The organism is Streptomyces sp. NPDC020983 (assembly GCF_044333485.1).
Lineage (GTDB): Bacteria > Actinomycetota > Actinomycetes > Streptomycetales > Streptomycetaceae > Actinacidiphila.
The window spans coordinates 162,544-277,886 of record NZ_JBIRRA010000011.1 but is presented as its reverse complement, the minus strand read 5'-3'; the positions used below and the strand labels follow the sequence as shown (position 1 = coordinate 277,886).

Here is a 115,343-nt window from a genome sequence, read left to right as displayed (position 1 = left end):
GTCGATCCGGAAGCCGCCCGGCTCATCCTGCCCAGCAACGGGCGGCGGATCGTGCGCGCGCTGGAGGTGGTCGAGATCACCGGCCGCCCGTTCACCGCGAGCCTTCCCGGCACCGAGTCGCAGGAGCCGGTCTACGACACCGTGCAGATCGGCGTGGACGTTCCCCGTGCCGTGCTCGACGAGCGCATCGTGCGGCGGGTGGACCGCATGTGGGAGGAGGGTTTGGTGGCCGAGGTCCGCAGGCTGGAGGCCGCCGGGCTGCGGGAGGGCCGCACGGCTTCCCGCGCGCTCGGCTACCAGCAGGTGCTGGCCGCCTTCGCGGGGGAGTGCACCGAGGACGAGGCGCGCGCCGGGACCGCACGGGCCACGAAACGTTTCGCCCGGCGGCAGGACTCGTGGTTCCGCAGGGACCGCCGCGTGCACTGGCTCACGGCTCAGGGCGGGGAACTGGCGGAGCGGGCACTGACGTTGCTCGAAGAAGCGGTCACAGCCTGATCACGTGATGGCATCGGGACGCTCCGGCGTCCGGGAGGAGCCCTCCGGGCGTGCCATCATCAAGCATCCAGCTACGGTGTCGGAGACTCGGGAGGGCGCGTGGCGATGGCACTCGGCCCACGCGAAACCCCCCAGGGGCGCGACTCGACGGCGGATTCCGGCACGTCACATGCGTCGCAGGGCGCCGACGGCGTCCCGTCCGACGCGGCCGAGCGGACGGAACGGCTCGACGAGCCTGTGCCGCTGGACCTGCTGGGCGACTCCATGGAACTCCTCGACCCGATGGCGATGCAGGATCCCGACCTGCCGCTCGACGGCGGCCAGTCCTTCCTCGCACTGCGTCCGCAGCGGAGGCTGCGGATCTGGCAGCTCGCCCCGATCGTCGGTCTCGCCGTCGCCGGTTCGCTGATGTTCGCCTTCCCCCTCGCCTTCGAGTCCGGCGACGCCGGTCCCGTCGTCGCCATGCTGGGCCTGCTGCTGTGCGGCTGCTCCGCAGGCTGGGGCCTGACGGCGGCCCGCCGGGTCGGCTACACCTGGCCGGGACTGCCCGCCCGCGGCTCGGGCGCCCGGGTGGACTGGCGCTACGTCGCCGGTTACGCCGCCCTGATCGCCCTGCTGGCCGTGCTGGCGGTCTGGCGAGTGGCCCGGCTGCGCTGACCGCCCGCGGGAGCCCTTTCGGAAGCGGGCCGCGTACGATCGACATGTGACAGACGCACGCCACGGCACCGCCCCCCTGACCTTCCTCAAGGGCCACGGGACCGAGAACGACTTCGTGATCGTCCCCGACCCGGACGGTCTGCTCGACCTGTCCGCCGCCCAGGTGGCGCGGCTGTGCGACCGGCGCGCCGGGATCGGCGGCGACGGCCTGCTCCGGGTGGTGCGTTCGGCCGCCCATCCCGAGGCCGCGGCTCTCGCCGACCGCGCCGAGTGGTTCATGGACTACCGCAACAGCGACGGCAGCGTCGCGGAGATGTGCGGCAACGGGGTGCGGGTCTTCGCCCGCTACCTCCAGTGCGCGGGCCTCGCGGAGCCCGGTGACCTGACCCTCGCGACCCGCGCGGGACTGCGCCAGGTCCACATCGCCAAGAACGGCGACGACGGCACCCCCGGCGGGATCACCGTGGACATGGGCCGCGCCGCCTTCCCCGGCGGAGACGTCACGGTCAGGGTGGACAGCCACGAGTGGCGGGCACTCAACGTCAGCATGGGCAACCCGCACGTGGTCGTCTTCGTGGCCGACCTCGACGACGCGGGCGGCCTCCACCAGGCCCCTGCCGTGGCGCCCGCAGAGGCCTACCCGGCCGGCACCAACGTCGAGTTCGTCGTCGACCGTGGTCCCCGCCACGTCGCGATGCGCGTCCACGAGCGCGGGTCGGGCGAGACCCGTTCCTGCGGCACGGGCGCCTGCGCCGTCATGGTCGCCGCCGCCCGCCGCGACGGCCTCGACCCCGCGGAGACCGGACACCCGGTCACCTACACCGTCGACGTCCCCGGCGGGCGGCTGGTGATCACCGAGAACACCGACGGGCGGATCGAGATGACCGGTCCCGCGGTCGTCGTCGCCGAGGGCGTCATCGACCCCGGCCTCGTGGCAGTGGCCCCGCCGGCCTGACCGCGCCGGTCCGTGCCCGCTTGCATCCGCGGGCACATTCCACCGGGAATCCCCGTACACCATCCCTCGAACGGGTGACGGGGATCACTCTCGGCGAGAGCGTGGCAGCCGCACGTGGTGGGCTCGGTAGCATCAATCACCGGCGCGGCCCCGCGGGTCGTGCGAGGCTCCCGCAGCCGGTCCATGCTGCCGGAGGTGTCGATGAGCGCAGACAACGCGGTGGATGCCGGGCAGGCCGCCGAGATCCCGCGACGCGGCCTGCGGCGGATCGACCTGCGCAGGCTCGGGCGGGCCGCGCTGCTCGGTCCGGGTACCCGGGACCGGCTGCCCGGTGCCATCGAGCACCTCATCAAGGTGCACCGCGCCAGGCACCCGCACGCCGGCGCCGAGGCGATCGAGACGCTGCGCCGCGCCTACCTGCTCGCCGAGTCCTCCCACCGCGGGCAGATGCGCAAGAGCGGCGAGCCGTACATCACCCACCCGCTCGCGGTCACGCTCATCCTGGCCGAACTGGGCGCGGAGACCACCACGCTGACGGCGTCCCTGCTGCACGACACGGTCGAGGACACCGAGGTGACGCTGGATCAGGTGCGCGCGGAGTTCGGTGCCGAGGTCACGCACCTCGTCGACGGCGTCACCAAGCTGGAGAAGGTCGACCACGGTGCCGCCGCGGAGCCCGAGACCTTCCGCAAGATGCTCGTCGCCACCGGCAGCGACGTGCGCGTGATGGCGATCAAGCTCGCCGACCGGCTGCACAACGTCCGCACCCTCGGGGTGATGCGCCCCGACAAGCAGGCCAGGATCGCCCGCGTCACCAGGGACGTCCTGATCCCGCTCGCCGAGCGCCTGGGCGTCCAGGCGCTCAAGACGGAGCTGGAGGACCGGGTCTTCGCCATCCTCCATCCCGCCGAATACGCCCGCACCCGCGCGATGATGGCCGCCAACGCGGAGCGGCCCGACGTGCTGGCCGTGATCGCCGAGGACCTGCGCAAGGTGCTGAGCGACGCGGGTATCGCGGCGGAGGTGGCCATCAGGCCGCGGCACGCCGTCTCGGTTCACCGCCTCCTGCTGAAACGCGGCGGGGCGGAACTGGAGAGCGGTGACTTCGGGCGGCTGCTGGTGCTGGTCGGGGAGCACGCCGACTGTTACGCGGTGCTCGGTGAACTGCACACCTGCTTCACCCCGGTCGTCGCCGAGTTCAAGGACTTCATCGCCGCCCCCAAGTTCAACCTGTACCAGTCCCTGCACACCGCTGTCGCCGACGCCCAGGGGCGGATCGCCGAGGTCCTCGTCCGCACCCGTCAGATGCACCGCGTCGCGGAGGCGGGGGTGATCGCGCTCGGTGACCCGCGTGGTGCCGCGGAGCGGCTGCGCGGCTCCGGCGGCACGGACGCCGCCGCGGGCGCCGCGGCGGCGCGACCCGGGGGAATGCCGGCGTCCGCCGCCGAGGCGTGGGGGAAGGTGGACCCGTCGCGACCGGGATGGCTCGCCCGGCTGCTGGAATGGCAGCGCGACGCGCCCGACCCGGACATCTTCTGGACGGCGCTGCGCGACGATCTGGCCCAGGACCGGGAGATCACCGTCTTCACCGCGGACGGCGGCGACGCCTCCGGCACGGTCCGGCTGCCCGCCGGCGCCAGCTGCGTCGACGCGGCCTACGCCGTGCACGGGGAGGACGGGCACCGATGTATCGGTGTGCGGGTCAACGGCCGGCTGGCGCCGCTGGGCACCCGGCTGCAGGACGGTGACAGCCTGCAACTGCTGCTGGACGACGCCGCCACGTCGCGCCCCGGTGCCGACTGGCTCGACCACGCGGCCACGCCGGCGGCCCGTATCGCGATCACGCGCTGGCTCGCCCTGCATCCGGCCCCCGCCGACGACGAGCAGCCCGCGGCGCTCCCCGCGCTGCGCCCGGCCAGGGAGGTGTCGGGCCCCCGGCCCGAGCTGCCGGTCGCGGTGGCCGACCTGCCCGGCGCCACGGTCCGCCTCGCCCGCTGCTGCACGCCCGTCCCGCCCGACGCGGTGACGGGCTTCGTCGTCCGCGGCGGCACCGTGACCGTGCACCGCGCCGAATGCCCCACCACCGCGCGGATGGCCGCGGCCGGCCGCAGGCCCGTACCGGTCGGGTGGCGCGACGGCACCCCGGCCGGCGGCTACCGGGCCACCGTGCTGGCGGAGGCCCTGAGCCGGCCCCGGCTGCTGGCGGACCTCACCGAGGCGATCGCCACGGAGGGCGTGGGCATCGTTTCCGCCGCGGTGGAACCTCCGCAGGAGCTCAGGGTGCGGCACACCTACACGGTGGAACTGCCCGACCCCCGGGCCCTGACCGGACTCATGCGCGCCATGCGGGCCGTGCCGGGCGTCTACGACGTCTACCGGGCCCGCCCCGCCGTCACCGCCAGACGCGGCTGACCGGGTCCGCTGCCTCCCGCCGGCCGCATCGGCGTACTCCCGCGCCTGCGCCCCGTCGCTCACCGCGTCCGCCCCCTCACCCGGAGAGGCCGCCGGTCACCGGTGGCCCGCCGTCGATCACTCCGAGTGAATGCCCGGTCGTGCCCGCACCCCAACCCTCGGCCCGTGTCACTCGTGCGAGTGGTCGTCCGGTGGGGCGCCCAGGGGAAACCCGCGTGACCGCGGCGGCCGGGCGTGCGACCATCGTAATGACGGCACGTACGCGTGCCCGACCCGCAACCGCGCTACCAAAGGATCAGATGACCTCCTCTTTTTCTTCCTCCACGCACGATCGCCAGCGACTCGCCGAGAGCCTTCGGGCCGACGCCCTGATGGAGGAGGACGTCGCCTGGAGCGCGCGGATCGACGGAGACCGGGACGGCGATCAGTTCGACCGTGACGAGCGCGCCTCGCTGCGCCGCGTCGCGGGACTCTCCACGGAACTGGAGGACGTCACCGAGGTCGAGTACCGGCAGCTCCGCCTGGAGCGCGTGGTGCTCGTCGGGGTGTGGACCTCCGGAACGGTGGACGACGCCGAGAACTCCCTCGCGGAGCTCGCCGCGCTCGCCGAGACCGCGGGTGCCCTCGTCCTGGACGGTGTCGTCCAGCGTCGTGACAAGCCGGACCCGGCCACGTACATCGGCTCGGGCAAGGCCCACGAGCTGCGCGACATCGTGCTCGAAACCGGTGCGGACACCGTCGTGTGCGACGGTGAGCTGAGCCCCGGCCAGCTCATCCACCTCGAAGACGTGGTCAAGGTCAAGGTCGTCGACCGGACGGCGCTGATCCTGGACATCTTCGCCCAGCACGCCAAGTCCCGTGAGGGCAAGGCGCAGGTCTCGCTCGCGCAGATGCAGTACATGCTGCCGAGGCTGCGCGGCTGGGGCCAGTCGCTGTCGCGGCAGATGGGTGGTGGCGGTTCCGGCTCGTCCGGCGGCGGCATGGCCACCCGCGGTCCCGGTGAGACCAAGATCGAGACCGACCGGCGGCGCATCCGCGAGAAGATGGCCAAGATGCGCCGGGAGATCGCGGAGATGAAGACCAGCCGCGACCTCAAGCGCCAGGAACGGCGGCGTCACAAGGTGCCGTCGGTGGCGATCGCCGGCTACACCAACGCCGGCAAGTCGTCGCTGCTCAACCGGCTCACAGGTGCGGGCGTCCTGGTGGAGAACGCGCTGTTCGCCACTCTCGACCCGACCGTACGCCGTGCGGAGACGCCCGGCGGGCGGCTCTACACCCTCGCCGACACCGTCGGCTTCGTCCGTCACCTGCCGCACCACCTGGTGGAGGCGTTCCGCTCCACGATGGAGGAGGTCGCTGACGCCGACCTGATCCTGCACGTGGTCGACGGCTCGCACCCCGCCCCCGAGGAGCAGCTGGCGGCGGTACGCGAGGTGTTCCGCGACGTGGGCGCGCTCGACGTGCCGGAGATCGTCGTGGTCAACAAGGCCGACGCCGCCGACCCGATGGTGCTCCAGCGCCTGATGCGCAACGAGAAGCACGCCATCGCCGTCTCGGCCCGCACGGGCCGCGGCATCGACGAGCTGCTGCAGGTGATCGACGACGAACTGCCGCGCCCGGACGTCGAGGTGGAGGCCCTGGTGCCCTACACCCACGGCGGCCTGGTCTCCCGGGTGCACGCAGCCGGCGAGGTGCTCGCCGAGGAGCACACCGGCGACGGCACGCTGCTCAAGGCACGGGTGCACGAGGAACTCGCCGCCGAGCTGGCCCCGTTCGCCCTCGCCGTCCAGCACTGACGCGCAGGCCGTCCGCCGTTCGGCGCGGCGCCTGCGTGCGGGGCAACGGTAAGGGGCGCGTCACCACGGTGGCGCGCCCCTTACCCGTTCACCGGCTCAGCTGAATTTGGCGACCACCGAGTCGTAGACCTTCTTGGCGTCCGCCCCCAGCCGCGGCCCCGCCAGCCAGGTCGCCGAGACCGGGCCGATCGAGGTGTTGCTGACCAGCACCGTCGTCCCGTCCGGCTTGGTGGCGAACCAGCCGCCGCCCGACGAACCGGCCGTCATGGTGCAGCCGATGCGGTATTCGGTGGGCTGTGCGGAGTCCAGCGACAGCCGTCCCGGCTCGTCCGCGCAGTTGTACATCCGCTGGCCGTCGTACGGCGGGGCCGCGGGGTACCCCCACGCGTCGAGCGTGCCGACCCGGGCCGTCGCCGGGGCGTCGAACCACACGGGCACGGCCGAGCCGACCGTCTCCTCGAGGGACTTGCCGCCCTTCTCCGGAGCCACGTGCAGCACCGCGAAGTCGTACGGCGACCCGCTGCCGCCCTCCTCGGCCCCGGTGTCGATCCACTGCTGCGAAGTGGCCGCCCCGTCGGCCCAGAACACCCCGTACGGCGCGAGCACGTCCCGCTCGGCGCCCTTCAGGGCCGCCGCGCTCTTCCCCTGGTCGTTGTAGGCGGGCACGAAGGCGATGTTGCGGTACCAGCCGCCTTCCGCTCCCGCGTGCACGCAGTGGCCCGCCGTCCACACCAGGTTGGACTTGCCCGGGTGAGCCGGATCCTGGATCACCGTCGCCGAGCACACCATCGAACCCTTGGGGCTGTCGAAGAACAGCTTCCCGACGTCCGGCGCACTCCGGTGGTAGGGCGTGGCCACGGACTTGGCGACCACCGGCGCGGGCGTCGGGTCGGTCTGCCCCTGGTCGGCGGGGACGTCGACCGGGACGGTCTTGTCACCGGGGTCGGCGCCTTTCATCCGGTCGTCGTTCCACAGTCCGTCGATCACCGGGTTGACGAAGTCCGCCGCCTTGCGCAGCCATTGGGACCTGTCCCAGTTCTTCCACGCACCGCGCCTGTACGCCTCCTCCCACTTCTTGAGGTCCGAGACGCCGGTGGGAAGGGCGGTCGGGAGGGAAAGGTCGAATTTCTGCTTGGCCGTCACCGTCCGGGTGGGTGTGGGCTTGCCGTCGCCCCCGTCGTCCGACGAATCGCATGCGGCCGCCGTGGCGACGAGCACCACGGCGGCGGCGACTGCCAGGAACGGCCGGCCTATCGATGACATGAACGTGAGCCCCCTGCGGAGTCGGCGTGCCGAAGGATCGTCGCACGTCCGGCACGGGTGGCGCCTCGGGCACGCCACCGGTGTGAGGGACGGTCACCCGGCGCCGGACGGTTCCCCGCCGGAAAGATCTGGACGCGGGCCGTGATCGGTCCGTCACCGCGTCGTTAGTACGGAAGGGGGACGACCGAACAGCAGGCGACACTCGGAGGAGACAGCGCGTGGCGGCCATTTCCAGCGTGCCGGATCAGCTCACGGCGCCGGCCGACGACCTCACGGCCGCCGAGGGGATCCTGCGCAGACAGGCGCAACGCGAGTCCGCGGCCCGTACGTACGCGCGCGCCCTGCCCGTCGTACCGGTCCGCGCCCGCGGCATGACGGTCGAGGGCGCGGACGGCCGGCGCTATCTGGACTGCCTGTCGGGGGCGGGCACGCTCGCGCTCGGCCACAACCATCCCGTGGTGCTCGAAGCGATCAGGAGCGTCCTCGACTCCGGCGCCCCCCTGCACGTCCTCGACCTCGCGACCCCCGTGAAGGACGACTTCACCACGGCGCTGTTCGAGACCCTGCCGGCGGAGCTCGCCGAGCACGGGCGCATCCAGTTCTGCGGCCCGGCCGGCACGGACGCGGTCGAGGCGGCGATCAAGCTGGCCCGGTTCACCACCGGACGCGACGGCCTGCTGGCCTTCTCCGGCGCTTACCACGGCATGACGTCGGCGGCCCTCGCCGCGACGGGCGACACCGCGGTACGGGCGGTGGTTCGCGGGCCGGACACGCAGGTGACCCGGCTGCCCTACCCGTACGACTACCGCTGCCCGTTCGGCGTCGGCGGCGACCGCGGCGCTCAGCTCGCCGCGCGCTGGACGGCACATCTGCTGGACGACCCCAAGGGCGGCGTCCAGCAGCCCGCCGCGATGCTGCTGGAAGCGGTGCAGGGGGAGGGCGGTGTCGTCCCCGCCCCCGATGGCTGGCTGCGGCGGATGCGCCAGATCACCGCCGAGCGGGGGATCCCGCTGATCGTGGACGAGGTGCAGACCGGAGTCGGCCGGACGGGCACCTTCTGGGCCGTGGAGCGCAGCGGCATCGTGCCGGACGTGATGGTGCTGTCCAAGGCCATCGGCGGCAGCCTGCCGCTCGCCGTCATCGTCTACCGCGAGGAGATGGACGGCTGGCTGCCCGGTGCCCACGCCGGGACCTTCCGAGGCAACCAGCTGGCCATGGCAGCGGGCACCGCGACACTGCGCTTCGTCCGGCGGAACGCCCTGCACGCGCGCGCCGAGTCCCTCGGCTCGCGGATGCTCGGCTCGCTGCGCGCCCTGGCGGCGCACCACCCGTGCATCGGGGACGTACGCGGCCGGGGGCTGATGATCGGCGTGGAGATCGTCGACACCACCGCGGAGCCCGACGACCACGGCGCCCTGCCCGCCGCACCGCACCTGGCGACCGCCGTCCAGCGGGAGGCGCTGCGGCGCGGCCTGATCGTCGAACTGGGCGGCAGGCACGGCAGCGTCATCCGGCTGCTGCCCCCGCTGACCATCACGGACGAGCAGGCAGAAGCCGTACTCGACCGCCTCTCAGGCGCCGTCGAAGCCGCCCGCGCGGCCGCACCGGGCGCCGCCGCATGACGCAGGCCCCCCGTACCCACCGCAGACCCGCGGCCGTCACCAGTGGAGCCCCCGTATGACAGCCCCCGTAGAATCCGGCAACGCCCCGGTCGCCGAACCGGCCACCGTGCCGTTCCCGCGCCCGCCGCTGCCCGACGCCGCGCGCCCAGGGGGGGCGGGCTCCGATCCGCTGCACCACCCCGACGCCTACGCCGTCGCCGACACCGCGGGCACGGACAACCTGCTGCGGTGCTGGGTACGCGAGCGGGCGCTGTCCGCCCCCGCGGGCGTCGAGCTGCGCGTCCCGCTCCCGGCCAGCGGGGCCGAAGCCCGCGCGGTGGTCCGCTACTGGTCGCCGACCGGGCACCACCGCTTCGGTCCCGTCCGGCTGACCGCAGACGGTCCCGCGCTGAGCGCCGTCGGTCTGGCGGCGCTGCTCGCCCGCGAGGGCGGCGCCGTGCCCGCGGAGGCCGCGGACCTGGTGGCACGGGTGGCGGACTCGGTCCGCCGTACCGCCGTCTTCGTCGCCGAACGGCGCGGAGCCGGCCGCGCTCCGGCGGCCGACGAGCCGGAGCTTCCCTTCCTGGACTCCGAACAGGCCCTGGTCTTCGGGCACTCCATGCACCCGGCGCCGAAGAGCCGTGAAGGACTCGGCGACGCGGAATGCGCCGCCTACTCCCCGGAGACCCGCGGTTCCTTCCGGCTGCACTGGCTCGCCGTCGACGCCTCCGTACTCGCCACCGACTCCGCCTGGACCGAGGGCGGGCGGCCCATCGGGGCGGTCGACCTGATCGCTTCCCTCGCCGGAGCGCAGCCGCCCTGCCCGGGCGCCGCCGCGCTGCTGCCGCTGCACCCGTGGCAGGCCCGCGACATCCGTCACCGGCCGGGTGTGCAGGCGCTCCTCGACGCGGGGCTGCTGCGCGACCTGGGCCCCCACGGCGAGCCGTGGCACCCCACCTCCTCGGTCCGCACCGTCTACCGCGCCGACGCACCCGCGATGCTCAAGCTCTCGCTCGGCGTGCGGATCACCAACTCGCGGCGGGAGAACCTGCGCAAGGAACTCCTCCGGGGCACCGAGGTGCACCGACTGCTGCGCAGCGGACTCGCCGCCCGGTGGCATGCCGCCCACCCCGGGTTCGACATCGTGCGCGACCCCGCGTGGCTCGCCGTCGACACGCCGGACGGCGTACCCGTGCCGGGACTCGACGTCGTCCTGCGGCACAACCCCTTCGGCCCCGGTGACCGGGCCCACTGCCTCGCGGGACTGACCTCACTGCGTCCCTGGCCCGCGGACGGCTCGGCCTTCGCGCTGCGGTCCCGGCTGGCCCGCACCATCGACCGCCTCGCCGCGCGCACCGGGCGGCCGGGAACGGCGGTCGCCACCGAGTGGTTCCTGCGCTATCTCGACACGGTGGTCCGCCCGCTGCTGTGGCTGGACGGGGAGGCCGGCATCGCCCTGGAGGCCCACCAGCAGAACACGCTGGTGCTGCTGGACTCCGACGGCTGGCCGTGTGGGGGGCGCTACCGCGACAACCAGGGCTACTACTTCCGGCTGTCGCACCGGGCGGAACTGGAGAAGCAGCTGCCCGGCATCGGAACCGAGAGCGACACCTTCGTCGCCGACGCGGTCGCCGACGAGCGCCTCGCCTACTACGTCGGCATCAACAACGTCTTCGGTCTGGTCGGCGCCCTCGGGGCGCAGCGGCTGGCCGACGAGCGGGTGCTCCTCGCCGCCTTCCGCCGGTTCCTCGGTGCGGTCGCCGCAGAGGGTGGCGGCGCCGGCCTGAGCGGCTTTCACGAGCGGCTGCTGAGCAGCCGGGAACTGCGCTGCAAGGCCAATCTGCTGACGCGGCTGCACGGCATGGACGAGCTCGTCGGGCCGGTCGACACGCAGTCGGTGTACGTCACCGTGCCCAACCCGCTGACCGCCTGAGCGGGCACCCCGGCCTGCCGAGGAGAGGAGGAACCACCGTGCCACCAGCGGACAGCGACACCGAGGACACCCTCGACCTGAGACTGCCGCCGGACTTCCTCGCCCTCTTCGGTACGCCCGCAGGGCCCTGCCCGGGGGCATCCGTGGACGCCGCGGCCCCGCCCCGGCCTGCCCACGGCCCGGCCCTCGTCGGCCGCATCGCTGACTGGGCCGCAGCCGGCACCACTGCGGGGACCTTCCGCCTCGTGCCCGTGCACGCCGACCGTGACCTGGCTCTCGTCAGCGGCTGGATGAACGATCCGGCGGTCGCGGCGTTCTGGGAGCTGGCGGGGGATCCCTCGCTGACCCGGCGCCACATCGCCGCGCAGACGTCCGGCGACGGGCGCAGCGTGCCGTGCCTGGGGCTGCTCGACGGCCGGGCGATGAGCTACTGGGAGGTCTACCGCGCCGATCTGGACCCGCTGGCACGGCACTACCCGGCGCGGCCCCAGGACACCGGCATCCACCTCCTCATCGGCGGCGGGGCCGACCGCGGCCGCGGGCTGGGGGGCATCCTGATCCGGGCCGTCGCCGATCTGATCCTCCAGCACCGGCCGGGCTGCACCCGAGTCGTCGCCGAGCCCGACATCCGCAACACCGCGTCCGTCGCCGCCTTCCTCGGCGCGGGCTTCCGGCTGTCGTCGGAGGTGTCCCTGCCGGGCAAAAGGGCTGCCCTCATGGTCCGCGACCGTGCGCTGCGGCGCGTGCTCTGACCATCCGCCCCGCCCCCCTTCCCGTTTCGTCCCGCTTCGTCTTGTCCCGTCGGCAACCCCGGCCCCGCAGGAGACCACCGTGATCACCACCTCCCCACCCTCCGACGCCGCCGCCTGGCAGCGAGCGGCCCGGCGGCTGCTGGCGAAGATGCTCGCCGAATTCGCCTACGAGGAGGTGATCGCCCCCGAGCCCGACCCCGGCGCCGGACCCGCCGCCTACCGGCTGCCGCTCAGCGACACGCTGACCTACCGCTTCCACGCCCGCCGGGGCGCGTACGGCAGCTGGCAGGTGGATCCGGGAAGCATCGGCCCCAGCGGTGACCCGCTGCACTTCCTCAGCCACGCCCACGAGAGCGTGCTCGGGCTCAGCGGGGACACCACCGGCCACCTGATGCGCGAGATCCTCACGACACTGCGTGCCGATCTGCGACTCGACGCCGAGGCGCTCTCCGCGGCCGAGCTGGCCGACCTCGACTACGCCGAGCTGGAGGGGCACCAGACCGGGCACCCCTGGCTGGTCGCCAACAAGGGACGTATCGGATTCTCGGACGCGGACGCCGCGCGCTGGGCGCCCGAGAGCCGCAGACAGCACCGGCTGCCGTGGATCGCCGTCCACCACAGCCTCGCCCGGTACCGCGGTGTCGACACCCTGGCCACCCCCGATCTCCTCTACGCGGACGAACTGCCGCCGGCCACCCTCGACGCCTTCCACCACGCCATCGCCGACCGCAACCGCAACCCCGCCGACCACCTCCTGCTGCCCGTGCACCCCTGGCAGTGGGAGAACGTCGTCCTGCCGCTCTTCGCGCCCGCGATCGCCGACGGATCCATCATGCACCTGGGCACCGACAACGATCTCCGGCTGCCCCAGCAGTCCATCCGGACGTTCCTCAACGCCAGCCACCCGCAACGCCGCACCGTCAAGCTGCCGCTGTCGGTGCTGAACACCCTGGTGTGGCGCGGGCTCCCGACCGAGCGGACGCTCGCCGCACCGGCCGTCACGGCCTGGGTGGACGGGCTGCGAGCGGGCGATTCGTTTCTGCGGGACGAGACGCGGGTCATCCTGCTCGGTGAGGTCGCCTCGGTGTCCGTGGCGCACCCGCAGTTCGACCGGCTGCCCACGGTGCCGTACCAGTACCGCGAGCTGCTGGGGTGCATCTGGCGCGAGCCGCTGGCCGGGTATCTGGAGGCCGGTGAACGCGCCCGCACGCTGGCCGCGCTGCTGCACACCGACCCGGACGGGCGCTCCTTCACCGCGGAACTGGTCGAGCGCTCCGGGCTGCCGCCGGCCGTCTGGCTGCGGCACCTCTTCGGCGCCCTCCTGCCGCCGCTGCTGCACTTCCTCTACCGCTACGGCACGGTCTTCTCGCCGCACGGGGAGAACACCATCGTGGTCTTCGACGAGAGTGACGTCCCGGTGCGGCTCGCGGTCAAGGACTTCGTGGACGACGTCAACATCAGCGCCGAGCCCCTCCCTGAGCACGCCGCCATGCCCGGTGAGGTCAGGTCGGTGCTGCTGACGGAGAAGCCCGCCTTCCTGACCCAGTTCATCCACTCCGGGCTCTTCGTGGGCGTACTGCGCTACCTGGCGCCGCTGTGCGAGGAGCAGCTCGGGGTGCCCGAGGCGGCGTTCTGGCAGCTGGTCCGCGACGAGATCGTCCGCCACCACGAGCGCTTCCCCGAACTCAAGGAGCGCTTCGCCACCTTCGACCTGCTCACGCCGCGTATCGACCGGCTGTGCCTCAACCGCAACCGGCTGCACCTCGACGGATACCGCGACCGCGCCCAGCGCCCGCACGCCGCCGTCCACGGTACGGTGCCCAATCCGCTGCACACGCTCTGACGACCGGCGGCGGCAGCGTACCCGTGGAAGATACGATCGCCGCAGGGTCGTACCGCGGAGGGATGAGGGGCGGATGCGCGAGGAAACGGGCGTCGGATCCTGCCCCGAATGCGGCACACCCGGCTCCTTCGCCGGGCAACTGGTGTGCCAGGGCTGCTTCGTCCCCTTCGCGCTGATGGCGTCCGTGCACGCCGCGGCCACCCCGTCCGTCTCCCCGACCGCCGTCACGGAGCGGCTGCCGCGCCCGGCGCGCGGTCCCGCCGAGCCCCGGGACAAGGTTCCGGGGCTCGGCGCCGCCGAGGTGGACGTGGAGGACACCGAGCACACCCGGGTCATCAGCGTCGTCCCCGGCGCCCCGCCACGGCCGGCCGGCACCCGCCGCGACGTCACGCTGAAGGTCATGCGCCTGCATTTCCCCGACGGGGAGATCGTCGAGGTCGCGGCCGGTTACTCGATACGGCTGGGCCGCGACCCGCAGCTGTGCCCGGCTGTCACCTTCCTCGCCCGGCGCGACAACCTGTCGCGGATCCACGCCAGGGTCGGCGTCCAGACGGACGGCTCGGCCTGGATCACCGACGAGGACTCCACCAACGGCACCTTCGTCCGCGGCTACCGCCTCACGCCCAATGAGCCCGCGCCGCTCCGGCCCGGCGACACCTTCCGGCTCGCCGCGGACGTGCACGTCAACGTGCTGCCCTGACGGACGCGTACGCGGCGGTGCAGCGGGCCAGCGGATGGTCCGCGCCCAGGGCCGCGGCGGCGGCCTCGGCCAGCTCCTCGAACTGCCGGCGCGCCGACAGCACCCCGTTCAGGCCCTCCACGGCGCGGGCCCTGCCGAAGAGCGCGGCAAAGGACGCCGGCTCGTTGTCCGCGCCCTGGCGCACGATGAGCTGGCGCGCCTGCCAGTACCGGTCGTCGGCCTCGTGGAAGCGCCCGGCGGACAGCAGTGCCTCGCCCTCCTCGATCAGCGTCCAGACCAGGTGGCGGGCCCCGCGGTCGAGGGCGGTCGGCGTCCGCCGCAGCGCTGCGGGCCGCATCATGGCCCGCAGCCGCTCGGCGACCTCCGCGGCGCCCGACGGCCGGTCGGCGGGCTTCTTGGCAAGCAACTGGTGCACCAGTCGAGCGAGCTCCGGCGGGACCTCGGGACGCCGGTTCACGAGGGGCTCGGGTTCCTCGTGCACGTGGAGATATGCATAGCCGATGTAATTGCCCGCCACAAAGGGCGGGCCCTCGGCGAGCATGGCGTAGAGCACGCAGCCGAGCGAATACAGGTCCGAGCGCGCGGTGACCTCCCCGCCCTGCGCCTGCTCGGGGGCGAAATACGGCGGCGATCCCAGCAGCGCCTGCGGCTCGGTGTACCGCGTGGCGTTCGAGTCCTGATGGGTGACCAGACCGAAGTCGCAGATTTTGACGACCCCGTCCGGCAGAAGCATCAGGTTCTCGGGCTTGATGTCGCGGTGCACGAGACCGCGTTCGTGCGCATGGTGGAGGCCCGCGCAGATCTGCGCGCCGTAGGCGATGACATCCGGAACGGGCAGCCCCCCGCGGTCCAGCAGCACCCGCCGGAAATCCGTGCCGGGAAGCAACTCCATGACCAGGAACGGGCGCCCCTGGTGCTCACCGGCATCGTGGATCGTCGCCACGTTGGGATGGCTCAGCGCGGCAGCCGCAACGGCCTCACGGCGGAACCGCCCCTGCCGTTCGCTGCGCTCGACCTCAGCCCACTCGGCACGCAGCATGAGCACCTTCACCGCGACACGGCGCCCCAGGCTGCGGTCGACGGCCGCGAAGACCTGCCCGAACCCGCCGCCGCCCAGCAACTCCTCCAGCCGGTAGCGACCGTTGAGGACCGTGCCGACAGCCACCTCGTCCGTCACGCGCACCCCGTTCCGTCGATCTCGTGCAACGACAGGCGCATCATGGTGGGTTCCGCGAGCGCGCCGCCGCCCTGCGGTCCGACCGTACCGCCCGTCGGGTCCTCCTCGAAGACGAACTGGCGCCCGCTCGGCAGCAGCTCCAGCCGCTCGTGCAGCACCACCGACTCGCCACGGCGCAAGGTGCGGACGACCCCGTGCGGGAGCGGCTCCACCGTGTCCCCGCCGGGCATCCTGTGCCGCACCCGTGTGCCGTTGGCGCTGCGCTCGTCCAGCACGCTCAGCGACCGCCCGTCGTACGTGAGCACGACGTGGCTGCGGCTGACCGAGTCGACCGCGGTGTCGTCGATCCACGCACCCAGTGCCACGCCTCCGCGGCCCGGCGCCCGTCCCACCGCCACCGGTTCGCCCTCGGTCACCATGAAGCGGCCCCGCACCGTCCCGTCCATCACGATCTTGACCTGGGCGCGCGGGCGGCGCGGACCGGCGTCGGCGAGTGCCACGCCGTGGGTCGGGCACAGCACCCGGTCCTTCCGGCGCCGTGGCAGCGCCGTGCCCGGCGGGCCGGCGGAGCCGAACAGCGGGCAGTCCGGCTCCGGACACCGCCACTCGCGGCCGAGCACCGCGCGGTACGCGGACGAGTGCTCCCAGCGGCGGACCACCCCGGCCTGGAGCAGCAGCCCTTCCTCCTCCTTGCGCGAGACCTGCCACTCCTCGGGCACCGGCATGATCCGCGGGCGCACCCCGATCCTCCCGTCGGGGAGGAGCACAGGGCGCAGGAAGCGGTCCCGGTCGCCCGGTATCCAGGGATGGGCCCGGTGGAAGTCGAGGAAGTTGTCGGCGCTCACCACACGCAGACCGAGGGCGTCGGCCAGTTCGAGGATGCGGTCGTCCGCGCGGGGCAGCACCTCCAGCCGTCCGTCCCTGTACCAGCGGTCGAGGTCCTGGCGCTCGACCGGAGTGAGGCGGCCGTCGGTGAGCAGCGACCGGTCGGTGATGGCATAGACCTGGACGGCCGGGTCACGGGCGAAATCGGCGAGGGCGTCGAGGAGTCCCGCGAGCCTGCCCAGGTCGGCGGCGCGTTCCCCGCCGAGGGCGGGTTCGCGCACGACGTTGGCGACGTCGATCACGTACTCCGCGGCCGAGGTGTCCAGAGTCAGGCGACGCTCGAACGGCATGTGACCAGAAATTAGCACCGCGGGACGGGACCGGTCCGGCGGACGACGCGGTGAGCGGTCGCGGACGGTGTTGTCGGTGGCTGCCCTTAGGCTTGCCCTCCTATGACTGACACGCCACCACCCGCGCTCACCGACCTGCTGCACGCCGCCGTCACCGCCGTCGGCGGTGTGGAGCGGGACGGCCAGGTCACCATGGCCGAGGCCGTCGCCGCCGCTGTGGACGACAAGTCGCATCTGCTCGTCCAGGCGGGCACGGGCACGGGCAAGTCCCTCGGGTATCTGGTGCCCGCTCTCGCCCACGGTGAACGGGTGGTGGTGGCCACGGCCACCCTCGCGCTCCAGCGCCAGCTCGTCGAGCGCGATCTGCCCCGTACGGTCGCCGCCCTGAAGCCGCTGCTGCGCCGCGAGCCGCAGTTCGCGATGCTCAAGGGCCGGTCGAACTACCTGTGCCTGCACCGCCTGCACGAAGGCGTGCCGCAGGACGACGAAGAGGGCCTCTTCGACCCCTTCGAGGCCGCGGCGCCCACGAGCAAGCTCGGCCAGGACCTGCTGCGCATGCGCGACTGGGCCGACGAGACGGAGACCGGCGACCGCGACGGGCTGACGCCCGGCGTCTCGGACCGGGCGTGGGGCCAGGTGTCGGTCAGCTCGCGTGAATGCCTCGGCGCCACCAGGTGCGCGTACGGCGCCGAGTGCTTCGCCGAGGCCGCCCGCGAGCGTGCCAAGCTGGCGGACGTCGTGGTCACCAACCACGCGCTGCTGGCCATCGACGCCATCGAGGGCACGCCGGTGCTACCCGGCCACGAGGTGCTGATCATCGACGAGGCGCACGAACTGGTCTCCCGCGTCACCGGAGTCGCCACCGGCGAGCTCACCCCCGGCAGCGTGAACCGGGCGGTGAAGCGGGCCGCCCGGCTGGTCAACGAGAAGGCGGCGGACGCGCTGATGAGCGCGTCCGAAGGCTTCGAGCGGATCATGGAACTGGCGCTGCCGGGCCGCCTGGAGCCCATCCCGGAGGATCTCCTCTACGTCCTCGCCGCGCTGCGCGACGCCTGCCGCCAGGTGATCACCTCGCTGGGCGACACGCGGGACAAATCCGTCCAGGACGAGGACGCGGTGCGCAAGCAGGCCCTGGCCGCCGTCGAGAACGTGCACGACGTGAGCGAGAGGCTTGTCTCCGCCTCGGAGTACGACGTCGTCTGGTGCGACCGGCACGACCGCTACGGTGCCTCGCTGCGCGTGGCTCCGCTCAGCGTGTCCGGTCTGCTGCGCGAGAAGCTGTTCACGGAACGCTCGGTCGTCCTGACCTCGGCCACCCTCAAGCTCGGTGGCGACTTCAACGGTGTCGCGGCATCCCTGGGACTGGCCGCGGAAGGCACGGCGGGGGAGGAGCAGGCGCCCTGGAAGGGCATCGACGTCGGTTCGCCCTTCGACTACCGCAAACAGGGCATCCTCTACGTGGCCAGGCATCTGTCGCCTCCGGGCCGCGACGCCGGCCGGGCGGACATGCTCGACGAGCTGGCCGAGCTGATCGAGGCCGCCGGCGGCCGCACGCTCGGGCTTTTCTCCTCCATGCGCGGGGCCCAGGCGGCCGCGGAGGCGATGCGGGAGCGGTTGAAGAATCCCGTGCTGCTTCAGGGGGAGGAGACGCTGGGCGAGCTGATCAGGGCCTTCGCCGAGGACGCGGAGACATGCCTGTTCGGCACCCTGTCGCTGTGGCAGGGCGTGGACGTGCCGGGGAGCAACTGCCAGCTGGTGGTCATGGACCGGATCCCGTTCCCGCGCCCCGACGACCCCTTGATGAGCGCCCGGCAGAAGTCGGTGGAGGAGCACGGCGGCAACGGCTTCATGGCGGTCGCCGCCACGCACGCGGCGCTGCTCATGGCGCAGGGGGCCGGGCGGTTGATCAGGGCCTCGGGCGACCGCGGTGTCGTCGCCGTACTGGACCCGAGGCTCGCCAACGCCCGGTACGGGGGCTTCCTGAGGGCGTCCATGCCGGACCTCTGGTACACGACGGACCGTAACCAGGTACGACGTTCTCTGGCCGCCATCGACGCGGCGGCCAAGGCTTGAGCGCCAGATGCGGCGGGGCACGGCTCCGGCCCCGGAACCGTCGAACGGTTTCCGGGGCACACGGAGGACTCGTTGCCGTCAGACGCGGCGCAGCACCGCCACGACCTTGCCCAGGATGGTGGCCTCGTCACCGGGAATGGGCTGGTAGGCGGCGTTATGCGGCAGTAGCCAGACGTGCCCGTTGTCCCGCTTGAAGCGCTTGACGGTGGCTTCGCCGTCGAGCATGGCCGCGACGATGTCGCCGTTCTCGGCGACGGGCTGGCGGCGGACGGTGACCCAGTCGCCGTCACAGATCGCGGCCTCGATCATGGAATCGCCGACCACCTTGAGCACGAACAGTTCGCCGTCACCGACGAGCTGGCGGGGCAGCGGGAAGACGTCCTCCACCGACTCCTCGGCGAGGATCGGACCACCTGCGGCGATCCGGCCGACGAGCGGGACGTAGGACGCCGACGGTTTGCCCGAGGTGTCGGTGGGCTGCGGGTGCCCGGCCTCGGAGGCACGCACCTCGTAGGCCCTGGGCCGGTGCGGGTCCCGGCGCAGGAAGCCCTTCCGCTCGAGTGCCATCAGCTGATGTGCGACCGAGGAAGTGCTGGACAGGCCCACGGCCTGGCCGATTTCCCGCATGGACGGCGGGTATCCGCGGCGCTGGACCGAATCCCTGATGACGTCGATGACCCTGCGCTGGCGTTCGGTGAGACCGGAGCTGTCGGCGCGAATACCCGGGGGCCGTCCGGGGAGGGAGCGCGCGGGCTTCGGGCTGTTCTCTTCGTTCATCACGTCCAACGGGCCGATTCGATCCGGGGAGCGGTCATGGGCAGTCAATGTCGCTGTGGCGCTCTCTGCGGTGGTGGTCACGGCGGCCCCTTTCGAGATGTTCTCCCACCGCATGAAGTGCGGGAGGCCCGCTTCCCAGCCGCGGGCAGTTAGTACAACGGTAGTGGGTTTCGAAAGGTTGCGCCAAACACACGTTCGAGTGAATTTGCATAAATCCGCTGACGTGATCAAGGTACCGGGTGTATTGATCGAAGGGAAGTTCGATTCCCCGAGATGCGGGAGACGCTCACCGCCGTGCGGCGTTGTCCGCCGGTAATCGCTCCGGGTCCGGCCGGGTGTGCCGTGACGCACGGAGGACGCCCGATTCCAGTGTGTCACTGCCTCCGTGGTGCCGCCCCGGCGTGCGGCCGGGGGCGTCCCCCGTCGTGGGGGCGGCGACACGCGCCGGAAGCAGGGGCGGGTGCGCCGCATCAACATCTAGTGGTTGGATAGGCTTCCAGCACCACCGGTTGTGGTCCGGTCGGAGGCCCCGCGGGGCCAACGCCCGGGGGATCACCTATGCTTGGGGCTGCTTCGCGGGGTCGTTCGACGCCGCGGGAGCCTTGTCGTCGTGCGCGCTCGTCATGGAGCGAGGGAGGGATCAGGAACGATGCACTGCCCCTTCTGCCGGCACTCCGACAGCCGTGTCGTCGACAGTCGCACCACGGACGACGGCGCCTCGATCCGCCGGCGCCGCCAGTGCCCGGACTGCGGCCGCCGCTTCACCACGGTGGAGACGGCGTCACTGATGGTGATCAAGCGCAGCGGCGTCACCGAGCCCTTCAGCCGCAGCAAGGTCATCGCCGGCGTGCGCAAGGCCTGCCAGGGCCGCCCCGTCACCGAGGACGCGCTCGCCCAGCTCGGGCAGCGCGTCGAGGAGGCGGTCAGGGCCACGGGCAGCGCCGAGCTGTCGACCCACGACGTGGGCCTGGCCATACTCGGCCCGCTCCAGGACCTCGACCTCGTCGCTTACCTGCGGTTCGCCTCGGTGTACCGCGCATTCGACTCGCTCGAGGACTTCGAGAGGGCCATCACGGAGCTGCGCGAGCAGCTGCCACCCACCACTCCTGGCGGACTCGACGAGGACCTCGGTGTCCCCGCGCCCGCATCCGCCGCCGACTGAGCGGCGCGCAGGACACAGACGTATCTGCCGGAGCGCCACGCGCCGAGGCCATGGACATCACCGTGCCGCGGGAAGATCGGGGCACATCAGGGCGTTTTCGCCCGTATAGGGAGGCGGAATGACAGAGACGACGAGCGGCCCGGCACGGGGTTCCCGCACCAAGGGGTCCAAAGCAGGCAAGGGGCTGCGCATGGAGCGCATCCACACCACTCCCGGCGTGCACCCGTACGACGAGGTGGCGTGGGAGCACCGTGACGTCGTCATGACCAACTGGCGCGACGGTTCGATCAACTTCGAGCAGCGTGGTGTCGAGTTCCCCGGCTTCTGGTCGGTGAACGCGGTCAACATCGTCACCAGCAAGTACTTCCGCGGCGCCGTGGGCAGTCCACAGCGCGAGAAGAGCCTGCGGCAGCTGATCGACCGGGTCGTGCTCACCTACCGCAAGGCCGGTGAGCAGCACGGCTACTTCGCCTCCCCCGAGGACGCCGAGATCTTCGAGCACGAGCTGACGTACGCGCTCCTGCACCAGGTCTTCAGCTTCAACTCGCCGGTCTGGTTCAACGTGGGCACCGCCCAGCCCCAGCAGGTCTCGGCCTGCTTCATCCTGTCCGTCGACGACTCCATGGAGTCGATCCTCGACTGGTACAAGGAAGAGGGCATGATCTTCAAGGGCGGTTCCGGCGCAGGCCTGAACCTGTCCCGCATCCGCTCCTCCAAGGAACTGCTCTCGTCCGGCGGCAACGCCTCGGGCCCGGTCTCCTTCATGCGCGGCGCCGACGCGTCGGCCGGCACCATCAAGTCGGGCGGTGCCACCCGCCGCGCCGCCAAGATGGTCGTCCTCGACGTCGACCACCCGGACGTCGAGGCGTTCATCGAGACCAAGGTCAAGGAGGAGGAGAAGATCCGCGCGCTGCGCGACGCGGGCTTCGACATGGACCTGGGCGGCGACGACATCACGTCCGTCCAGTACCAGAACGCCAACAACTCGGTCCGGGTGAACGACGAGTTCATGAAGGCCTACGAGTCGGGTTCGGCTTTCGGCCTGCGCGCGCGGATGACCGGCGAGGTCATCGAGCAGGTGGACGCCCGCTCGCTCTTCCGCAAGCTCGCCGAGGCGGCCTGGGCGTGCGCCGACCCCGGCATCCAGTACGACGACACGATCAACCACTGGCACACGTCGCCGGAGACCGGGCGCATCACCGCCTCCAACCCGTGCAGCGAGTACATGCACCTGGACAACTCCAGCTGCAACCTGGCCTCACTGAACCTCCTCAAGTTCCTGCGCGACGACGGCAACGGCAACCAGTCCTTCGACGTCGAGCGGTTCGCGAAGGTCGTCGAACTCGTCATCACGGCGATGGACATCTCCATCTGCTTCGCCGACTTCCCGACCGAGAAGATCGGCGAGACCACCCGGGCCTTCCGCCAGCTGGGCATCGGCTACGCCAACCTCGGCGCCCTGCTCATGGCCACCGGCCACGCGTACGACTCCGACGGCGGCCGGGCGCTCGCCGGTGCCATCACCTCGCTGATGACCGGTACGTCCTACCGGCGGTCCGCCGAACTGGCAGCGGTCGTCGGCCCGTACGACGGCTACGCCCGCAACGCCGACGCCCACAAGCGCGTCATGAAGCAGCACGCGGACGCCAACGGCGCCGCGCGCCGGATGGACGACCTGGACACCCCGGTGTGGGCCGCGGCGACCGAGGCCTGGCAGGACGTGGTGCGCCTCGGCGAGAAGAACGGCTTCCGCAACGCCCAGGCGTCGGTGCTCGCTCCGACCGGCACCATCGGCCTGATGATGGACTGCGACACCACAGGTGTCGAACCGGACCTGGCCCTGGTGAAGTTCAAGAAGCTGGTCGGCGGCGGCTCGATGCAGATCGTGAACAACACCGTCCCGACCGCGCTGCGCAGGCTCGGCTACCAGCCCGAGCAGATCGAGGCGATCGTCGCCCACATCTCCGAGCACGGCAACGTGGTCGACGCCCCCGGGCTCAAGCAGGAGCACTACGAGGTCTTCGACTGCGCCATGGGCGAGCGGGCGATCTCGGCGATGGGCCACGTGCGCATGATGGCCGCGGCCCAGCCCTTCCTGTCCGGCGCGATCTCCAAGACGGTGAACCTGCCCGAGTCGGCCACCGTCGAGGAGGTCGAGGAGGTCTACTACGAGGGCTGGAAGCTCGGCCTGAAGGCGCTGGCGATCTACCGCGACAACTGCAAGGTCGGCCAGCCGCTGTCGGCGAAGAAGAAGGACGAGGCGAAGGCCGAGAAGCCCGCTTCGGCGCCCGCGGCGGCCGAGAAGGTCGTCGAGTACCGTCCGGTGCGCAAGCGGCTGCCCAAGGGCCGTCCGGGCATCACGACGTCCTTCACCGTGGGCGGCGCCGAGGGCTACATGACGGCGAACTCGTACCCCGACGACGGGCTGGGCGAGGTCTTCCTGAAGATGTCCAAGCAGGGCTCGACCCTCGCGGGCATGATGGACGCCTTCTCGATCGCCGTGTCCGTGGGCATGCAGTACGGCGTCCCGCTGGAGACGTACGTCTCGAAGTTCACCAACATGCGCTTCGAGCCGGCCGGACTCACGGACGACCCGGACGTGCGGATGGCGCAGTCGATCGTCGACTACATCTTCCGCCGCCTGGCGCTGGACTTCCTGCCCTTCGAGACCCGCTCCGCCCTGGGCATCCACTCCGCCTCCGAGCGGCAGCGCCATCTCGACACCGGCTCGTACGAGGCGGCCGAGGACGACGTCGACGTCGAGGGACTGGCACAGTCCGCGCCGCGGCAGGTCGAGCCCCGTGCGCCGCTGACGGTCGCCAAGCCCGCCGCGGCCGCGCCGGCGCCCAAGGAGGCGCACAACTCCACGGAGCTGCTGGAGATCCAGCTCGGCCTCAACGCCGACGCCCCGCTCTGCTTCTCCTGCGGCACGAAGATGCGCCGCGCGGGCAGCTGCTACCTGTGCGAGGGCTGCGGCTCGACGAGCGGCTGCAGCTGAGCCGGCGGATCGCACGATCGGCTGATCCTCCGGCCGGCCAGGGGTGTGACAGGGGTGGGTGTACGGCCCGGGCCGTACACCCACCCCTGCCGTGTCCGGACGGCTGCGGCGGAGAAGGACGAACGGCGGGCCGCGCGCCACTACGATGGCGCGGTGTTGGTGAAGTGGATACGCTGCGGCGTCCTGGACCGCGACGGTTTCGACCGGGGTCAGCGCGGGTGGACGGCGCTCAGGAACCGTCCGGGCTTCCACGGGCAGGGCGGCGGCTGGAGCCGTTCGCAGCCCGGTGTGGCCCATCTCTTCGCCTTCTGGGACGGGCAGCGGTCCTACGACGCCTTCATGGCCGGCCCGCACGAGGAGATGTCGGCGGGGCAGGCGGGTACGTACGAGATGCTCGCCGCGCGCACGTTCGACCACCGGTTGGACGTCAAGGTGGGTTTCCAGCCCCGCTTCGCGGACGCGGATCTGCTGCGGGTGGCGCTGTGCAAGGTGCGCCCGGACCGCGTCGGCCATTTCGTGCAGATGCAGGAGCGAGTCTGGAACCCGGCCATGGCCGGGTCGCCCGGGATGCTGCGCGGTGTTTTCGCCGAGGGGGCGGACGGTGACTTCCTGGTCCTCTCGGCCTGGGACTCCGCGACGGAGCACGGCAAATACCGCGAGGGCGCGGTCGCCCGGCTGTCGCAGCGGGCCGATCTGGACGCCGACGTGCTGTCCGTGGCGGGCGACATCGTGGACGTGGTGCCGGAGTGGACCGTGTGAGCCCTGTCGCGCCGTGCGGACGCACGGCTGCGCCACGGGCGGCCGTGCCGCGGCCCCGGCGGGCCGGGGGCCGGATCGCACCATAGGCTGATCGGTATGGGACGTCCTCGCCGTATCGTGCTCATCCGGCATGGTGAGTCCCAGGGCAACCACGACGACACCATCTACGAGCGGGTGCCGGACCACGCCCTGGAGCTGACCGAGAAGGGCCTGCGCCAGGCCGCCGAGGCCGGGGCGCGGCTGCGGGAGCTGTTCGGCGACGAGCGCGTCCAGGCGTTCGTGTCCCCCTACCGCCGCACATGGCACACCTACCGCGCCCTGGGGCTGGACCCGCGGCTCACCCAGGCCAGGGAGGAGCCCCGGCTCCGGGAGCAGGACTGGGGCAACTGGCAGGACATCGAGGACATCCACCGGCAGCGCAAGGCCCGCGACGCCTACGGGCACTTCTTCTACCGGTTCGCCATGGGGGAGAGCGGCGCGGACGTCTACGACCGGGTCGGGTCCTTCCTCGAGACGCTCTACCGCGCCTTCGACAAGGACGACTTCCCGCCCAACGTGCTGCTCGTCACCCACGGGCTGACCATGCGGCTCTTCTGCATGCGCTGGTTCCACTGGACCGTGCAGGACTTCGAGGCCCTGTCCAACCCGGACAACGCCGAGACGCGGATGCTGGTCCTCGGGTCGTCCGGCAGCTACAGCCTGGACCGGCCGTTCGAGCGCTGGTGCACCCCGGAACGGCCCGGAGGCGGCGAGATCTGAGCGGGGTGCCGGGCGCGGGGGCCCGCGGACCCGGCGAAATCCCTGAGGCGGGTGAGTTTCGGCACAAGGAGATTGACCCGGAACACGTGCGATGTCAGAGTTTCCGACGTCATGACGGCTCACACCCCCCCTTCCGCGCGGGCCGCCCGCGCGCTCGACAGCCTCCGCGGCCTGGCCGTGGGCGACGCCCTCGGCTCGCAGTTCTTCGTCCCGGCGCACTACACGGCCCTGCAGAACGGCGACCTGCCACCCGGTACGTGGAAGTGGACCGACGACACCGAGATGGCCTGCTCGGTCGTCGCCGTCCTCGTCGCCCACGGGCGGATCGACCAGGACGCCCTGGCGGCGTCCTTCGCCGAGCACCACGACTTCGACCGCGGCTACGGCCCCGCCGTGGGCCGCATGCTGCGGCAGATCCGCCAGGAGGGAGCCGACTGGCGCGAGCTGGCCGCGGCCCTCTTCAACGGCCAGGGATCGTGGGGAAACGGCGCCGCCATGCGGATCGCGCCGCTGGGCGCCTGGTACGCGGGCGACCCCGTCCAGGCCACCCACCAGGCCGAGATCTCGGCCTACACCACGCACCAGCACCGCGAGGCGGTGGCCGGCGCGATGGCCGTCGCCGCGGCCGCCGCCCTCGCCGCGGACCCCTCGGGCCCGCAGGACCCGGCGGACCTGCTGGGCGCGGTCGTCGACCTGGTCCCGCGCAGCGCCGTCCAGGCAGGCATCCGGCGAGCCGGTGACATGCTGGACTACGCGGACGTCGGCACCGTCGCGGCCGTGCTGGGCTGCGGACGGCGGACCAGCGCCCACGACACGGTGCCCTTCGCCCTGTGGGCCGCCGCCCGCCATCTCGGCGACTACCGGCAGGCGTTCTGGACCACCGCGAAGGCGGGTGGCGACATGGACACCACGTGCGCCATCGTCGGCGGCATCGTCGCCGCCCGCCCCGGCGGCGAACCCCCGGCCCTGTGGACGGAGCGGACCGAAGCACTGCCCGACTGGGCCACGGTGTCCTGAACGCCCCGTGGAGGCGCCGCGGGGACGACGAGTAGGCTGGTCCCCGCCATGGTCCAGCCACCTCCCACCCACAGCGTCGAACGCTCGATGCGCGCCACGCTCGGCGTGAGGACCGTCGCAGGCATCGACGAGGTGGGCCGCGGCGCCTGGGCGGGGCCGGTCACGGTGTGCGCGGCCGTCACCGGGCTGCGCCGCCCGCCCGAGGGCCTCACCGACTCCAAGCTCATCACGCCTCTCCGCCGTACCCGGCTCGCCGCCGTGCTCACCGGCTGGGTGACGTCCTACGCGCTCGGGCAGGCCTCCTCCGAGGAGATCGACGACCTGGGGATGACGGCCGCCCTTCGGCTGGCCGCGCTGCGCGCCCTCGAAGGACTCCCCGAGGCACCCGAGGCCGTCATCCTCGACGGCAAGCACAACTACCTCGGCAGCGGCGGCCCGTGGCGGGTGCGCACGGTGATCAAGGGCGACCAGTCGTGCGTCGCCGTCGCCGCCGCGTCCGTCATCGCCAAGGTGCACCGCGACCGGCAGATGGCCGAACTCGGCACGGCTTACGGGCCGTTCGCCTTCGCCGACAATGCCGGTTACCCGTCGCCCGTCCACCGCTCCGCGCTCGAGGAGTGGGGTCCGACGCCGCTGCACCGGCTGACGTGGTCCTACCTGGACGCCCTGCCGCGCTGGCAGCACCTGAAGAAGGTCCGCACCACGGAAGACGCAGGGGAACAACTCGGTTTCGATTTCTGATCCGGCACCCACCCCCCGCTGCGCATCCGGTGCGCATTTGATAGACATCAAGTCATGCCTCTCACCCCCGAGGAGCCTCAGATTCACGAGAGCGTCCCGGGTCCCCGCACTGCTCCGACCAGCGGCCGGAGTGCGTCGACCCCCCGTCCTGTCCCTCGCCCGCCCCGGCCTGCCGCGCCGCGGCCCGGGCCGCCGAGGGCGGTCGCCGCTGTCGGTTCCGCTTCCGGCGCCGCCGGCGGCGCCCAGCGCGGCCCTGTCGGCACCGCTGCCCCCGCCGCCGCGAACCAGACCGCTGCGGCCGCTGCCCCCGTCACCGCGTCCCTCCGGCTCGGCCCCGACGCCGGCGGGGCGCAGATCCAGCTCATCCCCGCGCCCGCGCAAGGAGCGCTCGACGCGGCGGAGGAGACCGTCGACCTGCTGCTCGACACCGGACGCGCGCCCGGCGAGATCCTGGTGCTCACCACCGGCGAGCAGCACCCGTGGGCGTCCCACGAGCTGAGCTTCGGCGAGGCCTCCTACTGGGCCCAGCACGACGCCGCCGACGACGTGTTCTACGCCGACATCTCCGCATCGCGCGCCGCCGGCCGGCCCGTCGTGGTGGTGGCGCTCAACGGCGGCAGCGACGAGACGCTGCCACAGGCCCTGGCCGGTGCGCTGTCCCGGGCCGGGGTGCTGCTGATCGTCTGCGGCGACCCGGAGCGCGTCAACAGCCTTCTGGGCACCGGCGCCTGAGCGCTCCAGCCGGCGGCCCGCCTGCCCTGGGGCTCAGCGCAACGACGCCCGGCGCAGGGGGGCCGCCACGGCGTTCGCCGGGTCGGCCCGGTGCGGATCCGGGTGGGCGTGCGACCAGGAGGCGTTGGGTGTGCGTCCTGCGCGGTTCTCCCCGATGACGTTCCAGCCGTCGCGGGTGAGCGTCACGTACGAGCCGCAGCGGAGCCCGTGGAGGGTGCAGGCGTCGCGCAGCCCCCACATCCAGGCGCCGTCCTCGGCGGTCCAGCCGGGAACGCCGTCCCGGCTGACCATCAGGACCGCCGTGCGCACCGGATTGCGCAGCCGCAGGTCGTGCGGGATGACCCGGCGGAGATGGGACAGCAGGGCGTTGCGGCGCTCCCAGCCGTCGACGACGCCGGTGCGGTAGCCGAAGGAGGCGCTGGCGCGGATCCGCCCGTCCGGGTCGTAGGCCGCGACGACGGCGGTGGGCTGGGCCGGCATGTGCCGCGCGTACAGGTCCTTGACGACCTCGCGGGGGCTGGCGAGCAGCGGCACGTCCATGTCGGCCCACTCGGTGGGCTCCAAGGTGCGGGTGACGAGAAAAGCGGCGGCGGAGGACGTCTCCGGAACGAACCCGATGGTCACGGTCCTCCCTTCGCGGATACACCCGTGGACCGGACGCGGGCGTGCGCCGGTCAGAGGGCTCGGGGAGCCGTTCGGGGATCCGTGTCCAATTCTTCCCCGCGTATTGCCCTGCGGCAACGGGCAATTGGCATCGCGGACCGGAATGAGCCCGTCCGTCTGATAGATCCCCGTGGCCTGTACAGGCGGTGCAGTCCGTCAGCCCTGGACCGCCAGGACCAGCGGAAACACCGCGGTCGCGCCGGCCCGCCGGAGGAGCCGGGCGGTGACGGCGAGTGTCCACCCGGTGTCCGCCATGTCGTCGACGAGCAGCACGGGGCCTGCCACCGCCTTCACGGCTTCAACCAGATCCGGTGGCAGGACGAACGCTGCGTGCAGTGCTCGTACGCGCTGGGCGCTGTTGCTGCGCGGCACGGAACCGGGGTCGGCGTCCGGGACGTACTCGACCCTGCCGAGCAGCGGCATCCGTCCGACCTCGGCGATAGCGGCGCCGAGCGAATCGACCATGGCACCGTGGCGACGCGAGGCGACCGTGACGACGCCGGCCGGGCGTGCGGGAGCCCCGGTTTCACCACTCGCCCATCCGCCGGGGCCGCGCGCCCAGTCCGACAGGACCTGCACCACCGCGTCCACCGCGTCGGCGGGGACGGGCCGGTCGGGGGCACCCTCCGTGAACAGCGGCCGCAGCCGGTTGCCCCAGCCGATGTCCGACAGCCTTCCCAGTGCACGGCCGTTCGCCGCCTGCTCGCCTGCCGGGATCCGGCCCTTGAAGGGGACGCCGACGGCTTCGAGGCCGGTGGGCCACATCTTGCGCGGCTCCAGCTCCGCTCCGGGGCGGCCGAGGGCCTGGCGCGCGAGAGCGAGGGACTGCTCGGAGACCGTGGTGGGGAAGCGCGCCCCCGAGCAGTTGTCGCAGCGTCCGCAGGGAGCTGCCTGGTCGTCGTCCAGCTGGCGGCGCAGGAACTCCATCCGGCACTGCGTCGTGCTCGCGTACTCGCGCATCGCCTGCTGCTCGGCGGCACGCTGGCGCGCGACCCAGGCGTACCGCTCGGTGTCGTACACCCAGGGCTCGCCCGTCGCCGTCCAGCCGCCCCGCACCCTGCGGACCGCGCCGTCCACGTCGAGCACCTTGAGCATGATCTCCAGCCGGGAGCGGCGCAGCTCCACCCGGCTCTCCAGAGCGGGCAGCGACAGCGGGCGGTCGGCGGCCCCGAGCTCCGCCAGCGTGCGGCGGACCTGTTCCTCGGGTGGGAAGGCCAGGGAGGCGAAGTAGCGCCAGATCGACTCGTCCTCGCGGCCGGGAAGGAGCAGCACCTCCGCGTGGTCCACGCCGCGGCCGGCTCGGCCCACCTGCTGGTAGTAGGCGATCGGTGAGGACGGCGAACCGACGTGCACCACGAAGCCGAGATCCGGCTTGTCGAATCCCATGCCGAGCGCTGACGTCGCCACCAGCGCCTTGACGCGGTTGGCGAGAAGATCCGCCTCTGCCGCCTGCCGCTCGGCGTTCTCGGTGCGGCCCGAGTACGAGGCGACGGCGAATCCGCGCTGCCGGAGGAAGGCGGTGATCTCCTCGGCCGCCGCCACGGTCAGCGTGTAGATGATTCCCGAGCCCGGGAGGGTGTTGAGGTGGTCGGCGAGCCAGGCCAGCCGGTGGGCGGCGTCCGGCAGCGCGAGCACGCCCAGCGACAGGCTCTCCCGCTCCAGCGGACCGCGCAGGACGAGGGTGCCCTCGTCGTCCTCCTGCGGTGTCGTGCCCGTGCCGAGCTGCTCGGCCACGTCGGCGGTGACCCGGGCGTTCGCCGTCGCCGTCGTCGCCAGGACGGGGACGCCGGGCTTGAGCTCGGCCAGCATGGTGCGCAGCCGCCGGTAGTCGGGGCGGAAGTCGTGGCCCCAGTCGGAGATGCAGTGGGCCTCGTCCACCACGAGAAGGCCCGTGGTCGCCGCGAGCCGGGGCAGCACCTGGTCCCGGAAGTCCGGGTTGTTCAGCCGCTCCGGGCTGACCAGCAGGACGTCCACCTCGCCGGCTGCCACCTCGGCCTCGATCCCGCTCCACTCCTCCACGTTGGACGAGTTGATGGTGCGGGCCGTGATCCCGGCACGGGCCGCGGCCTCCACCTGGTTGCGCATGAGCGCCAGCAGCGGGGAGACGATCACCGTGGGGCCCGCACCCCGCTCGCGCAGCAGCGCGGTGGCCACGAAGTAGACGGCCGACTTGCCCCAGCCCGTGCGCTGCACCACCAGCGTTCTGCGCGCGTGCGCGACGAGGGCCTCGACCGCGCGCCACTGGTCTTCGCGCAGCCGGGCGGCTCCCGGCTCGGCGCCGACGAGGCGGCTCAGGACGATGTCGGCGGCTGCGCGCAGCCCGCTGGTCGTTTCGGTCATGGCTCCATGCAACAGGACACCACCGACAGAGCGCCAACCCCGGCGTGCGGCCTGTGGACAACTTGGGCCGCGAGTTTTCCACAGCCGTTCGAGCGATCTGGTGCGCGATGCGTGCGGTGCGGCACTCTCGAACCATGACACAGAGCAACGAGATGTACCACGGAGAGTCATCGCCGGTCGAGGGTCTCAAGGTCGTCCTGAGCGGGCCCGGCGAGCTGGCCGACGCCCTCCCCTTCCTCATGGGGTACCACCCCACCGACTCCGTCGTCCTGCTGGCCCTGCACGGGGAGGAAGGACGCTTCGGCGGCCGGGTGAGGATCGCCCTGCCCCGCGCGCCGGAGGTCTTCAGGGAGTGGCCCGACGTCGCCAGGCACCTGGCCGGCTGCCTGGTGGACGGCAGTCTGCGGCGCGGCGGCCGGCCCGCCGCGATCGTCGCCTTCCTCTGCCAGGATCCGCGCGAGGGTGAGCACCCTCCGGAGGTGAAGGAGCGGCTGCGGCCGGTCGCCCAGCAGCTGCGCGTCGCCTGCGGAGCGCTGGACGTGCCGGTGGTCGAGGCGCTGTGCCTGTCCGGCGGCCGGTGGTGGTCCTACTGCCGGCCCGAGCAGGAGGGGGATCCGGCGGTTGCGGACGAGGGAGCGCCGCTCGCCCCGCCCGGCACGTCCGCCCTCGCCGCGGCGGCCGCCTACGCGGGCATCCCGATGCCGTCCTCGCTGCGGGACCTGGAGGCCCGGCTCCGGCCCGCCGGTAGCCGGGCGGCCGCCCACGAGGCCGCGCTCGACCTGGCCTGTGCCAGGCTCGTGCCGCGCATGCTCGACCGGGCCGCGGGCGCCTTGGTCACCGAGCGCACCGTCGAGCTGGCCAGGGCCGCTCTCGACGCCTTCGCGGCGGCGCCCCCGATCAGCGACGCCGCGCTGTCCGACCCGCGCGACGACGCTCTCCTCGCCGACGACGAAGCCGCGGAGATGATCCTCGGGCTGCAGGACCGGGAAGCGCGCGACCGCGTCGTGGAGTGGGCGGATCCGCAGCGGGCGGGCGCTGCCGTCCGGCTCTGGCGGGCGCTGGCCCGCCGCTGTCCGGGGCCGTACACGGAGCACGCCGCGGCACTGCTCGCCCTGACCGGGTGGGTCGCGTGGTGTTCCGGAGACGAGGCGGAGGCGCGGGTCGCGCTGCACACGGCGCTGGAGCTGGAGCCGCACTGCTCCTTCGCCCTTCTGCTCCAGCACGCCGTCAGCCAGGGGCTCGACCCGGAGGTGGTGCGCCGTGCACTGCGCGGCACCAGGCGCCGCAGGGTCGTGGAGGCGGCTACAGCTCGCCGCGGACCATCCGGAGCAGCCGGTCGAGGACCCGGCCGTCGCTCACCCGGAGACCGTCGTGCTCGTATTCGTCGGTGACCCAGGTGCGCAGGCCGCGGATCGACTGCGCGGTCGCCAGCGAGTCCGCGGTGTCGACGTACATGTCGTCGTGGTAGACGGCCGCGACGACCGGCACGTCGTTGTGCGCGAGCCGCGACGGATCGTAGAGGTCGGGCCACTGTCCGCGCTGCGCCAGCAGCTCCGCCGTCTCGCGCAGTGGTGCGAGCGCCGGGTCGGTCTCGAACATCCACGGGTGGATCGTCTCGCCGGTGAAGAGCACCGGCGCTCCGCTCTCCAACGAGGCGCCGGCGTCGAACTCCGGGAATTCGGGCCGGACACGCTCGGCCGCCCACCGGGTTCCGTCCTGGAGGACGGACCGCTGGCCGTAGCTCGGCTCGTGGAGCAGCGCGTAGAGAGGGGCCCCCGCGAAGGAGAGATGCCCCTGGACCTGCGAGAGGAAGGAGTCGGAGAGGACCGGGTCGGCCGGTCCGGTGACGAAGGCGTCCTCGACGAGGTAATGCAGGGTGTGGGACCCGCTTCCGTACCCGAGCATCAGGCCGAGGGCCTGGAAGGCGCGCGGGGTGAGCAGGCCGCCGTCCGGGAGCGGCACGGAGTGCTCGTGCAGATGGCGGACGATGTCCCGGACCCTGGCGACGTCCTCGGGATAGCGCGTGTAGTGGGCTGCGTTCTTGCGCCGGATGCGCGGGTAGGCCGCGCGGTAGACGTCCTCGGCCGTCGCCCGCAGACCGGGCAGGCCACCGGTGATCAGCACCTCGCGCAGCGCCTCGGGTGCGAAGGACAGATAGGTGACGGCGCAGAAGCCGCCGAAGCTCTGGCCGAGGACGGTCCACCGGCCGTCGTCGCCGAGCAGGTGGCGCCGCAGGATCTCGCAGTCCCTGACGATGGAGTCGGCCCGGAAATGGGTCAGGTACTCCGCCTGGGCGGCGGCATCGCCGCGCAGCGGAAGGGTCTGACGGTTCGCGGGCGTCGAGCGGCCGGTGCCGCGCTGGTCGAGCAGCAGCACCCGGTAGTCGTCGAGCGCCCGCGAGAGCCAGCCGTCCCGGCCCAGCGGCCGCGGGGCCCGGTTTCCCGGGCCGCCCTGCAGGAAGACCAGCCAGGGCAGCTGCCCCGGGTCCTTGCCCGCGGCCACCACTTCCCGGGCGAAGAGGTCGATCTGCTCCCCGCCCGGCGCAAGGTGGTCCAGCGGTACGGGGAGGACGTGGTCGGTGACGACGATGCCGGGCTGACGGTGGACGGGCATGCTGCCTCACTTCTGCGGTTCCCGCGCGCGCCGCATCTGCTGCGGCGCCTTTCGTCCAGGAACGGTAGACGGTCCGTGACCTGGCCGGGCGGAGCAGCGTTCACCAGGCGTGCAGCACTCACCGCAGCAGCTGAAGCAGCATTCGGGAGCGCGCCGGGCCCACGCCGTGCGGCGGAGCCCGGCGCGGGGCGGCGGGAAGCGGTGACGGCGCCGCCGCGTCCGGCGCCGGTGCGGGCGGGGCGGCGGACGGCGCCCGTCCACGACACGCTGGTCTGCGTGGCCGCCCCGGCGCTGGCCGTGTCGGACCGGGACGGCCAGTTGCGCGGTGACGGAGTCGCCGGCCTCTACCGCGACGGAAGGCGGCTTCTCGCCCGGTGCCTGCTGACGGTCGCGGGGGTGGAACCGGTTCCCGTTCAGGCGGTGACGCTCGGCGCCGACCGGGTCCGCTTCGTGGCGGTGGTGGGCGGCGCCGCAGGCAGCGGGCCCGATCCCACGATGACGGTCGAGCGGTTGCGGACGGCCGGGGGAGTCGAGCGGATCACGGTCACGAATGCCGGCTCCCTTCCGATACGGTTGCCGGTCGAGATCGCCCTCGGTACCGACCTCGCGCCGCTCGCCGCCGTGGCTGCGGGGCGGGGTGGGCGCGGAGTGTCCTGCACCGTCAGCGGTGCGGGGCTGCGCTGGACGGACGGCGAGCGCGTGGTGGTGGCGACCGCCCGGCCCGTCCCCGACGAGGTGTTCGCCGCGACGGGCGTGCTGGTGTGGCGGCTCGACCTGCCGGGCGGCGGAGCGCGCACGATCGAGCTGCGCACCGGGTCCGTTCGGCCCGCGGGGGCCACCGACCGGATGCCACCACTCGCACGACCGCCTGCGCTCTGGCCCGCCGTGGAGTTGGAGGCGGACGACACCGGGGCCGGGGCGCTGCTGCGCACATCGCTCGACGACGTGCAGAGCCTGCTGCTGCGTGACCGTGCGCACCCCGCGGATCTGTACCCCGCGGCCGGAGCACCCTGGCGGCTCGCCGGTGCGCCGCCCGACGCACTGTGGGCGGCGCGGATGCTGCTCCCGTTCGGCACCAGGCTCGCGGCGGGCACGCTGCGCACGATCGCGCGGGCCCAGGACCCGGGCAGCGGGGAGATCGCCGGGCCGCCGCGCGACACCGGGGCCCAGCTGCCGCCGCTGCCCTGCGCGGTGGAGGCGGTGCCGCTGTTCGTGACCGTTCTGGCCGAGGCCTGGCGGTGGGGACTCCCGGCCCGGGAGGTGGAGGAGTTGCTGCCCGCGGCCGAGCGCTGCCTTGCCTGGCTGGACCGGGCCATGGCGACGGCGGGGGCGGGCGGACTGGTCGCCGGTCCTGTGCGCGGCGGCCCGCTGCGGGCCGAGGTGCAGGCCTTTGCGCACCGGGCCGCGCTGCACGGCGCGGATCTGCTGGAGGCTTTCGGCAGACCGGGCGGGGAGAGCTGGCGGGAGCGGGCGGCGCAGCTGCGGGCGGAGTTCCGGCTGCGGTTCTGGACGGACGAGCCCGGAGGAGGCCGTCCCGTGGTGGCGCGCACGGCGGGGGGCGGCGTTCTGGACGTTCCGTCGTCGGTACTGGCCCACCTGCTGGACACCGGATTGGCCGCAGGAGGCTCCGTGGCCCCGGGGCTGCTGGACACGGGGCGGACGGCCCGGCTCGCGCGGCTGCTGACGGCGCCGGGACTGGACAGCGGCTGGGGGCTGCGCACCCTGCCGGCCGGGGCGCCGGGATACAACCCGTTCGGGCATCGCAGCGGCGCCGTCCGCGTGCACGAGACCGCGGTCGCCGTGGCCGGTCTGGCCGCCGCCGGACACGAGGACGCGGCGGTGGCCCTGCTCACCGGGCTCCTCGACGCGGCTGCGGCGTTCGGGGCGAGGCTGCCGGAGATGTACGCCGGGGAGCAGCGCGCGGCCGGACGTACACCGTGCCCGCATCCCATGGCGTGCCGTCCCGCGGCGCTCGCCGCGGCCGGGGCGGTGCACGTGCTGGCCGCGCTCGCAGGGGTGCGGCCCGACGTGCCGGGAGGCTCCGTCGCGCTGCGCCCGATGGCCCGGGCGCCGGTGGGGGCGGTCAGGGTGAGCGGGATGCGGGTCGCGGGCGCGCCGTTCGCGGTGCGGGTCGGCAGGACGGGGACGGCGATGGTCGAGGAGGCGCCCCCGGGTCTGCGGCTCGGCGCGTGACAGGGGCGGCGCGGCCCACGACGTGATCGTGGAAGGTGCCGATCCGGCTGATTATCGTCAGGCAGACGACTAAGATCACCACCATGTCGCCCTACGACCCGTCGGCCTTCCCGCCCTTCGCCGTGACCGTCGACCTGGTCGTGCTCACGGTCCGGCATCACGCCCTGTGCGCGCTGTCGGTGCGCCGTGGTGAGCCTCCCTACCAGGGGCGGTGGGCGCTGCCCGGCGGCTTCGTCCGGCAGGACGAGGACCTGACCCAGGCCGCGGCCCGGGAACTGGCCGAGGAGACGGGCCTGCGGGCGCAGAGCGGCGCCCATCTCGAACAGCTCGCCACCTACGGCGATCCGCAGCGCGACCCGCGGATGCGGGTGGTCAGCGTCGCCCATCTGGTGCTCGCACCGGATCTGCCCGCGCCGCGGGCGGGCGGCGACGCGCGCAGCGCCCGGTGGGCGCCGGTCGGCACGCTGCTGGGGGAGGACGGCCAAGAGCATGCCGCCGACACGCCGCCGCTGGCCTTCGATCACGCGCGGATCCTGGCCGACGGGGTGGAGCGGGCCAGGTCGAAGATCGAGTACTCGTCACTGGCCACGGCGTTCTGCCCTCCCGAGTTCACGGTCGGCGAGTTGCGCCGGGTGTACGAGGCGGTGTGGGGAGTGGCCCTCGACCCGCGCAACTTCCACCGCAAGGTCACGGGGACGGTGGGCTTCCTGGTGCCCACGGGCGGGACGACGACGCGGCAGGGCGGCCGTCCGGCGCAGCTGTTCCGGGCGGGCGGGGCCACCCTGCTGAACCCCCCGATGCTCCGACCCGAGGTGTGACTCCCCGGCGGACGTCATTCGGATTTCGGGCATTACGTACCAATCCTGGCGTTATGGTGCTGGGGTGATCCAGGCCATCGGACTGACCAGCATGCCCCGGCGCACCAGCCCGCCGACCGTCGCCGACCTCACCTTCGACATCCGGCCCGGCGAGGTCACCGGCCTGCTCGGACCCGCCGGATCGGGGAAGACCACCGCTCTGCGCCTGCTGCTCGGCCTGCAGCCCGGCAAGGGCGCCACACTCGTCGACGGCTGCCCGCTGCGTGACCTGGCACGCCCCGAGCGCGCCGTCGGCGCCGTCCTCGGAGACGTTCCCGGCCACCCCCGCCGCACCGCCCGCGGTCACCTGCGGATGCTGTGCGCCGCCCACGGACTTCCCCCGTCCCGGGCCGACGAGCTGCTGGAGGCCGTCGGCCTGGGCGCGGTGGCCGACCGGCGGCTCGGCACGTACGCGCTGAGCATGGACCGGCGTCTCGCCTTCGCCGTCGCGCTGCTGCCCGGCCCGCACACCCTCGTGGTCGACGACCCGGCGCGGGACCTGCCGCCGCGTGAGGCGGCCTGGGTGCACGCACTGGTGCGCCGCCACGCCGCAGCCGGCGGCGCGGTGCTGCTCACCGGCCGCGACCCCGGCGCGCTGGCCAGGACGGCGGATCGGATCGTCGTACTGGACGGCGGCCGCATCACCGCCGACGAGCCGGCGGACAGCTTCGCCGGCACCCGGCTGCGCGCCCATGTCGCGGTGCGCTCGCCCTACGCCCAGCGGCTCGCCGGACTGCTGGCCGAGGACGGCGCCGAGGTGGTCGCCGAAGGCGGCAGCCGTATCGCCGTCTACGGGGCCACGTCCGCCGACGTCGGCGAGACCGCCCACCGGCACGGCATCCTGCTGCACCAGCTCGCCGACCGCCCCGGTGGAACCGTGGCCGAGCCCCAGGAGGCGCGCCCGGACCGGGGCCGCGGGGAAGCCGCCGCGCGCCGCAGGGCCCTTCCCCGGCCCCGGCCCGCGCCGTTGCGCACGCCGCACGGCCCGCTGCAGCCGCTGCGCTACGAGCTGCGCCGCTGCTTCGGGCTGCGTACGAGCCTGCCGGTGGTGGCGGCCGCGGTCGCCGGGTCGGTGCTGGGCGCGCTGCTGGTCGCGCGCGGCGGAGCGCCGCACACCCCGCAACTGCGGCTGCTGTCGGGCTGGCCGGCCGGCGTGCCGCTGCCGGCCGCGGCGCTCGGCGCGGCGGTGCTGGGGGCGCTGTCGTACGGGCAGGAGTTCGCCTTCCCGGCCCTGACCCCCGGTTTCGGCCCGGAGCCCCGCGCTCCCCGGCTGCTCGCCGCCAAGCTCGCGGTCAGCGGGGTCCTGGCGTTGCTGCTCGCGCTGCTGGCGGCTCTTGCGGACACCGCCGCGCTGCGGCTGGCCCTCGGCCCCGGAGCTCTCCCGGACCCGCTGGGGCTGTCGGCCACCACCGCCGGCTGGGCCGCGCTCTGCACGGCCTGTGCCTGGACGGGGGTGCTGGCGGCGTGCGCGTTCCGTACCACGGTGCTCGGGGTCTCCGCGGTGCTGTCCGTACCGCTGCTGGTGGCGCCCGCGCTGCGTCTCCTGCTCGGCGGGAGGACGGGAGCGCAGTTCCGTGACGCGGCGGGTGCGTTGTGGTCGGTGGTCACGGGGGCGCCGCGTGCGGACGACCGGGCAGCCCTCGCGGCGCTGCGCTCGGCGGCCCAACCCCTGCTTGCCGCAATGGTGTTGTCACTGTCGTGCCTGGTCATCGCCTATCTGGCAGGTGCGTTGCGGGTGCGCAGGCGAGGGCGCGGGTCAACTCCCGTCCGCTCCACGGCCACTGTGCGAGTCGAGCGGGAAGAGGCCTGATTCGTCCTGATAAAGCGTCAATTATCAGGTGATGAGCGCTCACCCTTTCGTGTGCTTTTCAGCAAAGCCCTCAAGGCCTGCATCAGCATCGCCGACAAAGGATGCGTGAGTACCCTTGCGCACACCATGATGACCGCGGCTCGCTCCGCTGACTCCGGCATCGCCGGCCCGGGCGAGCTGGACCGCTACTCGTATGCCGATGCCCCCGCCGGCGACCGCCCGGCGGGCGGGATCACGTCCTGGGAAGGCATGGATCCGGACGTGGGCCGTGTGGGCCGCCGAACAGGCGGCAGCCGCGGCCGCGGGCTGCACGGCCAACTCGTCCAGCAGCTCGGCCAGATGATCGTGTCCGGCGACCTCGGCGCCGACCGCCCGCTGGTGCCCGAGGAGATCGGCCAGCGCTTCGAGGTCTCCCGCACCGTGGTCCGCGAATCGCTGCGGGTGCTGGAGGCCAAGGGCCTGGTCAGTGCCCGGCCGAACGTCGGCACCCGGGTCCGCCCCGTCAGTGACTGGAATCTGCTCGACCCCGACATCATCGAATGGCGCGCCTTCGGCCCGCACCGTGAGGAGCAGCGCCGCGAGCTGCTCGACCTGCGCTCCACGATCGAACCGCTCGCCGCCCGGCTCGCCGCCGGTCACGGACGCGAGGACGTCCAGCAGCGGCTCGCCGACATGGCCGAGATCATGGCGCATGCGGCGGCCCAGGGTGACGCGCTCACCTTCACGCGCGCGGACGTGGAATTCCACACGCTGCTGCTCACCGTCGCCGGCAACCGCATGCTGGAGCACCTGTCGGGGATCGTCCTGGCGGCCCTCCAGGTCTCCGGCGGCCCGGTCACCGGCTGTGAGCGCCCGGGCGACACCTCGGTAGGGCTGCACCACCGGATCGTCGAGGCGCTCGCCGAGGGCGACGGCGGCACCGCCGAGGCGGCGATGCGCCAGCTGCTCGCGGGTTCCACGGAACAGCCCTCGGCCGCCGCGGACCATGTCGTCCCGGCCCCCCGAGAGCACTGACCGCCTCCGCAGACCGCCGCGGGCCCCGGGGCAGGGGGGCCGGCGGCGGCTCGTGCGCGTCACATGTCCGGCTTTGCCGCTGATCTGCACAATTTGGGGTGTGACTCGGGCCACGTAAGCTGGGCGTAACGCCAGGCGAGGCAGTGCGATGACTTAAGAGGTGGCGGCCGTACGAGGAATATTCGGCATCGATTCCGACGCCGAGTCGCCGTACGGTTCCACCGAGTCGTTCCCATCGTTCCGAGAGGTTGTTCGTGTCGGCCAGCACATCCCGTACGCTCCCGTCCGAGATCGCCGAGTCCGAGTCTCTGATGGCGCTCATCGAGCAGGGTAAGGCCCAGGGGCAGATCGCAGGCGACGACGTGCGTCGGGCGTTCGAAGCGGACCAGATTCCGGCAACCCAGTGGAAGAACGTTCTGCGCAGCCTCAACCAGGTCCTCGACGAGGAGGGTGTGACGCTGATGGTGAGTGCCGCCGAGTCGCCCAAGCGCACCCGCAAGAGCGTCGCAGCCAAGAGTCCGGCGAAACGTACTGCCACCAAGGCGGTCGCCGCCAAGGCGGCCCCTGCCAAGAAGACCGTAGCGCCCAAGGCCCCGGCTCCCGAGCCGGTGGCCGAGGCCGAGACCACGGTGGAGCCATCGGTGGAGGCGGAGAACCCAGCCAAGAAGGCGCCGGCGAAGAAGGCGGCCGTGAAGAAGACGGCTGCCAAGAAGGCGCCCGCGAAGAAGGCGGCGGCAGCCAAGAAGACGGCAGCCGCTGCGAACGAGGACGACGTCGTCGAGGTGGACGAGCCCCTGGAGGACGTCGCGCCCGGCAAGGGCGACGAGGAGGCGGAGAAGACGGAGTCCGAGAGCTTCGTGCTCTCCGACGACGACGAGGACGACGCGCCCGCGCAGCAGGTCGCGGTGGCCGGTGCCACCGCCGACCCGGTCAAGGACTACCTCAAGCAGATCGGCAAGGTCCCGCTGCTCAACGCCGAGCAGGAGGTGGAGCTGGCCAAGCGCATCGAGGCAGGCCTCTTCGCCGAGGACAAGCTGGCGGCCGCCGACAAGCTCGCCCCCAAGCTCAAGCGCGAGCTGGAAATCATCGCCGAGGACGGGCGCTGGGCCAAGAACCACCTGCTGGAGGCCAACCTCCGGCTCGTGGTCTCCCTGGCCAAGCGCTACACCGGCCGCGGCATGCTCTTCCTGGACCTGATCCAGGAGGGCAACCTGGGCCTGATCCGTGCGGTGGAGAAGTTCGACTACACCAAGGGCTTCAAGTTCTCCACGTACGCCACCTGGTGGATCCGGCAGGCGATCACCCGCGCGATGGCCGACCAGGCCCGCACCATCCGCATCCCTGTGCACATGGTCGAGGTCATCAACAAGCTCGCCAGGGTGCAGCGGCAGATGCTCCAGGACCTGGGCCGCGAGCCCACCCCGGAGGAGCTGGCCAAGGAACTCGACATGACCCCGGAGAAGGTCATCGAGGTCCAGAAGTACGGCCGCGAGCCGATCTCGCTGCACACCCCGCTCGGTGAGGACGGCGACAGCGAGTTCGGTGACCTCATCGAGGACTCCGAGGCGGTCGTGCCCGCCGACGCGGTCAGCTTCACGCTTCTGCAGGAGCAGCTGCACTCGGTCCTCGACACGCTGTCCGAGCGGGAGGCGGGCGTGGTCTCCATGCGGTTCGGGCTCACCGACGGGCAGCCGAAGACGCTGGACGAGATCGGCAAGGTCTACGGGGTCACGCGTGAGCGGATCCGGCAGATCGAGTCGAAGACGATGTCGAAGCTGCGCCACCCGTCGCGCTCCCAGGTGCTGCGGGACTACCTCGACTGATCCTCCCTACGGCCGTCCTCCGGGACGGCGGGACCGGGGCGCGCCGCCCGCGCGCGTCGCCGGTCTGCGGATGCGGCCTCCCGCCCTATCGATGACTCTGGGTGCTCAGAGTGGTTCACAGGGTCAGGAGGCCGTATGCATCTCCCCGTTCCCACCTGCCTGCGTCGACAGGGCCGGCGAGGCCGCCGTCGTACGGCCATAGCCGCGGCGGCCCTGCTGCCGGCGTTCGCCCTCCCGCTGGCGGCGCCGGCGGCTCCCGCCGCCGCCAATGGAGTAGTGGTCGGCGGTGTGCCGACATCGACCGACGACGAGCCGTGGGTGGTGGCGCTGGCCAGCCGTAAGCGTTTCGGCTCGGCGAGATCCGGGCAGTTCTGCGGCGGTGTGGCGGTGGGGGCGCGTACGGTCGTCACCGCGGCGCACTGCCTCGGTCAGGAGGCGCTCGGCGTCACGGACTGGCACAACCTGCCGGACCTGAGGGTGATCGCCGGGCGGACGGATCTGAGCGGCTCGGACGGGCAGGAGCTGCAGCTCTCCGACGTGTGGGTCAATCCCGATTTCGACGCCTCCACCAACGCCGGGGACGTCGCGGTGATCACACTGTCGCAGGCGCTCCCCGGCGGCGCCGTGATCCCGATGGCCCAACCGTCGGACACCGCCCCGTACGCACCGGGCACCCCGGCGCAGGTCTACGGCTGGGGTGACACCACGGGGCAGGGTACGTACCCGCAGGCGCTGCGGACGGCCACGGTGGACGTACTGGCGGACTCGGTGTGCGAGAAGGCCTACCCCGGCGACGCGGACGGCACGTATGTGCGCGATTCCATGGTGTGCGCGGGGGTGACGGGCGGTGGCAAGGACGCGTGCCAGGGTGACAGCGGTGGACCGCTCGTCGTGGGCGGTCTGCTGATCGGGCTGGTGTCCTGGGGGACGGGCTGCGCGGAGGCCGACTACCCGGGCGTCTACACCCGCGTGTCAGCGGTGTCCGGGCTGGTGGCCCAGCACATGTGAGCACGGCCCGGTGGCGGAAAGCCCGCGGGCGGACACCCCCTGTAGGGGTCCGTCCGCCCGCGGGGCCGAGCTCGTCGCGTGGTGCGATGTGTCAGCGCTCGTCATCTCCCGCCGAGGCCGGGGGGTCGGTGAGGCGCCCCGTCTCGTCCTGTATTTCCGCAGCGATCTTCTTGAGTTCCGGCTCGAACTTGCGTCCGTGGTGTGCGCAGAAGAGCAGCTCTCCGCCGCTGGCGAGAACGACACGCAGGTAGGCCTGAGCGCCGCAACGGTCGCAGCGGTCTGCCGCTGTCAGCGGACTCGCGGGGGTCAGAACAGTGGTCACGTCGCCTCTTCTCTAGCTCGACGAGCTGTCGTACCAGGGTCAACATCCAACCAGGCCGAAAACGTTCCCGCTGACGACTTTTCCTCGAAAACGGACCTCGGAGTGACTGGGTGCTACCGATTGGCGGCGAATAGGAGTCAGTTGCGTCGAATGGTGCCTATGGGGCTTTTGTCGTACTGATCCACACTCGCCCCGACCGGCTTGCCGGGGTGTTGGTGAGGACGTGCCCGGAGCCTAAATGGTTCATGCCTCTTTGGGAACGTGACATGTGTATCACTCGTGCGGGTTATCGAACGCGTGAGCGAGCAGGGCTACGATGATGCTCCGGATACCGGGTCGCGGCGCGGCCGTCCTCCCGGACCTCGGTACCCTCTCACCGACACGGCTGAAGAGCTTCAGGCCACACCAGATCGAGGAGTTGCCCGCGTGACCGCCGAAACATCCGTGCCGTCCACCGCGCTGCTGACGGGCGCAGATCGCGACGGCTCCAACTACACAGCGCGGCACCTGCTCGTTCTCGAAGGCCTCGAAGCCGTTCGCAAGCGTCCGGGCATGTACATCGGGTCAACCGACAGTCGCGGTCTGATGCACTGCGTCTGGGAGATCATCGACAACTCCGTGGACGAGGCCCTGGGCGGCCACTGCGACAGCATCGAGGTCGTCCTCGGGGCCGACGGCTCCATCGAGGTCCGCGACAACGGCCGTGGGATCCCCGTCGACGTCGAGCCCAAGACGGGCCTGTCGGGCGTCGAGGTCGTCATGACCAAGCTGCACGCCGGCGGCAAGTTCGGCGGCGGCTCGTACGCCGCCTCGGGCGGTCTGCACGGTGTCGGCGCCTCGGTCGTCAACGCGCTCTCGTCGCGTCTCGACGTCGAGGTCGACCGTGGCGGCAGCACCCACGCCATCAGTTTCCGCCGCGGCGTCCCCGGCGCCTTCGCCGCCGCCGGCCCCGATGCGAAGTTCGAACCCGCGAGCGGCCTGAAGAAGACCAAGAAGGTCCCGCGCACACGCACCGGCACCCGCGTCCGCTACTGGCCGGACCGGCAGATCTTCCTCAAGGACGCCAAGCTGTCGCTGGAGACGCTGTACCAGCGTGCCCGCCAGACGGCCTTCCTGGTGCCGGGCCTGACGATCGTCGTCCGGGACGAGCGCGGCATCGAGTCCGAGAAGCCGGTCGAGGAGATCTTCCACTTCGACGGCGGTATCAGCGAGTTCTGCGACTTCCTGGCCCCCGACAAGCCCATCTGCGACGTCCTGCGGCTCACCGGCAGCGGGACGTTCAAGGAGACCGTCCCGGTCCTCGACGACCGCGGCCACATGACCCCCACCGAGGTCACCCGTGAACTGGGCGTCGACATCGCGCTGCGCTGGGGCACCGGCTACGACAGCACGGTCCGCTCCTTCGTCAACATCATCGCCACGCCCAAGGGCGGCACCCACGTCACCGGTTTCGAGCGGTCGGTGGCCAAGACGGTGAACGAGGTGCTGCGCGCCACCAAGCTGCTGCGTGTCGCCGAGGACGACATCGTCAAGGACGACGCCATGGAGGGCCTCACGGCGGTCGTCACCGTCCGGCTCGCCGAGCCGCAGTTCGAGGGCCAGACCAAGGAGGTGCTCGGCACCTCCGCCGCCAACCGGATCGTGGCCAACGTGGTGGCCAGGGAGCTGAAGGAGTTCCTCACCTCCACCAAGCGGGACGCCAAGGCGCAGGCCCGCGCCGTCCTGGAGAAGGCCGTCGCCGCCGCCCGGACGCGCATCGCGGCCCGCCAGCACAAGGAGGCCCAGCGCAGGAAGACGGCGCTGGAGACGTCCTCCCTGCCCGCCAAGCTCGCCGACTGCCGCAGCGACGACGTCGACCGCAGCGAACTGTTCATCGTGGAGGGCGACTCGGCGCTCGGCACCGCCAAGCTCGCGCGCAACTCCGAGTTCCAGGCGCTGCTGCCGATCCGCGGCAAGATCCTCAACACCCAGAAGTCGTCGGTCTCCGACATGCTCAAGAACGCCGAGTGCGGCGCGATCATCCAGGTCATAGGAGCCGGCTCCGGCCGCACCTTCGACATCGACCAGGCGCGCTACGGCAAGGTGATCTTCCTCGCCGACGCCGACGTCGACGGCGCCCACATCCGCTGCCTGCTCCTGACCCTCTTCCAGCGCTACATGCGCCCCATGGTCGAGGAAGGACGCGTCTTCTCGGCGGTCCCGCCGTTGCACCGCATCGAGCTCGTCCAGCCCAAGAAGGGCCAGGACAAATACCTCTACACCTACTCCGACAACGAACTGCGCCAGACCCTGCTCGACCTCCAGCGCCGCAACGTCCGCTACAAGGACAGCATCCAGCGCTACAAGGGCCTCGGCGAGATGGACGCCAACCAGCTGGCCGAAACCACGATGGACCCCCGCCACCGCACCCTGCGCCGCATCAACATCAGCGACATCGAAGCCGCCGAGCGAGCCTTCGACCTCCTGATGGGCAACGAGGTCGCCCCCCGCAAGGAGTTCATCACCAACTCGGCCACGACGCTCGACCGCTCGAAGATCGACGTCTGATCTGCGGCTGAACGTGCGGGCCAGCTTGGGGCCCGGCCCACAGCGTGGTCCGCACGCAGCCCGCAAAAGAACTGGCGTGAGCTCAGCTCCCACGGGTGCAGCCCTCGCAGGACATCCGGCCTGATCGACCTCCCGGGGCGAATTCGTGCTCAGTTCGCTCTCGCCCAGTCGGTTACCTGCCTGCCTCTGTGCTCGCTGGCTTCGAAGGAGCCCGTCAGGGACGAGACAACGGGTGGACGGGGGAGCTGTGGGTCCAGGCCGTGTCGAACTGCTGGAGGGCGATGGAGTACAGCAGTCCGGGCGCCCGGACGTACAGGCAGGCGGAGTTCCTGCCGTGCGTGGAACTGCTGTAGAAGGTCAGGAAGGCGGCTCGGTCCGTCGCGATCACGCGGCAGGTGTGGGGCAAGTTGAATTCGCGGAGTTCGACATTGCCCCGTGCGGACGTGACACGGGTGAGGTAGTCCATGTTCGCCCGCACCTGGCCCCTCAGCAGGGTCCGGCTGTAGCCGGGGTCGAACCGCTGCACGTCGTGGGAGCGCTGGTCGAGCCAGGAGTTCTGCCGGGCCCGGGAGTCGGGGAGCAGGACTTGGACGGAGTCGGGTGACAACTCCCCGGTCCACACCGGGGAGAATGCCTCACGGGTGAGCACGTTTCCGCGCCCCGCGAGGACCTTGATCCAGCGGGCGCGCTCAAGGTCGCGTGCGATGTCCCGCTCGGCAGACGCCTGCCGACGGTAGACGCGGCGGAGTCCGGTGCCGGTGAACGAGGAGCAGGTGGCGATCAGCCACCACAGCGGACGTGAGCCGCGGAGAAGGCCGAGCCCGAGGGCGATCGCACTGGCGGCCAGTGAACTGACTATCCCCAGGAGGAAGGGGGTCATGCGAACCATCTCCTGTGACTGCGTGATGTCGCTCGTCAGGAAAGCGGTGAGCAGATGAAGGGGATGAGCTCCCGCAGGACGTGCGCGGCGTTTCGGGCCGCGAGTTCGTGGTGCGCATGGCCCTTGTGCTCGTCGGCGTTGTCGGACACGCCTCTGATGACGATCCAGCCGGGGTTCTCGGCACCGTGGACGGAGTGCTCCTGCCAGTACTGGCTGAGCCCCCCGGCTTCCATGTCCACGGCCAGAACCTTCTCGTGGTAGGCCTTTAGGTACTGCCGGATCTCGCTGTCCCCGTCCGCGATGACGGCCTCGCCCGACCCGATCGGTCCCGGGTGGACGTCGAACTCCTCCCAGGTGCGCGAACGGCGTCGGCGGCGCAGGTGTGCCGGCATCCCGTTCTCCGCGAAGAAGGCGTTGACGGCGTGGACGACCGGGGCCGGTGACTGGCGGTGTTCCCCGCGGTGCCGGACGTCACCGTTCGGGTTGATCTTGCGGTGCTCGTAGTAGACGACCTCGGTGGAGACGATGACGTTGCCGATGCGGGCACGCTCGCTGTCGATGCCCCCGCCCACGCCGACCATGGCCCACAGCCGCGGTGCGTAGTGGTGGCGCAGGTTCTCCAGGGCGGCCATTGCCGAGCGCTGGCCCGGGCTCTGGCTCTGGGTGGCCACGATACGGACGGTCGAGTCCGGGGTGTGGAGGCTGCCCCGGTAGAAGTAGAGGCCGCCGGGTTCCCTGTGGCGCCGCAGGTCCAACTCGTCCACCACGGAGCGTAATTCTTCGCTGAGAATGGTGACCACCCCGATGTCCCATGTGGCCGTGGGCTCGGCTTCTCCCGAGCCGCCGCTCGCTGTGGCGCCGATGTGAGGAGGGACGGCCTCCCCGAGAACCTTGGCGCTTTTTCCGATGGCGTTGTTGCTGAAGTGGTTGTTGTTCCCGCTGCTGATGATGCCTCGGTTGTCGGTCACTGATTGCCCCCTCCGCTGGGTGCGCCGGAGCCCACGGGCTGATTCGCCGCGACGCCGACGTGGGCAGAATCGCCCACCGCGTTGTTGTTGAAGCTGTTGTTGTCGCCGAAGTTGAAGATCCCGCTGTTGATGATCTTCATGGCGCGATTGGTGAACTCGGATATGTCCACGTCCTTGGTGGACAGGAAGTCACTGGCGGCCCGGAGGAGCCTCAGCTCGATCGTCTTCATCCGGCCCAGGATCTCGCTCTTCTCCAGTTGCACTTTGGACCATGCCTGACTCGACGTCTCCCTGATGCTCACCCGGCTTCCTATCAGCAGGTTGCGTCTCGGTTCGCTGGTGAGGTCGCGCGGGAGCACGGCCGCCTTCCCCAGGGCGCCGAGGTGGCGGACGACCCGCCACGACTTCTGGATCTCCGCCGGCAGCGCGCGCAGTTCGCGGAACGAGGACCAGACCACGGCCATGGCGCCGTGTTGGCCGAATTCCTCGGTCCGCTGGAAGGAACGCGGCGTGTGGGCGAGAACGCAGGCCGCCATGGAGATGCTCAACGTCCTTCCCTGGACGTTGACGCGGAGCAGGACGGTAGCAACGTATTCCGACCCGGCCAGGGGGGTCGTGACTTCCAGGAAGTGGTGCCGCCTGGCTCCCGGGGTGTTGATGACGGCCCGCAGTCCGGCGTCGTCCAAGGGTCGAGCGAGAAGCGACGGGTCCGCCGCCACATCGGTCTCGGCCACGTAGACGCGGTCGCGTACCTGGGTGGGAAGCCTGACTTCCTGGCTGTCGGTGTCGAGCAGTCGCACCGCCTCGCGCAGGTGGTCGACCAGCTCGTGCGTCTGGAAGGGCGGCTCCCGGTGTTCGAGGTCGTCGAGCCGCGCGCCTTCGTCGTCGCTCGGACGCAGCAACTGGACACTCATCGGCGGATTCCACTGGTAGACGAGCTCGCCGGCTCCGATGAAGGGCGATGTGTCCCCGAAGAGGGTGAAGAAGGTCAGGTCCTCCTCCTCGTCGTCGTCCTCGCTGTGGCGGGGCCGGCGGTAGACCACGCAGGCGTGACGCTGCTGGAGGTCCGCCGCCCGCTGTCGGCCGGACAGGTGGGCGGGTCGGAGATCCTGCGTCCGGTGGATGTGGTTGAGCATCAACTGCCGTGTGGCGCCGACTCCCAGGCACACGGACGCCATGCCGGCGGCGACGGCCAGGGCCGCCAGGGCCTGGCCCGGATCGGAGACCGCCACGGCCGTGCCGGTGGCGGCTACCGAGAGCGCGACGACGCGGATCCGCCGGAACACGGGCGGCTTCCGGGCCTTCCTGTCGGGAAAGAGCAGGCCGAGGAAGTCGCTGTCGATGATCGCGCCTTCCCACCCGCGGCGCTTCGACGTTCTCTTCGGCTGCCGCCCCCGATCGGCTTCCCGCAGCGCCCTCGTGACGCGCAGCAGCCAGAGCAGGGCGAGACCGCACCCGACGAGGACGGCGCACGGCAGGGCTCCGGTCAGGGCCGGGACGACCACCGCTCCCACCAGAGCCGAGCGGAGGACGGTCGACAGCGCCGCGGCCCGCCAGGCGTGGCGCATGACGGGGACGATGTCGAACCCGTAGGAGGGCGCGACCCTCCGGTACGGGGCGGTGCACACCTCGTCGATCACGAGATCGCGGAACCGCTCGTCGACGTATACACCCGCGCATAAGTGGCGGGTGGCGGCGGTGGGTTCTCCGACCGGTTCCTTGGTCGGCAGTGCATGTGCGGTGATCATGCTGTACCCCTACCTTGCAGGGTTAAGGTCCATGAGACCATAAATGCTCGACATCTTTAAGTCAATATGACCTTTAGGGAATCCGATGAACGACCGGCTGGAGGGCTCCGCCGAGGTGGAGCCGTCGTGGGTGACCGTGGACCTGGCGATCTTCACTGTCAGGAGCGACCGGTTGATGGTGCTCCTGATTGATCGGGGGCGGGAGCCGTACCTCGGCCGAGCCGCGCTGCCCGGCGGCTACGTCCGTAAGGGCGAGACCCTTCGCGCCGGGGCCCTGCGCGAACTCCGGGAGGAGGCCGGGATCGACGGCAGCCGGCTCCACCTGGAGCAGCTCGGCGCCTACGGGGATCCGCCACGCGACCCGAGAGGACGCGTGGTCACCGTCGCCTATCTCGCCCTGGGGCCGGACCTTCCTGTGCCCGTGGGCGGCACCGACGCCGAACGCGCCTACTGGACTCCGGTATCAGAACTCCTTGGCGCCACGGACCACTTGGCTTTCGACCACGCCGACATCCTTGCGGATGCCGTGGAGGAGGTCCGCAGGAAGCTCGAGTACACCGCCATCGCCACGGCCTTCTGCGGGGAGTTCTTCGCGCTGAGCGAGTTGCGCACGATCTACGAGGTGGTCTGGGGGCAACCCCTCGACCCGAGCAACTTCCGCCGCAAAGTGCTCAGCACCAAAGGCTTTGTCCGGCCCACGGGGGAACAGCGGCTGCCCCCCACCGGCCGTCCGGCCGCCCTCTACGCTCGGGGGGACGCGTGGCTGCTCAGCCCGCCGCTGCTGCGGGGCGGCGGGCCCAACGCATAGATCAAGCGTGGGTTTGCCCCCGCGCCCGTAGTGAGAACATCGATCGGCTCCGGTTTTCGTGTACTGACCTTTAACGTGATCCCCGCACGACGCGGTGTCGCGGTGCGAGTTGCGTTCAGCCCGAAGGGTAGTCGCGGTGCCAGAAGGTGGGGAGCCACCAGCAGAGCACCGAGCGGTCATCGGGCCACGGGGCGTGAACCGTGGCGTCCCAGTCCTCGAAGGAATCGCGTTCCGGGTCGATGGGGCGCCAAGCGGGGTCCAGCGGTTCGTCCTCGGCCGGCGGGCGGACGTACTTCCGTCCGTGCTGGTCGCAGGCCCCGAAGCTCTGGTAATTGCGTTGTGCCTCTATGAGTGAAACCCGGTTCGCTCCGCCTGCCGCGGTCGGCCAGCGGAACTGGACGTCGTCGTCCTCCCAGAAGCAGACGGGGCAGATATGGAAGGAGCCGGGCATCTTGTCGAGGACGCGGTGCCCGCAGCAGGGGCAAGGATATTGGTCGCTCACTCCCAGAGCCTCATTGAAGACCCGGCTCGCGCGCCACTCAGTTGCTTCCGCAGCCGCTCCGAACAGTCCGCAGACAGTCCGCAGGACACCCGCAAACTCCCGTCGGAGGCAAACGCACGCCAGCGCAAGAACGCCTGGGTCAGGCCTATGACCGGCGCTCCGCCGCAGGTCAGGACGTCGCCGGATTGGTTCATCACCAACTCCGCCACGACGCTCGACCGCTCGAAGATCGACGTCTGACCTGCGGCGGAGCGGGCGGGGCGCGACCGGCCGCGGGGCGGGGGAGTGTCGGGCGCTGCTGCTCCGGCGTACGCGGTTGGCGACAGGCAACGCGCCGGTATGCCACGGAGGTCGGGCCGTGGCCGGCCGGCGATGAGGCTCGGGGCTGATCAGCCGGGTGCCCGGCGGGTGAGGTTCGACTCGGAGTCCGGCTTGCCGAGGTCCGTGCGTCGGGCCGGCCGGTGGGATCAGGCTGCAGGCCTCCGCGACGCGCCCCTGGGGCGTTTTTCGCCGGGCGGCCCTTGTCGGGGTCGGGTCGGGTGGGCGCGCCGCCGGCCGCGTGTTCTGCCGGCGTTCTGGGCTTGTGCCAGGGGTGGTCGCAACCGGGGACAGGGCAGTTGCCCGCGGGCTACCAATGGAGGCGACACATCCCGGAAGGAGGTGGACGGAATGAAGAAGATCAAGATCCGCAAGGCGGGCTCGGTGCGCCTGACGACCTCCGCTTCGCTCTACGGCGGTCCCCCCTGCGACGTGGCCTGACGGTGACAACCTCGGCGATGGGCCGGCGGACACCGCGCCCATCGCCGAGGCCGCCCCGCACCGCGTCCCGTCCCCCCGTGCCCTGTCGTCCCGCCGTGCTCCGTTCCGAACACCCACCCCGGGGGAGCCATGCCCGAACAACCGCGCGCCACCGCCGAGGCTGCTCCCGCCGGGAAAACGGCGGTACAGGCCCACGACGAACCGCTCGCCTTCCACCCGCTGACCTTCCAGCCCGAGGGCGACGAGGTGACGGTCGGCCGGATGGACGAGGGCACCTTCGTCGTACTGCCCGCCGACGGCGCCGCGCTGCTCCGGCGGCTGGTCGACGGCACGCCGCCGCGGGAGGCGGCCCGTTGGTACGAGCAGGAGTACGGGGACCCCGTCGACATCGACGACTTCGCCGCCGAGCTGACGGAACTCGGCTTCCTGCGGGCTGACGGCGTTCCCGAGCCGTTGCCCGCGGGCCCCCTGCGATGGCGGCGGCTGGGCCGCGCGGTCTTCTCGCCCGTCGGTGCGGTGCTCTACGCGGCGCTGCTGGCGGCGTGCGTCCTGGTGGTCGTGCGCGTCCCCGACGCGGCACCGCGCTACCACAACGTCTTCTTCACCCACTACATGTCGGTGCTGACGCTGACGCTGTTCGTCGGCCAGCTCCCGTTGATCCTGCTGCACGAGTCCGCGCACGCCCTGGCCGGACGGCGGCTCGGCGTGCCCTCGCGGCTGTCCATCGGACGACGGCTGTACTACGTGGTGTTCGAGACCAACCTCGACGGGCTCGCGGGGGTGCCGCGACGCAGCCGCTACCTGCCGATGCTCGCGGGCATGCTCACCGACGTCGGCTGCTTCGCGGTGCTCACCCTGCTCGCCGCCGGCACCCACCGTGCGGGCGGCGGCTTCCCGCCGGCCGGTGCCGTACTTCTCGCGCTGGCCTACGCCACGCTGCTGCGTCTGGTCTGGCAGGGGTACTTCTTCCTCCAGACGGACATCTACTACCTGGTCGTCACGGTGCTGGGCTGCGTCGACCTCCAGACGACCGCGCGCCAGCTGCTGGCCAACCGGTGGTGCGCGCTCCTCCGGCGGCCGGCCCCTCACGACCCGGAGCAGTGGCATCCCCGGGACCACGCCGTGGCCCGCTGGTACTCCTGGCTGATGGTCGTCGGCTACGCGTTCTGCCTGGCCACGCTGCTCCTCACGCTGCTGCCCATCCTCGTCCACGTCTTCGGCACCGCGGTCGCCCGGCTGGCCGGCAACGGCCACCAGGGCGGCGCCGGTCTCGCTGACAGCCTGCTGTTCCTTGTGCTGAGCCTGGGTGAGACGGCCGTCGCCGTCACGATGTACCTCCGCGAGCGGCGGGCGACCGCCCCGACCGCCGAGGCCGCCGCGCCCGCTTCCGCCTGACCGCTACGGGAGAACCCATGCCTGACCCGACGCACCAGCCGGCCCCCGCCCACCTCTTCCTGGCCGGAGCGCTGCGGCGCGACCGGCGCGAGTGCCTCGGGACGCTGCTGCTGCCCGGCCCCGCGCATCCCGCGGTGCGGGTGATCGACGCGAACAGGCGGTCGGGCGGCCCGTACACGGTGGCCGGCGCGCTGATGCGCGCCCTGGTACCGGCAGCGCTGACCGAGCGCCCGGATCTGGTCGCCACGCACCAGGTGGAGATCCTCACCGCCGCCGCCGACCTGCGCGGCATCGTTCCCGCCACCCAGGAGACGCTGACCTCGTTGGCGGTGCCGACCGAGCGAACCCGGTTCTACGCGCGGCAGCGGACGCTGCGCATCGCGCACGGTCTCAAGGAGTTCCTGCACGACCTGCTGTCCGCCCCGGGGCGCGGCCCCTGCGCCGTGGTCGTCGACGACCTCGACCACGCCGACCCCACCGACGCGGAGTTCGTCGCGGTCCTGCTGCGCCGGATGGACCCGGCGGTGCTGACAGTGGTGGCCGGGGGGACCACCGGGCTGCTCGACCCGGCCGTGGAGGTGCCCGCCGAACCCGGAACGCCCCTGGGCGAGCAACTGCACACCGCCCTCCTGCGGTACTGCCGCCGGGTGGACTGTGCTCCCGCCCCGGCGCCGGCCGGATCGCCCGGGGAACCGCGCGCGCTCGCGGCACAGTACGTGGCCGGCGACTGCCGGGACGACGACCCGGCGACGCTCGCGGCGTACCGTGACCTGGCACCGGACGAGCGGCAGCGCCTGCACGACACGCGCGCCGACCAACTGGAGGCGGCCGAAGACCCCGTGACGGCCCTCGGCGCCCTGCCGTTCCACCGCGAGCACGGCTCGGACCCGCTCGGTGCGGGCCTGGCGGCGATGGAGCAGGCGATGACCACCTGCGTGCTGCACGGCTTCTACGACGCGGTCCTGGACTTCTGCCGGCGGGGAAGGGCGCTGACCGACTGGGAGACCACCGCGCGCCGGCGCTGGACGTTCTCCACGCTGCTCCCCACCACGCTGTCCGCACTCGGCCGGGCGGAGGAGGCCGAGGCGATCTGCGACGAGGCCCGCGTCCACATGCGCGACCCGCGCGTCCACATGCAGGTCGCGTACGCCACCGCCATGCTGTACACCCGCCACCGCGCGCCCGGCCGCCGGGACCACGAGCGGGCGACGGCATGGATCAACACGGCCATCGCCATCTCGAGTCTCCTGCCCGACGCCCGCAGCCGGGCCTTCAGCACCGTCTTCCACCACAACGGGCTGGCGCTGATCGAGGCCCACCGGGGGCGCCCGCTGGAGGCGCTGGAACTCGTCACCCAGGGCATGGCCGCACTCGACCGCGAGCTCGGCGAGGGCGAGCACAATCTGCACCGCTCGGTGCTGCGCCACAACCGCGCCACCGTGCTGACGGGGCTGGGGCGGTACGAGGAGGCGCTCGCCGAACTCCGCGTGGTGATCGACGCGGACCCGTACTACCCCGAGTACCACCTCGACCTGGGCAACCTCCTCCAGCGGATGGGCCGTCACGAGGAGGCTGCGGCCGCCTACGACACCGTGACCCGGCTCGGTCCGCCCTTCCCCGAGCTGTACTACAACCGGGGCGACCTGCGGAACGGGCAGGGCGACGAGGAGGGCGCGCTCGCCGATTTCGGCTACGTGCTGGAACTCGATCCCGGCTTCGTGGACGCCTACGTCAACCGTGCGGGCCTGCTCCTGGACCGCGGTGAGACCGACGCGGCCGAGCACGACATCCGCGCGGGGCTGGAGTTGGCGCCGGACAGCCCGCTGCTGCTCGCCGCGCTGGGCCGGCTGCACGCCGACCGCGAGGAGACGGAGAGCGCCCGGGCGGCCTTCGACCGGGCCCTCTCCGCCGCTCCCGACCTGGTCGCCGCGCTGTGCGGCCGGGCCGGCCTCTCCTTCGACGCCGGGGAGGCGGACGCCGCCCTCGACGATTTCGGCCGCGCGGTCGAGGCGGCACCCCACGACCCCGCCATCCGCTACAACCGCGCGTTCGTGCTGCGCAGCGTCGGCCGCTGGGACGAGGCGCTGGCCGACCTCGAAGCGGCGGCGGCCGACACCCCCGACGACCCGGAGGTGCGGGAGGCGCTGGAGGAGTGCAGGCAGCGGCTCACCGCCGTCTGAGCGGGGTGAGGACAGGCCGCGGGGCTGTCCTCACCCCCACTCACAGGGGGCGGGGCCGGGGCGGGCTACCGCCGGAGGCGGGAACCGGTCCCGCCCGGGGCGTCCGGGAGGCGGGCCAGACCGAGGACGGCGGTCGGCAGCCGGACGAGGGCCGACGCGAGGCGGACGGCCCTGCTGCGCCAGTGGGAGGAGGGCGCAGCAGGTGGTACGGCGGGCGCCGGCTCCAGCGTGCGGGACAGGGCGTCGGTCAGGCGCTCCGCCCGCTCGGCGAGCGCCTGCCGGCGCAGTTTCAGCAGCGAGCCGGGCGGCAGGCCGAAGGCACGCTCGTAGGCGCCCACCAGGGCCTCGGAGGGCAGCCGCTGCCCCCGTTCGACGTCCACGAAGACGCTGTGGGCGCTGTAGCCGAGCAGCCGGGCCAGCGCGCGCAGCGACAGTTCGCGTTCCAGCCGGAGGCGGTAGAGCGTGAGGCCGAGGCGCCGCTGCGCCGGGAGGGCGCCGCCGCCCGCCGGGTGCGCGACCGCGGCCGGGACGTCGGGTGGGACGGCGCGTGCCGCCCCGGGCGGGAGCACGGGGGTCCGGCGCACCTGGAGCGGGCGGCCCGGTCTTCCGCTCTCCGGCGTGCCCGTCACATCGGCCCCCGCAAAGCGGTGTGACGGCGGTCGCGCGTTCGGCCGCAACAGTGGCCGGGATCCTGCGGTCTCATCTGATCACGCTTCCTTGCGTCAGGACCGCGCCACAGGGGGCACGGTGCTCTTTCACGAGGCGGTAAAGCGTTCACGCCTGTCGATTCACGCCGAGGTCACCTGTCGAGATCCGACGTGGACATCGAGCGCATGCGTTCCGCTGATCCCTGCGTGCATTCCGTGCAGCGTGCTCGGGGCGTTTCCCGGGACATCGTGCCGGGAAAGGCCGCCGGCCGATCGGGTCACCAGCATGGGGTTCAGTCCACCACTCGTCAAGGCGACCGGAACCGGCCCGCCGCCGACGCAGATGGCGGTCGGCCGGGAGCGGAAAGCGGAGCGGCAGAGCGGAAACCCCGCCGCCGTGCACCATGCGCCGTGTCACCGGGGTGTATCTCTCGCTCGGCCCTCCGTCCGGCACGCCGGGGTGCGCGTGGGGGAAATGGCTGGATCCCGCCGGGCGCGGGTATTGGGCTGTTTTCCGTCAGTGAGGAAACGGATGTGGCGAGTGTGAATAGCGTGGCGCTGTCCGCCCACACCACGCGTCCCGGACCTTGCCGTGTGGGGCCCGCGCGCCCGGCCGGCCACCGGGCCGGACCTGACCATTCACGTGCGTGCGCCGGCGTGAGGGGGTTGGCGGGGGCGGAGACCGCACCCCGAAGTCACCGCGTGGAAATGGACCCCTGCCGAAGCAGCGGTGCGGCCTTGCCGGCAACATCCTGCATCCGTCGTGGAGAGCACGGCGAAATGGACCGCGGAGGCTCTCTCGACGTCGTGACCGCCGAACGGCTGCGCCACATCAAACGAGAGCGGGAATCCCGGATCCGGCGGCTTTCCGGGTTGAGCACACAAGCCGGAACCGTCGTTTTCCGGCTCGTCGGACAGGTGCGCGGCCACGCGATCGAACTCATCGGGCGACGGCAGCCGAAGCCGTCATCCGCTCCGGGAGTAATTTCCCACCTTCCCCCCGGTCTGGATGAAGAGGATTCACGATCGGTCTTCGCCGAGTCCCCGGCGAACGGTCCGCCGGTCCTGCCTACTCGCAGCGGTGCCGGCGGCAGATCGACCGGGTCGTCGACCGACGGCTCGTCAGCGCCCTGCGCGCCGGTGCGGACGGCTCCGCCTTCCGCGCATGCCGTACCCGGACGGCTCCCTGCCGGGACAAGTCCCTGCCGCACGCCCCTTGAGGGAGCGGAGCGGGATGTGTCAGTCTCATTCCGGCATTCCCCCGGGCACCGCCCGGGGTGCCCACGTGCACATCCCTGACCCCCCACACTGAATGTTAGCGCTCACCTTTTGGGTGAGTGGCAGCGTTCTTTCCCTTCAGGAGTGCCCCTGTGACCCGAGGACAGATACCGCCCCGGCGCCGTCTTCCGCCTCTTCCTCCGGGAAGCGCGTGGCCCCCGCGCGGGCGACCGGCCGGCCGCTGAGCGAGCAGGTGCCGCCGCTGCCGGTGCCTCGTCGTCCGGCCTGGCCGGGCGGCATGACGACACCCGGGGAAGGCTTCCGTGCCGGTGTTCGGGTGAGCGAGATCCCGGTGTCGCCCGGCGCGATGGCGGCCTGATGGCGGTCCGGCGGCCGTTCGGCGCCTCCTGGCTGTGCGGGGAGGCGAACGTGTCCGCCCCCGGGTGTCCCCGGGCGGCGGTCCGGGCCTCGGCCGGCGGGCGGAAACGGCCCTGGAGGCAACCGCGACGCACGCCCCTGTGGCGACTGCCCCGCGAGGGCTTCGCCGACGCCTTTCACCTGCCGTGAACGGCGACACGGAACCCTCCGGTGAGGAAGCCAGGAGGGCGCCGCACATTGTTAGCGCCAACAACTCGTGGAGGAAAGATCCCATGGCGCGATCCTGGTACCTGCAGTCCCGCCTGCTCGGTCTGCTCCTGGCCGTCCTCGCGGCGGTCGGCGTGAGTCTGCCCGCCGCACCCCGTGCCGCCGCAGCCTCGCTGACCCAGGTCACGAACTTCGGCACCAACCCGACGAACCTGCAGATGTACGTGTACGTGCCGAACAACGTCAAGGCCAACCCGGCGATCCTGCTCGCCCTGCACGGCTGCCAGGGCTCCGGGCCCTACCTGTACTCCAGCACCGACTTCGGGTCGCTGGCCGACCAGAACGGTTTCATCGTCATCTACCCCTCGACCAATCCGGGCGGCAGCTGTTGGGACGTGTCGTCCGACCAGGCACTGAGGCGTAACGGCGGCAGTGACCCGGTCGGGCTGATGTCGATGATCACCTACACCGAGCAGCACTACGGCGGGAACCCCAACGCCGTGTACGTCACCGGCGAGTCGTCGGGCGGGATGATGACCAACGTCATGCTCGCGGACTACCCGGACGTGTTCAAGGCGGGCGCGGCGTTCATGGGCGTGCCCTACCACTGCTTCTACACGGGCACCGTGCGCGGCTGGAACGGCCCCTGCGCCGGGGGCCAGGTCTCCATGACCCCGCAGCAGTGGGGCGACCTGGTGCGGGGCGCCGATCCCGGCTACACCGGGGCGCGTCCCCGGGTGCAGTTGTGGCACGGCACCGCCGACACCACCCTGAACTACAACAACCTCGGCGAAGAGACCAAGCAGTGGACGAACGTCCTCGGGGTGAGCCAGACCCCGTCGTCGAGTGACACCCCGGTCGCCAACTGGAACCGGGCCCGGTACGGCAACGGCTCCGCCGGCACGCAGGTCGAGACGTACAGCATCGTCGGCGCCGGGCACCAGCTGCCGATCCAGGGCACGCAGATGGCCGCCTACGCCGTCCACTTCATGGGCCTGGACGGCAGCGGCTCCACAGGCGGCAACACGGTCTCCGTCACCAGCCCCGGCGACCAGACCGCCGTGTCCGGCACCCCGATCCAGTCGCTCCAGATCAGCGCCACCGACTCGGCAGCCGGCCAGACCCTGACCTACAGCGCCACGGGCCTGCCCCCCGGTCTGTCGATCTCCGCCCGCGGCCTGATCTCCGGCACGCCCACCAGCGGGGGCACGTTCACCGCGGTCGTGAGCGCCACCGACACCACGGGCGCCTCCGGCAGCGCCAGGTTCACGTGGACCGTCAGCGGCACCACCACGGCCACCACGGGTCCGCTGCGCTCCGTGAGCGCGGGCAAGTGCCTCGACGACCCGAACTCGACGACGACGCCGGGCACCCAGCAGCAGATCTACAGCTGCAGCGGCCAGGCCAACCAGACCTGGACGCACAACGCGTCGAACGAGCTGACGGTCACGGTCGGGGGCAGCACCCTGTGCCTGGACGCGAACGCCAAGGGCACCACCAACGGGACGAAGGCCATCGTCTGGTCCTGCAACGGGCAGGCCAACCAGCAGTGGAACGTCAACTCCAACGGCACGATCACCGGCGTCCAGTCCGGCCTGTGCCTGGACGTGACCGGGGCGTCCACCGCCAACGGAGCGCTGGTGGAACTCTGGTCGTGCAACGGCGGTGGCAACCAGCAGTGGACCCTCGGGTAGCCGGCCGCGGAGGCAGGTCCCGCAGGTGAGCCGACGCCGCCGGCCCCCCGGGGGAGGCGGCTGGGTCCCGCCGGTTCGCGAGCCGCTTCCCGTGCCGGGTGGGCGACCCGGCGGGTGTCCCGCGCGGGCGGGCCGGCAGCCCGTACGAACTGCCGCCCGTCGGCAGGGGCGCCGGCCTGCCCCGCCCGAAGGTCTCCTGCCGGAAGGGTCCGCGGGCACCCCGCGGACCCGGGGGTCAGGAGCCGTGGGGGTGGGGGGGTTCGGGGCGGGGTCGGTCCAGTTCGGGTTCCAGGCCCTCGGTCACGGGGGCGGCGGGGCGGCGGGCGTCGGAGCGCCAGGCTTCGAAGGCCCACGTCGTCGCGGCGACCACGGTCAGGCCGAGCAGCCAGCCGCCGATCACGTCGCTGCACCAGTGGACGCCCAGCGCCACGCGGGTGAAGCCCACGCCCACGACCGCCACCGCCGACACCAGCCAGCACAGCCAGTGCGCGGCGCGGGGGACCAGCGGGAGCAGGACCAGCAGGAAGATCCCGAAGGACGTGGTGGCCGTCATGGCGTGGCCGGAGGGGAAGGAGTAGCCCGGGGCGTGGGCCACCGGGTCGGGGAGGGTGGGGCGGGCGCGTTCGACGATCACCTTGACGAGGGCGCCGATGACCGCGCCGGCAATCGCGGTCACCGCCGACCACGCCGCCAGCCGCCAGGCCCTGCGGTGCAGCAGCCACAGGGTGAGCAGCGCCACCGCGGTGCGCAGGGTGGCGGGGCCGAGGACCCAGTGCGACACGAAGGACAGCCCGTCGGTCCACCCCTGGTGGCGGACGGCGACGCGGTGCAGGCGGCCGGCCGCTCCGGTGTCCACGCGCCGGAGCGGTCCCCAGTGCCCTTCGACCAGGACGAGGACCAGCCCGAAGAGCACCGCCGCGAACGCGGCGCCGGCAGCCGAGCCCAGGAGGTGGGCCGCGTAGGTGCGGTCGGCCCGGCGGATGCGGTCAGGGGCGGAGGGACGGTCGGAGGGGGCGGTGTGCGGGGTCATGTCATGCTCCTGGATCGGGTTGGACGGGGCCGGGCCGCATCGCCCGCGCCGCCTCCAGCTGGGCCGCGAAGGACAGTCCGAAGAAGAGCGCGAGCGAGGTCAGGTAGGACCAGAGCAGCAGGGCCATGAAAGCGCTCAGCGGGCCGTAGACCGTGTCGAAGGAGCCGCTGAGTCGCAGGTACAGGGCCAGCAGCGCGGTGAGGGAGGCCCACAGGACGATGGAGACGGCGGCCCCGAACGCCAGCCAGGTGTAGCCCGGCTGGTGCCGGCGCGGCGCCCTCCGGAAGATCACGCTCGCCGACGCCAGGGCGAGGAGCACCCCGGCGGGCCAGCGTACGGCGTTCCAGACGTCCAGGGCGGTGCCGCCGCCCACGTGCCAGACGGCCACCGCCGAGGCTCCGAGGTCCGCTCCGGCCACCATCATGATCGTCGCCAGGCCCAGCGGCGTGCCGGCGGTCAGTGACATCACCAGGCCGCGGCCGTACTTCTGGGGGAAGGGACGGTCGCGCTCGATGCCGTAGATGCGGTTCGCGCCGCGTTCGATCTGGCACATGCCCGTCGTGAGGTTCACCCAGGAGAAGACGAGGCCGAACCACAGGGCGAACTGGGCCCCCTCGCCGGCGTGGCCGCGGCTGCGGGCGAGCGCGTCCTCGACGACCTGCTCGCTCGGGCCGGAGACCAGCCGGCGGATCGTGAGCTCGGCGACCCGCCCCACGCTCTCGCCGTGCAGCGCCGTGGAAAGTCCCACGAAGGCGATGGCCAGCGGGATCACCGCCAGCACGATCTGCAGGGCCAGGGCCCGCGCGTGGCTGAATCCGTCGGCGTAGCGGAAGCGGACGAAGGAGTCGCGCAGCAGCGGCCAGCGGCCGTACCGGAGCAGGGCGGCCATCGCCTCGTCGGCCGACAGCTCGTCCTCGGGCATGCCGTGGGTCTGCGGGACGCGTGTCGCGGTACCCACTCAGGCCTCCGTACCGGGCGCGGGGAGGAGGACGCGCAGTGCTCCCGGCACCACGCGCGCGGAGATCCGCCGTCCCGGTGCCACCGGGTCCCCGTCGATCTCACGCGGGCACGGGGCGTGCAGGATCAGCTCCGCCTCACGGCAGGTGAAGGTCTCCAGGCCGCCGGGGCGCGGGCGCCGGGAGGGCCCGCGCAGGATCTCCGCGGCGGCGGTGACCCAGCCGCGCACGCCCCGCGGGTCGAGGAGGGCGACGTGCAGCAGGCCGTCGTCCGGGCGGGCACCCGGCGCGAGCGAGGCGCCGCCCTGGAGACCGCCGACGTTGGCGATCACCGCCATGCGGACGGTGCGGTGTACCGGCTCGGCTCCGTCCGGGCACAGCGAGATCCGCGTCGGGGCGGTGCGCAGTGCGCGGACGGAGCCCAGGGCGTAGGCCGGCCACCCCAGGGCGGACTTGGCGCGGTCCGGCGTCCGCTCCATCAGGGCCGCGTCCAGCCCGGCGCCGGCCATGACGCAGAAGTGCCGGGCGGGGAGCCCGTCCCCCTCGATGTGGCCGAGGTCGACGGGGCGCGGCGAGCCGCCCAGCGCCGCGTCGAGGGCGCGGACCGGGTCCAGCGGCAGGCCGAGGTTGCGGGCCAGCAGGTTGCCGGTGCCGTGCGGGGCCACCGCCAGCGGCACGCCCGTACCGGCCAGGGCGTCGGCCACCGCGCGTACGGTCCCGTCCCCGCCGCAGACGACGACGAGCGAGGCCCCCTCCGCCACGGCCCGGGCGGCCTGGCCGTGGCCGGGGTCTTCGGCGGTCGTCTCGGCGAAGCGCGGGCCGGTCCGGCCGTGGCGCTCCAGCACGAGCCGGAGCCGCTCGCGCTCGGAGGCGCTGACGGAGACGGGGTTGACGACCACCACCGTCGTACCGGGCACCGGCTCCGTGGTCCGCCGGGCCTCGGTCACGGCCCGCTCCACGGCGCTCTCCGGCAGGGGGGCGGGCACGGCGTCGCCGACGAGCAGCGTCCGGCCCACGACCAGCAGCGAGAGCGTTCCGTTGAGCATCCCGCCGGCGACGTCCGTCGGGTGGTGCATGCCGCGGTAGAGGCGGCAGGTCCCCACGGCGAAGGGCACCAGCAGCAGCAGGACCGCGACCGCGGTCCGCCAGGGGCGGCCCAGCCGCCGCGCGCGGGTGAGCACGAGGACGGCGAGCCCGCCGTACAGGGCGGTGGCCGCCCCGGTGTGCCCCGAGGTGTAGCTCGACGTCGGGGGGGAGTGGTCGAGCCGGTGCACCTCGGGCCGGTTGCGGTCCACGGCCGTGGTGATGGCGAGGAACACCAGTGCCTGGAGCGACACGCTCACCGCGAGGAAGACGGCCTCGCGCCACCGCGGCAGGACGGGTGCGAGGACCAGGACGGCGCAGGCGGCCAGCGTGACCGCGATGACCGTCAGGGTGTTGCCCGCCCCGGAGCCCCACGACGTCAGCGTGTCGAAGGTGCCCGTCCGCACGTGCTCGAAGCCCTCGTTGACACGGTCCTCCACCGTGACCGGCCACACGTGGCGGGCCGGGCCGGTGATCAGCAGCCCGAACCCGATCAGCAGGGCGGCCTGGCACACCGTCAGCGCGGTGATGCGTGCGGCGGCTCCGGCGGCGCCGGTGGTCAGCAGAGGTGGTCGGCCGGCGCGGGACGAGGTGAAGCGCCGGTACGGACCGCGGCCGGAACGCGGGACGCCGCGGTCCGGGAGCACTGTGGGCATGGGACTCCCCCTTCGACGGGTGCTGCGAACTGCGCACCGAGGCGGTGGCGGCGCCGCACCGGGAGCGGCGGGCGGCCGCGGGACAGGTCCCCGTCGCCCGAGGCCACGGGGGAGAGGTACTTCAGAGGAAGTGGCGGATGGGCTGTACGGCCGCCTCCCGGAGCCGCTGCAACGGCATGCGGCGGTGCCACCGGACGGGGTCGATCGCCTTCGCGCGCAGCATGTCGTGGTCGAAGTCGGCGTCCAGCGAGGCGGTGAACTCCTCGTCGAGCACCGCGAGCATGACTTCCTCGTCGTGGTCCATCGAGCGCCGGTTGAAGTTGGACGAGCCGATCAGGGCGCCCACCCCGTCCACCGTGGCGATCTTGGTGTGCAGCATCGTCGGCTGGTACTCCAGGACCTCCACGCCCGCGTCGAGCAGCGAGGAGTACAGGTGCTGGCCGGCGAGCCGGCAGGCGCGCTGGTCGGTGTGCGGGCCGGGAAGCAGGATCTGCACCCGCACACCGCGCCGGGCGGTCGCGCACAGCAGGTCCGCGAAGTAGGGGTCGGGCGCGAAGTAGGCGGTGGAGAGCCGGAAGCGCTCCTCGGCGGAGGTGATGACGACGCGCAGCAGCGTCTGGATGTCCTGCCAGCCGATGCTCGCCGAACCGCGGACGACCTGCACCACCGACCGCCCCGGCTGCTCGTGGGGGACGAAGCGGTCGCGGTCGTCGTACAGTTCGGCGTGGCATTCCGCCCAATTCTGCGCGAAGGCCGCGGCGATGCCGTCCACCGCGGGCCCGCGCACCTCGACGTGGGTGTCGCGCCATTCGCCGGGGTCGCGGGCGTCGCCGCACCACTCCTGCGCGATGCCCACCCCGCCGGTGAACGCCTGACACTCGTCGATGACCAGCGCCTTGCGGTGGCAGCGGTGGTTCTGCTTGAACGGCGACAGCCACAGGGGCTTGCGGAACCACGCGACCTCGACGCCCGCGGCGTCCATCGCGTCCAGGAGGGCCGGCTCGATCTGCTTGGCGCCGAAGCCGTCGAGGAGCAGCCGCACCCGCACGCCGGCCGCGGCGCGCTCGGCGAGGGCGAGGGCGAAGTCCCGGGCGATCTGGCCGCGCCAGTACACGAAGGTCATCATGTCGATGGTGTGGCGCGCACCGCGTACCGCGGCCAGGAGCGCCGGGAAGATCTCGTCGCCGTTGCGCAGCTTGCGCACGGTGTTGCCCTCGGTCGCGGCGATGCCGATGAGGCGCTCCAGCCGCCTCCGCAGCCGCTGCGCCTGGTCCTGCCGGTCGAGGGGCGGGGCCGGCACCCCACCCTGCGGACCGTCGCCGTCGCGGGCGACAGGGAATCCCACAACCGTCATACCTACCTCCCCGGGAAACGGCCGTCTCCGACCGGCGGCACCCCTCGCCCGTCTGCCCCGGATTCGCCGGATGAGGCCCCTGACCAGGCCGGGGGTCTGACGGGCCGGGCCGGGCGGCGCCGGAAGGACCGCCGCGGGTCCGGCGCGAGGGTCTCCACCCGGGGGTGGACGCAGGATGTCAACCCGGGGCTTGATCCCCTGACCAGGGTGTTTGTCTAGATTCGAGGGCACCGGCAGAGCGCCGGTGAACGCCGCATCACGCTGTGGAGGTGCCCGTCATGTCCGGCTGGCTCGACGCTCTGGTGATCACCGCGGTCCTCGGCCTGGTGATCGCCCGCCAGATCCGTCCGCGCCGGGTCTCCGCCGGTGCGCGGTGGTGGCTGATCCCCGCGGTCCTGATGGTCCTGGCGATACGGGACGGCGGGCTGGTGGACCCGGCGCACCGGGGGCTCTCGGTCGTGCTGCTCTGCGCCGAGCTGATGGTGGGCGCGGGGGTGGGCCTGGCGTGGGCGGGGACGACGCGGATGTGGGCCGGGAAGGACGGCTCGGTCTGGACGCAGGGCACGAGGGCGAGCATCACGGTGTGGGGGATGGGCACAGCCCTGCGCGTGGCGCTCTACGCCGCGGGCGCCGCCGCCGGGGTGCGCGAGGAGACGGGTTCGGTCCTGCTCGCGGTGGGCCTCACGCTGCTGACCCGTGCCGCGCTGCTCGTGCGGCGGGCCCGGGGCGTGGAGCCGTCGTACCGTACGGTGGCATGAGCATGCGGACGTCCTGGCCGTCGAAGGAGGCCCTGGACCGCTCGGGCAGGTCGGCGAGCCGGCGGGGGATCGGCCGCGGGGTCAGGCTGGTCCTGCTGGCGATCGCCGTGTGGGCGACCGTCGCGCGGACGCATCTGGCCGGCTGGCAGATCGCCCTGGCGCTCGCCGGCATCGCCGCCGGGGGCGCGGTCGTGTGGCTCTTCTTCCGGTTCACGCTGCGGCGCCTGCTGTGGCCCTCGGTGGCGCTCATGGCGCTGCTGATCGGCGCCGCGGCCGGCTGCCGGGCGACGGGTGCGCCGGTCGCCGCGGGGGTGCTGCTGTGCAGCGTGGCGATGGTCTCGCTCCAGCGGCTGCCGCTCGCGGCGGGCGTGCCGTCGGCCGCGGTGGCGCTGGCCGGCTTCGTGGTGCTGGGCGGTTCCGACGGCAGGCCGGAGGCGCTGCTCACGGTGCTGGGTCTGTGCCTGCTGGGCTACACCGCCCGGCTCGACGCCGAGGCGCGGGGCAAGACGCAGCGGCTGCTCGCGCAGGAGCGTGCGGCGCGGAAGGCCGAGGCGGAGACGGCGGCGCTGGCCGAGCGGGCCAGGATCGCGCGGGAGATCCACGACGTGCTGGCGCACAGCCTGTCGGCCCAGGCGGTCCACCTGGAGGCGACGCGGCTGCTGGTCGAGCGGGGCGCCGAACGGGAGCTGGTGCTGGAGCGGGTCGTGGCGGCACGCCGGATGGCGCGGGAGGGGCTGGCCGAGACGCGGCAGGCGCTGTCGGCGCTGCGCGGTGACATGTCGCCGGTGGAGGACTTCCTGCGGGAGCTGGTGTCGGCCGAGGGCGCGCGGCTGGAGGTGACGGGGGAGTCGCGCGGGCTCCCGGCGGAGGCGGGCCTGGCGGTGCGGCGGGTGGCGCAGGAGGCGATGACGAACGTCCGCAAGCACGCGCCGGGGGCGCGGGTCGAACTGCGGCTGGAGTACCGCCCGGCGGAGGTGGAGCTCGAGTTCAGGGACTTCGGCGCGAGCGGGCCTGTGGACAACTCTCTGGGGGCCTCCGGCTCCGGCTACGGTCTTGTGGGGATGCGGGAGCGCGCCGAGCTGCTGGGCGGCGCGCTGGACGCGGGACCGGTGGAGGAGGGTTTCGTGGTGCGGTTGCGGGTGCCCGTATGACGCGGGTGGTGGTCGCGGACGACCAGACGATCGTGCGCGAGGGGATCGTGATGCTGCTGGGGCTGCTGCCCGGGATCGAGGTGGTGGGCGCGGCGGCGGACGGCGAGGAGGCCGTCCGGCTGGCCGCGGAGAAGAAGCCGGACGTGGTGCTGATGGATCTGCGGATGCCGCGGTGCGACGGGGTGGAGGCGACCCGGAGGATCCGGGCGGAGCACCCGGGGACCCAGGTGGTCGTGCTGACGACCTATGCCGACGACGACTCGCTGTTCCCGGCACTGCGGGCTGGGGCGCGCGGGTATCTGACGAAGGACGCCGGAGGGGACGAGATCGCCCGGGTGATCGCGGATGTCACCGCCGGCGGGGCGGGGCTGTCGCCGGCGCTCCAGGGACGGGTGCTGGAGGCGCTGGCGGCCCAAGGCGACACGGCCGGGACGGCGCGCGCGGCGCGGCACGCGGAGAGGGGGGAACTGCCCGACGGGTTGACGGTCCGGGAGGCGGAGGTGCTGGCGCTGGTGGCGGAGGGGCTGAGCAACGCCGAGATCGCGGCTCGGCTGCAGGTCAGCATGGCCACGGTGAAGACGCACATCAACAACCTGTTCGCGAAGACGGGGGTGCGGGACCGCGCCCAGGCGGTGGGGTACGCCTACCGGAAGGGCATCACCTGATGGGGTGAGCGATTCGTGATTTGTCGGTCGGGATCTCCCCGCTCTGTCCAAAATGGGACACACGGTTCATCTGGCCGTGGAACGAGGAGAGTTCGGTGGACAAGCACGACGGCGGCGACCCTTTGGCGCTGCGGGTGGAGGACCCATGGCGGGACACCGGAGAGGAAGAACTCTGGCTGCCCGGTCAGGCCGAGCCCGCCGCGCCGCCTGAGGAAGGGGCGCCGGCTGCCGCGGGGGTGACGGGGGACCGGGGGGCGGTCTACGAGGAGGTGCAGTTGAGCGCCGCATTCCGGGAAGTGCGGCAGCGGTACAGGGGATTCGCCTTTCCGGTGGCGGCCGCGTTCGTGGCCTGGTACCTGCTCTACGTCGTGATGGCCACCACGGCGCCGGGGCTGATGGGCCACCGGGTCGCCGGGCAGATCAACGTGGCGATGGTCGCAGGGCTGGCGCAGTTCGCCACGACGTTCCTGCTGACCTGGGCATACACCCGGCACGCGCGGCTGCGCAGGGACCGGGCGGCACTCGACCTGCGGTGGACGCTGGCGACCAGGACCGGGCAGGAGCGCGTGCGGTGACGAACCAACGGATGACAGCGGTGGGGTACCTGGCGGATTCGGCCGGCGAGCACCAGGGACTGGCCGTGGTGCTGTTCACGGTGTTCGTCTCCGTGACGCTGGCGATCACCGCGTGGGCGGGGCGGCAGCGCAGCTCGTCGGTGGAGTTCTTCGCCGGAGGCCGGATGTTCAGCCCGATGGAGAACGGGTTCGCGATCTCCGGGGACTACATGTCGGCGGCGTCCTTCCTCGGCATCTCGGGGCTGATCGCGCTCTACGGCTACGACGGGCTGCTGTACTCGGTGGGCTTCCTGGTCGCCTGGCTCGTGGTGCTCATGCTGGTCGCGGAACTGGTGCGCAACTGCGGGCGCTACACCCTGGCGGACGTGCTGTCGGCCAGGATGAAGCAGCGCCCGGTGCGGATCGCGGCGGGCATCTCGTCGGTCGTGGTGTCCGTGCTGTACCTGGTCGCGCAGATGGTGGGCGCGGGCAGTCTCGTCGGACTGCTGCTCGGCGGGGAGAGCACCGCCGCGCGGACGTGGGCGGTGATCGGCTGCGGCGCGCTGATGGTCTTCTACGTGACCTTCGGCGGGATGCGGGCCACCACCTGGATCCAGATCGTCAAGACGGTGCTGCTCATGAGCGGCACGGTGCTGCTCACCGTCATGGTGCTGTGGCGCTTCCACGGCAACGTCGACGACCTGCTCCGGTCGGCCGTCGGCGGCAGCGGGCAGGGGCACGCGTTCCTGGCGCCCGGTCTGAAGTACGGCGGGAGCTGGACCTCCCGGCTGGACTTCGTGAGTCTCGGCCTCGCACTCGTGCTGGGCACCGCCGGGCTGCCGCACATCCTGTCGCGCTTCTACACGGTGCCGACGGCCCGCTCGGCGCGGCAGTCGGTCGTGTGGGCGATCGGGCTGATCGGGGCGTTCTACCTGATGACGATCGTGCTGGGCTTCGGCGCCGCGGCCGTCGTCGGGTCGGACACGGTGCGCTCGTCCAACGCCGCGGGCAACACCGCGGTGCCGCTGCTCGCGGAGGCGCTCGGCGGCGGGGCGGGGACGACCGGCGGGACGGTGCTGTTCGCCGTCGTCGGCGCGGTGGCGTTCGCGACCATCCTGGCGGTGGTCGCCGGTATCACCCTGGCCTCCTCGGCGTCGGTCGCGCACGACCTCTACACGGCGCTGCGCCGCCCCGCGGCCCGGCACGGGCGGCGGGACCCGGGCGAGGCCATGGAGGAGGACGAGGTGCGGGTCGCGCGTTTCGCCGCGGTCGGCATCGGCGCGGCGGCCATCGCGCTCAGTCTGCTCGCCCAGGACCAGAACATCGCCTTCCTGGTGGGTCTGGCCTTCGCGGTGGCCGCGTCGGCGAACCTGCCGGCGCTGCTCTTCTCGCTGTTCTGGTCGCGCTTCACCACCCGCGGTTCGGTGTGGGCGATCTACGGCGGACTGGTGCCGGCGCTGCTGCTGGTGGTGCTGTCTCCGGTGGTGTCGGGGCGGCCGGACGCGCTCTTCCCCGGGGTGGACTTCCACGTCTTCCCGCTGGAGAACCCGGGGCTGATCTCGATCCCGCTCGGCTTCCTCGCGGGCTGGCTCGGCACGGTGCTGTCGCCGGAGCCGGCCGATTCGAAGCGCTTCGCGGAGACGGAGGTCAGGTCGCTCACCGGAGCCGGCGCGGTGTGACCGCCCGGCCCTCCCGGCGCGAGCGGAGACGCGCCGGCGAGTTCGTCAGGAACGCCCGCTGACGGCCGACACCCGCTCCGCCGCGATCGCGGCCGGGGTGCCGAGCGCGCCGCCGCAGCTCTCCGGGCGCGGCGGCTGCGCCGCGGTACGGAAGACGTCGACGTCCCAGGCCCGGCCGTCGACGTGCCCGACCCGCACCGTCCAGCGCTCGGGCCCCTCCGGGACGGTGCGGGACACCGCCAGCGCGCCCTCCCGGTCCTCGCCGGTGAGGGCGCGTACGGCGAGGTCGGCGGCCTGCCCGGGCCGGTCCCAGAAGGAACGGCCGCGGCAGCCGTCGAGGACGACCCGCCCGGAGTGCGCCGCCTCCAGCACCTCCTTGGCGAGCCGGGTGTCCACCCGCCCGTACGCGTAGCCGAACGGCAGCACCAGCACGGTCGGGGAGAAGCGGTGGCCGCCCAGGTGGGTGGCCTCCCACGTGCCGGGGCCGTCCGCGGCGGCCAGCGCGGCCGCGAGCGGGCGGCCCTGCACCGCGCAGCAGGGGTCGCGCCGCCCGTTGGTGCACACCAGCACGAGCGGCGGGCCCGCGTGGAGGTCGCCGAAACCGCCGTGCGAGCCGGCGCCCAGCGCGGTGAAGTCGAGTTCGGCCAGCTCCGCCGGATCCGTGACGGTGTCGCTGCGCACCCAGGAGTCGCCCGGCGCGGTGTGCGCGAGGAACACCCGGTGCCGGGCGGGCAGATGCAGGTCGGCGTGCCGCCCTGGCCGGCGGATCAGCGCGACCCGCACGCCCGTGCCGTCGGCGAGACGCTCCAGCTCCCGGCCGACCGCCGGGTCCAGCCTGCTGGACGTCAGCGCCTTTGGCCCCCACGGCCCCGGCTGCTCGACCAGCAGCCAGGTGCGCGCGGTCGCCGCGGTCGCCGCCACGGACTCGCCCAGCTCCGCCGAGGCGGACGTGCACGTACTCATCCGGCGAGCCTAACCCGCGCCGCCGCGGCCCCCGGCGCCGGACCCCGCGCCGCGGACCTCACGCCGGTCCGGCCACCACCGCCACCGGCTTCGCGAGCGGAACGCCCGAGCCGTCGCGGCGCGGGTCCTTCGGCGGCAGCTCGGCCGGTGTGCCCGTGGCCGTGGCGGCGCGGGCCGGCGTGGCGCCCGCCCAGGCCAGCAGCAGCCCTTCCTCGCCGCGCAGGAAGCGCTGGCAGCGCACCCCGCCCGTCGCCCGGCCCTTGCGCGGGAACTGCTCGAAGGGCGTGAGCTTCGCGGTGCCCTCGCCCGCGCCGTCCAGCGTGCCCTCGGAGCGCGCCACGGTGAGGACCACGGCGTCGGCCGCCGGGTCCACGGCGGTGAAGGAGATCACCTTGGCGCCCTCCGCGAGCTTGATGCCCGCCATGCCGCCGGCCGGCCGGCCCTGCGGGCGCACCTGGCCGGCGGGGTAGCGCAGCAGCTGGGCGTCGTCGGTGATGAAGACCAGATCCTCCTCGCCGGTGCGCAGCTCGACGGCGCCGACCACCCTGTCGCCGTCCCTGAGGCCGATGACCTCCAGGCCGTCCTTGTTGGCCGGGTAGTCCGGCACGACACGCTTGACGACGCCCTGCTCGGTGCCGAGCGCGAGGCCCGGCGAGGACTCGTCCAGCGTGGTCAGGCACAGCACCCGCTCGTCGTCCTCCAGCGACACGAACTCGGCGAGCGGCGCGCCGCCCGCGAGTGTCAGCGGTCCGGCGGACTCCGGCAGCACCGGCAGGTCGATGACCGTCAGCCGCAGCAGCCGGCCGTGCGTCGTCACCGCTCCGATGTCGGCGCGCGCGGTGGTGGGAACCGCGGAGACGATCACGTCGTGCTTGGCGCGCTTGCCCCCGCCTCCGTCGCCGGCGGCGTCGGTGGTGGTGCGGGCCAGCAGCCCGGTGGAGGACAGCAGTACGCGGCACGGGTCGTCGGCGACCTCCAGGGGCACCGCGGCGACCGGCGTGTCGGCGGACTCCAGCAGCAGCGTGCGGCGCTCGGTGCCGTACTGCTTGGCCACCGCCGCCAGCTCCGCGGAGACCAGCTTGCGCAGTTCCGCGTCGGATTCCAGGATCCGCGTGAGGTCGGCGATCTCGGCGTTGAGCCTGTCGCGCTCGGATTCCAGCTCGATCCGGTCGAAGCGCGTCAGCCGGCGCAGCGGGGTGTCGAGGATGTACTGCGTCTGGATCTCCGACAGGCCGAAGCGCTCCATCAGGCGCTCCTTGGCCTGCGCGGCGTTCTCGCTGGCCCGGATGATCGCGATGACCTCGTCGATGTCGACGAGCGCGACCAGCAGGCCGTCGACCAGGTGCAGCCGGTCGCGGCGCTTGGTGCGGCGGAACTCGCTGCGCCGCCGCACCACCTCGAAGCGGTGGTCGACGTAGACCTGGAGCAGCTCGCGCAGGCCCAGCGTGAGCGGCTGGCCGTCCACGAGCGCCACGTTGTTGATGCCGAAGGACTCCTCCATCGGCGTGAGCTTGTAGAGCTGTTCGAGCACGGCCTCGGGGTTGAAGCCGTTCTTGATCTCGATGACCAGCCGTAGCCCGTGCTCGCGGTCGGTGAGGTCCTTGACGTCGGCGATGCCCTGGAGCTTCTTCGCGCCGACCATGTCCTTGATCTTGGCGATGACCTTCTCGGGGCCGACGTTGAAGGGCAGTTCGGTGACGACCAGGCCCTTGCGGCGCGGCGTGACGTCCTCGACGCTCACCGTCGCGCGGATGCGGAAGGTGCCGCGGCCGGTCTCGTACGCGTCCCGGATCCCCTGCAGGCCGATGATCCGGCCGCCGGTCGGCAGGTCGGGGCCCGGGACGTGGCGCATCAGGGCGTCCAGGTCCGCGTTGGGGTGGCGGATCAGGTGCCGGGCGGCGGCGACGACCTCCCCGAGGTTGTGCGGGGGCATGTTGGTGGCCATGCCGACCGCGATCCCGGACGAGCCGTTGACCAGCAGGTTGGGATACGCCGAGGGCAGGACCGCGGGCTCCTCCTCCTGGCCGTCGTAGTTCGGCTGGAAGTCGACGGTGTCCTCGTCGATCGACTCGACCATCAGCTGCGCCGGGCCGGACATCCGGGCCTCGGTGTAGCGCATGGCGGCCGGCATGTCGTCCAGCGAGCCGAAGTTGCCGTGCCCGTCGACGAGCGGGAGGCGCTGCGAGAACGGCTGCGCCATCCGCACCATCGCGTCGTAGATGGACGCGTCGCCGTGCGGGTGCAGCTTGCCCATCACCTCGCCGACGACGCGGGCGCACTTGACGAAGCCGCGGTCGGGGCGCAGGCCCATCTCGTTCATCTGGTAGACGATCCGGCGGTGCACCGGCTTCATGCCGTCCCGGGCGTCGGGCAGGGCGCGCGCGTAGATGACCGAGTAGGCGTATTCGAGATACGACGCCTGCATCTCGTCCACGACGTCGATGTCGAGGATCCGCTCCTCGAAACCGTCGTCCGGCGGCGGGGTCTTCGTCGTGCGGCGGGCCATCTCGGCGGCGCTCCTTCGTCTGGTTCCTGCTGCACCGGTGGTTCTGCTGCACCGGACATCTGTTCGGCTGGACCGGGTGAGCTGACGCGGACCATTGTGGACCGCCCCGCCGACAACGCCGACCACGGCCCGGCACGAGCGCGTCCACGACCGGGAACTTCACCGCCCGCGCACTCGCTTGCCTAGAGTGGCAGCACTCTACGCAGTCAGCGGACAGACGCACGCGACCGGAAGGACAGCTTGCCCATGGGTCACACGGCCTCGCCGGAGGCACACTCCAGCGGCCTGACAGCCACCGAGCACCGCCTGGCGAACGGGTTGCGGGTGGTGCTCTCCGAGGACCACCTCACCCCGGTCGCGGCCGTCTGCCTCTGGTACGACGTCGGTTCACGCCACGAGGTCAAGGGGCGCACCGGCCTCGCCCACCTCTTCGAGCACCTGATGTTCCAGGGCTCGGCGAGCGTCAAGGGGAACGGCCACTTCGAACTGGTCCAGGGCGCGGGCGGCTCGCTCAACGGCACCACCAGCTTCGAGCGCACCAACTACTTCGAGACCATGCCCGCCCACCAGCTGGAACTGGCCCTGTGGCTGGAGGCCGACCGGATGGGCAGCCTGCTGACCGCGCTGGACCAGGAGAGCCTGGACAACCAGCGGGACGTGGTCAAGAACGAGCGCCGCCAGCGGTACGACAACGTGCCCTACGGCACCGCGTTCGAGCGGCTCACCGCCCTCGCCTACCCCGACGGCCACCCCTACCACCACACGCCGATCGGCTCGATGGCCGACCTGGACGCGGCCTCGCTGGAGGACGCCCAGGCCTTCTTCCGCACGTATTACGCGCCCGGCAACGCGGTGCTCGCGGTCGTCGGGGACATCGACCCGCAGCAGACGCTCGCCTGGGTCGAGAAGTACTTCGGCAGCATCCCCGCCCACGACGGCAAGCCCGAGCCGCGCGACGGCTCGCTGCCCGACGTGATGGGCGGCCAGCTGCGCGAGGTCGTCGAGGAGGACGTGCCCTCGCGCGCCCTGATGGCCGCCTACCGGCTGCCCGAGGACGGTACCCGTGCGGGTGACGCGGCGGACCTGGCGCTGACGGTGCTGGGGGGCGGCGAGTCGTCCCGGCTGCACAACCGGCTGGTGCGGCGCGACCGCACCGCCGTGACGGCCGGCTTCGGGCTGCTGCGGCTGGCCGGTGCGCCGTCGCTGGGCTGGCTGGACGTCAAGGCGTCCGGCGGCGCGGAGCTGAGCGCCATCGAGGCCGCGGTCGACGAGGAGCTGGCACGCTTCGCCGCCGAGGGCCCGACGCCCGAGGAGATGGAACGGGCGCAGGCGCAGCTGGAGCGCGAGTGGCTGGACCGGCTGGCGACGGTCGGCGGCCGGGCGGACGAACTGTGCCGCTTCGCCGTGCTGTTCGGTGACCCGCAGAAGGCGCTGACCGCCGTGCAGCGCGTGCTGGAGGTCACCCCGGAGGAGGTCCGGGCGGTGGCCGAGGCCCGGCTGCGTCCCGACAACCGGGCGGTGCTGCTGTACGAGCCGACCGGCAAGGCGGCGCAGGAGGCCGCAGAGGGCGCGGACGCGCAGGACGCCGACGCCGACGCCGACCAGGAAGAGGGCGAGCTGTGAGCGACACCACCGCCGTCATGACGTTCCACCCGCAGCCGGAGGCCGGCGCGCCCAGGCCGTGGGCCTTCCCGGCCCCGGAGCGCGGCTCGCTCGGCAACGGGCTGACGCTGCTCACCAGCCACCGCCCCGGCCAGCAGGTCGTCGCGGTCGAGGTGCTGCTCGCGGCGCCGCTGGACGCCGAGCCGGAGGGCCTGGACGGCGTCGCGACCATCATGGCCAGGGCGCTGTCGGAGGGCACCGACGAGCACACCGCCGAGGAGTTCGCGGCCGAGCTGGAGCGCTGCGGCGCCACCCTGGACGCGCACGCCGACCACCCCGGGGTCCGGGTGTCGCTGGAGGTGCCCGCCTCCCGGCTGGACCGGGCGCTGTCCCTGCTGGCCCAGGCGCTGCGCTCGCCGGCCTTCGCGGACGACGAGATCGAGCGGCTGGTCGCCAACCGGCTCGACGAGATCGAGCACGAGCTGGCCAACCCGGCGCGCCGCGCGGCCATGGAGCTGTCGAAGGAGCTCTTCCCGGCGGAGCTGCGCTGCTCCCGCCCGCGGCTGGGCACCGAGGAGACCGTCCGGCGGATCGACGCGGCGGCGGTGCGGGCCTTCTACACCGCGCACGTCCGGCCGGCGACCTCCACCGCCGTGGTGGTCGGCGACCTGACCGGCATCGACCTGCCCGCGCTGCTCGACGACACCCTCGGCCGCTGGACCGGGGCCGCCGCGCAGCCGCGCCCGCGCCCGGTGATCACCGCGAACGACGCCGCCCGCGTCGTCATCGTGGACCGGCCCGGCGCGGTGCAGACGCAGATCCTCATCGGCCGCACCGGCGCCGACCGGCACGCCGCGGTGTGGCCGGCCCAGGTCATCGGCACGTACTGCCTGGGCGGCACCCTGACCTCGCGGCTGGACCGGGTGCTGCGCGAGGAGAAGGGCTACACCTACGGCGTGCGGGCCTTCGCGCAGGTGCTGCTGGCGTCGGCGGACGGTACGGGCGCGGCCCTGCTGGCGATCAACGGCTCGGTGGCCACCGAGGTCACCGGGCCCGCGCTCGCCGACGCCTGGCAGGTCATCCGCACCCTCGCCGAGGGCGGCCTGACCGACGAGGAGCGGGACGTCGCCGTGCAGAACCTGGTCGGCGTGGCCCCGCTGCGCTACGAGACGGCCGCGGCCGTGGCCGGCACCCTCACCGACCAGGTCGAGCAGGAGCTGCCGGACGACTTCCAGGCGCATCTGTACGAGCGTCTCGCCGCCACCGGCACGGTCGAGGCCACCGCCGCGGTGGTCAGCGCCTTCCCGCTGGACCGCCTGGTGGTGGTCCTGGTCGGCGACGCCTCCGCGATCGCCGAGCCGGTGCGCGAGCTGGGCATCGGGCCGGTGCGCGTCACCAGCTGAGCCCCCGCGCGGGGGTCACGGGCCCGCCGCCCGCCTCCCGCGAAGCCCCCGCCGGACCCCGGCGCGCACGCAGCGCGCCGGGGTCCGCGGCTGTGCGCATACCACCGTAATTCCCGGTCCGCATTCCCCTTTCCCGGTGTGCTGGAATAGAGTCGCTGCACAATTCGGGGAAAGGGCGTGGTCGGGCGATGCGGAATCGGACGTGAGCGGGGCGGAAGGCACCGCGCGGCGAATCTCGGCCGAGGTGGTGTGTACGGCGATACGCGACGACATCGTCGCCGGTTACTTCCCGCCGGGGAGCCGGCTGACCGAGGAGCTGCTCGCGCAGCGCTACGGGGTCTCGCGGGTGCCGGTGCGCGAGGCGCTGCGCACGCTGGAGTCCGAGGGCTTCGTCCGGACCCGCAAGCACGCCGGCGCGTCGGTCGCCGAGCCCACCGAGCAGGAGGCCGCCGACCTGCTGGAGATACGCGGGCTGCTGGAGCCGCTGGGCACCGCGCGGGCGGCGCAGCGGCGCACCGACGCGCATCTGAAGGTGCTGCGCGGGCTGGTGCGGCTGGGCCAGGAGCGGGCCGTGCAGGGGCAGGTGTCCGACCTGCCGTCGCTGAGCGGGTGGTTCCACGAGACGCTCGCGCAGGCCTCGGGCAGTCCGACGCTGGCTGCCCTGCTGATCCAGCTGCGGCACAAGATCTCCTGGGTCTACGCCGACGACGGGACGGGGCGCGCGGCGGAGGCGTGGGAGGAGCACGCGGCGATCGTGGACGCGGTCGCGCGCGGTGACGCCGAGCGGGCCCGCCGGCTCGCCGCCGTCCACGTGGAGCACGCCGCGGCGGTGAGAACCCTGAAACACCGTGTAAACGCGGGGCGCCGCCGCCATTAACATTCACGCCGTATACAAGAGTGCGTGAATATCGGTGGGCTATCGCCGCGGGCGGCCGCGGAAAAGGCCTGAAGAGGGCGTGAAAAAGCGGGCCCGGCAGTCCTGGCGGATTGCGGGACCCGCTGGTTCCGGCATGCGTGCACCGCGCGGCGGAATGCCGCGGAAAGGCGGCCGGTGCCGCGCCGCACGGCGCCGGGCTGTGTCAGACGGTCTCGGGAAGCTCTTCCAGGCCCTCGGCGACCAGCTTCGCCAGCCGGTCCAGCGCGCCCTCGGCGCCCTCGGCGTCGGAGGCCAGCACGATCTCCTCGCCGCCCTTCGCGCCCAGGCTCAGCACCGCGAGCATCGAGGCGGCGTTGACCGGGCCGCCGCCCTCCTTGGCGATGGTGACCGGCACCCCGGCGGCGGTCGCCGCGCGGACGAAGATGGACGCCGGGCGGGCGTGCAGGCCCTCCGCCCAGCCGACGTTGACGCGACGCTCAACCATGGTGTTGCCCTTCAGTGTGTGTGTCAGGTCGTGCAAGTTGTCTAGACCATTTTTGCACGACGCGGGCGCCGCCCGGGCACCCGGCCGGTGGACCCAGGGTCCCGCGTGCGCCTGCCGCCCGCCAGACGGCCGCGCCGCCTACGCTGGAGGCCATGACCGACCCGCAAGGCCCGCCCTCCCGGCAGGGAACCGCCCCCCGGCCCTACCCCGTCCACTGGGAGGCCGACGTGGTGCTGCGGGACGGCGGCATCGCCCACATCCGGCCGATCGGCCCGGACGACGCGGGGCGGCTCGTGGACTTCTACGAGAAGGTCTCCGACGAGTCGAAGTACTACCGCTTCTTCGCGCCCTACCCCCGGCTGTCGGACCGCGACGTGCACCGCTTCACGCACCACGACTACGACGACCGCGTGGGCCTGGCCGCCACCGTCGGGGGCGAGTTCATCGCCACCGTCCGCTACGACCGCACCGACGAGCACGGCCGGGCCGTGTCCGGCGCCGCCGGCACCCGCGCCGAGGTCGCCTTCCTCGTGCAGGACGCCCACCAGGGCCGCGGGGTCGCCTCCGCGCTGCTCGAACACATCGCCGCCGTCGCCCGCGAGCGCGGCATCCTGCACTTCACCGCGGACGTCCTGCCCGCCAACAGCAAGATGGTCAAGGTCTTCACCGACGCCGGCTACACCCAGCGGCGCAGCTTCGCCGACGGCGTCGTCCACCTCGACCTCGACCTCGAACCCACCGCCGAGTCCGTGCAGGTCATGCGCTCGCGCGAGCACCGCGCCGAAGCCCGCTCCATGCAGCGGCTGCTGCGCCCGGAGTCCGTCGCGGTGGTCGGCGCCGGGCGGCGGCCCGGCGGCGTGGGGCGCACGCTGCTGCGCAACATCGCCGCCGGCGGCTTCACCGGCCGCCTCTACGCCGTCAACCACTCCTTCGCGCCGGGCACCGACCTCGACGGGGTGCCCGGCCTCCGCTCGGTGCGGGAGATCGCGGCCCGCGGCGAGAGCGTCGACCTCGCGGTGGTCGCCGTGCCCGCCGCGCAGGTGCCGCAGACCGTCGCCGACTGCGGCGAGGCGGGCGTGCGCGGGCTGGTCGTCGTCGCGGCCGGCTACTCCGAGACCGGGCCCGAGGGCCGCGAGCGGCAGCGCGAGCTGGTACGGCTGGTCCGCGGCCACGGCATGCGGCTCATCGGGCCGAACGCCTTCGGGGTGCTCAACACCTCGCCCGCCGTGCGGCTCAACGCCTCGCTCTCGCCGGGGATGCCGCACCAGGGGCGGCTCGGCCTCTTCACGCAGTCCGGGTCGATCGGCATCGCGCTGCTGTCCGGGCTGCACCGGCGCGGTGCGGGCCCGTCCACCTTCGTCTCGGCCGGCAACCGCGCGGACGTCTCCGGCAACGACCTGCTCCAGTTCTGGCAGGACGACCCGGACACCGACGCGGTGCTGATGTACCTGGAGTCCTTCGGCAACCCGCGCAAATTCAGCCGGCTCGCCCGGCGGACGGCGGCCGCCAAGCCCGTCGTGGTCGTCAAGGGCGCCCTGCACACCGGCTCGGTGCCGGCCGGGCACGCCGTGCCCGTCACCCGCATCCCGGACAGCACCGTCAGCGCCCTCTTCCGGCAGGCCGGCGTGATCCGCGTCGACACCGTCACCGAACTCCTCGACGCCGGGCTCTTCCTGGCCCTCCAGCCGCTCCCCGCGGGCGACCGGCTCGCGATCCTGGGCAACTCCGAATCCCTCGGCCTGCTCACCTACGACGCCGCCCTGACCGCGGGCCTGCGCCCCACCCCGCCGCTGGACCTCACCACCTCCGCCGCCCCCGCCGACTTCGCCGCCGCCCTGACCCGCGCGCTGGCCGACCCGGCGACGGACGCGGTCGTCGTCACCGCCATCCCGCGGGTCACCGCCGGCCCGGCGTCGCCCGCCGCGGCGCCGGGCGACGCAGCCGCTCTCGCCGGGGCCCCGGACGAGGGCGACGACCCCGCGCTCGCCGACGCGCTGCGCCGCGCCGCCGGCGGGGACAAGCCGGTGGTCGTGGTGCACACGGCCCTGGAGGCCTTCGCCGACCGGCTCGGCGCGCCCGGGGGCGAGGGCGCGCGGCTGCCCGCCTACCGGGCCCCGGACCGGGCGGTCGGCTCGCTCGCCGAGGCGGCCCGCTACGCCGCGTGGCGGGCCGGCGCCGGCGATCCCGGGCGGGTGCCGGCCTTCGACGACATCCAGGAGGCCGCGGCCGCGGAGGACGTCCGCCGGCTGCTGCCGCCCGGCTCGCCGCCGCAGGGCGTCACCCTGCCCGACGCGGACGCCGCGGCCCTGCTCGCCCGCTACGGCGTCACCGTGCGCCGCGCGCTGCCCGCGCCCGGCCCGGACGCGGCCGTCGCCGCCGCCGAGTCGATCGGCTACCCCGTCGCCCTCAAGGCCACCGCCCCGCACCTGCGGCACCGCCCCGACCTCGGCGGCGTCCGGCTGGACCTCGCCGACGAGGGCGACCTGCGGCGGGCGTACGACGAGCTGACGGCGCGGCTCGGCGGCCCCGCGGAGCTGCTGCCGGTCGTCCAGGCCATGGCGCCGCGCGGCGTGGACACGGTGATCCGCGCCGGGGTGGACCCGGCCGCCGGGGCGGTGCTGTCCTTCGGGCTGGCCGGTCCGCCCTCCGAGCTGCTCGGCGACCTCGCGCACCGGCTCGTCCCCGCGACCGACCGGGACGCCGCGGATCTGGTCCGCTCCATCAAGGCCGCGCCGCTGCTCTTCGGCTGGCGCGGCGCCGAGCCGGTCGACACCGGCGCCCTGGAGGAGCTGCTGCTGCGGGTGTCGCTGCTGGCCGACGACCTGCCGGAGGTCGTCGCGGTGCGGCTGGACCCGGTGGTGGTCGCCCCGCAGGGGCTCACGGTGCTGGCGGCGACCGTGCGGCTGGCGCCGCCGCCCGCCCGCACCGACCTGGGACCGCGGGCCCTGTCGCAGTACTGACCGCCCGGTCCGGCGGCGGGCGCACGTGCCGGGGCGCGACGCCGCCGGGAACCCGCAGGACACCCCCTAGGATGGACGTCATGGCGAAGTCGGGGATCACGACGCAGGGGCTGCGGACGGCGATCGAGCGCAGCGGGTACTACCCGGGGCTCGTGTCGGAGGCCGTGGAGGCCGCGGTCGGGCAGGAGCCCGTCACGTCGTATCTGGTGCACCAGGAGACCACGTTCGACGCGAACGAGGTGCGCCGGCACGTGACCGTGCTGGTGCTGACCGCGAGCCGCTTCATCGTCAGCCACACCGACGAGCAGGCCGCCGACGACTCCTCGCCGACGCCCTACGCCACCACGTCGACGGAGTCGGTGAAGACCGGCCGGATCTCCTCCGTCGTGGTCAGCCGCGTGGTGGCCAACCCGGAGGCCTACACCCCGGGCACGCTGCCGCGCGAGGTGGTGCTCACGATCGGCTGGGGCGCCGTCTCCCGGATCGACCTGGAACCGGCTGCCTGCGGGGACCCCAACTGCGAGGCGGACCACGGCTACACCGGCTCCTCCACGGCCGACGACCTGTCCCTGCGGGTCAGCGAGGCGGGCGACGGACCCGACACCGTACGGCAGGCGCTCGCCTTCGCGCAGGCGCTCTCCGAGGCGACCGCGGCCGCCGCCTGATGTTCCAGCCCCTGCACGACGACGGGCTGCTCGACCCCCGCTCCGCCCCCGTACCGGCCTACGGCAGCGCAGCGCTGTGCGACGTCGTCCCGGCCGCGGTCGCGGGCTTCGGCATCGACGGCATGCCGCGCACCGGGCTGGAGCTGGCGCCCGCCGACCGCGTGTGCGTCTTCCTCGTCGACGGGCTCGGCTGGGAGCTGATCGCCCGGCACCCGGACGAGGCGCCGTACCTGAACGCGCTGCTGCCGACCTCGCGCGGCGGCTCCGGCCGCCCGCTCACGGCCGGCTTCCCCTCCACCACCGCGACCTCGCTCGCCTCCGTCGGCACCGGACTGCCGCCCGGCCGGCACGGCCTGGCGAGCTACATGACGCTCAACCCGGCCACCGGCGAGCTGATGAACCAGCTGCGCTGGCAGCCCTGGACCTCGCCGGCGGCCTGGCAGCCGCACCCCACCGTCTTCCGGCTCGCGGACGCCGCGGGCATCGCCACCTGCCAGGTCTCCTCGCCCGACTTCGCCAGGACCCCGCTCACCCAGGTCGCCCTGTCCGGCGGGACCTTCCACGGCCGTCTGACCGGCGAGGAGCGGATGGACCTGGCCGCCGACCGGCTCGGCGCCGCCGGCCGCACCCTGGTCTACACGTACTACAGCGAGCTGGACGGCATGGGCCACCGGCACGGCGTGGACTCCGACGCCTGGCGCGGGCAGCTGATGGTGGTCGACCGCCTGGTGCAGCGGCTCGCCGAGCAGCTGCCGCCGCACTCGGTGCTGTACGTCACCGCCGACCACGGCATGACCGACATCCCCTTCGACGAGGAGTCGCGCGTCAACTTCGACGAGGACTGGGAGCTGCGGGCCGGGGTCGGGCTGCTGGGCGGAGAGGGACGCGCGCGGCACGTCTACGCGGTGCCGGGCGCCGCGGCCGACGTGCTCGCGGTGTGGCGCGAGGTGCTGGGCGACCGGATGTGGGTCGCGGGCCGCGACGAGGCGGTGGCGGCCGGCTGGTTCGGGCCGCACGTGGAGCCGCGGGTGCTGCCCAGGATCGGCGACGTGGTCGCGGTCGCGCGGGACGACATCGCGATCGTCGCGACCCGCACCGAGCCGGGGGAGTCGAAGATGACCGGCCTGCACGGCTCGATGGTCCCCTCCGAGCAGCTCGTGCCGCTGCTCGAGATCCGCACCTGAGCCCTCTCACGACCCCGCCCCCGTCCGTCCACCGAAAGGCCGCTGCCCCGCCATGTCCGAGCTGGTTTTCTTCTCCGGAACGATGGACTGCGGCAAGAGCACCCTCGCCCTGCAGATCGTCCACAACCGCGCCTCGCGCGGCCTGCAGGCGGTCATCTTCACCAAGGACGACCGCGCGGGGGAGGGCAAGCTGTCGTCGCGGCTCGGACTGGTCACCGACGCGGTCGAGGCGGTGGACGGCATGGACCTCTACGCGCATCTGGTCGCGCTGATAAGCCGCGGCGGCCGCGCGGACTTCGTGGTCGTCGACGAGGCGCAGTTCCTGGCCCCGGAGCAGATCGACCAGCTCGCCCGCGCCGTCGACGAGCTGGACGTGGACGTCTACGCCTTCGGTATCGCCACCGACTTCCGCACCCGGCTCTTCCCGGGCTCCCAGCGGCTCATCGAACTCGCCGACCGCATCGAGGCGCTGCAGGTCGAGGCGCTGTGCTGGTGCGGCGCGCGGGCCACGCACAACGCCCGCACGGTCGGCGGGCAGATGGTGGTGGAAGGCGCGCAGGTGGTGGTCGGGGACGTCGACCAGCAGGCCGAGGTCGGCTACGAGGTGCTGTGCCGCCGCCACCACCGGCGCCGGATGACGAGCGCCTCGGCGGGCGCGGGGGCCCTCTCGCCCGACGTGCTGCCGGTACCGGGCGCCTGACACCGCGCCCCCCGGCACGGCGGCCACGGGCCCGCGGCCGCGGCGGTCGGCCCGGTCGCGCGGGCCGCGACGCCGGCCGCGGACACTCCGGCCGTGCCTTCGGCGTGCAGGAGGCGGCCGGCACCAGGCCTCCGGCGCACCAGCCCGGGCCGGGTACGGTCGTGGCGGAGGGCGGGGTCCCGCGCCCCGGCGAGGCGCCCGGCCACGGGCCGGCCTCGACAAGCCGCCGCGCACGTGTACCCCGTACCCGAACCGCCGGCCCACGGCCTGCGGGCCCTGCTGTGCAACACCGATGGGAGCGTGCAACACCCGTGACCGAATCCGTACGGAAGGCCCTCGTCGTCCGGGGCGGCTGGGAAGGCCACAGCCCGGTGGAGATCACCGGCCTCTTCCTGCCCTTCCTGGAGGACCGGGGCTTCACCGTCGAGATCTCCGACTCACTCGACGTCTACAGCGACGACGCCCTGCTGGCCGGCACCGATCTGGTCGTCCAGTGCTGGTCGATGGGCGCGATCACCCCCGAGCAGAGCCGGGGCCTGTCCGCCGCGGTGCGCGCGGGCACCGGTTTCGCCGGCTGGCACGGCGGGGTCCTGGACTCCTTCCGCGGCGACCTGGACTACGCCCAGCTGACCGGCGGCCAGTTCCTCATGCACCCTCCGGGCTTCGTCGACTACACCGTCGAACTGGTGGGCGGGAGCCACGAGATCACCGCGGGCCTGAAGGACTTCGCGGTGCACACCGAGCACTACTTCATGTCCACCGACCCGGCGAGCGAGGTGCTCGCCACCTCGGTCTTCCCTGCCGCGGGCGACCGCGCGCGGGACGTGGTCATGCCGCAGGTGTGGACCAGGACGCACGGCGCGGGACGGGTCTTCGTCTCCGCCATCGGCCACAAGGCCGACGACTTCGACGTGCCCGAGGTGCGGACGATCACCGAGAGGGGTCTGCTGTGGGCGAGCCGCTGAGGATAGGCATGGTCGGTGCCGGCAAGATCAGCGGGCAGTACCTCGGCACCCTCGCCCGGCTGGAGAGCCTGCGGCTGACGGCGGTCACCGACCTCGACCCCGGACGCGCCAAGGAGGCCGCCGCGGCAGCCGGTGCCGAGGTCGCGGGCGGCGTCGCCGAACTCGTCGCCCGCGAGGACGTGGACGCGGTGCTCAACCTGACCGTCCCCGCCGTGCACGCCGAGGTCGCGCTCGCCGCGATCGCGGCGGGCAAGCACGTCTACGGCGAGAAGCCGCTCGCCACGACCCGCGCGGAGGCCACCGCCGTCCTGGCCGCCGCGCGCGCCGCGGGCGTACGGGTCGCCAGCGCGCCGGACACCGTCCTCGGCACCGGGACCCAGACCGCGCGCAAGGCCGTCGACGACGGGCTGATCGGCCGCCCCGTGGCCGCGACCGCCTTCATGACCACCGCGGGCCACGAGGCCTGGCACCCGGACCCGGAGTTCTACTACCGGCCGGGCGGCGGCCCGCTGCTGGACATGGGGCCGTACTACCTCTCGGCGCTGGTGCACCTGCTCGGCCCGGTCGTCAAGGTCACCGGCGCCGCCAGCACCCCGCGCGCCGAGCGGGAGATCGGCAGCGGGCCGCGGGCCGGGCAGCGCTTCCCGGTCGAGGTCGCCACGCACGTCACGGGCGTGCTGGAGCACGCCGGGGGCGCGCTGTCCACGCTGGTGATGAGCTTCGACATCCATGCCGCCCACCTGCCGCGGATCGAGGTGCACGGCACACGGGGCTCGCTCGGGGTGCCGGATCCGAACGGCTTCGACGGCCCGGTGGAGCTCTTCACCGGCGGCGCCTGGCGGGAGCTGCCGGTCTCCGCGGGCCACCGCGGTGCCGGGCGCGGCACCGGGCTCGCGGACCTGGCCGACGCGGTGGCCGCCGGCCGCCCGCACCTGGCGTCGGGCGAACTCGCCGAGCACGTCCTCGACGTGATGCTCACCCTGCTCGACGCGGCGCACGAGGGCCGGTCGCTGCCGGTCGCCACCAGCTGCGAGCGTCCGGCGGCGGTGCCGCTCACGTAGCGCTCGCGCAGGCGGGGGCGGCGGAAAGCGGCGGCGGAGGGACCGGTCGGGGGGTCGGTACCGCCGCCGCCTTCCCGTTTCCCGTTCCCCCGTCGCCGTGCCGACCGGTGTCCGGAGAAGGCGCCGGGCAGCGGCCAGACTCATCCGGCAGATGCGCGGTCGCGGGTCACGGCCGGCACGTGCCGGAGGGCGGGTGTCAGGAGGAGCTGAAGGCCGAGTCGAAGGAGGCCGCGGGCGGCTCGATCGCGGCCAGCGCCCGCACGTGCGCGAGGGCCTGCGGGGCGCCGAGCGTGCGGTCCATGCCGGCGTCCTCCCACTCGACCGAGATCGGCCCGGCGTAGCCGATGCTGTTGAGCATCCGGAAGACCGGCTCCCACGGCACGTCGCCGTGCCCGGTGGACACGAAGTCCCAGCCGCGCCGCGGGTCCCCCCAGGGCAGGTGCGAGCCGAGGCGGCCGTTCCGCCCGTTCAGCTGCTTGACGGACTCCTTGCAGTCGACGTGGTAGATGCGGTCCCTGAAGTCCCACAGGAAGCCGACCGGGTCGAGGTCCTGCCACACGAAGTGGCTCGGGTCGAAGTTCAGCCCGAAGGCGGGGCGGTGGCCGATGGCCTCCAGCGTCCGCACGGTGGTGTGGTAGTCGTAGGCGATCTCGCTGGGGTGCACCTCGTGCGCGAAGCGCACGCCGACCTCGTCGAAGACGTCCAGGATCGGGTTCCAGCGGTCGGCGAAGTCCTGGTAGCCGCGCTCGATCATCTCCGGCGGCACCGGCGGGAACATCGCCACGGTGTGCCAGATCGACGAGCCGGTGAAGCCCACGACCGTGTCCACGCCGAAGGCGGCCGCCGCCCGCGCGGTGTTCTTGATCTCCTCGGCCGCGCGCTGCCGCACCCCCTCCGGCTCGCCGTCGCCCCAGATCCGGGCCGGCAGGATGCCCTGGTGCCGCTCGTCGATCGGGTGGTCGCACACCGCCTGCCCGGTCAGGTGGCAGGAGATCGTCCAGCACCTCAGCCCGTGCCGGTCCAGCGTCTCGCGCAGCCGCGGCAGGTAGCCGTCGTCGGTGAGGGCCGCCTCGACGTCGAAGTGGTCGCCCCAGCAGGCGATCTCCAGGCCGTCGTAGCCCCACTGCGAGGCGAGCCGGCACACCTCGGTGAAGGGCAGGTCGGCGAACTGGCCGGTGAAGAGCGTGACGGGTCGTGCCATGGTGCGTCCTCCGGGAACAGGGGGCGGGGGGAGTTGGCGGCGGGGCGGAAGCCGGGCGTCAGGGAGCCACGGGAGCGCCCTGTACGGGGATGTGCACGCCCAGCGCGGCCGCGCTGGACTCGACGGCGGCGAGCACCTTCTGCACCTGGAGCCCGTCCGCGAAGGACGGCTCCGGGTCGCGGCCCTCGGCGATCGCCGTCACGAAGTCCGTGACCTGGTGGGTGAAGGTGTGCTCGTAACCGATCAGGTGGCCGGGCGGCCACCAGGCGTGCACGTAGGGGTGGGTGTCCTCGGTCACCAGGATGCGCCGGAAGCCCGCGGTCGCCGGGTCCTCGGAACGGTCGTGGAAGGACAACTCGTTCATCGACTCCGCGTCGAAGGCCAGGCTGCCGGCCGAGCCGCTGATCTCGATCCGCATCGCGTTCTTGTGCCCGGTGGCGAAGCGCGTCGCCTCGAACACGCCGATCGCGCCGCCCTCGAAGCGCGCGGTGAACAGGGCCGCGTCGTCCACCGTCACCTGGCCGCGCTCGCTGCCCGCGGTGCCGGACAGGCCGCTGGAGGCGGCCGGCAGCGGGCGCTCGGTGACGAACGTCTCCAGCACCGCGCCCACCGACGAGATCCGCCGGCCCGTCAGGTACTGCGCCACGTCGATGCTGTGCGCGCCCAGGTCGCCCAGCGCCCCGGAGCCCGCGCGGTCCTTGCGCAGCCGCCAGGCCAGCGGGAATTCCGGGTCGACCAGCCAGTCCTGCAGGTACTGCGCGCGCACCTGGTGGATCCGGCCGAGCCGGCCCTCCTCGACCAGCCGCCGGGCGAGCGCCAGCGCGGGCACCCGGCGGTAGTTGAAGGCCACCATGGAACGGACGCCCGCGGCCGAGGCGGCGGCGGCCGCCGCCGCCATGTCCTCGGCCTCCCGCACCGAGTTGGCCAGCGGCTTCTCGCACAGCACGTGCTTGCCCGCGGCCAGCGCCGCGAGCGCGATCTCCGCGTGGCTGTCGCCGGGCGTGCAGATGTCCACCACGTCGATGTCCGGCCGGGAGACCAGCGCGCGCCAGTCCGTCTCGTAGGACTGCCAGCCGTAGCGCTCGGCGGCCCGCGCGACACGGTCGGCGGAGCGGCCGCACACCGCGGTCAGCTCGACCGGCCGCGGCAGGTCGAAGAAGCGGCCCGCGGTGCGCCACGCGTGCGAGTGCGCCGCCCCCATGAACGCATGGCCCACCATGCCGATCCGCAGGGGCTGCGGGTCTGTCGTCGTCACGTGTGTCCTCCTCGGACGGCGCGCGGCCGTGCATCGATATTCATCCGGGATCGACGGAAACTCGGCGCTTTGGGGAGAATGGTTCGCGAGTTTCTGCCCGAAGTTCGACATAAGTCAAGGCTCTTGACGGGCCTGACGCAAGAGGACGCCGCGCTGCGGACCGATGACCCGCGGCGTCACCCGGCACACCACGGGAGTCACCATCGACACACCGGTCAGCCTGCGCGAGGTCGGGCGGCTCCGGGTGCTGGAGGCGCCGCACGCCGCGCCGCGCATCAGCCGCCCCGAGCTGGTACGGGTCACCGGGCTGTCCCGCGCCACCGTGTCCTCGCTGGTCGCCGACCTCGTCGCGGCCGGACTCGTCACCGAGGAGGCGCACCGGGAAGGCAGCGGCGTCCCCGGGCCGTGGCGTACCGGCCGTCCCGCCCGGACCCTGTCCCCGGTACCCGGCGCCGGTGACGCGATCGGCGCGGACATCGGGCACCAGCACGTCCGCGTCGTCCTCAGCGACCTGTCCGGCACGGTGCTGTGGGAGCACTGGGTCGCCAAGGACGTCGACCGTGCCCCGGCGAGACCCTCGACCTCGTCGCCGTGCTCGTCGGGCGCGCCGTCCGGGAGGCCGGCGTCGACCGCGACCGGGTGCTCGGCATCGGCGCGGGCATCGCCTCGCCGGTCGAGGAGGGCAGCGGCGAGCTGGGCGCCGAGGGCATCATGCCCGGCTGGGTCGGCCTGCGCCTGCCCGAGGAGCTGCGCGGCCGCACCGGGCTGCCCGTCCGCGTCACCAACGACGCCGACGCCGGCGCGCTCGCCGAGCTGATGTACGGCGCGGGGCGGCAGGTCGACGACATGGTCTACGTCCGGCTGTCCGCCGGTATCGGCGCGGGGCCGGTCAGCAACGGGCGGCTGCTGCTCGGCGCGCGGCCTCGCGGGCGGGATCGGCCACCTGCCGCTCGTCGCCGACGGGATCATCTGCCGCTGCGGCAACCGCGGCTGCCTGGAGACCGTCGCCAGCCCCGTCGCCATCGCCCGGCTGCTCAGCCGGAGCTGGGGCCGGACGGTCGCCCCGCGCGACCTGCTCGCGCTCGTCAAGCAGCACGACACCGGGGCGCTGCGCGCCGTCCGGGACGCCGGCGACGCGGTCGGCCGGGCGCTGGCCACCCTGGTCAACCCGCGGCTCGTGGTGGTCGGCGGCGACCTCGCCGCGGCCGGCGAGGACCTGCTCGAACCGCTCAGGGCCGGCATCGAGCGGCACACCCTGCCCTCCGCCGCCCGCGGCATCGAGATCGCCACCGGCCGCCTCGTCGCCGGCGCCGAGGTCCGCGGCGCGGCGGGTCTGGTGCCGAGCGCCGCCCCGCAGCTGCTGGTGTGAGCGCCGCTACGGCAGGCTGACGAGCGAGAAGGGGGAGCCCTCCGGGTCGGCCAGCGCCGCCGTGGGCCCGTGCGGGCCCGCGTGCGGGGCGGTCAGGACGCGGCCGCCCAGCCGCACGGCCAGGTGCGCCGCGGCGTCAACGTCCGCGACGGCGAAGCTCGTCATCCAGTGCGCCCCGCGGTCGCGCGGCAGCGCGCGGCCCAGCCCGCGGACGCCGGCGACCGCGTTGCCGCCGGTCACGAGGACCGCGCGGTCCTCGTCCTGCTCGCCGGCCTGCTCCACCGCGAGGCCGAACACCGCCTCGTAGAACTTCCCGGCCGTCGACGCCTCGTAGGTCAGCAGCTCGCTCCAGCCCACGCTGCCCGGCACCCCCGTGACGTCCGCGCCGCTGAACAGGCCGCCCTGCCAGATGCCGAAGACCGCGCCTGCGGGGTCCACGGCGATCGCGAGCCGGCCGTCCTCACCGGCGTTCAGCGGCCCGATCCCCACCGTGCCGCCGCACTCGCGCACCCGCTCCGCGGCCGCGTCCACGTCGTCGGTGGCCAGTATCGTCGTCCAGGACACGGGCCGGTGCGGCTCCGCGGAGCCCTCGCCGATCCCCGCGACCCGCAGCCCGTCCTTCTCCGCCAGCGTGTACGCGCCGAGCTGCGGCGGCCCCGGCGAGAACTCCCAGCCGAACAGGGCCGCGTAGAACTCCCGCGTCCGGTCCGCCCGGTGCGCCATGAGACTGGCCCAGCAAGGAGTGCCCGGCGCCCGCCGGTGCCGTACCTCGGTGGTCATGCGAACGATCTCCTCGTGGGCAGCCCGCTGCCTGCCCGGCTTTCCGCGGGAGCCGGCACAGCGATCGTCGCACCACGGACGGCGGTACGCGCTCTGGCCGCGCCGCAGCGCGTGCCGGGCCTCCACAATAGGCCTATGGATTTCCTGATCACCGCGGACGGACTCGCCGCCGCTCCCGTGCCGCCGGTCCTGCTCGACGTGCGCTACAGGATGGGCGGGCCGTCCGGCCACGGCGAGTACGCCAAGGGGCACATCCCCGGTGCCCGTTACGTCGACCTGGACGCCGAACTCGCCGCACCGCCGGGCGCCGGCGGCCGCCACCCGCTGCCGGACGCCGAGGAGTTCGGCGCCGCCATGCGGCGCGCCGGTGTCAGCGCCGGATCCGACGTCGTCGTCTACGACGACGGCAACGGCTGGGGCCCGGCCCGCGCCTGGTGGCTGCTGCGATGGGCCGGCCACCACCGCGTCAAGGTGCTCGACGGCGGCCTCGCCGCCTGGCGGGCCGCCGGCCACCCGCTCTCCACGGAGGAACCCCCGCCCGGAGAGGGCGACTTCACGCCGGAGCCCGGCGGCATGCCCGTCCTCGACGCCGCCGGGGCCGCCGCACTCGCCCGCAGCGGCCTGCTGCTCGACGCCCGCGCCGGGGAGCGCTACCGGGGAGAGGTCGAGCCGATCGACCCGGTCGCCGGGCACATCCCGGGCGCCGTCAACGCCCCCACGACCGAGAACGTCACCGCGGAGGGCACGTTCCTGCCGGCCGGGGACCTCGCCGCCCGCTTCACCGCGCTGGGGGCCGTACCCGGAACGGAGGTCGGCGTCTACTGCGGTTCGGGTGTCTCCGCCGCGCAGGAGGTGCTGGCCCTCGCGCAGGCGGGCGTCACCGCGGCTCTCTACCCCGGCTCCTGGAGCGAATGGACCGCGTCCGGCCTCCCCGTCGAGACGGGCCCGGGCCCCGTCTGACCACCCTGCCCCGCGCGGACTCGGCTTCCGCGCGGGGCAGGCCAGGCGCGGCGAACCGTGTCCCGTCGTGTTTTCCCCCGTGGTCCGGTGGCCCGGAGCGACCAGAGGTCCCCTTCCGGGCCGGGATGCGTGGCGGCGCACGGCGCGTCCCGGCAGGTGCCGTGCTTCACCCGCGGTCCGGTGGCCCGGAGCGACTCGAAGTCCCCTTCCGGGCCGGGTGCGTGGCGGGGCACGGCGCGCCGCGCCGGCATGTCGCGCGGCTCCCCGCGCCCCTGGCGCGCCCGGCGCGAGGCCTTCCTGCGCCGCAACGGCGGCCAGGCGCACCACCGCACGGTCACGGGAAGCCCGATCGCGTGCGGCGGCGGCGAGGGGTGAACCCCGGGGGGTTACTCCTGCTTCTTGCGGCGGCTGCCGAAGACGATCTCGTCCCAGCTCGGGACCGTCGCCCGGCGGCCCGGGCGGACGCCGTCCGCCTCGGCCTGCCGGTCGGTCGTCCCGACGAGCCGGTCGCGGTGCCCCGCGACCGCCCGCGGCATGAGGACGTCCGCGTACGCGGACCCCGCGGAGGCGGCCGGGGCCGCGGTCTCCTGCTCGGCCTCGGCCGCGGGCCCCTGTTCCGGGGCCGGCGCTTCCGGTGCCGCCGGAGGCGCCGGCACCACCATGTCGCCGCGGAAGCTCGGTACGGCCTCCAGCAGGCTCGTGAGCGAATCCCGCTCCTCCGCCTCCGCCGCGGCAGCGGCCCCGCGCTCCTCGGCCCGCGCGCGCTCCGCCGCGGCGCGGTCCGGCCGCTCCGGGCGCTCCAGCGCGCGGTCCATCGTCCGCTCGCGCGGCAGCCGGGCGATCCGCGGCACGAACGGGAAGCTCGGCTCCTGCGCCTGTGTCTGCGGGGTCTCGCCGATCAGCGACCGGGCCTCGTCGTCGACGGCCTGGACCAGACGGCGCGGCGGGTCGTACGTCCAGCTCGCGGAGTGCGGCTCGCCGGCCACGCGGTAGACGAGGAGCACCTCCCACGTGCCGTCGTCACGCCGCCAGGAGTCCCACAGCACCGTCTCCTTCTCGGCGCCGCGCATGAGCAGCCGTTCGGCCACCGCCTCGCCGAGCTGCGGGCCGGTGCTCTCGCCCTGCCGCCGGACGGGGGTCTTGCGGGCCCGCTCGGCCATGAAGGCGCGTTCGGCCAGCACGGGCCCCTCGAAGCGGCGGACCCGCTCCACGGGGATGCCGGCGAGCTGTGCGACCTCCTCCGCGGAGGCACCCGCGCGTATCCGCGCCTGGATGTCGCGGGGCCGCAGATGGCTCTCGACCTCGATCTCGATCTGGCCGAGGCGGGCCCGGTCGTTGCGCACGGCGGCGCGCAGCCGCTCGTCGATGGGGAGCGTGTATTCCGTGCTGTCGGCAGCCTTGAGCACCAGTCGTGTGCCGTCGTTGCTGACGGCCACGACGCGCAGTTCGGGCACGGTTACCTCCCGGATGGTGCCTGCCGACGTCGGGTGCGTCGCTGCTCCCGTTGGACGAGTGTGGCCTTCCCGGGTGCAGCCTGCCACAACCTTGCAGAGTTGCCCGGCGTGTCGTCCCTGTCTGGTGACACCCCGTTATGGGAAGGTGGACGATTGGCCACTCTGGGTGACCTTACGCCACGCGGCGGGGCGTCTGCGGTCGCAGCTACCTCCCATCCGTCCGAGCGACCGGACGGGCACCGGGAGCACGGAATCGTCACGGTACTCCATTTGGGCCACCGCAGGGTGGCTGCCGCGCCGCCGATTGTGGTGCGCCGGGCGGGAGTTGGGTGACGCGTCTCACTCGGGGGAGTGAACGCCGCTGGATAAAAAGGGCGAAGACCTACGAACCCAGCACCCGGCGGAGGTAGTCGTTACCGAAAAGCCGTCCGGGGTCCAACCGGTCGCGCAGACCGGTGAACTCGGTGAACCGCGGGTAGACGGTGCGGAAGTAGTCGGCGTCGCGGGTGTGCATCTTGCCCCAGTGTGGCCGGCCCTGCCGTTCGGTCATGATCCGCTCGACGGCGGTGAAGTACTCCCGGTAGCGGCTGCCTCGGTACATGTGCACGGCGATGTACGCGCTGTCCCGGCCGGACGCCGTGGACAGCGTGATGTCGTCGGCGGGGGCGACGCGTACCTCCACCGGGAAGCTGATCCGGAAGTCGGACCGCTCGACCGTCGCCTTCAGCTCCCGGATCGCGTCCACCGCGGCCTCGCGCGGCAGCGCGTACTCCATCTCCACGAAGCGCACCCGGCGCGGGCTGGTGAAGACCTTGTAGGGGATGTCGGTGTACGTGCGGGCGGACAGCGCCCGGCTGGAGATCCGGGCGATGCCCGGGATGGTGCCGGGCGCGGCCCTGCCGAGCGCGCAGGCGGCCTGGAAGACGCCGTTGGACAGCAGCTCGTCGTCGATCCAGCCGCGGACGGCGGGCAGCGGCGCCGCGGGTCCCTGGCTGCGGTTGTTGCGCTTGGTGTTGCAGTTGTCGGTGTGCGGGAACCAGTAGAACTCGAAGTGCTCGTTCTCGGTGGCGAGCGCGTCGAACTCGGACATCACCCGGTCGAAGCGCATCGGCTCCTCGCGCGCGGTCAGCAGGAAGACCGGCTCCACGGCGAAGGTGACCGCGCTGACCACGCCGAGCGCGCCCAGCCCGACGCGGGCGGCCGCGAAGACCTCGGGCCGCTCGGCCGCGGAGCAGGTGAGCACCGAGCCGTCGGCGGTGACCAGTTCCAGCGCGGTGACCTGTGCGGCGATGGAGGCGGAGTCGCGGCCCGTGCCGTGGGTGCCGGTGCTGATCGCGCCGGCCACGGTCTGCTCCATGATGTCGCCCATGTTGGTCAGCGACAGCCCCTCGGCGGCCAGCGCCGCGTTGAGGTGCTTGAGCTGCACGCCCGCCTCGGCCGTCACGGTGCCGGCGGCGCGGTCCACGGACCGGATCGCCGTGAGGCCCTCGGGGCGGATCAGCACCCCGCCGGTCGCCGCGGTGGACGTGAAGGAGTGCCCGGAGCCGACCGCCTTGGCCGTCAGCCCGTCCTCCGCGGCCTTGCGCAGCACGGCGGCCAGCTCGTCGGGGGAGGCGGGCGCGACGCTGCGCACCGGGCGCGCGGCGACGTTCCCGGCCCAGTTACGCCACGTCGCCGTGTCTTTCGAGCGCCCTGATCGGGCCCAGCTCCTCGTCGCCGTCGTCGTCACCGTGCACGTCCTCCCGCTCCGGCGCCGGCCGCAGCCGGCGGTACCCGAGTCCCGCCGCCGCCGCGGCCAGGAAAGCCGCGCCGGCGGGTACCGCGAACGCCGTCGAGGCGCCGTGCGCGTCGGTCACCCGACCGGCGAGCGCGGCCCCCAGGGACACCCCGACCGCCAGGCCCGTGGACGTCCACGTGATGCCCTCGGTCAGCCGCGCCCGCGGCACGAGCCGTTCGACGAGACTCATCGCCGTCACCATCGTGGGGGCGATCGTGAGTCCGGAGACGAACAGCGCCACGGCCAGGAACACCAGGTTTCCGACCAGTAGTGGCGGGATCATACTCACCGCCATCAACGTGACGCCCAGCAGGAACCTGCCGCGTGCGGTACCGCGCGGCTGCGCCAGCCCGAAGGCGACTCCCGCCAGGCACGAGCCGAGCGCGTACGTGGCCAGCACCAGGCTCGCCAGCGCCTTGTGGCCGCGCTCGTCCGCGAAGGCGAGCGTGATCACCTCGACCGCGCCGAACATCGCGCCCATTCCCGCGAAGACGACGATGAGCACCGGCATGCCCGGGGCCCGCAGCGCCGAGCCGCCCGCGTGGTGGGCGCGCGGATGCGGCTGCGGCTCGGTACCGCGCTGCGCGGCCAGCAGCAGCACGCCGATGCCCAGGAAGGCGGCGGCCAGGAGCGGCCCCGCCTCGGCGAACCAGACCGTGCACAGGCCGACGGACAGTATCGGGCCGACGATGAAGACGATCTCGTCCACCACTGACTCGAACGAATAAGCGGTGTGGAGGAGTTCCGGCGCCTCGCGGTGGATGACCGACCAGCGGGCCCGCACCATCGCCCCCAGGCTCGGTGTCGCGCCCACCCCGGCGGCGCCGAGGAAGAACACCCAGTGCGGTGCCCCGGCCCGCACCCCCAGCAGCAGCACCGCGACCGACAGCACGGTCACGGCCGCGGCGGGCCGCAGCACCCGTGCCTGCCCGTGGCGGTCCACCAGCCGGGAGACCTGCGGGCCGATCGCCGCGCCCGACAGCGCGGTCGTCGCCGACAGGGCGCCCGCCAGCCCGTACTGCCCGGTGACCTGGGAGATCATCGTGACGATCCCGATGCCGAGCATGGACAGCGGCATGCGGCCGACCAGCCCCGCCGCGGAGAACGCCCGGCTGCCCGGGGCGGCGAAGATCGCACGATAGGGGCTGGTCACGGCGGTGCTCCCGTAAGGACTGTTGGTGGTCCATACAGCTTACGGAGCGAAGCGGCCGGTGAACACCGGTTATGCGGGCCGGGGCAGGTCGGGCGGCGGGGCTCCCGGGTGGCAGGATCGGAGCCATGCCAGAGCAGTCACCCACGCCCGACACCCCCGCGCCCGGGGCCGGCGCGCCGACGAGCGGCCCGGCGCCCTACGACGCCCTGCTGCTGCTGTCCTTCGGCGGCCCCGAGGGGCCCGACGACGTCGTGCCCTTCCTGGAGAACGTCACCCGCGGCCGGGGCATCCCCAGGGAACGCCTCAAGGAGGTCGGCCGGCACTACTTCCTCTTCGGCGGCGTCAGCCCGATCAACGCGCAGAACCGCGAGCTGCTCGACGCACTGCGCAAGGACTTCGCCGAGCACGGCCTCGACCTGCCCGTCCACTGGGGCAACCGCAACTGGGCGCCCTACCTGACCGACACCCTGCGCGAGATGTCCGACGCCGGGTACCGCCGCGTGCTGGTCCTGGCCACCAGCGCCTACGCCTCCTACTCCGGGTGCCGGCAGTACCGCGAGAACCTCGCCGACGCCCTGGCCGTGCTCGCCGCCGAGGGCCGCGCCCTGCCGCAGGTCGACAAGCTGCGGCACTACTTCAACCACCCGGGCTTCGTCGGGCCCATGGCGGACGCCACCCTCAGCGCGCTCGCCGAGCTCCCGCCGCAGGTCCGGGCCGGCGCCCGGCTGGCCTTCACCACCCACTCCATCCCCACCGCGGCCGCCGACACCTCCGGCCCGGCCGAGGGCCACGGCGACGGCGGCGCCTACGTCGCCCAGCACCTGGACACCGCCCGGCTGGTCGCCGACGCCGTCCGGGCCGCGGACGGCGTGGACCGCCCCTGGGAGCTCGTCTACCAGTCGCGCAGCGGCGCCCCGACCGTTCCCTGGCTGGAGCCCGACATCTGCGACCACCTGGAGCAGCAGCACGCCGACGGCGCCCCCGCCGTCGTGATGGTGCCCATCGGCTTCGTCTCCGACCACATGGAGGTGAAGTACGACCTGGACACCGAGGCCGCCGCCAAGGCCGCGGAACTCGGCCTGCCGGTCGCCCGCGCCGCCACCGTGGGCGCCGACCCGCGCTTCGCGGCCGCCGTGCGCGAGCTGGTCCTGGAGCGGGCCGCCACCGAGCGCGGCCAGGCCGTCGAGCGCTGCGCGCTCGGCGCGCTCGGCCCGAGCCACGACGTCTGCCCGCGCGGCTGCTGCCCCGCCCGCTCCCCGCGGCCCGCCGCCGCGGGCCTGGACTGAGCGCATGGCGCCCCCGACCGCACCCGGTCGCCGCGACCGGATCCCCCGACCCGAGGAGCACGACGTGAGCACACCGCCGCCGGCCGACAACGGCGCGCTGTACGCCGAACTGCTGGAGGTCGCGCTGGACGCCGCGCGCGGCGCCGGCGCGCTGCTGCGTGACGGCCGCCCCGCCGACCTGGGCGTCGCCGCGACCAAGAGCAGCCCCATCGACGTCGTCACCGAGATGGACATCGCGGCCGAGAAGCTCATCGCGGACCGCATCGCCCGCTCCCGCCCCGACGACGGCATCCTCGGCGAGGAGGGCGCCAGCACCGCCGGCACCAGCGGCGTGCGCTGGATCGTCGACCCGCTCGACGGCACCGTGAACTACCTGTACGGCCTGCCGTCGTGGTCGGTCAGCATCGCCGCGGAGAAGGACGGCGAGGTCGTCGTCGGCGTCGTCGAGGCGCCCATGCGCGCCGAGACCTACCAGGCCGTGCTGGGCGGCGGCGCCTTCGTCAACGGGGTGCGCGCGCACTGCCGGCCGGCGCCGGAGATGGCGCAGGCCCTCGTCGCCACCGGCTTCGGCTACCTCACCGGCCGGCGCACCGCCCAGGCCGAGGTGGCCCGCCGGCTCATCCCGCAGGTCCGCGACATCCGGCGGGCGGGCTCGGCCGCGATCGACCTCGCCGACCTGGGCTGCGGGCGGCTGGACGCCTACTACGAGCGCGGCCTGAACCCGTGGGACCTCGCCGCGGGCGACCTCTTCGCCCGGGAGGCGGGCGCCCTCACCGGCGGCCGGCCGGGGGAGCGTCCCTCCGGCGAGCTGACCGTCGCCGCCCCCGCCGGCCTGTTCGAGCCGCTCCAGCGGCTGCTGGACGACCTGGGGGCCTGGCACGACTGACGGGGACCCGGCGGCGGCCGCGAGGCCGTCAGCGCGGCCCCCAGGGCCCCGGTGGCCGGGCGGCGGCCGGGCCCGGACATGCGAACGCCCCGGCTCCCTCCAGGGGCCGGGGCGTGCGGCTTCGGGGTCAGGCGACCTTGGGCCGTACGTCCACGCCGTGCTCCGCCGCGAGCCGGCGCAGGTCGTCCAGCTCTCCCTGCTCGACCTCGGCCAGGAAGTCGTCGCCCGTCTCGCGAGCCCTGCGCAGATCGGACTCCGTGGTGTGTATGCGCTGCAGGATTCCGGTGGTGAACGCGTCCATGGCGCCCCCTCCTCGTCTCCGTTGGCACGCGCCGCGTGCCAAGCCAGATGCCGCGCGTGACGGCACGCGACGGGCGTGGTGGGTGGGTGTGCAGTCGTACTCCCCGCCGTGCCCGCGGCGGAAACCTCCCGGACACCGCGGAAATTCCACGGGTTCCGCCCTTACCGCCGATTTACCGGTCCCCGGTGCAGGATGGACGGGAATCCACACAGCTCACGGAAGGAACAGCGCCTTGCGCGTACTGGTCGTCGAGGACGAGCAACTGCTCGCCGACGCGGTTGCCACCGGCCTGCGCCGCGAGGCGATGGCCGTTGACGTGGTCTACGACGGCGGAGCCGCCCTGGAGCGGATCGGCGTCAACGACTACGACGTGGTCGTCCTCGACCGCGACCTGCCGGTCGTCCACGGCGACGACGTGTGCCGCCAGATCGTCGAGCTGGGCCTGCCCACCCGGGTGCTCATGCTCACCGCGGCCGGCGACGTCAGCGAGCGCGTGGAGGGCCTGGAGCTGGGCGCCGACGACTACCTGCCCAAGCCCTTCGCCTTCACCGAGCTGACCGCCCGCGTGCGCGCGCTCGGCCGCCGTACGACGGCGGCGCTGCCGCCCGTCCTGGAGCGCTCCGGCATCCGGCTGGACCCCAACCGCCGCGAGGTCACCCGGGACGGCCACGAGGTGCACCTGGCGCCCAAGGAGTTCGCCGTGCTGGAGGTGCTGATGCGCAGCGAGGGCTCGGTGGTCTCGGCGGAGCAGCTGCTGGAGAAGGCCTGGGACGAGAACACCGACCCGTTCACCAACGTCGTGCGGGTGACGGTGATGACACTGCGCCGCAAGCTGGGCGAGCCGCCGGTGATCGTCACGGTGCCCGGCTCGGGCTACCGGATCTGATCGCGTGGCCACCGCCTCCTCCGCCTCGCCGACCCCGCCCGCACCGCAGGCGCCGCCGCGCCCGCCGTGGGACCCGCAGCCCGCCGACCGGCCGCCGCCCTGGCTGCGGCCGACGATCCGGATACGCCTCACGGTGCTGTACGGCGGGATGTTCCTGATCGCGGGCGTGCTGCTGCTGTGGGTGATCTACCTGCTGGCCGCGCAGGCCATCAAGCAGGGCAGCGAGCTGCCCTTCAAGATCATCACGGGCACCTTCCAGCCGGTCAACTGCCCCAGCCTGCCGACGGGCGAGAACACCAACACCCAGGACTTCACGGCAGCGATCAACGTCTGCATGCAGCACCAGCGCGACCTGGCGCTCAACACCATGTTCAAGCGGTCGCTGCTGGTGCTGATCGGCCTGGCGGTCATCGCCTTCGCCTTCGGCTACATGATGTCCGGCCGGGTGCTGGCGCCGCTGGGACGTATCACCAGGACGGCGCACAGCGTCGCCAGCTCCGACCTCAAGCGCCGTATCGAGCTGGAGGGCCCGGACGATGAACTGAAGGAGCTGGCCGACACCTTCGACGAGATGCTCGACCGGCTGGAGAGATCCTTCGACGCCCAGCGCCGCTTCGTCGCGAACGCCTCGCACGAGCTGCGCACCCCGCTGGCGATCAACCGCACGCTGCTGGAGGTGCAGCTGTCCGACCCGGAGGCCTCCGCGGATCTCCAGCAGCTCGGCAAGACGCTGCTGGCCACCAACGAGCGCAGCGAGCAGCTCGTGGAGGGCCTGCTGCTGCTGGCCCGCAGCGACAACGCGATCATCGACCGCAAGCCGGTGGACATGGCCGAGGCCGCCTCCCAGGCGCTGGAGCAGGCCCGCGGGGAGGCGCAGGCCAAGGGCGTGCAGCTGCGCGCCGCCCTGTCGCCCGCCGTGGTGCAGGGCAACGGCGTGCTGCTGGAGCGCATCGCGCTGAACCTGGTGCAGAACGCGGTGCGCTACAACGTGCCCGAGGGCGGCTGGGTCGACCTGAGCACGGAGGTGGTGCACGGCCACGCGGTGCTGGTCGTGGTGAACACCGGTCCCGTCGTCCCGGCGTACGAGATCGACAACCTCTTCGAGCCGTTCCGGCGGCTGCGCACCGAGCGCACGGGCAGCGACAAGGGCGTCGGGCTCGGCCTGTCCATCGCCCGCTCGGTGGCCCGGGCGCACGGCGGTGTGATCAGCGCCGAGCCGCGCGAGGGCGGCGGCCTGGTGATGAGGGTGGCGATCCCGGTCTGACCTGGGCCTCGTCCCCGCGGACCGGTGAATGTGAAGCGTGTCACGCCCGTGATCACGCAGCGTCGCGACATGCCCGGTCGGTGTTCGCTTTGCGAGTAATTTCGCGGTCTGGGGCGACCGTGTGGCGGTTGTGAGCGATCGCACACACGATCTACCCAGTGCCTACACTCGGTGATCAAGACATTGGGGAAAAGACCGGAAAATCCATGTTTCCCCAGGTCATGATCACGGGAAGTACACGTACTGGCGGTTGTGCCGGATGCATTCCCGGCCACCGCCGACCATGATCGGCCACGGCCGTGATCACCTCTTCGGGGGTGAGGCTGGGTGTCGATTGAGTAACGGGCCTTGATGTGAGGCAAAATCTCCGCTTCAGGTCGGGCACAAGTCCGGCCTCCCGCGCGTTACGTGCGCTGGAGACACCGCAGACACCCACAGGGGGAGAGCGAAAATGGCTACTGATTACGACACGCCACGCAAGACCGACGATGACGTCAACGAGGACAGCATCGAAGAACTGAAGGCCCGGCGGAACGAGAAGACGACCTCCGCCGTCGACGTCGACGAGTTCGACCAGGCCGAGTCCCTGGAGCTGCCGGGCGCCGACCTGTCCAACGAGGAGCTGTCGGTCCGCGTGCTGCCCCGCCAGGCGGACGAGTTCACCTGCATGAGCTGCTTCCTGGTCCACCACCGGAGCCAGCTCGCGTCGGAGAAGAACGGGAACCCGATCTGCCGCGACTGCGCGGCCTGATCCGGTGTCCGGCGCACCGGCGGGCCGTGAGGGCGCCGAGCGGGGCCGTGCGGCCTCGCTCGCGGCCATGAGCGCGCGCGGCCTCGGCCGCGGCGTCAGATACGGCGTGAGCGGTGTGCGCGGCGGTGCCCGCAGGGGCGGGAGCGCCGCGAGGGCCGGGATCGGATCGGTCGCGGAGCGGCTGATCGAGGTGGCACCCCGCATTCCGGTGCGGGACCTCGCCGCCCTGCGCAGACAGTTTCCCGGCCTCGGCCCCGACGAGATCGCCGACCGGCTGATCGCCGCCGCGGTGAAGGGCACGATGACGGTCGGCGCCGGTGTCGGCGCCGCCGCGATGCTGCCCAGCCCGCCGACCATGCCGGCCGAGCTGGCCACCGAGACGCTCGGCGTCGCGGCCATCGAGTACAAGCTGATCGCCGAGCTGCACGAGGTCTACGGACTGCGCGTCCCCGGCGGTGCCCGCGAGCGGGCCACCGCCTATCTGTGGTCCTGGACCGAGCAGCGCGGCATCGACGTGCTGAAGCTGTCCACGGTCAACGTCGCCCTGGGCAGCAGCATGAAACGCAGCGTGCGCCAGCAGCTGCTGCGCCGCACCCTGCGCAACGCGCCGACGCTGACCCCGTTCATGATCGGCGCGGCCGTCGGAGCGGTGGTCAACCGCCGCGACACCCGCAAGCTCGCCGAGCGGGTCCGCCGCGACCTGCGGGCCGCGCAGTTCCCCTGGCCCGAGGTGCCGGAGTCCGAAGCCGGCCCCTGCCCCGGTCTGTGACCGCAGGCACCGCAGCACGGCCCGAGAGGCCCGCCACCTCCCGCGCGCGCCCTCAGAGCGCCCCGGCTGCCCCCGGTGCGGTCTCGGTGTTGTCCGGGACCTGCGCCCGTACGGCCTCCAGCGCCGCCGCCAGCCGCTGCGGCGAGCGCGTCGACAGGTAGACGTACGGCGTCGGGTCCGCCGGGTCGGTCACCTCGACGCGGACGGCGGTGGGCACGTAGGAGCGCAGCAGCATGAAGGCCCGCGGGTCGGCCTTGTACGTCCGCCACGCCACCGTCTCCTCGCGGTCCAGCACCGTCGCCTCGCCCAGTGCGCCGACCGGGATACGGGCCTTCCCGGCGACCAGCGAGCCGGCCACCACCCGGATCCGGGCCGATCCGTACGAGCTGACCGCCATCAGCGACAGCGCCGCGCCGACCACCAGGCCGGCCAGCAGCGGCAGCGGGCCGAAGGGCAGCAGGATCAGCGCCATCGCGACGCCCACGCCGACGGCGAGGAACCACCAGGAGCGCGGGACGGTGAGGCGTTCGTCGTAAGGCTGCATGCCACCAGACTGCCACGGGCGAATGTGCGTGCCCGCGCCGCCCGCGCGGCGACCCCGGGAGGGTAGGGTCTCGGGCGTGAGTTCAGCCACGACACCCCCCGGGGCCCCGCGCTCCGGCCTGACACCCCCCGCCGACGCCGTCGCGCCGGTGCGCCACCCCGACGCCCCGGCGCCGGGCGAGCTGCTGGGCGCGCACTACGACCAGTGCTTCGGGTGCGGCGACGGCCAGCCGCACGGGCTGCACCTGGCGGCCAGGGCCGGCGAGGGCGTCACCGTGACCGCCGAGTTCACCGTGCAGCCCGCCCACCAGGGCGCCCCGGGTCTCGCGCACGGCGGCGTGCTCGTCTCCGCGCTGGACGAGACGCTCGGCGCGCTCGGCTGGATGCTGCGGGTCATCGCCGTGACCGGCCGGCTGGAGTCGGACTTCCTGCGCCCGGTCCCGGTCGGCGCCACCCTGCACCTGTCGGCCCGCTGCACCGCGGTCGCCGGCCGCAAGATCTACAGCTCCGCGGAGGGCCGGATCGGTGCCCCCGACGGGCCGCTCGCGGTGCGCGCCGACGCGCTCTTCGTCGAGGTCAGGCTGGAGCACTTCACCGACAACGGCCGCCCCGAGGAGATCAGGGCCGCGATGGCCGACCCGGACCAGGTCAAGGTCGCCCGCGCCTTCGAGGTGAACCCGTGACCCGCCCGCCCGTGGACGTGCTGCTGCGCCGCCTCGACGACTCCGTGCCGGTGCCCTCCTACGCGCACCCCGGCGACGCCGGGGTCGACCTCACCACCACCGAGCCCGCCGAGCTGGCGCCCGGCGAACGCGCCGTGCTGCCGACCGGGATCGCGCTCGCGCTGCCCGACGGCTACGCGGCCTTCGTGCACCCGCGCTCCGGACTGGCCGCGCGCTGCGGTGTGGCCATGGTGAATGCCCCGGGAACGGTCGATGCCGGGTACCGTGGAGAGATCAAGGTGATCGTCGTCAATCTCGACCCGCGCGAGTCCGTGCGGTTCGCCAAGGGTGACCGGATCGCCCAACTGGTCGTGCAGCAGGTCGAGCGGGTCCGCTTCCACGAGGTGGCGGAACTGCCCGGATCTGCCCGGGCCGCGGGGGGCTTCGGCTCCACGGGGGGTCATGCCGCGGGGGAAGCGCCCTCGGCTGACACGTCCAGATACGGATACGCATCGGTCGTAGCAGACCGGGAAGGACAGTGACCGTGTTCCGTCGTCGCAAGGAGCGCGAAGACGCCCTCGACGAGCTCGACGAGGCCGTCGAGGCCGACGAAGAGCCGGCCGAAGACGCTGCCGGGTCGGACGACTCCGGGGACGCCCGCCGGTACAACCTGCCGCCCGCGCCGCGGCCGGACGGCCCGTGGGACGTGAGCGAGATCAGCAACCCGGCGGACGGCCGGGTCGACCTCGGCGGACTGTTCGTGCCCGGGGTCGAGGGCATGGAGCTGCGCGTCGAGGTCGCCGGTGAGTCGATCGTCGCCGCGACCGTGGTGCTGCGGGACAGTGCCGTGCAGCTCCAGGCCTTCGCCGCGCCCAAGTCCGAGGGGATCTGGGGCGAGGTCCGCGAGGAGATCGCCTCCGGCATCACCCAGCAGGGCGGGGTGGTCGACGAGGTCGAGGGCCCGCTCGGCTGGGAGCTGCGCGCCCAGGTGCCGGTGCCGCTGCCGGACGGGCGCAACGGCGTGCAGCTGGTGCGCTTCGTCGGCTGCGACGGGCCGCGCTGGTTCCTGCGCGGGGTCATCTCCGGGCAGGGCGCGGTGCAGCCGCAGGCCGCGGGCGTGCTGGAGTCGGTCTTCCGCGACACCGTGGTGGTGCGCGGCGAGTCCCCGATGGCGCCGCGCGACCCGATCGTCCTGAAGCTGCCCAACGACGCCCAGATGGTGCCGGACGGGGGCGCCGCGCCCGAACCGCAGTCGCGGTTCGGCGACGGCATCGACCCGATGCGCCGCGGCCCGGAGATCACCGAGCTGCACTGACGCGCGGCGCTGGGCGCCGCAGGAGCCGTCTTCGCGGGTCCGGACCCGGCACCGCCGGGTCCGGACCCGCGGCCGTGAGGGGTCCGGCGGGCCGTCCTTGAGGCGGTAGGCGCAAGAACTCCGAAAAAAGTTGCGCCAACCGGAAAAAAACCTTCCGGTTTTTCGAAAATCTTGCACAGTTCCCTCTCCGGGGCTACGGTCACCCGGGGCGGCCGCACGGCCACCCGCCCGGGGGGCCGCACGGGGGTGGAACGGCGCATGGCGACTGACGCACGGCCTGGTTCCGCGCGCCGCCCGACCGGCGGCCCGCTCGCACCGGCCGCCGTCCGCGGCAGCACCCAGCACCTCGCCGTCCTGGTCGCCGCGGCCCTGGCGATCCTGCTGTCCGCCACCGTCCTGTCGGCACTCGCCGCACTCGCCGACCACTCGGTGCAGAGCGCCGTCCAGCGGCGGCTGGCCGCCGAACCCGACCTCGGGATCGACATCCTCGGCCGCTACGGGCCCAAGGGCCTGGCCGACGGTGACAAGGCCGCCCGCGGCGCCCTCGACCGGGTCTTCGGCGACGTGCCGCACCACACGTACACGGCGCTGCGCGCCCCCGCGTCGCTGTCCTCCGGTTACCCCGTGCTCGGCGCCGACGGCGTGCTCAGCGGCGCCTCCTCCGCGGTCGTCGCCCTGCCCGACTCCGCCGCGCACGCCAGGCTCACGGCCGGCAGCTGGCCGCGGGCCGGGGCGGGCGGGCCCGTCCAGGCGGCCCTGAGCCAGTCCGCCGCCGCCCGCGCCGGCCTGCGCGTCGGCGACGGCTTCCAGCTCCAGGTCGGCCTGCGCCGCGTCGCGCTGCGGCTCACCGGCACCTACCGCCCGGCGCCCGGCGAGCCCGGAGTCCTGGCCGGGCTGAGCACCTCCTCCCGCACCACCGACGCGCTCACCCTCGTCGCGCCCGCCGCGTTCACCGCGCGGCCCGAACTCGCCGCCGACGCGCTCGCCGCCTGGATCGGCGCCCCCGACACCTCCCGCCTCGCCCTCGGTGCGATCGGTCCGCTCCGCGACCGCGCCGCCCGCTTCGCCGGCAGCGACACCTCCGTCTCCGTCTTCGGCGGCAGGCCGCCCGCCCTGAGCGGCATCTACACCACCTCGCACCTGCCCGACACGCTTGACGCCCTCTCCGCGCCGATGGCCGTCGCCCGCGCCGGGATGGACATCCCCGCCGCGCTGCTCGCCGCTCTCGCCACCGCCGCCCTCGTGCTGACCGCCCGCCAGTTCGCGCAGTCACGGACCGCCGAGGTCGCGCTCAAGGGTGCGCGGGGCGCCGGAACGGGGCGGCTGGTCGCCGCGGCCGCCGGGCAGTGGGCGCTGGTCGCGGTGCCCGCCGCGGTGGCCGCGCCCTTCCTGGCCGGACCACTGCTGGCCGTCCTGCGGGACGCGGGGCTGCTGCACGGCGAGCTGCCCGCCTCGGGCGTGACCTCCGCCGGGTGGGCCGCGGCCCTGGCGGCCCTCGCCGTGCACGGGGTGTCGGTGCTGCTCCCGACCGCCCGCACCGCCGCCGACCACCGGGCCGGGATGCGGCTGCGGCTGCGCGGTGCCCGCGCCGCCGCCTTCCAGCGGGCCGGCGCCGACGTGGCGCTCGCCGCGGTCGCCGTCGCCGGCTGGTTCGAACTGCGCCACTACCGCAGCCCGGTGGCCAGTGGCGGGGTGAGCGGCACCTCCGTCGACCCGGTGCTGGTGCTCACCCCCGTGGCCATGACCGCGGCCGCCACGCTGCTGAGCCTGCGGCTGCTGCCGCTCGCCGCGCCGCTCCTGGACCGTGCAGGGCGCCGTGCCGCCGGCTTCGTCCTGCCGCTCGGCGGCTGGCAGGTCGGCCGCCGGGCCGCCAGGCACACAGGGCCCGCGCTGCTCATGACGCTCGCGCTCGCGGTGGGCTCGCTCGGCGTGACCGCGCTGGCGATCCTCGACCGCGGGGCGGCCGACCAGGCGGCCTTCTCCGTCGGCGGCGACATGCGGGTCGCCCCGCCGCTGGAAACCGTCGGGCAGGTGCCGCCCAGCGCGCAGCGCCACGACGTCTACGCGAGCCTGCCGGGCGTCACCGCGGTCACCCCCGTCACCGACGTGCCGCTCGACCGGGGCGACCAGGTCCTGACCGCGGAAGGCGTGAACACCGCCGCGATCCTCGCGACCCAGACGTCCGGCGCTTCCGGGCCCGTGCCCGCGCTGCGCTCCGACCTCACCGACCGGCCCGCCGCCGACGAGCTCGCCCGCCTCGGCGCCGCCGTCCCGGACCACGGCTTCACCCTGCCCGGCCGCCCCACCGAACTGCCGCTCACCGTACGGCTGTCCGCGAGCGGCAAGGGCCCGTACGTGCCGGTGGCGCTCACCGTCACGATCGAGGACGCCGACGGGCTCCCCGACCACGTCACCACGTCGCTGCCGGTCACCGGCGGCACGCCGTACACCGTGCGGGTGCCGCTCGGTTTCACCGGGCGGCACCCGGCCGCCCGCCACTACCCGCTGCGTGTCATCGGGCTCGCCGTCAGGATCCGCTTCCCCTACGAGCGCCGCACCTACCACCTGCGGATCGACTCCGCCGCGGCGCCGGACGGGGCCATGTGGCAGGACCTGACCAACCCGGCCTACGACCCCGCAGGGTGCGTGCCCCGCAACCCCGACGACGGGGCCACGGCGAGCCCGCACCTGTGCGTCGCCACGCGGGTGCGCGGCGCGCTGTTCTCCGGCACCTTCCGCGGCCCCCTGCCCGGCGTGGTGCCGCCGCAGTGGGACATGGCCCTCGGCCCGGTGCCCGCCCCCGGCCTGCCGCCCGTGCCCGCGCTCGCCGACGCCGCGCTGCAGGCCACCGGAGAGTTCGACACCGGGGCTGTCGTCGACCTGAGCAGCGGGCCGGACGTGACCGTCAAGGTGAAGATCATCGGGCGGATCACCGCCGTGCCCGGCGTGGACCGCTCGGTGGGCCGGCTGCTCGTCGACTCGCGCGCGCTCGCCGCCGCCATGGTCGCGACCGGCAGCGAACCACCGACCGACGACTTCTGGCTGCTGTCCGCGCGGCACGGCGACGCCACCGCCGCCGCGGCCGCCCTGCGCGCCGATCCGGCGGCCGGCACCGGCACCACCGTGCCGCAGGCCGCCCGCGGCATCCGGGACGACCCGCTGCAGCACGGCACGCGCGCCGCCCTGCTGCTCGCCCTGGTGCTCGCCCCGGCCTTCGCGGTCATCGGCTTCACCCTGCACACCGCGATGTCGGCCCGCTCGCGGCGCGGTGAGTTCGCCCTGCTGCGCGCCCTCGGTGTCCGCAGGCGCCAGCTGGCCGCGCTGCTGTGGACCGAGCAGCTGGGCCTCGCCCTGCTCGCCGTCGTGGTCGGCAGCGCGCTGGGCGCCCTCCTCGCCACCGTGATCACCCCGCTGGTCAGCGTGGACGCCACGGGCGCGCCGATGGTCCCGGACGTCCTCGTCACCGTTCCCTGGCCGGAGATCACCGCGGTGGCCCTCGGCACGGCCCTGCTCATCGTCGCCGTGGTCACCGCCCTGGCCCGCGTCTTCGCCCGCGTCGACCTGGTCCGCGTCCTGCGCGCGGGTGACGACGGATGAGCCGGCCGCAGGGGGCCGGGGAGCGCCGGGAGGCAGCCGTGCGGAGGCTTCGTCGGGACGAGCCGGGGGGACGGGTATGAGCGGGTTCGGGGGATGGCGCGCGCTGCGGCCGGGGACCGGCGTGCGGGATCCGGGGGTGCGGCGGGAGGCACGCGCGGAGGCGCCGCTGCTGGCGTGCCTGACCGTGGTCGTCGCGCTGCTCGCGCTCGTCACGGCCGCCGGGCCGTCGCTGCTCGACCGGTGGGCGGGCGACGCGCTGCGCAGCCGCCTGGCCGTGGCACGGCAGGACGACCGGGAGATCCGGCACAGCGTCGACCTGGCGCCCGACGCCTCCGTGCCCGTTCCCTCACCCTCCGGCTCCCGGCTCGCGGGCGACCTGCGTGCGACCGGCGCCAAGCTGCTCACCGCGGCCAAGCCGCCGCTGGCCGGCATGCTCGTGCACGACTCCACCCGCATCGAGGTGCCCCAGCTGCGTGCCGCCGCCGTCGCGGGCGGCCTCCAGGTCGGGCTGCTGTACGCGGACGACGCCCCGCCGGCGTCCTCGTACGTCCAGGGCGCCCCGCCCGGCCCGCCGACGCTGACCTCGCCGATCCCCGTCGCCTTCTCCACCGCCGCCCGCGACGTGCTGCACCTGCGCGTCGGGCAGCGCTTCCACCTGTCCCGGGACATCGGCAGGAACGACACGGACGCCGTCGTCAGCGGCTTCTTCGCCCCGCCGGCCGGCGCCGCCGCGCCGATCTGGCACCAGGAGACGCTGCTCGCCCGGCCCACCCGCTCCAAGGACCTGTGGCGGGCCCAGGCCGTGATCGACGCGGCGGCGGTCGACGCGCTCCAGCAGTTCGGCCGCGGCCCGGGCGACCCCCTCACCGTGCAGTTCCGCGACTCCATCCGGATGACGCCCGAACAGGCGACCCGGCTGGCGACCCCCTCGGGTCTGCGCAGCCTCCAGGACGCGGCCGACAGCTTCGCGGCGGCCGTCGCCGAGGTCTACTGCCCGAACGCCCAGGACTACATGGGCAACCAGTGCAGCATCGGGCGCCACTCCACGGCCGAGCCGGCCACCGAGGACGCCGTGCCCGGCGTGCTGGCGCCCTTCGCCCGGGCCCGCGACCAGGCCCGCACCCTGGAGTCCTTCGCGTTCGCCGGGCTCATCGCCGTCGGCCTGGCCACCGTGGTCGTCACCGCCCGGCTCGCCGTCAGCCGCAGGGCCGGGGCGCAGGCGCTGCAGCGCGCCCGCGGCGCCTCCGCGACCGACCTCGCGCTGGTCCGGCTCGTCCAGACCGGCCCCGCCGCGGTCCTCGGCGCAGCACTCGGCACCGGCACCGCCGTCCTGGCCGCGCCCGCGGGCGCGGCCGGGCGCGGCAGCCTGCTCCCGGCGCTCCTGGTCGCCGCTGCGGCCTGGCTCGCGCTGCCGCTGCTCACGCTGGCCGCGGCCCGGGACCGGCGCGGCCGCGAGAGCCGTCCCCCGGCCGCGCGGCGGCTCGCCGCCGAGATCACGGTGCTGCTGCTCGCCGCCGCGGGGGTGCTGATGCTGCGCTCCCACGGCGCGGGTGCGGGCGGCCTCGACGTGCAGCTCGCGGTGGTGCCCGCGCTGCTGGGGGCCGCCGTGGTGGTGCTGCTGGTGCGGCTCTACCCACTGCCGCTGCGGCTGGTGTCGCGAGCCGCGCGCGGCCGGCGCGGGACCGTCCCGCTGATCGCGTTCTCCCGCGCCGCGCGCGAGGCGCCGGGGCACGCGCTGGCCCTGCTGGTGCTGGTCGTGACGCTGTCCACGGCGGTCTTCGGCGGCCTGGTGTCCCGTACGGTCGCCGACGGGAGCCGGACGGCGGCGGTGTGGAGCGCGGGCGCCGACGCGGTGGTGATCGGCACGGGGCAGGACGGCACCGTGGACCCGGACCTCACGGCCGTGCAGGGCGTCCGCGGCGCCACCGTCGTCCGCGGCCTGGTCAACCAGCTCACCAGCGTGACGGACGGCGCCCGCTACGGCGCGGCCCACATCGCGGGGGCCGACGCCGCCGTGCTCGCCGAGCAGGCCCCGGACTCCGCCGCCGCCCGCGCGCTCGCCGCCGCGGGCCTCGCGGGCAGGCCCGGGCCCGCGCCGGTCGGGGGCCGCTACGTGCTGCCCGCGCTGGCCACCGGTGACTTCGCGGGCGGCACGATCGGCGACACCTACACCACCACCCTGCGGCGCGGCACGGTCTCCGTCCGCGTCGTGGGCCGGCTGCCGGACGCCGCCCGGCGTGACCCCGCGCTCGGCCCGCTGCTGAGCGCCGACCAGCAGGACGCCGGGCGCGGCGAGGAGAGCGACGCCGGTACGGCGGTGGCCGCCCGCAGCCCGCTGCTGCTCGTGGACGCGGCCGAGCTGCGCATGCTCGCGCCGAGCGAGTACGACACCGCGGCCGTGCTGCTCTTCGGCCCGCACCTGGACGGCGACGCCCTGCGCGCCGCGGGCCCGCGGGTCGCCGGCCCCTCAGGCCAGGTCCGGATCAGGGCCGACGAGCTGGCGCTCGCCGAGCACGACGGGCTGCTGCGCGGGGTGCGCCGCACGTACGCGGCCGCCACCGCGCTCGCCGTGCTGTTCGCGCTGGCGGCGCTGGTGCTGGAGCTGCTGCTCTCGGCCGCGGACCGGGGCCGGACCGCCTCCCGGCTGCGCACCCTGGGCCTGCCCACCCGCGGTATCGCGGCACTCGACCTGCTGGAGCTGCTGCCGATGGTGCTCGCCGCGGCCGCCGGGGGAGTGGCGCTCGGCCTGCTGCTGCCGGGCATCCTCGGGCCCACGCTCACCCTGCGCGAGTTCACCGGCGGGCCCGCCGCGCCCGCACTGCACACCGACTACGCCCTCACCGCGGCCCTCGGCGCGGGCCTGGCCGCCCTGGTGGCCGTCGCCGTCGCCGCCGAGACCTGGGTGGGCCGCCGACGCGGCCTGGGGGCGGTGCTGCGGCTGGGAGAGGCGGTATGAGCGGCACGAGCCCGCCGGGCGCCCGCGCCGCCGGGCCCCGCCCCACAGGCCGCCCCGCAGGACCGTACGACGACCACAGGGAGCACGTATGACCGACCTCGCCACGCTCCAGGCCCGCGCCATGTCCTCGGCCGCGCCCGCGCCCGACGAGGGGCTCATCGTCTGCGACAACCTCGTGCGCGTCTACCGCACCGAGGGCGTCGAGGTGCAGGCGCTCCAGGGGCTCGACCTGATCGTCGACGAGGGCGAGCTGCTGGCCGTCGTCGGCGCGTCCGGCTCGGGCAAGTCCACCCTGCTGGGCATCCTGTCCGGGCTCGACCTGCCGACCGCGGGTCGCGCCCGGGTCGCGCGGCACGACCTGCTGGCCATGAAGCGCCGCGAGCGCCTGGACTACCGGCGCCGCACGGTCGGCTTCGTGTGGCAGCAGACCGCCCGCAACCTGCTGCCGTACCTGACGGCGCTGGAGAACGTCACGCTCCCCATGGGCTACGCCAGGGTGCCGCGCGCCCGGCGCGCCGGGCGCGCGGCGGAGCTGCTGGACATGCTCGGTGTCGCCGACTGCCGCGACCGCCGCCCGGGCGAGCTCTCCGGCGGCCAGCAGCAGCGCGTGGCCATCGCGGTGGCCGCGGCCAACACCCCCCGGGTGCTCTTCGCCGACGAGCCCACCGGTGAGCTGGACACCGCAAGCGGCGAGGAGGTCTTCGCGGCGCTGCGCCGTACCAACACCGAACTGGGCGTGACGATCCTGATCGTTACGCACGACCCGGCCGTCTCGGAGCAGGTCCGGCGTACGGTACGCATACGCGACGGCCGCACGGCGACCGAGGTGCTGCGCCCCGGGCCGGGCGGGGCCGAGGGCGGCGGGCAGGGCGTCGCCGAGGAGTACGCCGTGCTGGACAGGGTGGGGCGGCTCCAGCTCCCGCGGGAGTACACCGAGCGCTACGGCCTGCGCCGCCGCGTGCGGCTCACCGCGGAGAGCGACCACATCGGGGTGTGGCCCGACCCCGGCGGCGGTGATCCGGCGGCGGGCGACGGAGCCAGCCCCGCGCCCGGCGCGGAGCAGCGGGGGCGGGACGACGGATGAGCGAGCTGGAGGGAGGCGCGGGGATGGCCGAGCAGTCCGCCGCGGCGGTGGCGACGGCGCCGGGGACCGGCGAGATGGTGGTGGTCGAGGACCTGCGCCGGACGTACGGCAGCGGCGGCACGGCCGTGCACGCGCTGCGCGGGGTGTCCTTCTCGGTGGGGCGCGGCGAGCTGGTCGCCCTCAAGGGCCGCTCGGGCTCGGGCAAGACGACCGTGCTCAACCTGGTGGGCGGCCTGGACTCGCCGGACAGCGGCCGGATATCCCTGGACGGCACCGACCTCGCCGGGCTCGGCGACGACGGCCTGCTGGCGCTGCGCCGCGACCGCATCGGCTTCGTCTTCCAGTCCTTCGGCCTGATCCCGATCCTCACCGCCGCCGAGAACGTCGGGGTGCCGATGCGGCTGCGCAGGACCCCGCCGAAGGAACGCGAGGAGCGCGTGTCCCTGCTGCTCGCCCTCGTCGGCCTCGCCGACCACGCGGCCCAGCGCCCCGGCGAGCTGTCCGGCGGCCAGCAGCAGCGCGTCGCCATCGCCCGCGCGCTCGCCAACCGGCCCGACCTGATCATCGCCGACGAGCCCACCGGCCAGCTCGACGCGGACACCGGCCTCGCCGTGATGGAGCTGCTGCGGGCGGTGGTGCGCAGCGAGGGCGTCACCGCGCTGGTCGCCACCCACGACAGCCAGCTGATCGCACTGGCCGACCGGGTACTGGAGCTGCGCGACGGCCGGATCGTCTCGGACGGCTGATCCGCCGCCCGCGAGGGACCCTGGACGTATGCAGGCGTCAAGACGGCGTCAAGGTGCGCCCGGACGGTGGCCCCGGGGCCGATGTGCCCGCTCCGGCCGATCTAAGGTCTGACCATGGCACGCGGCACGTTGCGCATCTACCTGGGGGCCGCCCCCGGCGTCGGCAAGACCTACGCCATGCTCTCCGAGGCCCACCGGCGGGCCGAGCGCGGCACGGACGTCGTGATCGGCTACGTCGAGCACCACCGCAGGCCGCGCACCGAGGTGATGATGCACGGCCTGGAGGAGGTGCCGCGCCGGGAGTGCGGCTACCGCGGCACGGCCTTCACCGAGATGGACCTCGACGCGGTCCTGCGCCGCGCCCCCGAGATCGCGCTCGTCGACGAACTCGCCCACACCAACGTGCCGGGCTCGCGCAACGCCAAGCGCTGGCAGGACGTCGAGGAGCTGCTCAGGGCGGGTATCGACGTCGTCTCCAACGTCAACATCCAGCACCTGGAGTCGCTCGGCGACGTCGTCGAGTCGATCACCGGCGTGCGGCAGCGCGAGACCGTGCCCGACGAGGTGGTCCGCCGCGCCGACCAGATCGAGCTGGTCGACATGTCGCCACAGGCGCTGCGCCGCCGCATGGCGCACGGCAACATCTACGCGCCCGACAAGGTCGACGCGGCCCTGTCCAACTACTTCCGCCCGGGCAACCTGACGGCGCTGCGCGAGCTGGCGCTGCTGTGGACGGCGGACCGGGTCGACGAGTACCTCCAGGAATACCGCGCGGAGCACCGCATATCGGCCGCCTGGCAGGCCCGCGAGCGGATCGTCGTCGGCCTGACCGGCGGGCCGGAGGGGCGCACGCTGCTCCGGCGCGCCGCCCGGATGGCCGCCAAGGGCTCTGGCAGCGAGATCATGGCCGTGCACATCGTGCGCAGCGACGGCCCGGTGTCCGGCTCCGCCAAGGAGCTGGCCGTCCAGCGCACCCTGGTGGAGGACCTCGGCGGATCCTTCCACCACGTCATAGGGGACGACGTCCCCGACGCCCTGCTGGACTTCGCCCGCGGTGTCGACGCCACCCAGATCGTGCTCGGCAGCAGCCGCCGCAAGCCCTGGCAGTACGTCTTCGGACCCGGCGTCGGCAGCACCGTCGCCCGCGAGAGCGCCGACATCGACGTCCACATCGTCACCCACGAGCACGCCGCCAAGGGCCGCGGCCTGCCCTCCGCGCGCGGCGCCGGGCTCGGCCGCTCCCGCGTCGTCGCCGGCTGGCTGACCGGGCTCGCCGGCCCCCTGCTGCTGACGCTGCTGCTCACCCGGTGGCACCCGGCCACGGGCCAGGCCACCGACATGCTGCTCTTCCTGGCCCTCACGGTGGCCGCGGCGCTCGCCGGCGGGCTGCTGCCGGCGCTGGTGTGCGCGGTGGGCGGCTCGCTGCTGCTGAACTACTACTTCACGCGTCCCACGCACTCCTTCACGATCGCCCAGCCGGAGAACGTCATCGCGATCGTGATCTTCGTGGTGGTCGGCGCCGCCGTCGCCTCGGTGGTCGACCTCGCCGCCCGGCGCACCCAGCAGGCCGCCCGGCTGCGCGCCGAGGCGGAGATCCTGTCGCACCTGGCGGGCAGCGTGCTGCGCGGCGAGAGCTCGCTGGACGCGCTGCTGGAGCGGGTCCGGGAGACCTTCGCGATGGACGCGGTCGTGCTGCTGGAACGCGACGACGACGGCGACGCGTGGACGTGCGCGGCCTCCGTGGGCGCCGCCCCGTGCGTGCGCCCGGAGGACGCCGACGTCGAGGTGGCCGTCAACGACCGGCTCTCGCTCGCCCTGCTCGGCCGGGTGCTGCCGGCCGCCGACCGCCGGGTGCTGTCCGCCTTCGCCGCGCAGGCCGCGGTCGTACTGGACCGCAAGCGGCTCGCCGACGAGGCGGGCCGGGCCCGCGAGCTCGCCGAGGGCAACCGGATACGCACCGCGCTGCTCGCCGCCGTCTCGCACGACCTGCGCACCCCGCTGGCCGGCATCAAGGCCTCGGTCAGCTCGCTGCGCTCCGCGGACGTCGCCTGGTCGCCGGAGGACGAGGCAGAGCTGCTGGCCGGCATCGAGGACGGCGCCGACCGGCTGGACCACCTGGTGGGCAACCTGCTCGACATGTCCCGGCTGCAGACCGGCACCGTCAACCCGCTGATCCGCGAGCTGGACCTCGACGAGGTGGTGCCCAGGGCGCTCGGCGGCGTCCCGGACGGCAGCGTCGCCCTGGAGATCCCCGAGACGCTGCCGATGGTCGCCGTCGACCCCGGTCTGCTGGAGCGCAGCGTCGCCAACGTCGTCGAGAACGCCGTCAAGTACAGCCCGCCCGGTGAGCCCGTCCTGGTCGCGGCGAGCGCGCTCGGCGACCGGGTCGAGGTCCGCGTCGCCGACCGCGGCCCCGGCGTCCCGGAGGACGCCAAGGAGCAGATCTTCGAGCCCTTCCAGCGCTACGGCGACGCCCCGCGCGGCACCGGCGTCGGTCTCGGCCTCGCGGTCGCCCGCGGCTTCGCCGAGGCCATGGGCGGCACCCTGGTCGCCGAGGACACCCCCGGCGGCGGCCTGACGATGGTGCTCACCCTGCGGGCGGCGTCCGGCGGCGAGCCGGCCCGCCCCGGACTGCCCGCGACGGCGACCACATGAGCGGCGGGGCGGCGGGCCGGCAGCCCGCGGCGGGCGGGGGCGGCGGGCGGCGCGAGCCGGCGAGCGGGAGAGAGCGGCGGATGTACCGGGTGCTGGTGGTCGACGACGAGCCGCAGATCGTCAGGGCGCTGGTGATCAACCTGCGGGCCCGCTCCTACGAGGTGGACGCCGCGCACGACGGGGCGGCCGCGCTGCGGCTCGCCGCGGCGCGGCACCCCGACGTGGTGCTGCTGGACCTGGGGCTGCCCGACATGGACGGCGTCGAGGTGATCCGCGGGCTGCGCGGCTGGACCCGGGTGCCGATCATCGTGCTGTCGGCCCGGCACGCCTCCGACGAGAAGGTCGAGGCGCTGGACGCCGGGGCCGACGACTACGTCACCAAGCCGTTCGGCATGGACGAGCTGCTGGCCCGGCTGCGGGCCGCGGTCCGCCGCGCCGCGCCCGCCGGGCAGGACGAGGGCGCCCCGGCGGTGGAGACGGAGAGCTTCACCGTCGACCTGGCCGCCCGCAAGGTGCACCGCGACGGCGCCGACGTCCGCCTCACCCCCACCGAGTGGCACCTGCTGGAGGTGCTGGTGCGCAACCCCGGCCGGCTGGTGTCGCAGAAGCAGCTGCTCCGGGAGGTCTGGGGCCCGGCGTACGGCACGGAGAGCAACTACCTGCGGGTCTACATGGCGCAGCTGCGCCGCAAGCTGGAGGCGGATCCAGCCCGCCCGCGGCACTTCATCACCGAACCCGGCATGGGCTACCGCTTCGAGGCGTGAGGTCCGGCCGGTACGCTGGAACGCATGAGTGGTGCCATCCGTGACGAGCGACCCGCGGGACGCTTCCGTCGTATGCTCGGCCGGCTGTCCTCCTCCCAGGAGGAGCTGCACTCCGAGGAGCTCCAGGAGGAGACCCGGGCGGTGGGCTGTACGCGGATCAAGGACTGCTCGGACCGCCAGATAGTGTCCGTCACCGGTACGCTGCGTACGGTCACCCTCCGTCCTCGGGCGGGGGTGCCCGCACTGGAGGCGGAGCTGTTCGACGGATCCGCCGCGCTGGACGTGGTCTGGCTCGGCCGCCGCAGCATCACCGGGATCGAACCCGGCCGCCGGATCATCGCCTCCGGCCGGATCTCCATGAACCATGGCCGTCCGGTGCTCTTCAACCCGAAGTACGAACTGCGTCCGGTCGGACAGGAGTAGCCGGTGGCGTCGATCGACAGTACGGACCACGAGGACCACGAGCCCCCCCGCCCCTCGGGCGCCGCGCCCGGGGACGCGGACGCCGCCGGGGTGCGGGCCGCGACCGAGGCGGCCCTCCTGGAGGCGTTCGGCGGGGTGCTGGGCATGGTGGAGACCACCGTGCCGGGCCTCGTCTTCGTGGTCGTCTACACGGTCAACCACAGCATCGCGCCCTCCGCGTTCGCCGCGCTCGCGCTGTCGCTGGTGCTGGCCGTCGTGCGGCTGGCCCGCAAGGACACCCTCAAACACGCCTTCAGCGGCGTCTTCGGCATCGGCTTCGGCGTGCTGTTCGCGATGATGTCGGGCAACGCGAAGAACTTCTACCTGCCCGGCATGCTCTACACCCTGGGCCTGGGCGTGGCCTACGTGGTGTCGGCGCTCGCCCGCTTCCCGCTGCTGGGCCTGATCCTCGGCCCGGTCTTCCGGGAGAACCTGTCCTGGCGCACCCGCAATCCCGGCCGCCTGGTGGCGTACACCAAGGCCAGCTGGGCCTGGGGCCTGATCCTGCTGGCCAAGTCCGCGATCCTCTTCCCGCTCTACTGGTGGGGCGACGCCACGCAGCTGGGCTGGGTCAAGGTCGCGCTCGGCATCCCGCCCTTCCTGCTGTCGGTCTACCTCACCTGGATCTTCCTGGTGAAGGCGCCGCCGCCGATCGACGTGATCGCGGAGATGGAGGCGGCCGAGGAGGAGCGCAAGGCGGAGAAGGAGCGCGCCGAGTCGGCGGAGGCGGCCGGGGCCGAAGAGCAGCCGGTCAAGTAGGCCTCCCGCGCGTACGGCGGTGGGCCCGGGGCGGCGCGGGCCCCGGGCCCCCCCCGACCCGGCCCGGGCGGGGCCGCGCAGCCGCCCGTGGGCGCCCGGGG

General features: G+C 73.4%; 90 protein-coding genes and 2 pseudogenes (1 of these 92 running past the window's edge). 64 read left to right on the top strand and 28 right to left on the bottom strand.

The annotated features are described in order from the left end of the window. The 5 genes from miaA to hflX form a co-directional block, all read left to right on the top strand. A protein-coding gene (gene miaA, locus ACH4SE_RS25350; RefSeq protein WP_398545756.1) for a tRNA (adenosine(37)-N6)-dimethylallyltransferase MiaA crosses the window boundary here: on the top strand, window positions 1–495 show its 3' portion. 429 nt of this gene lie to the left of the window's left edge; 495 of the gene's 924 nt are visible here — the last part of the coding sequence; its start codon lies off the left edge, out of view; it ends in the stop codon at window positions 493–495. A 105-nt stretch (window positions 496–600) separates the two neighbouring features. Beyond that, complete coding sequence (locus ACH4SE_RS25345) at window positions 601–1,152, top strand: hypothetical protein (RefSeq protein WP_398545755.1); 552 nt, start codon at window positions 601–603, stop codon at window positions 1,150–1,152. 46 nt (window positions 1,153–1,198) lie between these two features. Then, entirely contained in the window at window positions 1,199–2,107 is a 909-nt protein-coding gene (gene dapF, locus ACH4SE_RS25340; RefSeq protein WP_398545754.1) for a diaminopimelate epimerase, read from the top strand. A 201-nt stretch (window positions 2,108–2,308) separates the two neighbouring features. Beyond that, window positions 2,309–4,519, top strand: coding sequence for a RelA/SpoT family protein (locus ACH4SE_RS25335; RefSeq protein ID WP_398545753.1), 2,211 nt, complete (start codon window positions 2,309–2,311; stop codon window positions 4,517–4,519). Window positions 4,520–4,818: 299 nt separating this feature from the next. Further along, entirely contained in the window at window positions 4,819–6,315 is a 1,497-nt protein-coding gene (gene hflX, locus ACH4SE_RS25330; RefSeq protein ID WP_398545752.1) for a GTPase HflX, read from the top strand. A gap of 96 nt (window positions 6,316–6,411) precedes the next feature. Here hflX and ACH4SE_RS25325 read toward each other — a convergent pair whose 3' ends face one another. Then, the gene (locus ACH4SE_RS25325) at window positions 6,412–7,578 is read right to left on the bottom strand and encodes a trypsin-like serine peptidase (protein ID WP_398545751.1); all 1,167 of its coding nucleotides are present in this window, start codon (window positions 7,576–7,578) and stop codon (window positions 6,412–6,414) included. 227 nt (window positions 7,579–7,805) lie between these two features. On the opposite strand from ACH4SE_RS25325, the gene ACH4SE_RS25320 reads away from it, so the two are divergent. From ACH4SE_RS25320 to ACH4SE_RS25300, 5 genes are all read left to right on the top strand, one after another. Continuing rightward, window positions 7,806–9,200, top strand: coding sequence for a diaminobutyrate--2-oxoglutarate transaminase (locus tag ACH4SE_RS25320; RefSeq protein ID WP_398545791.1), 1,395 nt, complete (start codon window positions 7,806–7,808; stop codon window positions 9,198–9,200). Window positions 9,201–9,255: 55 nt separating this feature from the next. Beyond that, on the top strand, window positions 9,256–11,112 hold the full coding sequence (locus tag ACH4SE_RS25315) for an IucA/IucC family protein (protein ID WP_398545750.1): 1,857 nt from the start codon (window positions 9,256–9,258) through the stop codon (window positions 11,110–11,112). A 38-nt stretch (window positions 11,113–11,150) separates the two neighbouring features. Next, window positions 11,151–11,864: a GNAT family N-acetyltransferase gene (locus ACH4SE_RS25310; RefSeq protein WP_398545749.1), complete on the top strand. Its 714-nt coding sequence runs from the start codon at window positions 11,151–11,153 to the stop codon at window positions 11,862–11,864. Between the two features lie 79 nt (window positions 11,865–11,943). Beyond that, window positions 11,944–13,707 carry an IucA/IucC family protein gene (locus ACH4SE_RS25305; RefSeq protein WP_398545748.1) on the top strand — a complete coding sequence of 588 codons (1,764 nt, stop codon included), beginning with the start codon at window positions 11,944–11,946 and terminating at the stop codon, window positions 13,705–13,707. Between the two features lie 73 nt (window positions 13,708–13,780). Continuing rightward, entirely contained in the window at window positions 13,781–14,407 is a 627-nt protein-coding gene (locus ACH4SE_RS25300) for an FHA domain-containing protein (RefSeq protein ID WP_398545747.1), read from the top strand. Here ACH4SE_RS25300 and ACH4SE_RS25295 read toward each other — a convergent pair. Together ACH4SE_RS25295 and ACH4SE_RS25290 are read right to left on the bottom strand one after the other, a co-directional pair. Then, complete coding sequence (locus tag ACH4SE_RS25295; RefSeq protein ID WP_398545746.1) at window positions 14,391–15,584, bottom strand: serine/threonine-protein kinase; 1,194 nt, start codon at window positions 15,582–15,584, stop codon at window positions 14,391–14,393. The two genes, ACH4SE_RS25300 and ACH4SE_RS25295, sit on opposite strands and share 17 nt — an antisense overlap. Further along, window positions 15,581–16,759, bottom strand: a complete 1,179-nt coding sequence (locus ACH4SE_RS25290) for an FHA domain-containing protein (RefSeq protein ID WP_398545745.1) — start codon at window positions 16,757–16,759, stop codon at window positions 15,581–15,583. Before ACH4SE_RS25290 ends, ACH4SE_RS25295 begins: the two co-directional genes overlap by 4 nt. Window positions 16,760–16,861: 102 nt before the next feature. Between ACH4SE_RS25290 and ACH4SE_RS25285 the strand changes: the two genes are divergently transcribed. Beyond that, the gene (locus ACH4SE_RS25285; RefSeq protein WP_398545744.1) at window positions 16,862–18,832 is read left to right on the top strand and encodes an ATP-dependent DNA helicase; all 1,971 of its coding nucleotides are present in this window, start codon (window positions 16,862–16,864) and stop codon (window positions 18,830–18,832) included. A gap of 78 nt (window positions 18,833–18,910) precedes the next feature. Here the strand turns inward: ACH4SE_RS25285 and lexA are convergent, their stop codons facing one another. Beyond that, on the bottom strand, window positions 18,911–19,690 hold the full coding sequence (gene lexA / locus ACH4SE_RS25280) for a transcriptional repressor LexA (protein ID WP_398545743.1): 780 nt from the start codon (window positions 19,688–19,690) through the stop codon (window positions 18,911–18,913). A gap of 568 nt (window positions 19,691–20,258) precedes the next feature. On the opposite strand from lexA, the gene nrdR reads away from it, so the two are divergent. The 7 genes from nrdR (at window position 20,259) to ACH4SE_RS25245 (ending at window position 27,777) form a co-directional block, all read left to right on the top strand. Then, entirely contained in the window at window positions 20,259–20,771 is a 513-nt protein-coding gene (gene nrdR, locus ACH4SE_RS25275; RefSeq protein WP_031513034.1) for a transcriptional regulator NrdR, read from the top strand. 118 nt (window positions 20,772–20,889) lie between these two features. Then, window positions 20,890–23,769: a vitamin B12-dependent ribonucleotide reductase gene (locus tag ACH4SE_RS25270; RefSeq protein ID WP_398545742.1), complete on the top strand. Its 2,880-nt coding sequence runs from the start codon at window positions 20,890–20,892 to the stop codon at window positions 23,767–23,769. Window positions 23,770–23,922: 153 nt separating this feature from the next. Beyond that, complete coding sequence (locus ACH4SE_RS25265; RefSeq protein WP_398545741.1) at window positions 23,923–24,528, top strand: YdbC family protein; 606 nt, start codon at window positions 23,923–23,925, stop codon at window positions 24,526–24,528. A 96-nt stretch (window positions 24,529–24,624) separates the two neighbouring features. Beyond that, window positions 24,625–25,287 (top strand): phosphoglycerate mutase family protein, encoded by a 663-nt coding sequence (locus tag ACH4SE_RS25260; protein WP_398545740.1) that lies wholly within the window; start codon window positions 24,625–24,627, stop codon window positions 25,285–25,287. A 111-nt stretch (window positions 25,288–25,398) separates the two neighbouring features. Next, entirely contained in the window at window positions 25,399–26,304 is a 906-nt protein-coding gene (locus tag ACH4SE_RS25255; RefSeq protein ID WP_398545739.1) for an ADP-ribosylglycohydrolase family protein, read from the top strand. Between the two features lie 48 nt (window positions 26,305–26,352). After that, window positions 26,353–27,045, top strand: a complete 693-nt coding sequence (locus tag ACH4SE_RS25250; RefSeq protein ID WP_398545738.1) for a ribonuclease HII — start codon at window positions 26,353–26,355, stop codon at window positions 27,043–27,045. 54 nt (window positions 27,046–27,099) lie between these two features. After that, window positions 27,100–27,777 (top strand): hypothetical protein, encoded by a 678-nt coding sequence (locus tag ACH4SE_RS25245; RefSeq protein WP_398545737.1) that lies wholly within the window; start codon window positions 27,100–27,102, stop codon window positions 27,775–27,777. 33 nt (window positions 27,778–27,810) lie between these two features. Here ACH4SE_RS25245 and ACH4SE_RS25240 read toward each other — a convergent pair whose 3' ends face one another. Together ACH4SE_RS25240 and ACH4SE_RS25235 are read right to left on the bottom strand one after the other, a co-directional pair. After that, the gene (locus ACH4SE_RS25240) at window positions 27,811–28,401 is read right to left on the bottom strand and encodes a hypothetical protein (RefSeq protein ID WP_398545736.1); all 591 of its coding nucleotides are present in this window, start codon (window positions 28,399–28,401) and stop codon (window positions 27,811–27,813) included. A 195-nt stretch (window positions 28,402–28,596) separates the two neighbouring features. Continuing rightward, the gene (locus tag ACH4SE_RS25235) at window positions 28,597–30,780 is read right to left on the bottom strand and encodes a DEAD/DEAH box helicase (protein WP_398545735.1); all 2,184 of its coding nucleotides are present in this window, start codon (window positions 30,778–30,780) and stop codon (window positions 28,597–28,599) included. A 134-nt stretch (window positions 30,781–30,914) separates the two neighbouring features. Between ACH4SE_RS25235 and ACH4SE_RS25230 the strand changes: the two genes are divergently transcribed. Beyond that, window positions 30,915–32,171, top strand: a complete 1,257-nt coding sequence (locus ACH4SE_RS25230; protein WP_398545734.1) for a DUF4192 domain-containing protein — start codon at window positions 30,915–30,917, stop codon at window positions 32,169–32,171. Here the strand turns inward: ACH4SE_RS25230 and ACH4SE_RS25225 are convergent. Continuing rightward, window positions 32,083–33,393, bottom strand: coding sequence for an alpha/beta fold hydrolase (locus ACH4SE_RS25225; protein WP_398545733.1), 1,311 nt, complete (start codon window positions 33,391–33,393; stop codon window positions 32,083–32,085). The genes ACH4SE_RS25230 and ACH4SE_RS25225 overlap by 89 nt on opposite strands. Window positions 33,394–33,669: 276 nt before the next feature. Between ACH4SE_RS25225 and ACH4SE_RS25220 the strand changes: the two genes are divergently transcribed. The 6 genes from ACH4SE_RS25220 to ACH4SE_RS25195 all read left to right on the top strand — a co-directional run bounded on the left by ACH4SE_RS25220 (window position 33,670) and on the right by ACH4SE_RS25195 (window position 42,098). Continuing rightward, complete coding sequence (locus ACH4SE_RS25220) at window positions 33,670–35,586, top strand: glycogen debranching N-terminal domain-containing protein (RefSeq protein WP_398545732.1); 1,917 nt, start codon at window positions 33,670–33,672, stop codon at window positions 35,584–35,586. Window positions 35,587–35,669: 83 nt separating this feature from the next. Next, window positions 35,670–36,404 (top strand): NUDIX domain-containing protein, encoded by a 735-nt coding sequence (locus tag ACH4SE_RS25215; RefSeq protein WP_398545731.1) that lies wholly within the window; start codon window positions 35,670–35,672, stop codon window positions 36,402–36,404. Between the two features lie 64 nt (window positions 36,405–36,468). Further along, window positions 36,469–38,253, top strand: a complete 1,785-nt coding sequence (locus tag ACH4SE_RS25210; RefSeq protein ID WP_398545730.1) for an ATP-binding cassette domain-containing protein — start codon at window positions 36,469–36,471, stop codon at window positions 38,251–38,253. A gap of 105 nt (window positions 38,254–38,358) precedes the next feature. Further along, window positions 38,359–39,267, top strand: a complete 909-nt coding sequence (locus tag ACH4SE_RS25205; RefSeq protein WP_398545729.1) for a FadR/GntR family transcriptional regulator — start codon at window positions 38,359–38,361, stop codon at window positions 39,265–39,267. A 254-nt stretch (window positions 39,268–39,521) separates the two neighbouring features. Continuing rightward, complete coding sequence (locus tag ACH4SE_RS25200) at window positions 39,522–41,090, top strand: RNA polymerase sigma factor (protein ID WP_398545728.1); 1,569 nt, start codon at window positions 39,522–39,524, stop codon at window positions 41,088–41,090. 135 nt (window positions 41,091–41,225) lie between these two features. After that, window positions 41,226–42,098: a S1 family peptidase gene (locus ACH4SE_RS25195; RefSeq protein ID WP_398545727.1), complete on the top strand. Its 873-nt coding sequence runs from the start codon at window positions 41,226–41,228 to the stop codon at window positions 42,096–42,098. A 91-nt stretch (window positions 42,099–42,189) separates the two neighbouring features. Here ACH4SE_RS25195 and ACH4SE_RS25190 read toward each other — a convergent pair whose 3' ends face one another. Next, window positions 42,190–42,420 (bottom strand): hypothetical protein, encoded by a 231-nt coding sequence (locus ACH4SE_RS25190; RefSeq protein WP_398545726.1) that lies wholly within the window; start codon window positions 42,418–42,420, stop codon window positions 42,190–42,192. A 426-nt stretch (window positions 42,421–42,846) separates the two neighbouring features. Here ACH4SE_RS25190 and ACH4SE_RS25185 point away from each other — a divergent pair, with 426 nt between their 5' ends. Further along, on the top strand, window positions 42,847–44,967 hold the full coding sequence (locus ACH4SE_RS25185; RefSeq protein ID WP_398545725.1) for a type IIA DNA topoisomerase subunit B: 2,121 nt from the start codon (window positions 42,847–42,849) through the stop codon (window positions 44,965–44,967). A gap of 214 nt (window positions 44,968–45,181) precedes the next feature. On the opposite strand, the gene ACH4SE_RS25180 is transcribed toward ACH4SE_RS25185, so the two are convergent. The 3 genes from ACH4SE_RS25180 to ACH4SE_RS25170 are packed head-to-tail and all read right to left on the bottom strand — an operon-like array spanning window position 45,182 to window position 48,563. Next, complete coding sequence (locus ACH4SE_RS25180; RefSeq protein ID WP_398545724.1) at window positions 45,182–45,847, bottom strand: hypothetical protein; 666 nt, start codon at window positions 45,845–45,847, stop codon at window positions 45,182–45,184. A 35-nt stretch (window positions 45,848–45,882) separates the two neighbouring features. Continuing rightward, on the bottom strand, window positions 45,883–46,815 hold the full coding sequence (locus ACH4SE_RS25175; RefSeq protein WP_398545723.1) for a hypothetical protein: 933 nt from the start codon (window positions 46,813–46,815) through the stop codon (window positions 45,883–45,885). Next, on the bottom strand, window positions 46,812–48,563 hold the full coding sequence (locus ACH4SE_RS25170) for a hypothetical protein (RefSeq protein WP_398545722.1): 1,752 nt from the start codon (window positions 48,561–48,563) through the stop codon (window positions 46,812–46,814). The genes ACH4SE_RS25175 and ACH4SE_RS25170 overlap by 4 nt, the downstream gene beginning before the upstream one ends. An 85-nt stretch (window positions 48,564–48,648) precedes the next feature. Here ACH4SE_RS25170 and ACH4SE_RS25165 point away from each other — a divergent pair, with 85 nt between their 5' ends. Next, entirely contained in the window at window positions 48,649–49,371 is a 723-nt protein-coding gene (locus ACH4SE_RS25165; protein ID WP_398545721.1) for an NUDIX hydrolase, read from the top strand. 115 nt (window positions 49,372–49,486) lie between these two features. Here ACH4SE_RS25165 and ACH4SE_RS25160 read toward each other — a convergent pair whose 3' ends face one another. Next, window positions 49,487–49,873: a CPCC family cysteine-rich protein gene (locus ACH4SE_RS25160; RefSeq protein ID WP_398545720.1), complete on the bottom strand. Its 387-nt coding sequence runs from the start codon at window positions 49,871–49,873 to the stop codon at window positions 49,487–49,489. An 888-nt stretch (window positions 49,874–50,761) separates the two neighbouring features. Here ACH4SE_RS25160 and ACH4SE_RS25155 point away from each other — a divergent pair. Beyond that, window positions 50,762–52,027 carry a hypothetical protein gene (locus ACH4SE_RS25155; RefSeq protein ID WP_398545719.1) on the top strand — a complete coding sequence of 422 codons (1,266 nt, stop codon included), beginning with the start codon at window positions 50,762–50,764 and terminating at the stop codon, window positions 52,025–52,027. 17 nt (window positions 52,028–52,044) lie between these two features. After that, window positions 52,045–54,207 carry a tetratricopeptide repeat protein gene (locus tag ACH4SE_RS25150; protein ID WP_398545718.1) on the top strand — a complete coding sequence of 721 codons (2,163 nt, stop codon included), beginning with the start codon at window positions 52,045–52,047 and terminating at the stop codon, window positions 54,205–54,207. A gap of 65 nt (window positions 54,208–54,272) precedes the next feature. Here ACH4SE_RS25150 and ACH4SE_RS25145 read toward each other — a convergent pair whose 3' ends face one another. After that, window positions 54,273–54,776 (bottom strand): helix-turn-helix domain-containing protein, encoded by a 504-nt coding sequence (locus tag ACH4SE_RS25145; protein WP_398545717.1) that lies wholly within the window; start codon window positions 54,774–54,776, stop codon window positions 54,273–54,275. Between the two features lie 1,946 nt (window positions 54,777–56,722). Here ACH4SE_RS25145 and ACH4SE_RS25140 point away from each other — a divergent pair. Continuing rightward, the gene (locus ACH4SE_RS25140; RefSeq protein WP_398545716.1) at window positions 56,723–58,351 is read left to right on the top strand and encodes a PHB depolymerase family esterase; all 1,629 of its coding nucleotides are present in this window, start codon (window positions 56,723–56,725) and stop codon (window positions 58,349–58,351) included. Between the two features lie 235 nt (window positions 58,352–58,586). Here the strand turns inward: ACH4SE_RS25140 and ACH4SE_RS25135 are convergent, their stop codons facing one another. From ACH4SE_RS25135 to ACH4SE_RS25120, 4 genes are all read right to left on the bottom strand, one after another. After that, window positions 58,587–59,381 carry a phosphatase PAP2 family protein gene (locus ACH4SE_RS25135; RefSeq protein ID WP_398545715.1) on the bottom strand — a complete coding sequence of 265 codons (795 nt, stop codon included), beginning with the start codon at window positions 59,379–59,381 and terminating at the stop codon, window positions 58,587–58,589. A 1-nt stretch (window position 59,382) separates the two neighbouring features. Beyond that, window positions 59,383–60,339 (bottom strand): YihY/virulence factor BrkB family protein, encoded by a 957-nt coding sequence (locus ACH4SE_RS25130; RefSeq protein ID WP_398545714.1) that lies wholly within the window; start codon window positions 60,337–60,339, stop codon window positions 59,383–59,385. Beyond that, entirely contained in the window at window positions 60,340–62,076 is a 1,737-nt protein-coding gene (locus ACH4SE_RS25125) for a diacylglycerol kinase family protein (protein WP_398545713.1), read from the bottom strand. Window positions 62,077–62,197: 121 nt separating this feature from the next. Then, complete coding sequence (locus tag ACH4SE_RS25120; protein WP_398545712.1) at window positions 62,198–63,430, bottom strand: phosphatidylserine/phosphatidylglycerophosphate/cardiolipin synthase family protein; 1,233 nt, start codon at window positions 63,428–63,430, stop codon at window positions 62,198–62,200. 278 nt (window positions 63,431–63,708) lie between these two features. Between ACH4SE_RS25120 and ACH4SE_RS25115 the strand changes: the two genes are divergently transcribed. The 5 genes from ACH4SE_RS25115 (at window position 63,709) to ACH4SE_RS25095 (ending at window position 68,237) form a co-directional block, all read left to right on the top strand. After that, the gene (locus ACH4SE_RS25115; RefSeq protein WP_398545711.1) at window positions 63,709–64,188 is read left to right on the top strand and encodes a DUF1453 domain-containing protein; all 480 of its coding nucleotides are present in this window, start codon (window positions 63,709–63,711) and stop codon (window positions 64,186–64,188) included. Next, a complete protein-coding gene (locus ACH4SE_RS25110) occupies window positions 64,185–65,339 on the top strand; it encodes a sensor histidine kinase (RefSeq protein WP_398545710.1) in 1,155 nt (384 codons plus the stop codon). The genes ACH4SE_RS25115 and ACH4SE_RS25110 overlap by 4 nt, the downstream gene beginning before the upstream one ends. Further along, window positions 65,336–66,004: a response regulator gene (locus ACH4SE_RS25105; protein WP_398545709.1), complete on the top strand. Its 669-nt coding sequence runs from the start codon at window positions 65,336–65,338 to the stop codon at window positions 66,002–66,004. Before ACH4SE_RS25110 ends, ACH4SE_RS25105 begins: the two co-directional genes overlap by 4 nt. 95 nt (window positions 66,005–66,099) lie before the next feature. Further along, window positions 66,100–66,579, top strand: coding sequence for a DUF485 domain-containing protein (locus ACH4SE_RS25100; RefSeq protein WP_398545708.1), 480 nt, complete (start codon window positions 66,100–66,102; stop codon window positions 66,577–66,579). An 11-nt stretch (window positions 66,580–66,590) separates the two neighbouring features. Beyond that, window positions 66,591–68,237: a cation acetate symporter gene (locus ACH4SE_RS25095; RefSeq protein WP_398545790.1), complete on the top strand. Its 1,647-nt coding sequence runs from the start codon at window positions 66,591–66,593 to the stop codon at window positions 68,235–68,237. 45 nt (window positions 68,238–68,282) lie between these two features. On the opposite strand, the gene ACH4SE_RS25090 is transcribed toward ACH4SE_RS25095, so the two are convergent. Both ACH4SE_RS25090 and ACH4SE_RS25085 read right to left on the bottom strand, forming a co-directional pair. Then, window positions 68,283–69,200 carry a sucrase ferredoxin gene (locus tag ACH4SE_RS25090; RefSeq protein WP_398545707.1) on the bottom strand — a complete coding sequence of 306 codons (918 nt, stop codon included), beginning with the start codon at window positions 69,198–69,200 and terminating at the stop codon, window positions 68,283–68,285. A gap of 58 nt (window positions 69,201–69,258) precedes the next feature. Continuing rightward, window positions 69,259–71,706: a DNA topoisomerase (ATP-hydrolyzing) subunit A gene (locus tag ACH4SE_RS25085; RefSeq protein WP_398545706.1), complete on the bottom strand. Its 2,448-nt coding sequence runs from the start codon at window positions 71,704–71,706 to the stop codon at window positions 69,259–69,261. A gap of 246 nt (window positions 71,707–71,952) precedes the next feature. Here ACH4SE_RS25085 and ACH4SE_RS25080 point away from each other — a divergent pair, with 246 nt between their 5' ends. The 3 genes from ACH4SE_RS25080 (at window position 71,953) to ACH4SE_RS25070 (ending at window position 75,588) form a co-directional block, all read left to right on the top strand. Continuing rightward, on the top strand, window positions 71,953–73,329 hold the full coding sequence (locus ACH4SE_RS25080) for a M16 family metallopeptidase (protein WP_398545705.1): 1,377 nt from the start codon (window positions 71,953–71,955) through the stop codon (window positions 73,327–73,329). Between the two features lie 17 nt (window positions 73,330–73,346). Beyond that, complete coding sequence (locus tag ACH4SE_RS25075; RefSeq protein WP_398545789.1) at window positions 73,347–74,711, top strand: M16 family metallopeptidase; 1,365 nt, start codon at window positions 73,347–73,349, stop codon at window positions 74,709–74,711. Between the two features lie 202 nt (window positions 74,712–74,913). After that, on the top strand, window positions 74,914–75,588 hold the full coding sequence (locus ACH4SE_RS25070; protein WP_398545704.1) for a GntR family transcriptional regulator: 675 nt from the start codon (window positions 74,914–74,916) through the stop codon (window positions 75,586–75,588). A gap of 202 nt (window positions 75,589–75,790) precedes the next feature. Here ACH4SE_RS25070 and ACH4SE_RS25065 read toward each other — a convergent pair whose 3' ends face one another. Then, window positions 75,791–76,072, bottom strand: a complete 282-nt coding sequence (locus ACH4SE_RS25065) for an HPr family phosphocarrier protein (RefSeq protein WP_398545703.1) — start codon at window positions 76,070–76,072, stop codon at window positions 75,791–75,793. 152 nt (window positions 76,073–76,224) lie between these two features. On the opposite strand from ACH4SE_RS25065, the gene ACH4SE_RS25060 reads away from it, so the two are divergent. From ACH4SE_RS25060 to ACH4SE_RS25035, 6 genes are all read left to right on the top strand, one after another. After that, on the top strand, window positions 76,225–79,032 hold the full coding sequence (locus tag ACH4SE_RS25060; RefSeq protein WP_398545702.1) for a GNAT family N-acetyltransferase: 2,808 nt from the start codon (window positions 76,225–76,227) through the stop codon (window positions 79,030–79,032). 80 nt (window positions 79,033–79,112) lie between these two features. Next, on the top strand, window positions 79,113–79,697 hold the full coding sequence (locus ACH4SE_RS25055) for a DUF5998 family protein (protein ID WP_398545701.1): 585 nt from the start codon (window positions 79,113–79,115) through the stop codon (window positions 79,695–79,697). Continuing rightward, a complete protein-coding gene (locus tag ACH4SE_RS25050) occupies window positions 79,697–80,881 on the top strand; it encodes an alkaline phosphatase family protein (protein WP_398545700.1) in 1,185 nt (394 codons plus the stop codon). The genes ACH4SE_RS25055 and ACH4SE_RS25050 overlap by 1 nt, the downstream gene beginning before the upstream one ends. A gap of 52 nt (window positions 80,882–80,933) precedes the next feature. Continuing rightward, window positions 80,934–81,581, top strand: coding sequence for a thymidine kinase (locus ACH4SE_RS25045; RefSeq protein ID WP_398545699.1), 648 nt, complete (start codon window positions 80,934–80,936; stop codon window positions 81,579–81,581). Between the two features lie 311 nt (window positions 81,582–81,892). Further along, the gene (locus ACH4SE_RS25040) at window positions 81,893–82,546 is read left to right on the top strand and encodes a ThuA domain-containing protein (RefSeq protein WP_398545698.1); all 654 of its coding nucleotides are present in this window, start codon (window positions 81,893–81,895) and stop codon (window positions 82,544–82,546) included. Next, the gene (locus ACH4SE_RS25035; protein ID WP_398545697.1) at window positions 82,531–83,607 is read left to right on the top strand and encodes a Gfo/Idh/MocA family protein; all 1,077 of its coding nucleotides are present in this window, start codon (window positions 82,531–82,533) and stop codon (window positions 83,605–83,607) included. Before ACH4SE_RS25040 ends, ACH4SE_RS25035 begins: the two co-directional genes overlap by 16 nt. A gap of 196 nt (window positions 83,608–83,803) precedes the next feature. On the opposite strand, the gene ACH4SE_RS25030 is transcribed toward ACH4SE_RS25035, so the two are convergent. Then, window positions 83,804–84,808, bottom strand: coding sequence for a sugar phosphate isomerase/epimerase family protein (locus ACH4SE_RS25030; protein ID WP_398545696.1), 1,005 nt, complete (start codon window positions 84,806–84,808; stop codon window positions 83,804–83,806). A gap of 58 nt (window positions 84,809–84,866) precedes the next feature. Further along, a complete protein-coding gene (locus tag ACH4SE_RS25025) occupies window positions 84,867–86,027 on the bottom strand; it encodes a Gfo/Idh/MocA family protein (protein WP_398545788.1) in 1,161 nt (386 codons plus the stop codon). Between the two features lie 199 nt (window positions 86,028–86,226). Between ACH4SE_RS25025 and ACH4SE_RS25020 the strand changes: the two are divergent. After that, a pseudogene (locus ACH4SE_RS25020) lies at window positions 86,227–86,436 on the top strand (MarR family transcriptional regulator); the annotation flags it as partial. Window positions 86,437–86,591: 155 nt separating this feature from the next. Beyond that, window positions 86,592–87,432: pseudogene (locus ACH4SE_RS25015) on the top strand (ROK family protein). 6 nt (window positions 87,433–87,438) lie between these two features. Here ACH4SE_RS25015 and ACH4SE_RS25010 read toward each other — a convergent pair. Beyond that, window positions 87,439–88,212 (bottom strand): VOC family protein, encoded by a 774-nt coding sequence (locus ACH4SE_RS25010; protein WP_398545695.1) that lies wholly within the window; start codon window positions 88,210–88,212, stop codon window positions 87,439–87,441. Between the two features lie 135 nt (window positions 88,213–88,347). Between ACH4SE_RS25010 and ACH4SE_RS25005 the strand changes: the two genes are divergently transcribed. Next, entirely contained in the window at window positions 88,348–89,172 is an 825-nt protein-coding gene (locus ACH4SE_RS25005; protein ID WP_398545694.1) for a sulfurtransferase, read from the top strand. Window positions 89,173–89,558: 386 nt separating this feature from the next. Here ACH4SE_RS25005 and sepH read toward each other — a convergent pair whose 3' ends face one another. From sepH to ACH4SE_RS24990, 3 genes are all read right to left on the bottom strand, one after another. Then, on the bottom strand, window positions 89,559–90,626 hold the full coding sequence (gene sepH, locus ACH4SE_RS25000; protein WP_398545693.1) for a septation protein SepH: 1,068 nt from the start codon (window positions 90,624–90,626) through the stop codon (window positions 89,559–89,561). A gap of 382 nt (window positions 90,627–91,008) precedes the next feature. Next, the gene (locus ACH4SE_RS24995) at window positions 91,009–92,355 is read right to left on the bottom strand and encodes a D-arabinono-1,4-lactone oxidase (RefSeq protein WP_398545692.1); all 1,347 of its coding nucleotides are present in this window, start codon (window positions 92,353–92,355) and stop codon (window positions 91,009–91,011) included. Next, a complete protein-coding gene (locus ACH4SE_RS24990; protein WP_398545691.1) occupies window positions 92,288–93,556 on the bottom strand; it encodes an MFS transporter in 1,269 nt (422 codons plus the stop codon). Before ACH4SE_RS24990 ends, ACH4SE_RS24995 begins: the two co-directional genes overlap by 68 nt. A 125-nt stretch (window positions 93,557–93,681) precedes the next feature. On the opposite strand from ACH4SE_RS24990, the gene ACH4SE_RS24985 reads away from it, so the two are divergent. Further along, window positions 93,682–94,842 carry a ferrochelatase gene (locus ACH4SE_RS24985; protein WP_398545690.1) on the top strand — a complete coding sequence of 387 codons (1,161 nt, stop codon included), beginning with the start codon at window positions 93,682–93,684 and terminating at the stop codon, window positions 94,840–94,842. Window positions 94,843–94,846: 4 nt separating this feature from the next. Next, complete coding sequence (locus ACH4SE_RS24980; RefSeq protein ID WP_398545689.1) at window positions 94,847–95,728, top strand: inositol monophosphatase family protein; 882 nt, start codon at window positions 94,847–94,849, stop codon at window positions 95,726–95,728. 127 nt (window positions 95,729–95,855) lie between these two features. On the opposite strand, the gene ACH4SE_RS24975 is transcribed toward ACH4SE_RS24980, so the two are convergent. Further along, complete coding sequence (locus ACH4SE_RS24975; protein WP_199923331.1) at window positions 95,856–96,029, bottom strand: hypothetical protein; 174 nt, start codon at window positions 96,027–96,029, stop codon at window positions 95,856–95,858. Between the two features lie 232 nt (window positions 96,030–96,261). Here ACH4SE_RS24975 and ACH4SE_RS24970 point away from each other — a divergent pair, with 232 nt between their 5' ends. The 4 genes from ACH4SE_RS24970 to ACH4SE_RS24955 all read left to right on the top strand — a co-directional run bounded on the left by ACH4SE_RS24970 (window position 96,262) and on the right by ACH4SE_RS24955 (window position 99,699). Beyond that, window positions 96,262–96,915: a response regulator transcription factor gene (locus ACH4SE_RS24970; protein ID WP_398545688.1), complete on the top strand. Its 654-nt coding sequence runs from the start codon at window positions 96,262–96,264 to the stop codon at window positions 96,913–96,915. Window positions 96,916–96,919: 4 nt separating this feature from the next. Further along, window positions 96,920–98,179, top strand: a complete 1,260-nt coding sequence (locus ACH4SE_RS24965; protein ID WP_398545687.1) for a sensor histidine kinase — start codon at window positions 96,920–96,922, stop codon at window positions 98,177–98,179. Window positions 98,180–98,630: 451 nt separating this feature from the next. Beyond that, window positions 98,631–98,930: a DUF4193 domain-containing protein gene (locus tag ACH4SE_RS24960; protein ID WP_031512922.1), complete on the top strand. Its 300-nt coding sequence runs from the start codon at window positions 98,631–98,633 to the stop codon at window positions 98,928–98,930. Between the two features lie 67 nt (window positions 98,931–98,997). Then, on the top strand, window positions 98,998–99,699 hold the full coding sequence (locus ACH4SE_RS24955; protein WP_398545686.1) for a hypothetical protein: 702 nt from the start codon (window positions 98,998–99,000) through the stop codon (window positions 99,697–99,699). A 52-nt stretch (window positions 99,700–99,751) separates the two neighbouring features. Here the strand turns inward: ACH4SE_RS24955 and ACH4SE_RS24950 are convergent, their stop codons facing one another. Then, window positions 99,752–100,243, bottom strand: a complete 492-nt coding sequence (locus ACH4SE_RS24950) for a DUF3093 domain-containing protein (RefSeq protein ID WP_398545685.1) — start codon at window positions 100,241–100,243, stop codon at window positions 99,752–99,754. Window positions 100,244–100,319: 76 nt separating this feature from the next. On the opposite strand from ACH4SE_RS24950, the gene ACH4SE_RS24945 reads away from it, so the two are divergent. The 11 genes from ACH4SE_RS24945 (at window position 100,320) to ACH4SE_RS24895 (ending at window position 115,242) form a co-directional block, all read left to right on the top strand. Beyond that, window positions 100,320–100,925 carry a PaaI family thioesterase gene (locus tag ACH4SE_RS24945; protein ID WP_398545684.1) on the top strand — a complete coding sequence of 202 codons (606 nt, stop codon included), beginning with the start codon at window positions 100,320–100,322 and terminating at the stop codon, window positions 100,923–100,925. Next, on the top strand, window positions 100,922–101,446 hold the full coding sequence (gene dut, locus ACH4SE_RS24940) for a dUTP diphosphatase (RefSeq protein WP_398545683.1): 525 nt from the start codon (window positions 100,922–100,924) through the stop codon (window positions 101,444–101,446). The genes ACH4SE_RS24945 and dut overlap by 4 nt, the downstream gene beginning before the upstream one ends. A 2-nt stretch (window positions 101,447–101,448) precedes the next feature. Further along, a complete protein-coding gene (locus ACH4SE_RS24935) occupies window positions 101,449–102,219 on the top strand; it encodes a DUF3710 domain-containing protein (RefSeq protein WP_398545682.1) in 771 nt (256 codons plus the stop codon). Between the two features lie 258 nt (window positions 102,220–102,477). Beyond that, window positions 102,478–105,816 (top strand): FtsX-like permease family protein, encoded by a 3,339-nt coding sequence (locus tag ACH4SE_RS24930; RefSeq protein WP_398545681.1) that lies wholly within the window; start codon window positions 102,478–102,480, stop codon window positions 105,814–105,816. Between the two features lie 76 nt (window positions 105,817–105,892). Further along, complete coding sequence (locus ACH4SE_RS24925) at window positions 105,893–108,772, top strand: hypothetical protein (RefSeq protein ID WP_398545680.1); 2,880 nt, start codon at window positions 105,893–105,895, stop codon at window positions 108,770–108,772. 88 nt (window positions 108,773–108,860) lie between these two features. Beyond that, complete coding sequence (locus tag ACH4SE_RS24920) at window positions 108,861–109,856, top strand: ABC transporter ATP-binding protein (protein WP_398545679.1); 996 nt, start codon at window positions 108,861–108,863, stop codon at window positions 109,854–109,856. Window positions 109,857–109,879: 23 nt separating this feature from the next. Next, window positions 109,880–110,602, top strand: a complete 723-nt coding sequence (locus ACH4SE_RS24915; RefSeq protein WP_398545787.1) for an ABC transporter ATP-binding protein — start codon at window positions 109,880–109,882, stop codon at window positions 110,600–110,602. A gap of 114 nt (window positions 110,603–110,716) precedes the next feature. Next, window positions 110,717–113,257, top strand: a complete 2,541-nt coding sequence (locus ACH4SE_RS24910) for an ATP-binding protein (protein ID WP_398545678.1) — start codon at window positions 110,717–110,719, stop codon at window positions 113,255–113,257. 80 nt (window positions 113,258–113,337) lie between these two features. Continuing rightward, window positions 113,338–114,021 carry a response regulator gene (locus ACH4SE_RS24905; RefSeq protein ID WP_398545786.1) on the top strand — a complete coding sequence of 228 codons (684 nt, stop codon included), beginning with the start codon at window positions 113,338–113,340 and terminating at the stop codon, window positions 114,019–114,021. A gap of 24 nt (window positions 114,022–114,045) precedes the next feature. Beyond that, window positions 114,046–114,444, top strand: a complete 399-nt coding sequence (locus tag ACH4SE_RS24900) for an OB-fold nucleic acid binding domain-containing protein (protein WP_398545677.1) — start codon at window positions 114,046–114,048, stop codon at window positions 114,442–114,444. Between the two features lie 90 nt (window positions 114,445–114,534). After that, complete coding sequence (locus tag ACH4SE_RS24895) at window positions 114,535–115,242, top strand: DUF3159 domain-containing protein (protein WP_398545785.1); 708 nt, start codon at window positions 114,535–114,537, stop codon at window positions 115,240–115,242. Window positions 115,243–115,343 lie beyond the last annotated feature (101 nt).

Bases quoted from the DNA above. Each gene is read 5' to 3' on its own strand.
- ACH4SE_RS25345 (WP_398545755.1), top strand. From the start codon at position 601: ATGGCACTCGGCCCACGCGAAACCCCCCAGGGGCGCGACTCGACGGCG.
- ACH4SE_RS25335 (WP_398545753.1), top strand. From the start codon at position 2,309: ATGAGCGCAGACAACGCGGTGGATGCCGGGCAGGCCGCCGAGATCCCG.
- hflX (WP_398545752.1), top strand. From the start codon at position 4,819: ATGACCTCCTCTTTTTCTTCCTCCACGCACGATCGCCAGCGACTCGCC.
- ACH4SE_RS25325 (WP_398545751.1), bottom strand. From the start codon at position 7,578: ATGTCATCGATAGGCCGGCCGTTCCTGGCAGTCGCCGCCGCCGTGGTG.
- ACH4SE_RS25315 (WP_398545750.1), top strand. From the start codon at position 9,256: ATGACAGCCCCCGTAGAATCCGGCAACGCCCCGGTCGCCGAACCGGCC.
- ACH4SE_RS25300 (WP_398545747.1), top strand. From the start codon at position 13,781: ATGCGCGAGGAAACGGGCGTCGGATCCTGCCCCGAATGCGGCACACCC.
- ACH4SE_RS25290 (WP_398545745.1), bottom strand. From the start codon at position 16,759: ATGCCGTTCGAGCGTCGCCTGACTCTGGACACCTCGGCCGCGGAGTAC.
- ACH4SE_RS25285 (WP_398545744.1), top strand. From the start codon at position 16,862: ATGACTGACACGCCACCACCCGCGCTCACCGACCTGCTGCACGCCGCC.
- nrdR (WP_031513034.1), top strand. From the start codon at position 20,259: ATGCACTGCCCCTTCTGCCGGCACTCCGACAGCCGTGTCGTCGACAGT.
- ACH4SE_RS25270 (WP_398545742.1), top strand. From the start codon at position 20,890: ATGACAGAGACGACGAGCGGCCCGGCACGGGGTTCCCGCACCAAGGGG.
- ACH4SE_RS25260 (WP_398545740.1), top strand. From the start codon at position 24,625: ATGGGACGTCCTCGCCGTATCGTGCTCATCCGGCATGGTGAGTCCCAG.
- ACH4SE_RS25255 (WP_398545739.1), top strand. From the start codon at position 25,399: ATGACGGCTCACACCCCCCCTTCCGCGCGGGCCGCCCGCGCGCTCGAC.
- ACH4SE_RS25250 (WP_398545738.1), top strand. From the start codon at position 26,353: ATGGTCCAGCCACCTCCCACCCACAGCGTCGAACGCTCGATGCGCGCC.
- ACH4SE_RS25245 (WP_398545737.1), top strand. From the start codon at position 27,100: ATGCCTCTCACCCCCGAGGAGCCTCAGATTCACGAGAGCGTCCCGGGT.
- ACH4SE_RS25235 (WP_398545735.1), bottom strand. From the start codon at position 30,780: ATGACCGAAACGACCAGCGGGCTGCGCGCAGCCGCCGACATCGTCCTG.
- ACH4SE_RS25230 (WP_398545734.1), top strand. From the start codon at position 30,915: ATGACACAGAGCAACGAGATGTACCACGGAGAGTCATCGCCGGTCGAG.
- ACH4SE_RS25225 (WP_398545733.1), bottom strand. From the start codon at position 33,393: ATGCCCGTCCACCGTCAGCCCGGCATCGTCGTCACCGACCACGTCCTC.
- ACH4SE_RS25215 (WP_398545731.1), top strand. From the start codon at position 35,670: ATGTCGCCCTACGACCCGTCGGCCTTCCCGCCCTTCGCCGTGACCGTC.
- ACH4SE_RS25195 (WP_398545727.1), top strand. From the start codon at position 41,226: ATGCATCTCCCCGTTCCCACCTGCCTGCGTCGACAGGGCCGGCGAGGC.
- ACH4SE_RS25180 (WP_398545724.1), bottom strand. From the start codon at position 45,847: ATGACCCCCTTCCTCCTGGGGATAGTCAGTTCACTGGCCGCCAGTGCG.
- ACH4SE_RS25170 (WP_398545722.1), bottom strand. From the start codon at position 48,563: ATGATCACCGCACATGCACTGCCGACCAAGGAACCGGTCGGAGAACCC.
- ACH4SE_RS25165 (WP_398545721.1), top strand. From the start codon at position 48,649: ATGAACGACCGGCTGGAGGGCTCCGCCGAGGTGGAGCCGTCGTGGGTG.
- ACH4SE_RS25155 (WP_398545719.1), top strand. From the start codon at position 50,762: ATGCCCGAACAACCGCGCGCCACCGCCGAGGCTGCTCCCGCCGGGAAA.
- ACH4SE_RS25150 (WP_398545718.1), top strand. From the start codon at position 52,045: ATGCCTGACCCGACGCACCAGCCGGCCCCCGCCCACCTCTTCCTGGCC.
- ACH4SE_RS25140 (WP_398545716.1), top strand. From the start codon at position 56,723: ATGGCGCGATCCTGGTACCTGCAGTCCCGCCTGCTCGGTCTGCTCCTG.
- ACH4SE_RS25135 (WP_398545715.1), bottom strand. From the start codon at position 59,381: ATGACCCCGCACACCGCCCCCTCCGACCGTCCCTCCGCCCCTGACCGC.
- ACH4SE_RS25125 (WP_398545713.1), bottom strand. From the start codon at position 62,076: ATGCCCACAGTGCTCCCGGACCGCGGCGTCCCGCGTTCCGGCCGCGGT.
- ACH4SE_RS25120 (WP_398545712.1), bottom strand. From the start codon at position 63,430: ATGACGGTTGTGGGATTCCCTGTCGCCCGCGACGGCGACGGTCCGCAG.
- ACH4SE_RS25115 (WP_398545711.1), top strand. From the start codon at position 63,709: ATGTCCGGCTGGCTCGACGCTCTGGTGATCACCGCGGTCCTCGGCCTG.
- ACH4SE_RS25110 (WP_398545710.1), top strand. From the start codon at position 64,185: ATGAGCATGCGGACGTCCTGGCCGTCGAAGGAGGCCCTGGACCGCTCG.
- ACH4SE_RS25105 (WP_398545709.1), top strand. From the start codon at position 65,336: ATGACGCGGGTGGTGGTCGCGGACGACCAGACGATCGTGCGCGAGGGG.
- ACH4SE_RS25095 (WP_398545790.1), top strand. From the start codon at position 66,591: ATGACAGCGGTGGGGTACCTGGCGGATTCGGCCGGCGAGCACCAGGGA.
- ACH4SE_RS25090 (WP_398545707.1), bottom strand. From the start codon at position 69,200: ATGAGTACGTGCACGTCCGCCTCGGCGGAGCTGGGCGAGTCCGTGGCG.
- ACH4SE_RS25085 (WP_398545706.1), bottom strand. From the start codon at position 71,706: ATGGCCCGCCGCACGACGAAGACCCCGCCGCCGGACGACGGTTTCGAG.
- ACH4SE_RS25080 (WP_398545705.1), top strand. From the start codon at position 71,953: ATGGGTCACACGGCCTCGCCGGAGGCACACTCCAGCGGCCTGACAGCC.
- ACH4SE_RS25075 (WP_398545789.1), top strand. From the start codon at position 73,347: ATGACGTTCCACCCGCAGCCGGAGGCCGGCGCGCCCAGGCCGTGGGCC.
- ACH4SE_RS25065 (WP_398545703.1), bottom strand. From the start codon at position 76,072: ATGGTTGAGCGTCGCGTCAACGTCGGCTGGGCGGAGGGCCTGCACGCC.
- ACH4SE_RS25060 (WP_398545702.1), top strand. From the start codon at position 76,225: ATGACCGACCCGCAAGGCCCGCCCTCCCGGCAGGGAACCGCCCCCCGG.
- ACH4SE_RS25055 (WP_398545701.1), top strand. From the start codon at position 79,113: ATGGCGAAGTCGGGGATCACGACGCAGGGGCTGCGGACGGCGATCGAG.
- ACH4SE_RS25050 (WP_398545700.1), top strand. From the start codon at position 79,697: ATGTTCCAGCCCCTGCACGACGACGGGCTGCTCGACCCCCGCTCCGCC.
- ACH4SE_RS25045 (WP_398545699.1), top strand. From the start codon at position 80,934: ATGTCCGAGCTGGTTTTCTTCTCCGGAACGATGGACTGCGGCAAGAGC.
- ACH4SE_RS25030 (WP_398545696.1), bottom strand. From the start codon at position 84,808: ATGGCACGACCCGTCACGCTCTTCACCGGCCAGTTCGCCGACCTGCCC.
- ACH4SE_RS25025 (WP_398545788.1), bottom strand. From the start codon at position 86,027: ATGGTGGGCCATGCGTTCATGGGGGCGGCGCACTCGCACGCGTGGCGC.
- ACH4SE_RS25010 (WP_398545695.1), bottom strand. From the start codon at position 88,212: ATGACCACCGAGGTACGGCACCGGCGGGCGCCGGGCACTCCTTGCTGG.
- ACH4SE_RS25005 (WP_398545694.1), top strand. From the start codon at position 88,348: ATGGATTTCCTGATCACCGCGGACGGACTCGCCGCCGCTCCCGTGCCG.
- ACH4SE_RS24985 (WP_398545690.1), top strand. From the start codon at position 93,682: ATGCCAGAGCAGTCACCCACGCCCGACACCCCCGCGCCCGGGGCCGGC.
- ACH4SE_RS24980 (WP_398545689.1), top strand. From the start codon at position 94,847: ATGGCGCCCCCGACCGCACCCGGTCGCCGCGACCGGATCCCCCGACCC.
- ACH4SE_RS24975 (WP_199923331.1), bottom strand. From the start codon at position 96,029: ATGGACGCGTTCACCACCGGAATCCTGCAGCGCATACACACCACGGAG.
- ACH4SE_RS24960 (WP_031512922.1), top strand. From the start codon at position 98,631: ATGGCTACTGATTACGACACGCCACGCAAGACCGACGATGACGTCAAC.
- ACH4SE_RS24955 (WP_398545686.1), top strand. From the start codon at position 98,998: ATGAGCGCGCGCGGCCTCGGCCGCGGCGTCAGATACGGCGTGAGCGGT.
- ACH4SE_RS24950 (WP_398545685.1), bottom strand. From the start codon at position 100,243: ATGCAGCCTTACGACGAACGCCTCACCGTCCCGCGCTCCTGGTGGTTC.
- ACH4SE_RS24930 (WP_398545681.1), top strand. From the start codon at position 102,478: ATGGCGACTGACGCACGGCCTGGTTCCGCGCGCCGCCCGACCGGCGGC.
- ACH4SE_RS24925 (WP_398545680.1), top strand. From the start codon at position 105,893: ATGAGCGGGTTCGGGGGATGGCGCGCGCTGCGGCCGGGGACCGGCGTG.
- ACH4SE_RS24920 (WP_398545679.1), top strand. From the start codon at position 108,861: ATGACCGACCTCGCCACGCTCCAGGCCCGCGCCATGTCCTCGGCCGCG.
- ACH4SE_RS24915 (WP_398545787.1), top strand. From the start codon at position 109,880: ATGGCCGAGCAGTCCGCCGCGGCGGTGGCGACGGCGCCGGGGACCGGC.
- ACH4SE_RS24910 (WP_398545678.1), top strand. From the start codon at position 110,717: ATGGCACGCGGCACGTTGCGCATCTACCTGGGGGCCGCCCCCGGCGTC.
- ACH4SE_RS24905 (WP_398545786.1), top strand. From the start codon at position 113,338: ATGTACCGGGTGCTGGTGGTCGACGACGAGCCGCAGATCGTCAGGGCG.
- ACH4SE_RS24900 (WP_398545677.1), top strand. From the start codon at position 114,046: ATGAGTGGTGCCATCCGTGACGAGCGACCCGCGGGACGCTTCCGTCGT.